91 protein-coding genes and 1 tRNA gene (1 of these 92 cut by a window edge) are annotated in these 90,502 nt (G+C 63.7%); 55 read left to right on the forward strand and 37 right to left on the reverse strand.

The features are described 5' to 3' along the window. On the forward strand, positions 1 to 55 hold the end of the coding sequence (locus BLR77_RS11225) for a YceK/YidQ family lipoprotein (RefSeq protein WP_049767415.1). It extends 245 nt beyond the left edge of the window; 55 of the gene's 300 nt are visible here — the last part of the coding sequence; its start codon lies beyond the left edge, outside the window; the stop codon is at positions 53 to 55. Continuing rightward, positions 52 to 327 carry a hypothetical protein gene (locus BLR77_RS11230; protein WP_074677750.1) on the forward strand — a complete coding sequence of 92 codons (276 nt, stop codon included), beginning with the start codon at positions 52 to 54 and terminating at the stop codon, positions 325 to 327. The genes BLR77_RS11225 and BLR77_RS11230 overlap by 4 nt, the downstream gene beginning before the upstream one ends. 93 nt (positions 328 to 420) lie before the next feature. Here the strand turns inward: BLR77_RS11230 and BLR77_RS11235 are convergent, their stop codons facing one another. Continuing rightward, complete coding sequence (locus tag BLR77_RS11235) at positions 421 to 606, reverse strand: hypothetical protein (RefSeq protein ID WP_074677752.1); 186 nt, start codon at positions 604 to 606, stop codon at positions 421 to 423. Between the two features lie 109 nt (positions 607 to 715). Next, positions 716 to 792: transfer RNA gene (locus BLR77_RS11240), tRNA-Arg, on the reverse strand. Positions 793 to 1,138: 346 nt separating this feature from the next. Here BLR77_RS11240 and gabD point away from each other — a divergent pair. The 5 genes from gabD (at position 1,139) to BLR77_RS11265 (ending at position 7,866) form a co-directional block, all read left to right on the forward strand. Then, complete coding sequence (gabD, locus tag BLR77_RS11245) at positions 1,139 to 2,590, forward strand: NADP-dependent succinate-semialdehyde dehydrogenase (protein WP_013713440.1); 1,452 nt, start codon at positions 1,139 to 1,141, stop codon at positions 2,588 to 2,590. A 251-nt stretch (positions 2,591 to 2,841) separates the two neighbouring features. Further along, positions 2,842 to 4,122: a 4-aminobutyrate--2-oxoglutarate transaminase gene (gene gabT, locus BLR77_RS11250; RefSeq protein WP_074677754.1), complete on the forward strand. Its 1,281-nt coding sequence runs from the start codon at positions 2,842 to 2,844 to the stop codon at positions 4,120 to 4,122. A gap of 268 nt (positions 4,123 to 4,390) precedes the next feature. After that, positions 4,391 to 6,079 (forward strand): HrpF/NolX family T3SS translocon protein, encoded by a 1,689-nt coding sequence (locus tag BLR77_RS11255; RefSeq protein ID WP_074677756.1) that lies wholly within the window; start codon positions 4,391 to 4,393, stop codon positions 6,077 to 6,079. A 93-nt stretch (positions 6,080 to 6,172) separates the two neighbouring features. Next, entirely contained in the window at positions 6,173 to 6,700 is a 528-nt protein-coding gene (locus tag BLR77_RS11260; RefSeq protein ID WP_074677758.1) for a TetR/AcrR family transcriptional regulator, read from the forward strand. Continuing rightward, a complete protein-coding gene (locus tag BLR77_RS11265; protein WP_074677760.1) occupies positions 6,697 to 7,866 on the forward strand; it encodes an MFS transporter in 1,170 nt (389 codons plus the stop codon). Before BLR77_RS11260 ends, BLR77_RS11265 begins: the two co-directional genes overlap by 4 nt. 74 nt (positions 7,867 to 7,940) lie before the next feature. Here the strand turns inward: BLR77_RS11265 and BLR77_RS11270 are convergent, their stop codons facing one another. Beyond that, positions 7,941 to 8,300 carry a cupin domain-containing protein gene (locus BLR77_RS11270; protein WP_074677762.1) on the reverse strand — a complete coding sequence of 120 codons (360 nt, stop codon included), beginning with the start codon at positions 8,298 to 8,300 and terminating at the stop codon, positions 7,941 to 7,943. On the opposite strand from BLR77_RS11270, the gene BLR77_RS25475 reads away from it, so the two are divergent. From BLR77_RS25475 to BLR77_RS11280, 3 genes are all read left to right on the forward strand, one after another. Beyond that, on the forward strand, positions 8,293 to 8,433 hold the full coding sequence (locus tag BLR77_RS25475; protein ID WP_156085548.1) for a hypothetical protein: 141 nt from the start codon (positions 8,293 to 8,295) through the stop codon (positions 8,431 to 8,433). The genes BLR77_RS11270 and BLR77_RS25475 overlap by 8 nt on opposite strands. Positions 8,434 to 8,554: 121 nt before the next feature. Then, entirely contained in the window at positions 8,555 to 10,048 is a 1,494-nt protein-coding gene (locus BLR77_RS11275) for an aldehyde dehydrogenase (RefSeq protein WP_074677764.1), read from the forward strand. 244 nt (positions 10,049 to 10,292) lie between these two features. Continuing rightward, positions 10,293 to 11,450: an MFS transporter gene (locus BLR77_RS11280; RefSeq protein ID WP_074677766.1), complete on the forward strand. Its 1,158-nt coding sequence runs from the start codon at positions 10,293 to 10,295 to the stop codon at positions 11,448 to 11,450. Positions 11,451 to 11,456: 6 nt separating this feature from the next. Here the strand turns inward: BLR77_RS11280 and BLR77_RS11285 are convergent, their stop codons facing one another. Next, positions 11,457 to 12,911: an aminotransferase-like domain-containing protein gene (locus BLR77_RS11285; protein WP_074677768.1), complete on the reverse strand. Its 1,455-nt coding sequence runs from the start codon at positions 12,909 to 12,911 to the stop codon at positions 11,457 to 11,459. 181 nt (positions 12,912 to 13,092) lie between these two features. On the opposite strand from BLR77_RS11285, the gene BLR77_RS11290 reads away from it, so the two are divergent. Continuing rightward, positions 13,093 to 13,317, forward strand: a complete 225-nt coding sequence (locus tag BLR77_RS11290) for a DUF1127 domain-containing protein (RefSeq protein WP_074677770.1) — start codon at positions 13,093 to 13,095, stop codon at positions 13,315 to 13,317. 66 nt (positions 13,318 to 13,383) lie between these two features. Here the strand turns inward: BLR77_RS11290 and BLR77_RS11295 are convergent, their stop codons facing one another. Next, entirely contained in the window at positions 13,384 to 14,697 is a 1,314-nt protein-coding gene (locus BLR77_RS11295; RefSeq protein ID WP_074677772.1) for an NAD(P)/FAD-dependent oxidoreductase, read from the reverse strand. Positions 14,698 to 14,908: 211 nt separating this feature from the next. On the opposite strand from BLR77_RS11295, the gene BLR77_RS11300 reads away from it, so the two are divergent. Further along, complete coding sequence (locus tag BLR77_RS11300; protein WP_074677774.1) at positions 14,909 to 15,262, forward strand: YkgJ family cysteine cluster protein; 354 nt, start codon at positions 14,909 to 14,911, stop codon at positions 15,260 to 15,262. 73 nt (positions 15,263 to 15,335) lie between these two features. On the opposite strand, the gene gcvA is transcribed toward BLR77_RS11300, so the two are convergent. After that, positions 15,336 to 16,241 carry a transcriptional regulator GcvA gene (gene gcvA / locus BLR77_RS11305; protein WP_074677776.1) on the reverse strand — a complete coding sequence of 302 codons (906 nt, stop codon included), beginning with the start codon at positions 16,239 to 16,241 and terminating at the stop codon, positions 15,336 to 15,338. A 109-nt stretch (positions 16,242 to 16,350) separates the two neighbouring features. On the opposite strand from gcvA, the gene BLR77_RS11310 reads away from it, so the two are divergent. After that, entirely contained in the window at positions 16,351 to 16,950 is a 600-nt protein-coding gene (locus BLR77_RS11310; protein ID WP_074677778.1) for a LysE family translocator, read from the forward strand. Between the two features lie 144 nt (positions 16,951 to 17,094). Here BLR77_RS11310 and dadR read toward each other — a convergent pair whose 3' ends face one another. Further along, complete coding sequence (gene dadR, locus BLR77_RS11315) at positions 17,095 to 17,583, reverse strand: transcriptional regulator DadR (protein ID WP_074677780.1); 489 nt, start codon at positions 17,581 to 17,583, stop codon at positions 17,095 to 17,097. 156 nt (positions 17,584 to 17,739) lie between these two features. On the opposite strand from dadR, the gene dadA reads away from it, so the two are divergent. From dadA to BLR77_RS11350, 7 genes are all read left to right on the forward strand, one after another. After that, entirely contained in the window at positions 17,740 to 19,038 is a 1,299-nt protein-coding gene (gene dadA / locus BLR77_RS11320; protein ID WP_074677782.1) for a D-amino acid dehydrogenase, read from the forward strand. 39 nt (positions 19,039 to 19,077) lie between these two features. Then, the gene (locus tag BLR77_RS11325; RefSeq protein WP_013713456.1) at positions 19,078 to 19,425 is read left to right on the forward strand and encodes a RidA family protein; all 348 of its coding nucleotides are present in this window, start codon (positions 19,078 to 19,080) and stop codon (positions 19,423 to 19,425) included. 181 nt (positions 19,426 to 19,606) lie between these two features. After that, the gene (gene alr, locus BLR77_RS11330) at positions 19,607 to 20,695 is read left to right on the forward strand and encodes an alanine racemase (protein ID WP_074677784.1); all 1,089 of its coding nucleotides are present in this window, start codon (positions 19,607 to 19,609) and stop codon (positions 20,693 to 20,695) included. 103 nt (positions 20,696 to 20,798) lie between these two features. Then, complete coding sequence (locus BLR77_RS11335; protein WP_074677785.1) at positions 20,799 to 21,347, forward strand: cupin domain-containing protein; 549 nt, start codon at positions 20,799 to 20,801, stop codon at positions 21,345 to 21,347. Positions 21,348 to 21,506: 159 nt separating this feature from the next. After that, positions 21,507 to 22,067 (forward strand): sterol desaturase family protein, encoded by a 561-nt coding sequence (locus BLR77_RS11340; protein WP_074677788.1) that lies wholly within the window; start codon positions 21,507 to 21,509, stop codon positions 22,065 to 22,067. 106 nt (positions 22,068 to 22,173) lie between these two features. Next, entirely contained in the window at positions 22,174 to 22,596 is a 423-nt protein-coding gene (locus BLR77_RS11345) for a c-type cytochrome (protein ID WP_074677790.1), read from the forward strand. A 126-nt stretch (positions 22,597 to 22,722) separates the two neighbouring features. Next, complete coding sequence (locus BLR77_RS11350; protein WP_074677792.1) at positions 22,723 to 24,855, forward strand: acetyl-CoA hydrolase/transferase C-terminal domain-containing protein; 2,133 nt, start codon at positions 22,723 to 22,725, stop codon at positions 24,853 to 24,855. Here BLR77_RS11350 and BLR77_RS11355 read toward each other — a convergent pair. The 3 genes from BLR77_RS11355 to rep form a co-directional block, all read right to left on the reverse strand. Further along, on the reverse strand, positions 24,852 to 25,424 hold the full coding sequence (locus BLR77_RS11355; protein WP_072423583.1) for a xanthine phosphoribosyltransferase: 573 nt from the start codon (positions 25,422 to 25,424) through the stop codon (positions 24,852 to 24,854). The two genes, BLR77_RS11350 and BLR77_RS11355, sit on opposite strands and share 4 nt — an antisense overlap. A gap of 166 nt (positions 25,425 to 25,590) precedes the next feature. Continuing rightward, positions 25,591 to 26,073, reverse strand: coding sequence for a UPF0158 family protein (locus tag BLR77_RS11360; RefSeq protein WP_074677794.1), 483 nt, complete (start codon positions 26,071 to 26,073; stop codon positions 25,591 to 25,593). 141 nt (positions 26,074 to 26,214) lie between these two features. Next, positions 26,215 to 28,224 (reverse strand): DNA helicase Rep, encoded by a 2,010-nt coding sequence (gene rep / locus BLR77_RS11365; RefSeq protein ID WP_074677796.1) that lies wholly within the window; start codon positions 28,222 to 28,224, stop codon positions 26,215 to 26,217. A 284-nt stretch (positions 28,225 to 28,508) separates the two neighbouring features. Between rep and BLR77_RS11370 the strand changes: the two genes are divergently transcribed. After that, positions 28,509 to 30,176, forward strand: a complete 1,668-nt coding sequence (locus BLR77_RS11370) for a putative bifunctional diguanylate cyclase/phosphodiesterase (protein ID WP_074677798.1) — start codon at positions 28,509 to 28,511, stop codon at positions 30,174 to 30,176. A 59-nt stretch (positions 30,177 to 30,235) separates the two neighbouring features. On the opposite strand, the gene BLR77_RS11375 is transcribed toward BLR77_RS11370, so the two are convergent. Then, positions 30,236 to 31,621, reverse strand: a complete 1,386-nt coding sequence (locus BLR77_RS11375) for a NorM family multidrug efflux MATE transporter (protein WP_074677800.1) — start codon at positions 31,619 to 31,621, stop codon at positions 30,236 to 30,238. Between the two features lie 139 nt (positions 31,622 to 31,760). Between BLR77_RS11375 and BLR77_RS11380 the strand changes: the two genes are divergently transcribed. Together BLR77_RS11380 and BLR77_RS11385 are read left to right on the forward strand one after the other, a co-directional pair. Continuing rightward, complete coding sequence (locus BLR77_RS11380) at positions 31,761 to 32,681, forward strand: LysR substrate-binding domain-containing protein (protein WP_074677802.1); 921 nt, start codon at positions 31,761 to 31,763, stop codon at positions 32,679 to 32,681. A gap of 173 nt (positions 32,682 to 32,854) precedes the next feature. Next, the gene (locus BLR77_RS11385; RefSeq protein WP_074677804.1) at positions 32,855 to 34,831 is read left to right on the forward strand and encodes a methyl-accepting chemotaxis protein; all 1,977 of its coding nucleotides are present in this window, start codon (positions 32,855 to 32,857) and stop codon (positions 34,829 to 34,831) included. Position 34,832: 1 nt separating this feature from the next. On the opposite strand, the gene BLR77_RS11390 is transcribed toward BLR77_RS11385, so the two are convergent. Further along, the gene (locus BLR77_RS11390) at positions 34,833 to 36,326 is read right to left on the reverse strand and encodes a YifB family Mg chelatase-like AAA ATPase (RefSeq protein ID WP_074677806.1); all 1,494 of its coding nucleotides are present in this window, start codon (positions 36,324 to 36,326) and stop codon (positions 34,833 to 34,835) included. A gap of 93 nt (positions 36,327 to 36,419) precedes the next feature. Then, positions 36,420 to 36,677, reverse strand: a complete 258-nt coding sequence (locus tag BLR77_RS11395; RefSeq protein WP_017361208.1) for an accessory factor UbiK family protein — start codon at positions 36,675 to 36,677, stop codon at positions 36,420 to 36,422. Between the two features lie 410 nt (positions 36,678 to 37,087). Here BLR77_RS11395 and glnK point away from each other — a divergent pair, with 410 nt between their 5' ends. The 4 genes from glnK to sutA all read left to right on the forward strand — a co-directional run bounded on the left by glnK (position 37,088) and on the right by sutA (position 39,936). Next, a complete protein-coding gene (gene glnK / locus BLR77_RS11400; RefSeq protein WP_003096476.1) occupies positions 37,088 to 37,426 on the forward strand; it encodes a P-II family nitrogen regulator in 339 nt (112 codons plus the stop codon). 334 nt (positions 37,427 to 37,760) lie between these two features. Next, the gene (locus BLR77_RS11405) at positions 37,761 to 39,011 is read left to right on the forward strand and encodes an ammonium transporter (RefSeq protein WP_074677808.1); all 1,251 of its coding nucleotides are present in this window, start codon (positions 37,761 to 37,763) and stop codon (positions 39,009 to 39,011) included. A 98-nt stretch (positions 39,012 to 39,109) separates the two neighbouring features. Continuing rightward, a complete protein-coding gene (locus tag BLR77_RS11410) occupies positions 39,110 to 39,535 on the forward strand; it encodes a secondary thiamine-phosphate synthase enzyme YjbQ (protein ID WP_074677810.1) in 426 nt (141 codons plus the stop codon). Positions 39,536 to 39,612: 77 nt separating this feature from the next. Beyond that, entirely contained in the window at positions 39,613 to 39,936 is a 324-nt protein-coding gene (gene sutA, locus BLR77_RS11415) for a transcriptional regulator SutA (RefSeq protein ID WP_074677812.1), read from the forward strand. Between the two features lie 183 nt (positions 39,937 to 40,119). Here sutA and BLR77_RS11420 read toward each other — a convergent pair whose 3' ends face one another. The 6 genes from BLR77_RS11420 to lptM are packed head-to-tail and all read right to left on the reverse strand — an operon-like array spanning position 40,120 to position 44,702. Next, the gene (locus BLR77_RS11420) at positions 40,120 to 40,821 is read right to left on the reverse strand and encodes an HAD family hydrolase (RefSeq protein WP_074677814.1); all 702 of its coding nucleotides are present in this window, start codon (positions 40,819 to 40,821) and stop codon (positions 40,120 to 40,122) included. After that, entirely contained in the window at positions 40,818 to 41,765 is a 948-nt protein-coding gene (xerC, locus tag BLR77_RS11425) for a tyrosine recombinase XerC (RefSeq protein WP_074677816.1), read from the reverse strand. Before xerC ends, BLR77_RS11420 begins: the two co-directional genes overlap by 4 nt. Positions 41,766 to 41,779: 14 nt before the next feature. Beyond that, the gene (locus BLR77_RS11430) at positions 41,780 to 42,478 is read right to left on the reverse strand and encodes a DUF484 family protein (RefSeq protein WP_074677818.1); all 699 of its coding nucleotides are present in this window, start codon (positions 42,476 to 42,478) and stop codon (positions 41,780 to 41,782) included. Continuing rightward, positions 42,475 to 43,305 (reverse strand): diaminopimelate epimerase, encoded by an 831-nt coding sequence (dapF, locus tag BLR77_RS11435; RefSeq protein WP_074677946.1) that lies wholly within the window; start codon positions 43,303 to 43,305, stop codon positions 42,475 to 42,477. Before dapF ends, BLR77_RS11430 begins: the two co-directional genes overlap by 4 nt. A 10-nt stretch (positions 43,306 to 43,315) precedes the next feature. After that, positions 43,316 to 44,563, reverse strand: a complete 1,248-nt coding sequence (lysA, locus tag BLR77_RS11440) for a diaminopimelate decarboxylase (protein WP_074677820.1) — start codon at positions 44,561 to 44,563, stop codon at positions 43,316 to 43,318. A gap of 13 nt (positions 44,564 to 44,576) precedes the next feature. Then, positions 44,577 to 44,702 carry an LPS translocon maturation chaperone LptM gene (gene lptM / locus BLR77_RS11445; RefSeq protein ID WP_017361215.1) on the reverse strand — a complete coding sequence of 42 codons (126 nt, stop codon included), beginning with the start codon at positions 44,700 to 44,702 and terminating at the stop codon, positions 44,577 to 44,579. A 181-nt stretch (positions 44,703 to 44,883) separates the two neighbouring features. Between lptM and BLR77_RS11450 the strand changes: the two genes are divergently transcribed. From BLR77_RS11450 to rnk, 4 genes are all read left to right on the forward strand, one after another. Beyond that, entirely contained in the window at positions 44,884 to 45,921 is a 1,038-nt protein-coding gene (locus BLR77_RS11450; RefSeq protein ID WP_074677822.1) for an AraC family transcriptional regulator, read from the forward strand. A 69-nt stretch (positions 45,922 to 45,990) separates the two neighbouring features. Further along, entirely contained in the window at positions 45,991 to 46,323 is a 333-nt protein-coding gene (gene cyaY / locus BLR77_RS11455; RefSeq protein ID WP_017678304.1) for an iron donor protein CyaY, read from the forward strand. Continuing rightward, on the forward strand, positions 46,313 to 46,510 hold the full coding sequence (locus BLR77_RS11460) for a DUF1289 domain-containing protein (RefSeq protein WP_074677824.1): 198 nt from the start codon (positions 46,313 to 46,315) through the stop codon (positions 46,508 to 46,510). Before cyaY ends, BLR77_RS11460 begins: the two co-directional genes overlap by 11 nt. Positions 46,511 to 46,627: 117 nt before the next feature. After that, complete coding sequence (gene rnk, locus BLR77_RS11465) at positions 46,628 to 47,035, forward strand: nucleoside diphosphate kinase regulator (protein ID WP_074677826.1); 408 nt, start codon at positions 46,628 to 46,630, stop codon at positions 47,033 to 47,035. A gap of 215 nt (positions 47,036 to 47,250) precedes the next feature. On the opposite strand, the gene BLR77_RS11470 is transcribed toward rnk, so the two are convergent. From BLR77_RS11470 to argH, 7 genes are all read right to left on the reverse strand, one after another. After that, positions 47,251 to 50,109, reverse strand: coding sequence for a class I adenylate cyclase (locus tag BLR77_RS11470; RefSeq protein ID WP_074677828.1), 2,859 nt, complete (start codon positions 50,107 to 50,109; stop codon positions 47,251 to 47,253). Positions 50,110 to 50,326: 217 nt separating this feature from the next. Beyond that, positions 50,327 to 50,581, reverse strand: a complete 255-nt coding sequence (locus BLR77_RS11475) for a TIGR02647 family protein (protein WP_074677830.1) — start codon at positions 50,579 to 50,581, stop codon at positions 50,327 to 50,329. 174 nt (positions 50,582 to 50,755) lie between these two features. After that, positions 50,756 to 51,031, reverse strand: coding sequence for a hypothetical protein (locus BLR77_RS11485; RefSeq protein ID WP_074677834.1), 276 nt, complete (start codon positions 51,029 to 51,031; stop codon positions 50,756 to 50,758). Between the two features lie 26 nt (positions 51,032 to 51,057). Continuing rightward, on the reverse strand, positions 51,058 to 51,810 hold the full coding sequence (locus BLR77_RS11490) for an endo alpha-1,4 polygalactosaminidase (protein WP_074677836.1): 753 nt from the start codon (positions 51,808 to 51,810) through the stop codon (positions 51,058 to 51,060). Positions 51,811 to 51,882: 72 nt separating this feature from the next. Next, entirely contained in the window at positions 51,883 to 52,362 is a 480-nt protein-coding gene (locus tag BLR77_RS11495; RefSeq protein WP_074677838.1) for a GNAT family N-acetyltransferase, read from the reverse strand. A gap of 150 nt (positions 52,363 to 52,512) precedes the next feature. Continuing rightward, complete coding sequence (locus BLR77_RS11500) at positions 52,513 to 52,974, reverse strand: sn-glycerol-3-phosphate transporter (protein WP_074677840.1); 462 nt, start codon at positions 52,972 to 52,974, stop codon at positions 52,513 to 52,515. Positions 52,975 to 53,037: 63 nt separating this feature from the next. Then, a complete protein-coding gene (argH, locus tag BLR77_RS11505) occupies positions 53,038 to 54,432 on the reverse strand; it encodes an argininosuccinate lyase (RefSeq protein WP_074677842.1) in 1,395 nt (464 codons plus the stop codon). Positions 54,433 to 54,664: 232 nt separating this feature from the next. On the opposite strand from argH, the gene BLR77_RS11510 reads away from it, so the two are divergent. From BLR77_RS11510 to BLR77_RS11545, 8 genes are all read left to right on the forward strand, one after another. Beyond that, on the forward strand, positions 54,665 to 55,747 hold the full coding sequence (locus BLR77_RS11510) for a sensor histidine kinase (protein WP_074677844.1): 1,083 nt from the start codon (positions 54,665 to 54,667) through the stop codon (positions 55,745 to 55,747). Further along, positions 55,744 to 56,490 (forward strand): LytR/AlgR family response regulator transcription factor, encoded by a 747-nt coding sequence (locus tag BLR77_RS11515; RefSeq protein ID WP_074677846.1) that lies wholly within the window; start codon positions 55,744 to 55,746, stop codon positions 56,488 to 56,490. The genes BLR77_RS11510 and BLR77_RS11515 overlap by 4 nt, the downstream gene beginning before the upstream one ends. A gap of 92 nt (positions 56,491 to 56,582) precedes the next feature. Further along, positions 56,583 to 57,521, forward strand: coding sequence for a hydroxymethylbilane synthase (gene hemC / locus BLR77_RS11520; protein ID WP_074677848.1), 939 nt, complete (start codon positions 56,583 to 56,585; stop codon positions 57,519 to 57,521). Then, positions 57,518 to 58,288: a uroporphyrinogen-III synthase gene (locus tag BLR77_RS11525; RefSeq protein WP_074677850.1), complete on the forward strand. Its 771-nt coding sequence runs from the start codon at positions 57,518 to 57,520 to the stop codon at positions 58,286 to 58,288. Before hemC ends, BLR77_RS11525 begins: the two co-directional genes overlap by 4 nt. A gap of 12 nt (positions 58,289 to 58,300) precedes the next feature. Further along, positions 58,301 to 59,431 (forward strand): uroporphyrinogen-III C-methyltransferase, encoded by a 1,131-nt coding sequence (locus BLR77_RS11530; RefSeq protein ID WP_074677852.1) that lies wholly within the window; start codon positions 58,301 to 58,303, stop codon positions 59,429 to 59,431. Continuing rightward, complete coding sequence (locus BLR77_RS11535) at positions 59,428 to 60,675, forward strand: heme biosynthesis HemY N-terminal domain-containing protein (RefSeq protein ID WP_074677854.1); 1,248 nt, start codon at positions 59,428 to 59,430, stop codon at positions 60,673 to 60,675. The genes BLR77_RS11530 and BLR77_RS11535 overlap by 4 nt, the downstream gene beginning before the upstream one ends. 151 nt (positions 60,676 to 60,826) lie before the next feature. After that, positions 60,827 to 61,318 carry a disulfide bond formation protein B gene (locus BLR77_RS11540; RefSeq protein ID WP_074677856.1) on the forward strand — a complete coding sequence of 164 codons (492 nt, stop codon included), beginning with the start codon at positions 60,827 to 60,829 and terminating at the stop codon, positions 61,316 to 61,318. A 236-nt stretch (positions 61,319 to 61,554) separates the two neighbouring features. Next, positions 61,555 to 62,028, forward strand: a complete 474-nt coding sequence (locus tag BLR77_RS11545; protein ID WP_074677857.1) for an Rsd/AlgQ family anti-sigma factor — start codon at positions 61,555 to 61,557, stop codon at positions 62,026 to 62,028. Positions 62,029 to 62,235: 207 nt separating this feature from the next. Here the strand turns inward: BLR77_RS11545 and BLR77_RS11550 are convergent, their stop codons facing one another. After that, positions 62,236 to 62,883, reverse strand: coding sequence for an FKBP-type peptidyl-prolyl cis-trans isomerase (locus BLR77_RS11550; RefSeq protein WP_074677859.1), 648 nt, complete (start codon positions 62,881 to 62,883; stop codon positions 62,236 to 62,238). A gap of 136 nt (positions 62,884 to 63,019) precedes the next feature. Between BLR77_RS11550 and BLR77_RS11555 the strand changes: the two genes are divergently transcribed. Continuing rightward, entirely contained in the window at positions 63,020 to 63,877 is an 858-nt protein-coding gene (locus BLR77_RS11555) for an AlgP family protein (protein ID WP_074677861.1), read from the forward strand. Here BLR77_RS11555 and BLR77_RS11560 read toward each other — a convergent pair. After that, complete coding sequence (locus tag BLR77_RS11560) at positions 63,874 to 64,317, reverse strand: TIGR02444 family protein (protein WP_074677863.1); 444 nt, start codon at positions 64,315 to 64,317, stop codon at positions 63,874 to 63,876. The genes BLR77_RS11555 and BLR77_RS11560 overlap by 4 nt on opposite strands. 38 nt (positions 64,318 to 64,355) lie before the next feature. Between BLR77_RS11560 and BLR77_RS11565 the strand changes: the two genes are divergently transcribed. The 6 genes from BLR77_RS11565 (at position 64,356) to BLR77_RS11590 (ending at position 70,622) form a co-directional block, all read left to right on the forward strand. Beyond that, positions 64,356 to 66,269 (forward strand): ATP-binding cassette domain-containing protein, encoded by a 1,914-nt coding sequence (locus tag BLR77_RS11565; RefSeq protein ID WP_074677865.1) that lies wholly within the window; start codon positions 64,356 to 64,358, stop codon positions 66,267 to 66,269. Further along, positions 66,269 to 66,808 (forward strand): mechanosensitive ion channel family protein, encoded by a 540-nt coding sequence (locus BLR77_RS11570; protein ID WP_074677867.1) that lies wholly within the window; start codon positions 66,269 to 66,271, stop codon positions 66,806 to 66,808. Before BLR77_RS11565 ends, BLR77_RS11570 begins: the two co-directional genes overlap by 1 nt. Positions 66,809 to 66,884: 76 nt before the next feature. Continuing rightward, positions 66,885 to 67,517 (forward strand): LysE family transporter, encoded by a 633-nt coding sequence (locus tag BLR77_RS11575; RefSeq protein WP_074677869.1) that lies wholly within the window; start codon positions 66,885 to 66,887, stop codon positions 67,515 to 67,517. A 250-nt stretch (positions 67,518 to 67,767) separates the two neighbouring features. Continuing rightward, positions 67,768 to 69,657 (forward strand): FTR1 family protein, encoded by a 1,890-nt coding sequence (locus tag BLR77_RS11580; protein WP_074677871.1) that lies wholly within the window; start codon positions 67,768 to 67,770, stop codon positions 69,655 to 69,657. A gap of 127 nt (positions 69,658 to 69,784) precedes the next feature. Next, the gene (locus BLR77_RS11585; protein ID WP_074677873.1) at positions 69,785 to 70,120 is read left to right on the forward strand and encodes an enhanced serine sensitivity protein SseB C-terminal domain-containing protein; all 336 of its coding nucleotides are present in this window, start codon (positions 69,785 to 69,787) and stop codon (positions 70,118 to 70,120) included. 52 nt (positions 70,121 to 70,172) lie between these two features. Then, positions 70,173 to 70,622 (forward strand): YaiI/YqxD family protein, encoded by a 450-nt coding sequence (locus tag BLR77_RS11590; RefSeq protein WP_074677875.1) that lies wholly within the window; start codon positions 70,173 to 70,175, stop codon positions 70,620 to 70,622. A 90-nt stretch (positions 70,623 to 70,712) separates the two neighbouring features. Here the strand turns inward: BLR77_RS11590 and BLR77_RS11595 are convergent, their stop codons facing one another. After that, the gene (locus BLR77_RS11595) at positions 70,713 to 71,180 is read right to left on the reverse strand and encodes a thioesterase family protein (RefSeq protein WP_074677877.1); all 468 of its coding nucleotides are present in this window, start codon (positions 71,178 to 71,180) and stop codon (positions 70,713 to 70,715) included. Between the two features lie 262 nt (positions 71,181 to 71,442). After that, positions 71,443 to 72,102, reverse strand: a complete 660-nt coding sequence (gene elbB / locus BLR77_RS11600; RefSeq protein WP_074677879.1) for an isoprenoid biosynthesis glyoxalase ElbB — start codon at positions 72,100 to 72,102, stop codon at positions 71,443 to 71,445. 175 nt (positions 72,103 to 72,277) lie between these two features. On the opposite strand from elbB, the gene BLR77_RS11605 reads away from it, so the two are divergent. Further along, positions 72,278 to 73,522 carry a sterol desaturase family protein gene (locus BLR77_RS11605; RefSeq protein ID WP_074677881.1) on the forward strand — a complete coding sequence of 415 codons (1,245 nt, stop codon included), beginning with the start codon at positions 72,278 to 72,280 and terminating at the stop codon, positions 73,520 to 73,522. On the opposite strand, the gene BLR77_RS11610 is transcribed toward BLR77_RS11605, so the two are convergent. Continuing rightward, positions 73,490 to 74,044, reverse strand: coding sequence for a DedA family protein (locus BLR77_RS11610; RefSeq protein ID WP_074677883.1), 555 nt, complete (start codon positions 74,042 to 74,044; stop codon positions 73,490 to 73,492). The two genes, BLR77_RS11605 and BLR77_RS11610, sit on opposite strands and share 33 nt — an antisense overlap. 354 nt (positions 74,045 to 74,398) lie before the next feature. Here BLR77_RS11610 and hemB point away from each other — a divergent pair, with 354 nt between their 5' ends. Beyond that, positions 74,399 to 75,412: a porphobilinogen synthase gene (hemB, locus tag BLR77_RS11615; protein WP_074677885.1), complete on the forward strand. Its 1,014-nt coding sequence runs from the start codon at positions 74,399 to 74,401 to the stop codon at positions 75,410 to 75,412. A 19-nt stretch (positions 75,413 to 75,431) separates the two neighbouring features. After that, complete coding sequence (gene ppk1, locus BLR77_RS11620) at positions 75,432 to 77,615, forward strand: polyphosphate kinase 1 (protein WP_074677886.1); 2,184 nt, start codon at positions 75,432 to 75,434, stop codon at positions 77,613 to 77,615. A gap of 268 nt (positions 77,616 to 77,883) precedes the next feature. Here the strand turns inward: ppk1 and ppx are convergent, their stop codons facing one another. The 6 genes from ppx to BLR77_RS11650 all read right to left on the reverse strand — a co-directional run bounded on the left by ppx (position 77,884) and on the right by BLR77_RS11650 (position 82,827). Next, on the reverse strand, positions 77,884 to 79,386 hold the full coding sequence (gene ppx, locus BLR77_RS11625) for an exopolyphosphatase (RefSeq protein ID WP_074677888.1): 1,503 nt from the start codon (positions 79,384 to 79,386) through the stop codon (positions 77,884 to 77,886). A 98-nt stretch (positions 79,387 to 79,484) separates the two neighbouring features. Then, complete coding sequence (locus BLR77_RS11630) at positions 79,485 to 79,994, reverse strand: ureidoglycolate lyase (protein ID WP_074677890.1); 510 nt, start codon at positions 79,992 to 79,994, stop codon at positions 79,485 to 79,487. After that, complete coding sequence (locus tag BLR77_RS11635; RefSeq protein ID WP_074677892.1) at positions 79,991 to 80,722, reverse strand: amino acid ABC transporter ATP-binding protein; 732 nt, start codon at positions 80,720 to 80,722, stop codon at positions 79,991 to 79,993. Before BLR77_RS11635 ends, BLR77_RS11630 begins: the two co-directional genes overlap by 4 nt. Beyond that, positions 80,709 to 81,359, reverse strand: coding sequence for an amino acid ABC transporter permease (locus tag BLR77_RS11640; RefSeq protein ID WP_170965166.1), 651 nt, complete (start codon positions 81,357 to 81,359; stop codon positions 80,709 to 80,711). The genes BLR77_RS11635 and BLR77_RS11640 overlap by 14 nt, the downstream gene beginning before the upstream one ends. Next, positions 81,356 to 82,021: an amino acid ABC transporter permease gene (locus BLR77_RS11645; protein ID WP_074677896.1), complete on the reverse strand. Its 666-nt coding sequence runs from the start codon at positions 82,019 to 82,021 to the stop codon at positions 81,356 to 81,358. The genes BLR77_RS11640 and BLR77_RS11645 overlap by 4 nt, the downstream gene beginning before the upstream one ends. Before the next feature lie 20 nt (positions 82,022 to 82,041). Continuing rightward, complete coding sequence (locus tag BLR77_RS11650; RefSeq protein ID WP_074677898.1) at positions 82,042 to 82,827, reverse strand: transporter substrate-binding domain-containing protein; 786 nt, start codon at positions 82,825 to 82,827, stop codon at positions 82,042 to 82,044. A 287-nt stretch (positions 82,828 to 83,114) separates the two neighbouring features. Here BLR77_RS11650 and BLR77_RS11655 point away from each other — a divergent pair, with 287 nt between their 5' ends. The 6 genes from BLR77_RS11655 to BLR77_RS11680 form a co-directional block, all read left to right on the forward strand. After that, positions 83,115 to 83,819 (forward strand): FadR/GntR family transcriptional regulator, encoded by a 705-nt coding sequence (locus BLR77_RS11655; RefSeq protein WP_074677900.1) that lies wholly within the window; start codon positions 83,115 to 83,117, stop codon positions 83,817 to 83,819. Between the two features lie 170 nt (positions 83,820 to 83,989). Beyond that, positions 83,990 to 84,316, forward strand: a complete 327-nt coding sequence (gene trxA, locus BLR77_RS11660) for a thioredoxin TrxA (protein ID WP_003458627.1) — start codon at positions 83,990 to 83,992, stop codon at positions 84,314 to 84,316. 296 nt (positions 84,317 to 84,612) lie between these two features. Beyond that, complete coding sequence (gene rho, locus BLR77_RS11665) at positions 84,613 to 85,872, forward strand: transcription termination factor Rho (protein WP_074677902.1); 1,260 nt, start codon at positions 84,613 to 84,615, stop codon at positions 85,870 to 85,872. Between the two features lie 134 nt (positions 85,873 to 86,006). Then, positions 86,007 to 87,470 (forward strand): 4-hydroxy-3-polyprenylbenzoate decarboxylase, encoded by a 1,464-nt coding sequence (ubiD, locus tag BLR77_RS11670; RefSeq protein ID WP_074677904.1) that lies wholly within the window; start codon positions 86,007 to 86,009, stop codon positions 87,468 to 87,470. A 126-nt stretch (positions 87,471 to 87,596) separates the two neighbouring features. Further along, positions 87,597 to 88,562, forward strand: a complete 966-nt coding sequence (locus BLR77_RS11675) for a CDP-6-deoxy-delta-3,4-glucoseen reductase (protein ID WP_074677906.1) — start codon at positions 87,597 to 87,599, stop codon at positions 88,560 to 88,562. A 533-nt stretch (positions 88,563 to 89,095) separates the two neighbouring features. Next, positions 89,096 to 90,502, forward strand: a 1,407-nt coding sequence (locus tag BLR77_RS11680) for a ShlB/FhaC/HecB family hemolysin secretion/activation protein (protein WP_139202950.1), incomplete at its 3' end; no start/stop codon positions are given.

Consider the following 90,502-nt stretch of genomic DNA (forward strand, 5'->3'; position numbering starts at 1 on the left):
TTTCGTCGTCGATACCGTCATGCTGCCCCGTGATATCTACGAGGCAACACGATGAGCCCTGTCGTTTTGAAAAGCCTGCGAGTATTCAAGGCAGCTCTTCCCGTACTGCTGATGCTGGGTTTTCACGACCTGGCGCTGGCCAGTTTCGAATATGGCAATCGGCGTCTTGCCGCGAGCGCAACGGAACTGCTCGCCCAATTCGTGTTTGCCTTCGTTGCGCTCACCATCATTGGTGCCGTCGTGATGATCATCGGTGATATTCGCCGCTGGCTGCGTCGCAGGTCTGGCACGGATCAACGCGAGGATGATCCTTCCAGGGACCTCTAGCTTGCCTGCGAATGCCCCGGCGCTGATGGGCAACTGATAGCGTCGATAATGCACAAGGCTTGGGTTCGACACCTGGGCCTTGTACTTTGCAGCTCAGTCTCCGCCTCCACCGCCATCACCACCGCCGCCGAAATCGCTGTTGCCGAAGCCGGTGTTGGAGTCCTGCCCGCTCAGGCCGCCTCTCCTCCTTTTACCTGCGTGTGACTTGGACCTTGAGCGTTGCCACGAATAGATGAAAAGCACCACGAATGCGATAGCGATCAGCGGCAGAATGTCCATGCGTTTCCCTCCATTGCCGGGCTCCAATGCTAAAAGCTCAGAGGGCACAGAGTAAGCCGTAACGGGCGCATGGAAACGAAAAAGCCCGCACAGTGGCGGGCTTCTAAAATGGCGCATCCGGCGGGATTCGAACCCACGACCCCTGCCTTCGGAGGGCAGTACTCTATCCAGCTGAGCTACGGATGCGTTGCGGGGCGCAATCATACGCATCTCGGCGGTTAGCGTCCATTCTGCATGAGTGTGCATTATTCAGAACGGACTTTACACTTTCGGGCCGCTAGAACCTGTATTTCAGAAGTTTCTGCCATTATTTTAAGGATTTTTCCCGGCCACCTATTGCCCTTTACCCCTGCCGATCCTAGGATTCGTTTGAGATTTCAAACGGCGTGTTCGGTCATTCTGAACCCTCGCACGTTCAACGGCTCTGAATCCATTACCAGGCCCCGCACGGCTCAATTTCGGCCTGCGGGCTCTGCCCGTGACTCCAACGACTTACGCCGACGCCCGGGCGCCGGAACTGAAGGAGACTGCCATGCAACTGAAAGACCCCCAGCTGCTGCGCCAACAGGCTTATATCGATGGCCAGTGGTTGGACGCCGATAGCGGTCAGACCATTGCCGTGAACAACCCGGCCACTGGCGAGATCATCGGCCATGTACCGAAGATGGGCCGCGCTGAAACCCGCCGTGCCATCGAAGCCGCCGAGAAGGCGCTGCCGGCCTGGCGTGCGCTGACCGCCAAGGAGCGCGCGAACAAGCTGCGCCGCTGGTTCGAGCTGCTGATGGAAAATCAGGATGACCTGGGCCGCCTGATGACCCTGGAGCAGGGCAAGCCGCTGGCCGAAGCCAAGGGTGAAATCGCTTATGCCGCCTCCTTCATCGAGTGGTTCGCCGAAGAAGCCAAGCGAGTCTACGGTGACGTGATCCCCGGCCATCAGCCAGACAAGCGCCTGATCGTGATCAAGCAGCCGATCGGCGTCACCGCCGCCATCACGCCGTGGAACTTCCCCGCCGCGATGATCACCCGCAAGGCCGGCCCGGCACTGGCCGCCGGTTGCACCATGGTGATCAAGCCGGCTTCGCAGACCCCGTTCTCCGCCCTGGCCCTGGTCGAGCTGGCCGAGCGCGCGGGCATCCCGAAGGGCGTGCTGAGCGTGGTTACCGGCAGCGCCGGCGAAGTGGGGGGCGAGCTGACCAGCAACCCTATCGTGCGCAAGCTGAGCTTCACCGGCTCGACCGAGATTGGTCGTCAGCTGATGGCCGAATGCGCCCAGGACATCAAGAAGGTATCGCTGGAGCTGGGCGGCAATGCGCCGTTCATCGTCTTCGATGACGCCGACCTGGATGCCGCCGTCGAAGGCGCGCTGATCTCCAAGTACCGCAACAACGGCCAGACCTGCGTCTGTGCCAACCGCATCTACGTGCAGGACGGCGTCTACGATGCCTTTGCCGAGAAACTGATCGCTGCCGTGGGCAAGCTGAAGATCGGTAATGGTCTGGAAGATGGCACCACCACCGGTCCGCTGATCGACGAGAAGGCCGTGGCCAAGGTGCAGGAGCACATCGCCGACGCGGTGAACAAGGGCGCCAAGCTGGCCCTGGGCGGCAAGCCGCATGCCCTGGGTGGCACCTTCTTCGAACCGACCATTCTGGTGGACGTGCCGAAAACCGCTGCCGTGGCCAAGGAAGAGACCTTCGGCCCGCTGGCGCCGCTGTTCCGCTTCAAGGACGAGGCCGAGGTGATCGCCATGGCCAACGATACCGAGTTCGGCCTGGCCTCCTACTTCTATGCCCGTGACTTGGGCCGCGTGTTCCGCGTGGCCGAGGCGCTGGAGTACGGCATGGTGGGTATCAACACCGGCCTGATCTCCAACGAAGTCGCGCCGTTCGGCGGTGTGAAGGCTTCCGGCCTGGGCCGTGAAGGGTCCAAGTACGGGATCGAGGACTATCTCGAGATCAAGTACATGTGCCTGGGCGGCATCTAGTCCCTGCTGCACTCGGCCGGACGTCGTTGGCGCAGACGGGAAAATGCTCATTGGCTACAGCCAACTCCGCTTTTCCCGCTTGCGCCGCCTAGCCCGGCCATCGCTCGCGACACGCCTCGCGCGGTTGTAGCGAGCCAGAATTTCCCCCGCCTCCGGCGGCCCGACGCAGTCGATCATCGTATGCTGCGGCGAACCACCTCCAGAGGCATTTCCTTGCAACCGAGCCGCCCGATGACGGCCATGAGGACACCATGAGCAAGACCAACGAATCCCTGCTGCAACGCCGTGCCGCCGCTGTTCCGCGCGGCGTCGGCCAGATCCACCCGATCGTCGCCGAGCGCGCCGAGAACGCCACTGTGTGGGACGTCGAAGGCCGCGAGTACATCGACTTCGCCGGCGGCATCGCCGTGCTGAACACCGGTCACCTGCATCCGAAGGTCATCGCTGCCGTTCAGGAGCAACTGACCAAGCTGACCCACACCTGCTTCCAGGTGCTGGCGTACGAGCCCTACATCGAGCTCTGCGAAGAGATCGCCAAGCGCGTGCCGGGCAACTTCGCCAAGAAGACTCTGCTGGTTACCTCCGGCTCCGAGGCGGTCGAGAACGCCGTGAAGATCGCCCGTGCCGCCACCGGCCGCGCTGGCGTGATCGCCTTCACTGGCGCCTACCACGGCCGCACCATGATGACCCTGTCGCTGACCGGCAAGGTCGTACCGTACTCCGCCGGCATGGGCCTGATGCCGGCTGGCGTGTACCGCGCTCAGGCGCCGTGCCCGCTGCATGGCGTGAGCGAGGACGAGTCCATCGCCAGCATCGAGCGCATCTTCAAGAACGACGCGCAGCCGCAGGACATCGCCGCGATCATCATCGAGCCGGTGCAGGGTGAAGGCGGTTTCTACGTCAATTCGCCGGCCTTCATGCAGCGTCTGCGCGCCCTGTGCGACCAGCACGGCATCCTCCTCATCGCCGACGAAGTGCAGACCGGCGCTGGCCGTACCGGCACCTTCTTCGCCACCGAGCAACTGGGTGTGGTGCCGGATCTGACTACTTTCGCCAAGTCCGTCGGCGGCGGCTTCCCGATCTCCGGCGTGTGCGGCAAGGCCGAGATCATGGACACCATCGCCCCCGGTGGCCTGGGCGGCACCTACGCTGGCAGCCCGATCGCCTGCGCCGCGGCCCTGGCCGTGCTCAAGGTGTTCGATGAAGAGAAGCTGCTGGCGCGTTCCAATGCCGTGGGTGAGAAGCTCAAGGTGGGCCTGAAGACCATCGCCGAGAAGCACAAGGTGATCGGCGACGTGCGCGGCCTGGGTTCGATGGTCGCCATCGAGCTGTTCGAGGGCGGTGATCACAGCAAGCCGGCGGCTGAGCTGGTCGGCAAGATCGTCGCCCGCGCGCGCGACAAGGGCCTGATCCTGCTGTCGTGCGGCACCTACTACAACGTCATCCGCTTCCTGATGCCCGTCACCATCCCTGACGCGCAACTGGAAAAAGGCATCGCCATCGTCGCCGAGTGCTTCGACGAGCTAGCCTGAGCCCGATAGCGGGTACGCGCCCTGGCGTGCCCGCTCCGTTCTCCTGCGCAGCCAGCTACACGTAGCTGGCTGCGTCTTCCTTGCTTCGCAGCCGCGCGCTGTCTGTCCTCTTTCGCCATCTCTGCACACACCTGCTGTCGCTCGTTTTTCGTCCTGGTCGCGTACGCACTTTTCAGCGGCGATGTGCGGCCGATCTCACTCGCCGTGGAACCGCTGGGGGCTGATTGCCACTCAGCGGCAACAGGCTACCCAGCGAAGGATTACGACGATGCGTGTTTCAGGTTTCTCAAGCTCGATTCCACCCGCGATCGACAGTCATGAGCTATCCCGTGAGTGCGCAAAACCCCAGGCACCGGTGAACCCACGGCAATCCGCATGTGGCGGCAGTGGCGTTTCCTGGGCGCCGCAAGGCCAGAGTCAGCAGGCCGCACCGGGTAGTTCCACCGCCACAGGCGATAACCTTCGCGGTCAGGGGCTGGCGGCATTGAGGGAGGCTGTGCGGGCGCTGTTCACGCCGAGCACCGCTGAGGTCCAGTCGGCCTCGCAACCGGCCACCCAGCGCAATGTGGCGGCGCAGGCGGCGAAGGAGGGCAGCGATGAGATGCCCTTCGAGGAAGTGATCTCAGTCCTCGGGCGCAACGAGAATCTGCTAAAGAAGCCGCGTGATCGTGAAGGCTTGGAAAAGCTGCGCGACGACCCCAACACGCCGACGGATGCGAAAAAGGCACTGGACGCGGTGCTGAAGAATCCCGCGTATTACGAGGCTCTGGATCAGGCGAAGACCGGCAGCACGGACGGCAAGATCAGCGCCAAGGACGTGCAGAAACTGCAGCAGCATCCGTTGATCAGGCAGTACGCCGACGCCAAGGCCGAAACCTATACCCACAACTACGTGCCTTCCGACGCTGCGCCCGGTTCTGCCGCGCGGGAAATGACCGAGAACGATGCAATGCGCGAGCTGTATCTGTACTCGGAAAGCCTGCCCAAGAAACTCAATCTGGAGACCCTCGGCAAGATCGCCGACGGTTCCCAGTCGATGGGCAAATGCCCGCCGCAGGTCGCAGCCGCGGCGAAGTTCTTTGTCCAGAACCCGGACAAATGGCAGCAATTCAGCGGCAAGGATGATCCCTCGGCGAAGATCTCCCGCGATCGCCTGTGCGACCTGGCCGCCGAGAACGTCAAGCTCTCACCCCAGGAGAGCAAGGCGCTGGAGACACTCAAGAACAATCAGGACATCTTCTTCAAGGGCGGCGGCATCAAGCCGGACAAACTGGCCAAGATCGCCAACGACCCGCAACACAGCCAGGAGGTTCGCGATGCCGCCAACCTGCTGAGCCAGCCCAATTCGATGCTGTTCTCCATGCTCGACAACGCCAAGCATGGTGCCGGCGGCAATTTCTTCAACAAGGCCAATGACCGCAATATCAGCAAGGGCGACCTGAATGCCTTCCTGCAGAAAGGCAGTAACGAGGTCGCGGGCCCGCCGCAGCTCGCCAAGCCCACGACCGTCGCGGCGCTGGCGGCGCAGAGCGATATGCACATGGGGCAGGAAACCCAGCCCGATCAGAAGAAGGAAAAGGGCGGCGGTATCTTCAAGTTCCTGGAAATCTTCAGCTATGTCGCCTCCGGCGTGATGATGCTGATTCCGGGGGCCGGCGCCGCTACCCTGGCCGCGACCGCAGGACGGGTCGCCGCGACTACCGTAGCGAAGGAGGCAGCCAAGCAGGCCGCCCAGCACACCGTGAAGGAGGTGGCCAAGGAAACGGTCAAGGAAACCGCGAAACGCGAGTTCAAGGATGCCGCGATTCAGGGCGCCAAGGATGGCTTGAAAGACTACGCCAAAGATCAGGCCATGGACTTCGCCAAGGATGGCCTGAGCAATACCATGAACCAGAACTCGCCCAGGGTCGCGTCCAATCCGGATGTCAACGCGCCGCGCGTATGGGCGCAAAGCTGAGGGGGCGCCGACATGGAAGTTGTCTTGGTGTGCCGTTAGGCCTTGAGCAGATTTCAGGTTGACCAGGTAAAACGATGGTTTTACCTTGTGTCCATGAATATAGATGAAAAGCTGATTTCGACGGCCGAAGCGCTGTTCGACCGCCACGGCTTCAATGCGACCGGCATGGATCGCCTGGCGCAAGCGGCCGGGATGTCCAGCCGCACGCTGTACAAGCATGCCGGCAGCAAGAACGAGCTGATTGCCGCTGTGCTGATGACGCGCGGGCAGCGCTTCCTGCAGCGTCTGGAGTTGGACAGCGTCGAGGCGCTGTTCGATGCACTGGCAGGCTGGATGAGCGAGGAGGGCGCACGCGGCTGCCTGTTCCTGCGTGCACAGGGCGAGATCGGCAGCGCAGTGCCGGAAGTTACCGAGGCCGTGACGGCGTACAAGGCGCGCTTCAGCGAGACGGTACGGCGGATTCTCGCTCGGCAGTTGGGCGCCGGCCCCGACGAGGAACTGGTCGAACAGGTGGTCATTCTCTTCGAGGGGGCGACGGCCGCTGCCAGCTATCGTGGCGTGGCGGTGGTGGCCACAGCGGGCCGAGCCGCGACCCTGCTTGTCGAGCGAGCGCGGGCGTGAGCCGAGCATTGCATCTGAGTGGCACGGGCTTTGGCCTGATCGCGGTGTGCTACGGCTTTGCCCGCTTCGCTTTCGGCCTGTTCCTGCCGCAGATCGATGCCGATCTCGCCCTGCCGCAAGCCGTTGGCGGCCTGATTGCCGGGGGCTCGTTTCTCGGCTACTGCCTGGCCATCGTCCTCGCCGCACAATTGACCGAGCGTATCGGCGCTCGGGCGGTCGCGGTGTGCGCTGCATTGGTTGCCGCCCTGGGCATGCTGGGCATCGCCCTGGCACCGTCAGCTGTGTGGCTCGCCGCTGCAGTGCTGTTGGCGGGGATGAGCACGGGGCTGGCGTCCCCGCCCATGGCAGCAGCGGTGGCGGCGGTGATAGCGCCGCGGCGGCAGGACGCCAGCAACACCCTGATCAATGCCGGTACCAGTGCCGGGATCATTCTTTCCGGCCCAGTCGCGCTGTTGCTCGGTGCTGAATGGCGCCTGGCCTATGCCGTGTTCGCCTGCTCGGCACTGGTCCTGGCGCTGTTTGCGAGCTTCTGCGTACCGAGTGCCACGGCCCTGCAAGCTCGGACTGCCGAGGCAGGGTCGCTGTTCAGCGGGACGTTGAAGCGTCTCGTTGTCGCTTCGTTGCTGATGGGCGCGGCAAGCACGGCGTTGTGGTCGTTCGGTAGTCAGATCGTCGCCCAGCGCCTGGGTTGGGGCAGCGCTGGTTCCGGGTTGCTCTGGGTGGTGATTGGTGCTGCCGGCATCGCCGGCGCGGGTGCCGGCAGCCTGATCGCTCGGCTGGGTGTGGACTGGGCGAATCGTCTGTGCCTTGGCGCTCTGGCGGCGGCTATCGCCCTGGTCGGCTTAGGCAGCGCGCCTGCCCTGGCGCTGCTGGGTGGGGCGCTGTTCGGCGCGGCCTACATTACCCTCAGCGGCATCTATCTGGTCTGGGGTGTGGCCGCACTTCCCCAGCGACCTGCCACTGGGCTCACCGTTGCCTTTCTCGGCATCGCCATCGGTCAGACGCTGGGGGCGCCGGTCTTCGGTTTGCTGATGAGCTGGCTGAGCATGGATCACGCCGTGGGCCTGTTCGCGTTGCTGGCGCTGGCTGCCGGAGCGATGCGCTCGAGCGTCGGTGAAACGGTGCGTTCGAGCCCCATCGGTTGCCCAGAAAAAGGCCCGTACTAGACGGGCCAAAGGGTGACAAGCAACAACAGGATTCGGGGTCGCGGGAACCTGCCAGGCACTTCCCAGTCAAGTGCTTACTTGGGTTCGAAGATCACGTAGACCTTGCGGCAGGCTTCGAGCACTTCCCAGGTGCCGGAAAAGCCGGCAGGAATCACGAAGCGGTCGCCGGCGCGCACGGTCTTGGCGTTGCCGTCGGCGTCACGCAACACGGAAACGCCTTGAAGGATCTCGCAGTACTCGTGCTCGGTGTAGCTCACCGTCCACTGGCCCACGGCGCCTTCCCAGATGCCGCTACTGAACTGACCGCAGGGGCTGCTGTAGTGGTTGCGCACGCTCTGCTCGGGGTCGCCCTTGAGCACTTTTTCCGGTGCGGGGCGATAGTGCTCGGCGGCCGTGCCGGCCTGGGCGAAGTCGATGATCTGCTCGATGTTCATCTGGCTGTTCCGTGTTGTCGGTGGCGGCAACCGCGCGACCAGCAGGGCCTTCGCGGGAAAGTCGTGGCAGCAGTCTATGTTTAAAAAAACGAACATGACAAGGGCTTTTGCCGGCCTGTGTCAAAAATATTGAAAAGCCACAGCCCTCTGGTTTAGTGTGGCGGACAGGATTTGGCCAGCGACCTGGCCTTGCAGAATTATTGACAGTGCGCGCCCTTGCGGACGCCGCTTCCACCCATTGAGAGGATGCCGGAATGACTAGCCTGACTCGTGCCGACTGGGAACAGCGTGCCAAGACCCTGACCATCGAAACTCGCGCGTTCGTACACGGTGAGTACCGCGCCGCCGAGTCCGGCGCCACCTTCGAATGCATCAGCCCGGTCGACGGTCGTCTGCTCGGCCTGGTGGCCAGCTGTGACCAGGCCGACGCCGAACTGGCGGTCAAGGATGCTCGCGCCACGTTCGACTCCGGTGTGTGGTCACGTATGGCCCCGGCCAAGCGCAAGAAGGTGATGATCCGTTTCGCCGAACTGATCGAAGAGCATGGCGAGGAGCTGGCGCTGCTGGAAACCCTCGACATGGGCAAGCCGATCAGCGATTCGCTGAGCATCGACGTCGGCAGCGCCGCCAACGCCATCCGCTGGAGTGGCGAGGCCATCGACAAGATCTACGACGAAGTCGCCGCCACCGCCCATGACGAGCTGGGCCTGGTCACCCGCGAGCCGGTCGGCGTGGTCGCCGCCATCGTGCCGTGGAACTTCCCGCTGCTGATGACCTGCTGGAAGCTTGGCCCGGCGCTGTCCACCGGTAACTCGATCATCCTCAAACCGTCCGAGAAGTCGCCGCTGACCGGTATCCGCATCGCCCAACTGGCCATCGAGGCCGGCATTCCGGCGGGCGTGTTCAACGTGCTGCCAGGCTTCGGCCACACCGTGGGCAAGGCCCTGGCCCTGCACATGGACGTCGACACCCTGGTGTTCACCGGATCGACCAAGATCGCCAAGCAACTGATGATCTACGCCGGTGAGTCGAACATGAAGCGCGTCTGGCTGGAAGCCGGCGGCAAGAGCCCGAACATCGTCTTCGCCGACGCGCCGGACCTGCAGGCCGCTGCCGAAGCGGCGGCCAGCGCCATCGCCTTCAACCAGGGCGAGGTGTGCACCGCTGGTTCGCGCCTGCTGGTGGAGAACTCCATCAAGGATAAGTTCGTGCCCATGGTGGTCGAGGCCATCAAGGCCTGGAAACCGGGCAACCCGCTGGACCCGGCGACCAACGTCGGCGCGCTGGTCGACACCACGCAGATGAACAACGTGCTGAGCTACATCCAGGCCGGCCATGACGACGGCGCCAAGCTGGTGGCTGGCGGCAAGCGGGTGATGGAAGAAACCGGCGGCACCTATGTCGAACCGACCATCTTCGACGGCGTGAACAACGCCATGCGCATCGCCAAGGAAGAGATCTTCGGCCCGGTGCTGTCGGTGATCGGTTTCGACGATCAGGACGAAGCCATCGCCATCGCCAACGACACCGTCTATGGCCTGGCGGCAGCCGTATGGACCAGCAACCTGTCGCGCGCCCACCTGGTTGGCAAGGCGCTGCGCGCCGGCAGCGTGTGGATCAACCAGTACGATGGCGGCGACATGACTGCGCCGTTCGGTGGCTTCAAACAGTCCGGCAACGGCCGCGACAAGTCGCTGCACGCGTTCGACAAGTACACCGAACTGAAATCCACCTGGATCAAGCTGTAGCGGCACCGGGGCGATCTCCTGGTCGTCGGCCATACGGCGTTGCGTCCTCGCTTTCAATGCTCACGTACTGCAGTACGCTGCGCTTGAAAGCTCCGGGGCGCCTTGTCTGGCCTTAGCCCAGAAGATCTTTATCGAAGTTGGTTTCGGTAGAGGATCTGTTTTGCAACGCTCCACCTGCGGCCGGGCTTCCCTGAGGAGCCCGGCCGTTGTCTTTGCAGCCACTCGTTAACCAAGGAATTCGGCAATGCGTTGGGGCACCTATTTCGCCGTTTGTTCGGCGGTCATCAGCATCGGTTTGGCACTGGGCGTGACCATGCCACTGGTGTCGTTGCGCCTGGAAAGCTGGGGCTACGACGCCTTCGCCATTGGTGTGATGGCGGCCACGCCTGCGGTCGGCGTGCTGCTTGGTGCCTTGCTGGCCGGCCGTCTGGCGGCGCGTTTCGGTACCACCGTGCTGATGCAGCTGTGTCTGCTGCTGGGCGCGGTGTCGGTGGCCGGCCTGGCGCTGGTGCAGAACTACGCGGTCTGGGTGGGCCTGCGCCTGTTCATCGGCGTGGCGCTGACCGTGGTGTTCATCCTTGGTGAAAGCTGGATCAACCAGTTGGCGGTGGAGAAGTGGCGTGGTCGCCTGGTGGCGCTGTACGGCACCGGTTATGCCCTCAGCCAGCTCAGCGGACCGTTGCTGCTGACGGCGCTCGGCACGGCCACCGATGCCGGTTTCTGGACGGGCGTGTGCCTGCTGATCGGTGGCTCGCTGGTTCTGCTCGGGCGCACCGGCGCACCCAAGGTGGATGCGCACAGCGCCTCGGGACGCGGCCTGCTGGTGTTCTGCCGCAAGCTGCCGGCGATTGCCTGGGCGGTGATGCTGTTCGCTGCCTTCGAGGCGATGATGCTGACCCTGCTGCCGATCTACGGCCTGCGCCAGGGCTTCACCCAGGAGGTGGCGCTGTTCATGGTCAGCGTGGTGGTGGTGGGCGATGCAGTGCTGCAGCTGCCCATCGGCTGGCTGGCCGATCGCATGTCGCGGCAGTTGCTGTTCCGTGGCTGCGGTATCGTGTTGTTGGCGTCCAGCCTGGCGATTCCGCCGTTGCTGCAGACACCGATGATCTGGCCAGTGCTGGTGGCCTTCGGTGCCAGCGCCGGCGGCCTGTTCACTCTGTCGCTGATCATGATCGGCGAACGTTATCGCGACGACGAGCTGGTGCGCGCCAATGCCCATGTCGCCCAGCTGTGGGGGCTGGGCTGCCTGATCGGGCCGCTGACCACCGGCGCGGTCAGCCAGTGGCTGAGCGGCCATGCACTGCCGCTGCTGATGGCCACCGGCGCCTTCGTGTTCATCATCCTGGCCAGTCGGCGTGGCGCCTTCAGCGAGATGGAAACGGCCAGCGCAGCCCGTTCCTGAAGCCGCTCAGCGCTGCTGCCCGAACTCCTGGGTCAGTTGCAGGTCGGCCTCTTCGATCAGCTCGGCGATGGTCGCGCCGATCTGTTTCACCGCTGCCTCGATCACGTCGCTTGGCGGTTCGGCGTAGTTGAGGCGGATGCAGTTACGGTATTTGCCCGCCGCCGAGAAGATGCTGCCCGGCGCGATCTGGATCTTGTGCGGCAACAGCGCGCGATTGAGTTTCTGGCTGTCGAAGCCCTGGGGCATCTCCACCCAGAGCATGAAGCTGCCCTGCGGACGGCTGACCCGAGTGCCGGCCGGGAAATAGCGGCTGACCCAGTCCACCATCAGGTCGCGGCTGCGCAGGTACTGTGTGCGCATACGGCGCAGGTGGGGTTCGTAGTGCCCGTCCTTGAGGAACTCGGCCAGCGCCAGCTGCGGCAGCTGTGCGGTGCTGCCGGTGCCCAGGTACTTCATGTGCACCACCTGCTCCAGATATCGCCCCGGGGCGATCCAGCCGACGCGCAGGCCCGGCGCCAGGGTCTTGGAGAAGGAGCTGCAGAACAGCACGCGGCCGTCTTCATCGAACGACTTGATGCTGCGCGGGCGTGGGTAGCTGTAGGCGAGGTCGGCGTAGACGTCGTCCTCGATGATGGCCACGTCGAAGCGTTGCGCCAGGACAACCAGGGCGCGCTTGTTGGCGTCGGGCATGATGTAACCGAGCGGGTTGTTGCAGTTCGGCGTGAGCTGGATGGCCTTGATCGGCCACTGCTCCAGGGCCATTTCCAGGGCGTCGAGGTTGATCCCGGTGAGCGGGTCGGTGGGCAGCTCCAGCGCCTTCATGCCGAAGCCCTTGAGCGCCTGCATTACGCCGTGGAAGCTCGGCGAGTCGACCGCGACGATATCGCCCGGCTGGCAGATGGCGCGCACCGCCGCCGACAGTGCCTCGTGGCAGCCGGTGGTGACCACCAGGTCTTCGGCTTCCAACTGGCAGCCGGAGTCGAGCATCAGTCGTGCGATCTGTTCGCGCAGGCGAATGTCACCGCGAATACCGCCATAGGTGAGCACGTCCGGGTCCTGCCGACGCGCCTGGCGCGACAGGTTGCGCAGCAGCGGTTTGAGCGTCGGGCTGCTGATATCCGGGCGGCCGCGGCCGAGCTGCAGCATGTCGTGCTGCGGTGAACTGCTGATCAGCTCCAGCACGTGATCCCACTGCGAAACTTCCACCGGCCTCTGCGCCGCGCGGCTGATCTGCGGCAGCGCGGGCATCTGTCGTCCCAGTGGCACGAAGTAGCCGGATTTCGGCCGTGGCGAGGCCAGGCCCATGTCTTCGAGGTGGCGGTAGGCCTGCTGCACCGTGCTGAGGCTGACGCCATGCTCCTGGCTCAGGCTGCGTACTGACGGCAGGCGGTCGCCGGGGCGGTACAGCCCCTGCTCGATGCGGGTGCCGAGCAGCTCGGCCAGGTTCAGATAGAGCGTCATGACAGTCGTCCGGCTTGTGCGGGGGAATGAGCTGAGACCAGTACAGATCGGCGCGAAAATTCCCATTCAGGGGAAAATTTGCAGAATCTGTATGGAGTTAATAAGAGTTTTTTGAATCTGTCATGGCTTTTCTTCTGACGGCATTCTGATCTCCCATGACAGAAGACAACGGGAGAGAGCCATGACCGGGTTCAGCAATACAGATTTCGTAGCAGTAGGTGAGTCCGCGCGGATTGCGACGCACAAGGGCGAGGTTCGCTACTTCGGCCGCGACTGGCCGGCATTCTGGCGGCGCTTGAATACCCGCCGCGTGCTGCTCAAGCTCAACGACCAGCAACTGCGTGATATCGGCCTCAGCCGCGCCCAGGCCGAGCGCGAGGCGAGCCTGCCGTTCTGGAAGCTGTAGCCCGGATGCAAGCCGGGCTGCGTTCGGCGTATCCGCTGCCGTAGGAGCGGCTTCAGCCGCGAATCCCTACAGCAACTCTTTCAGCCGATGCCAGGCCATGCCCATGGCCAGCAGCGGCGAGCGCAGGTGCTTGCCGCCGGGGAAGGTCATGTGCGGCACTTGGGCGAACAGGTCGAAACCGCGGCTTTCCTGGCCGGCGATGGCCTCGGCGAGCAGCTTGCCGGCCAGGTGCGTGGCGTTGACGCCGTGGCCGGCGTAGGCCTGGGCGTGGAACACGTTGGACTGATCCTTGAGTCGACCGATCTGCGGCAGGCGGTTGGCGCCGATGCCGATCATCCCGCCCCATTGGTAGTCGATGCGCACATCAGCCAGTTGCGGGAAAACCTTGAGCATCTTCGGCTTCATGTAGCCGGCGATATCGGCCGGGTCACGTCCCGAGTAATGGCAGGCGCCGCCGAACAGCAGGCGGCGGTCGGCTGAGAGGCGGTAGTAGTCGACGGTCACGCGCTGGTCGCACAGCGCCATGTTCTGTGGGATCAGCTGGCGCGCCTGCTCTGCGGACAGTTGCTCGGTGGCGATGATGTAGCTGCCGGCCGGTAGCACCTTGCCGCTCAGGGTCGGGTTGAGGCCGTTGATATAGGCATTGCAGGCCAGTACCAGGTACTTGGCGCGCACCTGGCCGTTGGCGGTGTGCACGCGCACTTCGCTGCCGTAGTCGATGCGATTCACTGGCGAGTCTTCGAACAACTGCACGCCCAGCGACTGGGCGGCGGCAGCCTCGCCGAGCGCCAGGTTGAGCGGGTGCAGGTGGCCCGAGCCCATGTCGATCATGGCGCCGTGGTAGTTGTCGGAGCCAACCACCTCATGGATGCGCTCCTTCGGCAGCATGCGCAGTTCGTGGCGATAGCCGAGGCTTTCCAGCTCGGCCTTGTCTTCGGCGAAACCTTCCATGTGCGCCGGTTTGTTGGCCAGGTCGCAGTAGCCCCACGTCAGGTCGCAGTCGATCTGGAACTGCTCGACGCGGCTACGCACGATCTCCACCGCCTCCAGGCCCATCAGCTTGAACTGGCGCACGCCTTCCTTGCCGACCACGGATTCGAACTGTTCGACATCATGGCCAACGCCGCGAATCAGTTGCCCGCCGTTGCGCCCGCTGGCGCCCCAGCCGATCTTGCGCGCTTCCAGCAGCACCACCGACAGGCCTTTCTGGGCCAGCTCGATGGCGGTGTTCAGGCCGCTGAAACCGCCACCGACGACGCATACATCCACCTGCCGCTCACCGCCCAGGGGCGGGTAGGCCTGCTGGCGATTGACGCTGGCGGCGTAATAGGAAGCGGCATGCTGCGGGCTGTGGACGGGCTGGTGAACGCGGGCGTTCATGTGCGAAATCCTGATTTTGTTGTGTGGAAAATTCAACGCAGCATAAGCGGGTGATCCGTCCAACGCCAAGAGGTCAGCGGAAAAAAGCGGTATGTCCCGTAGGGGGGCGGGGTAGTCCAGGTTGTGCGCAGCGGTTCCCGGCTTGCATCCGGGCTACGCCTGGCCTGCCTGGGCGCTGTAAACTGCCACCTTCGTTTCAAGGCGCCTGAGCATGAGCTGTACCGACCGCAAGATCGACCACCTGCGCCGCCAGATCCCGCGCTTCGACTGCGTGCCCGGCTGTCACGACTGCTGCGGGCCGGTCACCGCCTCGTCCGAAGAGCTGGCGCGCCTGCCGGTGAAGAGCGATGCCGAACATGACGCGGCGCTGGCCGAGTACAACTGCGTGCACCTGGGGCCCAATGGCTGCGAGGTGTATGACCAGCGGCCGTTGATCTGTCGCCTGTTCGGCACCACGCCGAACCTGCCCTGCCCACATGGGCGTGGGCCGGAGCAGCCCATCGAGCCGGCAGTCGAACGCCAGGTTCACCGCCTGATCGCCACCACTCGGCAGCGGTTGGTATAGGAGACGGCACGAACCTCACCATGCAGGGTAGGCGTGCTGCTCCGGGCCACCATTGTTTCAGCTAGCAGTTGCTTCAAGCCTGTTCTGCCCCTGTGTTTTCAGCCTGCGCAGTAGAGCGTATCCAGTCCCTGACGGTGGTGATGGCCGGGTTGGCGTCATGGCGTGGCGGCCAGACCAGCCAGTAGGCATAGTCGTTGGAGATTCGCTGCTCCGGGCAGGGCATCACCAGCCGCCCGGCGCGCAAGTCGGCTGCAGCCAGAAACAGCCGTCCCAGTGCAACGCCTTGTCCATCGGCGGCCGCCTGAAGAGCGAGGGCGGAATCGCTCAGGTTCAGTCCGGCTGGCACCGGCAGATCCGGGTAGCCGGCGGCACTGAACCAACGTCCCCAATTTCCTTTCGGGGTGTCGTGCAGCAGGCGTTGGCGTAGCAGGTCTGGTGGCGTGCAGAAAGTAGGCAGGGCCTTGCGTAGGACTGGACTGCACAGCGGGGTCAGGGTTTCGGTGGCCAGCAGGGCGCTGTTCAGGCCGGGCCAGCCACCGGGGCCGGATCGCAGGCCAAGATCGAAGCGAGTGTCCCTGCCGTCCCACAGGTCGGCCGTTGTGGTCAATTGCAGGTCAATCTCTGGATGGGCGGCCTGAAAGGCGGGAAGGTGCGGCACCAGCCAACGTGCGGCAAGCGAGGGCAGAACGGTCATCCGCACTGGGCCATTGGCTGGGCGGCGAGCAGTGGCGCTGGCGGCAGCGATACGCTCCAGCGCCGGGGTCAGATCAGCCAGGTAGGTGGCCCCGGTGGGTGTCAAGGCCAGCACCCGGCCACGGCGCTCGAACAGCGGTTGGCCCAGCCACTCTTCCAGCAGGCGCACCTGATGGCTGATGGCGGCCTGCGTCACCGCCAGTTCGTCGGCAGCACGGGTGAAATGCAGGTGGCGGGCGGCAGCTTCGAACGCGCGGACGGCCCCCAGCGGCGGCAGACGGCGCATGAGCCTCTTCTATTAGCTGTATTTATCCAATGCCCGAGATTAGATCATTTCCCCGCTGCTGCAAACGCCGGTTAACTCCCTGAAATCGATTAGGAAATGAGAGGTTGTGATGTCGCCGGAGCTTGTCGCGGTTTTTCTGGGGTATGCGGTGCCGATGGTGATCAGTCCCGGGCCAGGGAATACGGTATTGGCACTGTCCGGGGCCCGTTTCGGGTTGAGGGGCACCGGCCCGTTCTGGCTGGGGTTTGAAATCGGCAATGTTCTGTTATGCCTGCTTTATGGGCTCGGTTTTGGGGCGCTGCTACTGCAGTACCCGCAAAGTCATAAGGTGATGCTGTGGGCGGGAGCGGCCTATGTGCTGTATCTGGCCTGGGGATTCTTCCGCTCTGCCGTACCTGGCAAGAAGGCCCAGACGGTGGAGCGCATGGGGATGGTCAGCGGCATCGTCGCCGTGCTGCTGAACGTCAAGATCCACTCGATGGTGGCAGTCATGTTTGCCCAGTTCCTGCGGCCGGATCGAGCATTGGCTCCGCAGGTGGCGCTGCTGACCGGAGCTTTCCTGCTGGTGGGGATCGTTTGTCACTTTCCCTGGATATATGGCGGGCAAGTGATTCTCGGACGGTTCACGTCAGACCAATCCCTGCGGATACAGGGCTTTGTCTTCGGTGGTTTGATGGTGGCAGTGGCGGTCTACATGGTTCTGGGGTGAGCCCTGTTTGGCCTTTCTGTCGCTGGTCGCAGACATCCTCCTGCTTGGTTCACACGTGGCTGGCCGTGCAGGAGGCGCTGATTCGCCCTGGTGGCGGTAGTCGCCATCTGCATGGCATGAGCGGCAGAGCTCGCTCCTGCAGGTTCACTCCGGCACCGGTAGCGCCAGCGACTCCTTCACCTCTTCCATGACGATATAGCTCTTCGACTCACGCACATGCGGCAGCTTGAGCAGGATGTCGCCGAGCAGCTTGCGATAGCTGGCCATCTCGTTGATGCGTGCCTTCACCAGATAGTCGAAGTCGCCGGACACCAGGTGGCATTCCAGCACGTGCGGTAGCTTGAGCACGGCGCGGCGGAATTCCTCGAAAGTGTCGCCGGACTTGTAGTCCAGGCTGATCTCGACGAACACCAGCAGGTTGGCCTTGAGGTGCTGCGGGTTGAGGCGGGCGTGGTAGCCCATGATGATGCCTTCGCGCTCCAGACGGCGTACGCGCTCGGTGCAGGGCGTGGTCGACAGCCCCACGCGCTCGCCCAGTTCGGTGAAGCTGACGCGCCCATCCTCCTGCAGGATGCGGAGGATGTTGCGGTCGATCTTGTCCAGTTCACGACGGCTTTGATGCTGGGTTCTCATGGGGAATCCGCCTCTGCAAAACGGCTTTTTGCCAAGAATTCTCGCCAAATATAGCTGTATATATGGTGAAAAGCACTGCATCGCTCTTCCTATACTGCGCCCATCGACAACAATGGCCTGTAACGCACGCGCCTTGGGCGCGGCGGGGAGAAAAACATGCGTGTTCTGGTTCTCGGCAGCGGTGTGATTGGTACCGCCAGTGCTTACTACCTCGCCCGTCAGGGCTTCGAGGTGGTGGTGGTCGACCGTCAGAACGGCCCGGCGCTGGAAACCAGCTTCGCCAACGCTGGCCAGGTCTCTCCGGGCTACGCCTCGCCCTGGGCCGCGCCGGGCGTGCCGCTGAAGGCCATCAAGTGGCTGCTGCAGAAGCACGCGCCGCTGGCGATCAAGGCCACCGGCGATGTCGACCAGTACCTGTGGATGGCGCAGATGCTGCGCAACTGCACCGCCAGCCGTTACGCGGTGAACAAGGAGCGCATGGTGCGCCTGTCCGAGTACAGCCGCGACTGCCTCGATGAGCTGCGTGCCGAGACCGGCATCGCCTATGAAGGTCGTCAGCTCGGTACCACCCAGCTGTTCCGCACCCAGGCCCAGGTCGACGCGGCCGCCAAGGACATCGCCGTGCTGGAAGCCTCCGGCGTGCCGTTCGAGCTGCTCGACCGCGACGGCATCGCTCGCGTCGAGCCGGCCCTGGCTGGCGTCAAACACAAGCTGGCCGGCGCCCTGCGCCTGCCCAACGACCAGACCGGCGACTGCCAGATGTTCACCACCAAGCTGGCGGACATGGCCAAGGCGCTTGGTGTCGAGTTCCGTTTCGGCCAGAACATCCAGCGCCTGGACGCCGTGGGCGACCGCATCAACGGTGTGTGGATCGATGGCAAGCTGGAAACCGCCGACCGCTACGTGCTGGCGCTGGGCAGCTACAGCCCGCAATTGCTCAAGCCGCTGGGCGTGCGTGCGCCGGTCTACCCGCTCAAGGGCTATTCGCTGACCGTGCCGATCACCAACCCGGACATGGCGCCGAGCTCGACCATTCTCGACGAGACCTATAAGGTCGCCATCACCCGTTTCGATGGTCGCATCCGTGTCGGTGGCATGGCCGAGATCGCCGGTTTCGACCTGTCGCTCAACCCGCGTCGTCGCGAAACCCTGGAGATGATTACCTCCGACCTCTACCCGGAGGGCGGCGATCTGCAGCGCGCCGACTTCTGGACCGGTCTGCGTCCGGCCACGCCCGATGGCACCCCCATCGTCGGTGCCACCGCATTCCGTAATCTGTTCCTCAACACCGGTCACGGCACCCTGGGCTGGACCATGGCCTGCGGCTCCGGTCGCCTGCTCGCCGACCTGATGGCCAACAAGCGTCCGCAGATCAGCGCCGACGGCCTGGATATCTCGCGTTACTCGCGCAAGGTGCGTGAAGTGCAGAGTGCTCCGCAGCCGCTGCGCACCTGATAGCCTTCGCGCTTTCGCAATTCAAGGAGCTTCAGCTTTATGTCGATTCAGCGCCTGCATGTGGCCAAACGCTACAGCGAAGTGGTGATCCACAACGGCACGATTTACCTCGCCGGCCAGCTGGCTGACGACTTCGACGGTGACATCCGCGAGCAGACCCGTCAGACCCTGGCCAACATCGACAAGATGCTGGCCGAGGGTGGCAGCGACAAGAGCAAGATTCTCTCGCTGACCATCTTCCTCAAGGACATGGCCGACTACGATGGCCTCAACGCCGAGTACGACGCCTGGGTCGCCGACGGCCATGCACCGGCCCGCGCCTGCGTCGAGGCGAAGATGTACAAGCCCGAAGTGCTGGTGGAAATGTGTGTGGTGGCTGCCGTCTGAGGCGGCCACAGCCTCTTTTGTGTTGGCTTTTCACCCGGCTCCCCCGCCGGGTTTTTTTTGAATGACGATTTGTCGGCGTGTAGCCCGGGTGCAATCCGGGAACCTGCGTCGGCATGGTCCCGGATTGCATCCGGGCTACGAAAAACTATCACCTCAGCGAATGATTGAGAGATAAACCATCATGCGTCCCGCCCGTGCCCTGATCGACCTCGATGCCCTGCGTCATAACTACCGCCTGGCCCGCGAACTGAGCGGCGCCCGTGCCCTCGCCGTGGTCAAGGCCGATGCTTACGGGCATGGCGCGGTGCGCTGTGCGCAGGCGCTCGCAGGCGAGGCCGACGGTTTCGCCGTGGCCTGCATCGAAGAGGCGCTGGTACTGCGCGAGGCGGGGATTGTCGCGCCGATCCTGTTGCTCGAAGGCTTCTTCGAGGCTGACGAGCTGACGCTGATCGACCAGCATGACCTGTGGTGCGTGATTCATGCGCAGTGGCAGATCGAGGCCATCGAGCAGGCCCAACTGAGCAAGCCGCTGACGGTGTGGCTCAAACTCGACAGCGGCATGCACCGTGTCGGCCTGCATCCGGCCGATTATCAGAACGCCTATCGTCGCCTGCTGGCCAGCGGCAAGGTCAGCAAGATCGTGCTGATGAGCCACTTCGCCCGCGCCGACGAGCCCGAGTGCGAGCGCACTTCCGAGCAACTGGCGGTGTTTCAGCAGGCTCGCGACGGTCTCAGCGCCGAGGTCAGCCTGCGTAATTCGCCGGCGGTGCTCGGCTGGCCACAGCTATTTGAAAAGACGGGGGCGAGCGACTGGGTGCGCCCCGGCATCATGCTGTACGGCGCCACGCCGTTCGAGCAGGCTCAGCAGCAGGCCGCGCGCCTGCAGCCGGTAATGACGCTGGAGTCGAAGGTCATCAGCGTGCGTGAGCTGCCGGCCGGCGAGCCGGTGGGGTATGGCGCGCGCTTCATCGCCGAGCGGCCGACCCGCGTCGGCGTGGTCGCCATGGGCTATGCCGACGGCTATCCGCGTCATGCACCGACCGGCACGCCGGTGATGGTGGACGGTCAGCCGGCCCGGCTGATCGGCCGCGTGTCGATGGACATGCTGACCGTGGACCTGACCGATCTGCCGCAGGCTGGCCTCGGCAGCCGTGTCGAACTATGGGGCAAGCAGGTGCTGGCCAGCGATGTGGCCATGGCTGCAGGCAGCATTCCCTATCAGATTTTCTGCAACCTGCGGCGGGTGCCGCTGCTCTATCTCGGGGGTTGAGCTCGCCGTGTAGGCGAAGGGTGAACGCAAGTGTTGTAAATTCCGAACGCTATGCCATGATACGGACACTTTTCCGTCTCTTATCCCAAGGGGGATTCCAGCATTGGACGTCGGCGTTCGACTGCAATCGATTCGTAAGCTCAAAGGCCTATCCCAGCGTGAACTCGCCAAGCGGGCGGGCGTCACCAACAGCACCATTTCCATGATCGAGAAGAACAGTGTCAGCCCCTCGATCAGTTCGCTGAAAAAGGTGCTCGGCGGCATTCCCATGTCGCTGGTGGAATTCTTCTCGCTCGACATGGAGCAGGAGAACCAGACCCAGGTGGTCTATCGTGCCGCCGAACTGACCGATATCTGCAGTGGCGCCATCACCATGAAGCTGATCGGCAAGGCCCATCCGAGTCGCGCCATTTCCTTTCTCGACGAGACCTATCCGGCGGGTACCGACACCGGTGACGAGATGTACGCCCACGAAGGCGAAGAGGCTGGCATGCTGGTCGAGGGCAAGCTGGAGCTGACCGTTGGCAACGAGGTATTTGTTCTCGAGCCGGGCGACAGCGATTACTTCGAAAGCAGCAAGCCGCATCGCTTCCGCAATCCGTTCGATGTGCCGGCGCGTCTGATCAGCGCCACCACGCCAGCCAATTTCTGAATCCGACCTGCGCCCCTTTGGCTTGAGCGAAGGGGCGTTTTTCTCGATCAAACCCCGATTCGCCAACTCGTCGAGCGCCAATTCGCTTCGGTGACGCTAGAGTTGGGGCCTCTCTCAATGGATAAGCCGACCTCGGTCCGGCATGGCAAGGAGCCGCCAATGGCAGCCAGCAACAAGTGGTTGATGTCCTCGTTCGCCTACTACCTGGATTTTTTCACGGTGCCGCTGTTGTTAGCGGTCGCCCTGTGGCTGGGCCCCGTACAGCTCTGGCAGCTCGCCGCCGGTGTGCTGATCTGGAGCTTCGTCGAATACGCCATGCATCGCTTTCTGTTTCATTCCCTGTATCGCCGCGAGCACTGGACGCACCACGTTGACGTGCTGGCCTTGATCGGCATCTCCAGCTGGAAGACCACGGCTACCTTCGTCGGGCTGTTGCTTGTGTCCCAGGCGCTCGGGTTGGCCTCGCTGCTCGCCGGTGTGATGCTGGGCTACCTGGCCTACATCGGCCTGCATTACGTGATGCATCGGCCCGAGCACTGGTTCTATCGCTTCATCCCGGGGCTGATCGCCAACCATGACCTGCACCATCAGCGCGGTGTGGAGCAGAATTTCGGGGTTTCCTCGCCGCTCTGGGATCATGTCTTTGGCACTTACGTGCGGATGCGGCAGAATGAACCGGCCGAGAAAATGGAGCTTCAACGGTCGCCTACGGGCCAATAACCCTGCGACAATATGGGTTGTTTCGGTGGGACGCGCTTGCCGTTATACTGTCGCCCGCTCGCGAAACCGTGGCCGCGGGCGTGACTAGCCACGAAGAGGGTGTACCGTGAATCTGATGAAGAAAATGCTGGCAGTTCCGGCTGCCGTATTGGCCCTGTGGGCAGTGACTGCTCAGGCCACGACCGATGAAGCCATCGCCGCGCGTCTCAAGCCTGTGGGCGACGTGTGCATCATGGGCGAAGAGTGCAAGGGCGTCGAAACCGTCGCCGCATCCGCCGGTGGTGGTGCGCGCACCGCTGACGACATCATCGCCAAGCACTGCAACGCCTGCCACGCCACCGGCGTGCTGGATGCGCCGAAGATCGGCGACACCGCAGCCTGGAAAGAGCGCGCCGACCACCAGGGCGGTCTCGACGGCATCCTCGCTGCCGCCATCTCCGGTATCAACGCCATGCCGCCGAAAGGCACCTGCGCTGATTGCTCGGAAGACGAACTGCGTGAAGCGATCCAGAAGATGTCCGGTCTGTAAGACTCGCTTCTTCCATGAAAGAACCGCCCTTTGGGCGGTTTTTTCGTTTCGGGGGCAGGCATGCAACCATGCCGGCGGCTTCGTAGTCCAAGCAGCATTCGTCATGGATGTCGCGAGGAGCGTCAGATGCCGCACACCTGTACCCTCGAACAAGCCGTCGAGCGCGTGCTGAGCGCGATCACCGGGCCGATTCATCTGGGTTTACCCCTTGGTCTGGGCAAGCCCAATCGCTGGGTCAACGCGTTGTATGCACGGGTGCGGGGTATGCCCGAGCGGCAACTGACCATCTACACCGCGCTGTGCCTGGCGCGTCCGCGTGCCGGCCAGGACTTGCAGCAGCGCTTTCTCGAACCCTTCGTCGACCGGGTCTACGGCGATTATCCCGAGCTGGATTTTCTCGCCGACCTGCACAGCGGCAACCTGCCGGCCAACGTGCGTGTCGAGCAGTTCTTCTTCCAGCCGGGCAGCCTGCTCGACTGCGAGCCGGCGCAGCAGGACTACATCAGCAGCAACTACAGCCATGTCGCCCGTGACCTCAATGCCAAGGGCCTGAATCTGGTCGCCCAACTGGTCGCCGTCGACGCCGCGCGGCCCGAGCATTTCAGCCTGAGCTGCAACCCTGACATCACCCTCGATCTGCTGCCGCTGCTGGACAAGCGCCGTGAGGCTGGCGAGACCGTGCTCAGCGTCGCCCAGATTCACAGTGACCTGCCCTATATGGCTGGCGATGCCCAGGTGCCGCGCGATACCTTCGATATCCATATCGGCGAGGACGAGCGCACCACGCTGTTCTCCACGCCGAACATGCCGGTGACCCTGCAGGATCATTGCATCGGTCTGCTTGCCAGCACGCTGGTGCGTGACGGCGGCACCCTGCAGATCGGTATCGGCTCGATGGGCGATGCCTTGGCGTCGGCGCTTATCGCCAGGCAGGACGACAATGCCCAGTATCGCGCGCTGCTACAGGCGCTGCGTGCTGATGATTGGGCGCGCGAGATTGCCGCCAGTGGTGGCCTTGAGCCGCTCGAGCATGGGCTCTATGGCTGCAGCGAAATGTTCGTCAACGGCTTGCTGGAATTGGCCGAGGCCGGCTTGCTACGGCGCCGGGTCTACCCGGATCTACGCCTGCAGCGTCTGGCCTGTAGTGGGGCGCTGGATGAGCACGGGCAGCCACACAGCGTTCAGGCGTTGGTCGACGCGGGGCTGCCGCCGAAGTTGCAGCCGAGCGATCTGGCCTGGCTGCGCGATAGCGGCCTGCTGCGGGGCGATATGCGCCTGGAGGAGGACGAGCTGCAGTGGCCTGATGGTAGCCGCGTCGCTGCGGATCTCGGTGATCCCCAGACGCAGGCTCGCCTGCAATCCTGCCTCGCCCGCGCGCAGGGCGGCGTAGTGCTGCACGGTGGTTTCTTCCTCGGCCCGGAGACCTTCTACCAGCGTTTGCGCGAGCTGGAAGACGCCGCTCGCGAGCGCTTCGCCATGACTGGCATCCGTTACATCAACGAGCTTTACGGTCAGGAGGAGCTCAAGCGTCTGCAGCGCCGTGATGCACGCTTCATCAATACGGTATTCACCATGACCCTGCTCGGCGCGGGGGTGGCCGATCAACTGGAAGATGGTCGTGTGCTCAGCGGGGTCGGCGGGCAATACAACTTCGTGGCCCAGGCCCATGCGCTGGAGGATGCCCGCTCGATCCTGCTGCTGCGCAGTTGGCGCGAGTCAGGCGGCGAGGTGAGTTCGAACATCGTCTGGGAATATGGCCACGCCACCATCCCTCGGCACCTGCGCGATATCGTGGTGACCGAATATGGCATCGCCGACCTACGCGGCAAGACCGACGCGCAGGTGATTGAGGCACTGCTCAAGATCAGCGATTCGCGTTTCCAGAACGAATTGATCGAGCAGGCGCAGCAGGCCGGCAAGCTGCCGGCGGATTTCCGGCTCGATGAGCGCTTTTGCAACAACCTGCCCGAACGCCTGGAGGCGCTGCGCGCAGAGCATTCACAGTTGTTCGCCGAATATCCACTGGGCAGCGACTTCAGCGCGGTGGAGCAGGATCTGGTGCGGGCGCTGAGCTGGCTCAAGAGCAAGCTGCGCCTGACCGAGGTGCTGGACCTGGGCAAGGCCACGCTCGATGCGCCCGAGCCTGCGGCCTACCCCGAGCATCTGCGGCGCATGAGTCTGGAGGCGCCGGACGGCGTGCGTGAAGCCCTCTACCAGCGTTTGCTGCTGGCGGGGCTGCAAGCTACTCGCGGGCCTTAATCGAGGAAGCGCACCTGGCCGTTCTCCAGCGCTGCAACACGGGCCAGCGATTCGACGCGGTAGCCTTCGCTCTCCAGCAGGTTGCGGCCGTCCTGGAAGGATTTCTCGATGACGATGCCGATGCCGGCAATCTGTGCGCCGGCCTGCTGGATCAGGTCGATCAGCGCCTTGGCGGCGTGACCGTTGGCGAGGAAGTCGTCGATCACCAGTACGCGGTCCGCTGCGGTCAGGTGACGGGCGGAGATGGCGATGGTGCTTTCGGTCTGCTTGGTGAAGGAGAACACCTTGGAGATCAGCAGGTCGTCCTTGAGCGTCAGCGACTGGAACTTGCGCGCGAAGATCACCGGAATGCCCAGTTCCAGGCCGGCCATCACTGCCGGGGCGATGCCCGAGGCCTCGATGGTGACGATCTTGGTGATGCCCTGGCCGGCGAAACGCTGGGCGAACTCGTGGCCGATCTCCTGCATCAGGCGCGGATCGATCTGGTGGTTGAGAAAGGCGTCCACCTTGAGTACATGTTCGGACAGCACGATGCCTTCGCTGCGAATCTTCTGTTTCAACGACTCCACGGTCGATCCTCTGGTTGAGCAGAAAAGCTGCGGATTTTCGCTCAAAATGCCCTGCAATGTGTAGTGATACCTAAGGCTGCCCGACGGTCGTGGTCAATTGACCGGTTAGACAGGTTGTGAGCCGCGGCCAGCTGTAGCCCGGATGCAATCCGGGGGCGAGCTCCGCTCAGGCGCTCTTGGTCAGCCGCCGCAAAATGTCCCTGGGAATGCCACGCGTATCCAGCGGCAGCTTGTCCGGTGCGGGTTCCAGACCCAGCTCGTAGAGCCAGTTAAGCGTGTACTCGCGCAGTTGCTTGAGTTCGTAGGCCTGCCACTGTTCACGAATCGCCGGAAAGGATTCGATCTCGTAGTCGAACGCGCGCAGCGGCCTGCGGCCGGTCAGCGCGGCGCTGAGCAGTGGGTGGGCGTGCAGATCGTCGAGGGTGAACAGGAAGGACTCACGCATGGCCACGCGCTGTGGCACGTCGAGGTTGGGTATCTGGATGTAGCGATCCGGATCGAGCTCCACTTGCTGGCGCTCGTCGCTGTACGGGTCTTCCGCAGGCAGGGTCAGAACCTTGCCGCTCTCCAGATCCAGCCAGTTTTCCTGCTGCTCACGGCCATTGATCAGTTGAATCAGGGCATCGAGGTCGAGCGTGAATGTGCGCATGGTTCCAACCCCCTGTGTCTGAACGGCATCTTCTTTCTGACTGGCAAATATGACGAGGGTGCCAGTGGCATTGAAGTGGTGGGCTGAAGCCCACCCTACTCCACTCAAGCGTAGGGTGGGCTTCAGCCCACCGACCAGCGTTCAGCGCTTGAGCATCGCCCGCATATTGGCCAGGGCGTCGTTGCCGCGTGCCGCCTTGACCTCCACGGGTGCCTCTTCCAGCCCTTCCCACACCAGGTCTTCCGGCGGCAGTTCATCGAGGAAGCGGCTCGGCGAGCAGTCGATCACCTCGCCATACTGCTTGCGCTTGGCGGCGAAGGTCAGCGCCAGGTTGCGTTTGGCGCGGGTGATGCCGACGTAGGCCAGGCGCCGCTCTTCCTCGATGGTGTCGGCCTCGATGCTGGAACGGTGGGGCAGGATCTCCTCCTCGAAGCCGATGATGTACACCGACGGAAACTCCAGGCCCTTGGAGGCGTGCATGGTCATCATCTGCACGCCCTCGGCGCCTTCTTCCTCTTCCTGCTGGCGTTCGAGCATGTCGCGCAGCACCAGCTTGCCGATGGCGTCTTCGATGGTCATGTCGCCGTCTTCGTCGCGCTCCAGCGTGCTCTTCAGCGCGTCGACGAGGAACCAGACGTTGCCCATGCGCGCGTCGGCCACCTTGTCGCTGGAGGCGTTCTGCCGCAGCCAGTTTTCGTAGTCGATGTCCATGACCATGCTGCGAATCGCGGCAATCGGATCGTTCTGCGCGCACTCCTGGCGCACGCGATCCATCCAGCGGGTGAAGCGCTGCAGGCGTTCGGTGAAGCGTGCGTCGAGGTGTTCGCCGAGGCCGATCTCGCCGGCTGCGGCGTACATGCTGATCTTGCGCTCGTTGGCGTAGTTGCCGAGCTTTTCCAGCGTGGTCGAGCCGATCTCGCGGCGCGGCACGTTGATCACCCGCAGGAAGGCGTTGTCGTCGTCCGGGTTGACCAGCAGGCGGAAATAACTCATCAGGTCCTTCACCTCCTGGCGGGCGAAGAAGCTGGTGCCGCCGGACAGGCGATAGGGAATCTGGTGATGCTGCAGCTTCAGCTCCATCAGCTTGGCCTGGTAGTTGCCGCGATAGAGGATGGCGAACTCGCTGTAGGGGCGCTGGGTGCGCAGATGCTCGGTGAGGATTTCCAGGGCCACCCGTTCGCACTCGGCGTCTTCGTTACGGGTGCGGATCACGCGGATCTCGTCGCCCATGCCCATCTCGCTCCACAGCTGCTTCTCGAACACGTGCGGGTTGTTGGCGATCAGCACGTTGGCGCATTTCAAGATGCGGCTGGTGGAGCGGTAGTTCTGCTCCAGCATCACCACTTTCAGGGACGGATAGTCCTCTTTGAGCAGCATCAGGTTTTCCGGGCGCGCGCCACGCCAGGCGTAGATCGACTGGTCGTCGTCGCCGACCACGGTGAACTGGTTGCGCATGCCCACCAGCATCTTCACCAGCAGGTACTGGCTGGCGTTGGTGTCCTGGTATTCGTCGACCAGCAGGTAACGGATGCGGTTCTGCCACTTCTCCAGGATGTCGGCGTGCTCCTGGAAGAGTTTGACCGGCAGCAGGATCAGGTCGTTGAAGTCCACCGCGTTGTACGCCTTGAGCGTGCGCTGGTAGTGCAGGTAGACGATGGCGGCGGTCTGCTCCTTCGGATTGCGCGCATTGGCCAGGGCTTCGTCGGGCAGGATCAGGTCGTTCTTCCAGCTGTCGATAAGGTTCTTCACCTCATCGGCGCCGTCGTCGCCGGAATACTCCTTCTGCATGATGTCGCTGAGCAGGGCCTTGATGTCGCCGTCATCGAAGATCGAGAAGCCGGGCTTGTAGCCCAGGCGCGCGTATTCCTTGCGAATGATGTTCATGCCCAGGTTGTGGAAGGTGGACACGGTCAGGCCGCGCGCTTCGCTGCCCTTGAGCAGGGTTCCGACGCGCTCCTTCATCTCGCGCGCGGCCTTGTTGGTGAAGGTCATGGCGACGATGTGCTGGGCGCGAATGCCGCAGTTCTGCACCAGGTGGGCGATCTTGCGCGTGATCACGCTGGTCTTGCCGGAACCGGCACCGGCGAGCACCAGAAGTGGGCCGCCGACATAGTTCACGGCCTCTTGTTGCCGGGGGTTCAGTCGGGACATGGGATCGTTCGCAGAAAAAGGGCCGCGCATTTTAACAGGCCTGACGCCTTCTGCCGCGACCGTCCGGAACTGTGGGCTGGCGCACGTATTTAAGGGGCGTCACGCTTGGTTATTCAGCCGATTGCAGTACTCTGGTGTCACTTGCCGGTTTTTTGGCTATACCTCAGGATGTGCACTACCTTTCACACGGATGTGGTTGATTAGACGTCGATTACGACGCGTTCAGGCGACGCGTTCAGGCGACGCGATTCGCCATCATTCTTGTGGTAATTGGGGGAGGTTGCTTGTCCACGCTCGTCGAACCCTTGCGGTTGGTCCTGCTGGCGGAAACGCCGGACTGGGCCGAATTGTTGCGCGAGCAGCTGAGCGCCCTGGGCAGCCCATCCCCGCTGATTACCGCACCGTCCTGGGAAGCGGCCAGCAACCTGTTCGATGATCATGCCAGCGGTCTGCTGCTGAGCACCCCGGCTCGCCTTCCCGAACCCCAGCAGTGCCCCTTGCCCATCGTCCTGCTGCTCGACGAGGAGCCGGTCGAAGAGCCCGTCGGCGTCAGCGACTGGCTGGTGCGCGGCAGCCTCAACCTCGACATACTGCGCCGCTGCCTGCGCTACGTGCGCGAACAGGGCAATCTCAAGCACACCCTGCAGCGCCTGGCCGAGCAGGACCCCTTGACCGGCATCGCCAATCGCCAGGGTTTCCAAACCCTGCTCGCCGCTCGCCTGGCCGAGTGCGGCGGCCGTGGCCTGGTGCTTGGCCACCTCGATCTAGACAACTTCCGCCACGCCAACGATGCCCTCGGCTATCAGGCTGGAGATCGCCTGATTCTGCAGGTGGTGGCGCGACTCAAGGGGCTGCTGCAGCCCTGCGATCAGATCGCGCGCCTGGGTAGCGACGAATTTGCCCTGTTGCTCGATGCACGCCGCGATCCGCAGCGCGTGGAGCGCCTGGCCGAGCGCGTTACCGAGGTGTTGGGTGAGCCTTACTGGGTGGACGGTGAGAGTCTGCTGATCGGTTGCAGCCTGGGCCTGGCCCATGCGCGTGCCGGCGAAGGCGCTGACCCGCTGTTGTGGCACGCGCATATCGCCATGCAACAGGCCAAGAGCCAGCAGGGCTGCGTGTTTCACGTCTACGACGAGCGCCTGAACCGCAGCGCGCGCAGCCAGGCCGATCTCGAAGGCGAGCTGCGCCGCGCTCTACGTCGTGACGAACTGGAGCTGCACTACCAGCCCCGGCTGTGCCTGAAGAGCGGACGTATCGTTGGCCTGGAGGCACTGGTGCGCTGGCAGCACGACGAGCGCGGGTTGCTGTCGCCCAATGAATTCGTGCCGCTGGCCGAGGAAACCGGGCTGATCGTGCCGCTCGGCTACTGGGTCATCTCCCGTGCCTTGCGCGACATGCAGTGGTTGCGCGGGCGCGGTCTGCCGGCGCTGCACATGGCGGTCAATCTGTCGTTCCGCCAGTTTCAGGACAGCCAGTTGCTGCCGACCCTCAGTCGCCTGATCGAAGAGCGCGGGGTCGATGCGCAGTGGCTGGAGTTCGAGCTGACCGAAACCGCGGTGATGCGCCGCAGCGATCAGGTGCAGCAGACCATGCTGGCCCTGGGGCGACTCGGCGTGCGTTTCTCGCTGGACGACTTCGGTACCGGCTTTTCATCCTTCGTTCATCTCAACAGCCTGCCGATCACTCTGCTGAAGATCGACCGCAGTTTCGTCGGCGGCATGGGCGAGCGCGCCGAGAATCGCCAACTGGTGCGGGCGATGATCAATCTGGCGCACAACCTCAATCTCGAGGTGGTGGCCGAAGGGGTGGAGAACATCGAGCAGCTCGACATGCTGCGCCAGTATGGCTGCGATCAGGTACAGGGTTACCTGATCAGCAAGGCCATACCTCTGGCGGAGCTGGCACGCTTTCTGGTGTTCGGCCTGCGCCAGCCGCTGCTCGCCGGGTCGTAACCCGTAGCCCGGATGCAATCCGAGGCCGTGTGCCGGGCATTCCCCGGATTGCATCCGGGCTACGACAGACAGACCTCGCCCTCTATCCTGTTCGGCCGCTGCAGGCGCGCGGTCTTCCACTGGAAGCCCAGTACCAGACCGCTTGCCGTGACTGCCAGACCGGCAGCCAGGCCCCACCATACGCCCTGCGCGCCCCAGCCAAGGACGAAGGCCAGCAGCCAGGCCAGCGGCGCGCCCACGCACCAGTAACCGGTCAGACCGATCACTAGGGTGGTGCGCCCGTCGTTCAGTCCGCGGATCGCGCCCATGGCGATGCTCTGCAAGCCATCGAACAGCTCGAACCAGGCGGCAATCGCCAGCAGACTGACCGCGAGGGTGACGATATCGGCGAACGCCGGGTCGTGACGGTCAAGGAACAGGCCGATGATCCACTCCGGCAGCAGCCAGAACAGCAGGGCGAACAGCAGCATCAACGCCGCCCCCAGGGCCATGCCCAGATGGCCGCTGAGGCGCGACAGGTGCAGGTGCCTGGCGCCGTAATGCAGGCCGACGCGGAACGTCACTGCATAGGACAGCCCTTGCGGCACGATGAACGCCAGCGCCACTGTCTGCATGGCGATCTGATGCGCCGCCAGCTGCACGCTGCCCAGCGCGCCCATGCACAGGGTGGCGAAGGTGAACAGCCCTTGCTCGGCGGCGTAGGTACCGCCAATGGGCAGGCCCAGGCTCAGCAGGGCGCGCATTTCCGCCCGTTGTGGGCGGCCCAGACCGCCCCGCAGTTTGTAGCGGTGATAGGTCGGCGAGAGCAGGATGTACAGCGCCAATGCCAGTGCCATGGCGCTGCTGACCAGCGCAGTGGTCATGCCGATGCCGCTCAGGCCCAGGCTGGGCAGGCCGAACCAGCCCTTGATCAGCGCATAGTTGATGACGAAGTTGGCGACGGTACCGACGATGCTGATGGCCATCACCGGGCCGGGATGACCAATGGCACTGGTGAAGCCGCGCAGCGCCATGAAGCACAGGTAGCCAGGCAGCGCCAGCGACAGCGGGCGCAGGAAATCCATGGCCTGGCTGGCCGCGCTCGGGTCCTGACCCAGATGCGGCAGCAGCGGGCCCAGGCTGTTCAGGCACAGCGCGCTGACGATGCCCAACAGCATGGCCAGCCACAGGCCGTTCTGGATCAGGCGCGTGATGCCCGGCGGATCGCCCGCGCCATGGCGAATGGCGACCAGGCTGCCCACTGCGGCGATCACCCCGGTGCAGAAGATCGAGAAGATGAAATAGCAGGTGGCGCCCAGCGCGCCACCTGCCAACTGCTGAGGGCCGAGCATGGCCATCATCAGGGTGTCGGTGAAAATCATCAGCGCGTGGGCCAGCTGTGCGGAGATCAGCGGGCCGGCCAGGCGCAGCAGCGCACCCAGTTCGTGACCAAGGGACTTCTTCATGATGAGTAAAACTTCGGCAGGATAAGCATCCCCAGGCTGTCGGGGGATGAGCAATGACCGCTATTCTGTGGTCCTTGTCGATTGCTCACAAAAGGAAAATAGCCATGTCAGGCATGATTAAAACTCATGGTTCGATGCAGTGACGCGTCGTCTGCCTCCGCTGTACGCCCTGCGCGCCTTCGAGGCCGCAGCGCGGCATGCCTCCTTCACCCGCGCCGCCGAAGAGCTGGCGATCACCCAGAGCGCGGTGAGTCGGCATATCCGCACGCTTGAGGACTACTTCGCCTGCCGCCTGTTCGAGCGCCGCGGCCGCAGCCTGCAACTGACCGATCCGGCCCGTGCCCTGCTACCGGGGCTGAGTGAGGGCTTCGATGCGCTGGAGCGTGCCAGCGCTACCCTGCGCGTCGACGACGCGGTGCTGCGTCTGAAGGCGCCATCGACCCTGACCATGCGCTGGCTGCTGGCGCGCCTGTCGCACTTTCGCCTGGCCAACCCGGACAGCGAAGTGCAGCTCACCAGCGCCTGGATGGATGTGGACAAGGTCGACTTTCGCCATGAGCCCTTCGATTGCGCCGTGCTGCTGTCCGATGGCCAGTTTCCAGATGAGTGGGAGAGCGTGCTGCTATTCGAGGAGTGGCTGATTCCGGTGTGCGCTGCCGCCGACTCTGAGGCCGGCCCCTGGTCACTGGCGCGGCTGCGGGCGGCGGAGCAGTTGCACCCGACGCCGGATCGCCGCGACTGGCGGCGCTGGTTGCAGGCTACAGGCCTGATCGAACAGGTGCCGCTGAAGACCGGTCAGCTCTTTGACATGCTCGAATTGGGCATCGTTGCGGCGGCGCGCGGCTATGGCGTGTCCATCGGCGACCTGCTGATGGTGGCCGAGGACGTGAACGCCGGTCGGCTCGGTGTGCCCTGGCCGACGGCGGTATTCAGCGGCGAAAGCTACTATTTGGTGTGGCCGCGTGGCCATCGCGCGCAGGCACGTCTGCGTCGACTGCGCGATTACCTGCTGGAAGAGGTGGCGGAGATGCGTCTGCCTGATGTGCAGAGAGCCCTCTAGAACGGGACTTTTAGGCATTTTGACAAAATATGATGGCCATTCGGCATCTGCTTATTGACCAACTTCAACTGTCAAGTATCCTTGCGCACTACGACTAAAGTCGTACGACAACATCGTCCTTTGTCTCATTCCCGTCGCCCCGCCGTTGTGGCATCACGCCCAGAGAGCCCTGCATGAACCCTTCTCGCTCCCGCATTGCCCTGCAGTTGGCCGTCGCCCTGGCGCTGATACTGGTGTTACTAATCAGTATCAGCACACTGTTCGCCCTGCGCTCGCTGAACAACGCCAACCTGGTGACCCGCGCCGAGCATCTGGGCAGTGAGGCGCGCCTGTTGGCCGATCAGCTGGCCACCTTTCATGGCAGTCTGCGTGACAGCACGCAGCGCCTGGCCGGGCTCTTCGAGCAGCGCTTCAGCAGTGGTTTGCAGGTGCGCAACGACGAGCGTGTCACGGTCGGTAGTCTGCAGACCCCGGCCCTGTATCTGGGCGCGACCCGGCTCAACAATGACTTCAGCGAGGTCGACGACTTCACCCGCATGACCGCAGGCGTTGCCACGGTGTTCGTCCGCGACGGTGAAGAGTTCGTGCGCATCACCACTTCGCTGACCAAGCAGGATGGTAGCCGTGCGCTTGGCACCGTGCTAGATCATCAGCATCCGGCCTATCAGCGACTGCTGGCGGGGCAGAGCTATGTCGGCCGTGCGCTGCTGTTCGATCGCTACTACATGACTCAGTACACCCCGGTGCGCGATGCCGGCGGGCGGGTGATCGCGGTGCTGTTCGTCGGTTTCGATTACACCGATGCGCAGAACCTGCAAATGCGCAACCTCACCGATTTCCGTATTGGTAGCACCGGGTCGCTGGCGCTGCTCGACGAGCAGGGCAAGTGGCTGGTGCCGCCGGCCGGTGCAGTGGCGATGAGCAGTCTGCCCGAATCGCTGAGCACGCTGGTCGCCAATAGCGGCAAAGGCGGCTTCTGGAGCGATGGCCGGGACGAGTTCTACAGCGTTGCCATGCCCTTCTCTGGCGGCCCATGGATGGTGCTGGCGAGCATGCCGCGCGAGGAAATTCAGGCCGTTACCTGGCGTGTCGGTACCCAGCTGGCCATTGGTAGCGCACTGACGCTGCTGCTGGCGGTCATTGCCGTGGTCTGGCTGCTGCGCCGCAAACTGCGCCCGCTGGGCGATCTGGTACAGCAGGCGCAGGCACTCGGTGCCGGTGATCTCGGCGCGCGTATGGCGCAATCGAGCGATGACGAAATTGGCGAGCTGGCGCGCAGCTTCAACCGCATGGGCGAAGCGCTGGCGAGCATGGTGGCGGGCATTCGCAGCGCTGCACAGGATGTCAGTGCGCGCTCGCAGGCAATGTCCACGCTGTCGCGCGACGCCTATCAGGGGATCGATCAGCAATCCGGCGAGATCAGCAGCATGGCCGGCGCGGTGGAGGAATTCAGCGCCACCTCGCAGAACATCGCCGACAACATGCGCAGCACCGAGCGTCTGGCCAGTGATAACGCCCAGCAGACCCGCATCGGGCGCACCTCGATGGATCAAGCCTCCGAAGCGCTGGTGCAGATCGCCGAAGCCCTTGAGCAGACCTCCAAGGTGATCAATGGCCTGGGCCAGCGCTCCCAGGAGATCGGCGGTATCGTCAGCGTCATCACCGCGATCGCCGACCAGACCAACCTGCTGGCGCTAAACGCTGCCATCGAAGCAGCGAGGGCCGGCGAGCAGGGCCGCGGTTTTGCCGTTGTCGCCGACGAGGTGCGCAACCTGGCCGGCCGTACCCGCGAGGCGACCAACGAGATTTCCACGATGATCGGCAGCATCCAGAGCGAGACCAGCAGCGCCATCGCCACCATGGAGCACGGCCGACAGCTGATGCAGGATGGCCTGGAACGTAACGCCAAGGTGGCTGCGGCACTGGCGCAGATCAGTGAGCAGAGCGCCGAGGCCGGAGAGCAGTTCGCCGCCATCACCACCGCTACCAGCGAGCAGAGCAGCACCGCGACAGTGCTCAGTTCCAACCTGCAGAGCATCGCCCAGGCCAATGGCGAGCAGCGTGAAGTGGTGGCCAACTTGGCCGATACCGCACGCGAGCTGGATCGCCTTGCCGCTCAGTTGCGTCAGGAAGTCGAGCGCTTCCGCTGATTCATCCTGCGGCGGGGCGATACTGTAGCGCTTCGGCCAGATGTTCTCGGCTGATCTGCTGCTGCTCCGCCAGGTCTGCCAGCGTGCGCGCCACCTTGAGCACCCGGTGCGCGGCACGTAGCGACAGGCCGAGCCGTTCGCAGGCGCTTTCCAGCCACTGACGATCCGCGCCGCTCAGTGCGCAGTGCTGACGCAGGCCGGGCAAGTCGAGAAAGGCATTGGCCACCCCTTGGCGTTGCAGTTGTCGCTCACGAGCCCGTGCGACCTTCGCTGCTGCCTGTGCCGTGCTTTCGCCATCTTGCGCTGGGGCGTTCAACATCGTCGTTTCGCGGGCGACCGTCAGGTGCAGGTCGATGCGATCCAGCAGTGGCCCGGACAGCTTGGCGCGGTAGCGCTGGATCTGCTCCGGTGTGCAACGACAGCGGTTGCTCGGGTCGCCCAGATAGCCGCAAGGGCAGGGGTTCATGGCGGCCACGAGCTGAAAGCGCGCGGGAAAACGCACCTTGTCCCGCGCCCGGGCAATGACGATATGGCCGCTTTCCAGCGGTTCGCGCAGCACTTCCAGTACTTTTCTATCGAATTCCGGCAGCTCATCGAGGAACAGGATGCCCATATGGGCCAAGGTTATTTCGCCAGGCTGCGGGCGACTGCCGCCTCCCACCAATGCTGGCCCGGAGGCGCTGTGGTGCGGTGTGCGAAAGGGTCGCTGCGGCCAGTGCTGCAGCGGCAGATGGCTGGCTACCGAATGGATGGCGGCGACCTGCAGCGCCTCGCTCTCGTCCAGCGGCGGCAGCAAGCCGGGCAGGCGGCTGGCCAGCAGCGTCTTGCCGGTACCGGGTGGGCCGCTGAGCAACAGGTTGTGCGATCCAGCGGCGGCCACCAGCAACGCCCGCTTGGCGGCCAACTGGCCCTGCACTTCGGCCAGATCCGGGTAGGGCAGGCTCTGCCTGAGCAGGCCCTGCGCTGCATAGGGTTCGAGAGGTGCACTGCCGTTGAGGTGCGCGGCGATCTGCAGCAGATGTTCCACGGCGATTACCTTCAGCCCCGATGCCAGGCTGGCTTCTTCGGCATTGGCCTGCGGCACCAAGAGGGTGCGTCCGGCTGCGCGCGCGGCCAGGGCGGCCGGCAATACGCCCTGCACGGGACGCACCGCGCCGGACAGCGCCAGTTCGCCCAGGCATTCGCATTCATCCAGGGATTGAGCCGGTACCTGGCCGCTGGCTGCGAGAATCCCCAGGGCGATGGCGAGATCGAAGCGGCCGCCGTCTTTCGGCAAATCGGCAGGCGCGAGGTTCAAAGTGATGCGTTTGCTGGGGAATTCGAAGGCGGCATTGAGGATGGCGCTGCGTACGCGATCCTTGCTCTCCTTGACTGCGGTTTCCGGTAGTCCTACCAGAGTCAGAGACGGAAGGCCGTTAGCCAGGTGCGCCTCTACGGTGACGGCCGGTGCTTCGACGCCGACCTGGGCACGGCTGTGAACGATGGCCAGGGACATGATCACTCCTTGATCAAGTGGGGTGCAGTGCCTGTAGGAGCGGCTTCCGCCGCGAAGCCTGTTCGCGGCTGAAGCCGCTCCTACAACATAACCTTAGTCTGCGGCAGTGAGCTTGGCTTCCAGTTCGGCGACCTTGGCTTCCAGCGCCTCCAGGCGGGCGCGGGTGCGGGCCAGTACCACCATCTGACTGTCGAACTCTTCCCGGCTGACCAGCTCGAGTTTGCTGAAACCACTTTGTAGCAAGGCTTTGAACTGGGCTTCCAGCTCGGCACGTGGCAGCGGGCTGTCGCCGCTGAACAGGCGTGAGGCGTGGCTACTGAGGGTATCGAGCAAGGCTTTCGGCGGTAGCATGATCAGGTTCCGTAAACAGACGGTCGGCAGTGTAGCACGCAGGTTGGTGGGGGGCGGCTGAGCGGCGGCTGCACGATTTTTGAGCACTCCAGAATGCATCGATGCACCAATTTCGTGCGCCGTGCTCGGCGTGAATGATCGGTCACTGTAGCTGGAAGCTAGTAAAGGCCTGAAAGATGGCGCTTTTACATGAGCTGGCAAGCTTTCTGCTTAGACCCCAGCGACGCATGCACCGATGCAGTTCTGGTGCTGCAGGCGAAGCGGGGGAGTGTTTCGTCGGGAGCGGTTGGTGGGCATCGACCACGCCAGGCTGGAGCGGTCGGTGCATTACAAAAGCCAGACACTGCGCTTAGACTTGAGCCGGGTTCGCAATTCCTGGGGCAAGTCCACCTTACACGGGAGAAAGTTTCATGAAGCTAGTCACTGCCATCATCAAGCCGTTCAAGCTGGACGACGTGCGCGAGTCGCTGTCGGAGATCGGCGTGCAGGGCATCACTGTCACCGAGGTCAAGGGCTTCGGCCGTCAGAAAGGCCATACCGAGCTGTATCGCGGTGCCGAGTATGTGGTCGACTTCCTGCCCAAGGTGAAGATCGACGTGGCCATCGCTGACGATCAGCTCGATCGCGTGATCGAGGCCATCACCAAGGCTGCCAACACCGGCAAGATCGGCGACGGCAAAATTTTCGTAGTCAACCTGGAACAGGCGATTCGTATCCGTACCGGCGAAACCGATACCGACGCGATCTAACAAGCCTCCGAACCCCACGCCCCAGGAGTAAACCCATGACTCTGCGAACTTTCGCAGGGCTAGGAGCCCTTTTGTCCTCGAATTCTGGCCTTGCGCTGTTTTCGAGGGCCAAAGCCGGAGCTGGCGATACCCTCGTCGCTCTGCTGTGCCAGACCCTCTCAAGGTCTCGCGCTTGGCCTAGTGATGGGAATGCCTGGTCGCCTCACGGCGCAGGGGTTCCGGTGATCCAGAACGAGCGTGGCAACGACCTGTAAAGCATGCGGAACGCGTCCGGCGCCAACCCGGACGTTTCAACCGAACAGCGCACAACAAAAGCGCCGGCAAGAGGTGAAAAATGGATAACACAGCATTGACTGCATTGCAGTACGGCTTCGATACCTTCTACTTTCTGATCTGTGGTGCCCTGGTGATGTGGATGGCAGCGGGTTTTGCCATGCTCGAATCCGGCCTGGTGCGTGCCAAGAACACTACCGAGATCCTGACCAAGAACGTGGCGCTCTATGCTGTGGCCAGCGTCATGTACCTGGTGATCGGTTACCACATCATGTACTCCAGCCCGGAAGGCGGCATCCTGCCGAGCCTGGGCTTCTTGATCGGTGACGAAAACAGCGTCGAGTCGGTACTTGCCGGTGGTGACGACGCGCCTTACTACTCGGCCCGTTCGGACTTCTTCTTCCAGGTGGTGTTCGCCGCGACCTGCATGTCGATCGTTTCCGGTGCTGTTGCCGAGCGCATGAAGCTGTGGGCCTTCCTGGCTTTCGCCGTGGTCATGACCGGCTTCATCTACCCGGTTCAGGGTTTCTGGAAATGGGGCTCGGGCTTCCTCAATGAAGCTGGCTTCCTCGACTTCGCCGGTTCGGGCGTGGTGCACATGGCCGGTGCTGCTGCTGCCCTGGCTGGCGTACTGCTGCTCGGTGCACGCAAGGGCAAGTACGGTTCGAACGGTCAGGTCAATGCCATCCCCGGTTGCAACCTGCCGCTGGCTACCCTCGGTACCTTCATCCTGTGGATGGGCTGGTTCGGTTTCAACGGCGGCTCGCAGCTGAAGATGAGTACCATCGAAGACGCCAACGCCGTCGCTCAGGTGTTCGTCAACACCAACATGGCGGCAGCCGGTGGTCTGATTGCCGCGCTGATCGTTGCTCGCATCCTGTTCGGCAAGGCTGACCTGACCATGGCGCTCAACGGAGCCCTGGCCGGCCTGGTGGCCATCACTGCCGAACCGCTGACCCCGAGCGGCCTGCAGGCAACCCTGATCGGTGGCGTCGGCGGTGTACTGGTGGTGTTCTCGATCCTCGGTCTGGACAAGGTCAAGATCGACGACCCGGTCGGTGCCATCTCGGTGCACGGCGTGGTTGGCATCTGGGGTCTGCTGGCTGTCTGCCTGACCAACAGCGATGCTTCGCTGGGGGCTCAGCTGCTGGGTATCGCCAGCATCTTCGCCTGGGTATTCATCGCCAGCCTGATCGTCTGGAGCATCATCAAGGCGGTGATCGGTCTGCGCGTCAGCGAAGAAGAAGAATATGAAGGTGTGGATATCGCTGAGTGCGGTATGGAGGCCTACCCGGAATTCACCAACAAGTGATCCTCCGGTAAATCGCAAAGGGCGCCTTCGGGCGCCCTTTGTTTTTTCTGGCAGCACGCTAGAATGCGCGCGCTGGAGCCATCGAGAGTGAGATCGGTATGTGGCAGCAACGCATCATCAGCCTGCGTCCGCGTGAGCGCGGGTTTCATCTGGTGACCGAAGAAGTGCTGGCAGTATTGCCGGAACTGGCGCAGGTACGTGTTGGTCTGTTGCATCTGTGGCTGCAGCACACCTCGGCCTCGCTGACGGTCAACGAGAACGCCGATCCCGCGGTACGCCGCGATTTCGAGCGCTTCTTCAACCGTCTGGTGCCGCAGGGTGAGGCGGGCTACGAGCACGATTACGAAGGGCCGGATGATTTGCCGGCGCATTTCAAGGGCAGTCTGCTGGGCTTTCAGCTACAGCTGCCGATACAGCAGGGACGGCTGGCGCTCGGGACGTGGCAAGGGATCTACCTCGGTGAGCATCGCGATCATGGTGGTGCTCGGCGAGTGGTGGCGACCTTGCATGGTGAGGCTATTTGAATTTTTTCCGGTCGAGCGGTGCACATCGCACGACTGGGCTATAACTAACCTGCTTTTCGCAAGTCATGAGGTTGAACATGAGCGACGAAGACCTGGAACAAGACGATCTGGAAGGGGCTGACGAGGACGATGGCGAGGGCCTGGCTGCTGCCGATGACGGCGACAGTGGCGACGACGAAGGCAGCGGCGAGGTCGTAGCCAGCGGCAAGAAGAGCAAGGCCAAAGCCGTTGAAGTCGATGAGCTGCCCAGCATCGAAGCCAAGCAGAAGGAGCGGGATGCCCTGGCCAAGGCCATGGAAGAGTTTCTCTCCCAGGGTGGCAAGGTGCAGGAGGTGGAGCCCAACGTGGTCGCCGACCCACCCAAGAAGCCCGACAGCAAATACGGCAGCCGCCCCATCTGAGGGCGGCTCGCTGCAAGGAACCCGTCCATGTGGCGGGTTTTTTGTTGCCTGTCATTCCTGGCGGCAATCCGGGGCGGCGCAGTTCAATCGGCGCCTCGGCAATCTTGTAGGAGCCCGCTTGCGGGCGATCAGGGTAGCGGTGAGTGGATCGCCCGCAAGCGGGCTCCTACACGGGGATCGGTACTAGCGCAGCCAACTGGTGAGCAGCCCCGGCAGTTCGGCGAGACTGGCAATCTGCGCGTCCGGCGTCACGTTGCCCTCCCAGGCACGCCCTTGCGGGTTGAACCAGATCGCGCGCAGGCCGGCCGCCTGGGCGCCGGCAATGTCGTCGCTGGGATGATCGCCGATGTGCACGGCGCGTTCGGCGGCAATGCCGCCTGCGCGGCTGAGCGCTTCGCGGAAGGGTTTCGGGTCGGGCTTGCCGATGCCCAGTTCCTCGGCGCACAGGGCGAACTGGAAGTAATCTGACAGGCCCAGGCGGCGCACGTCGGCATTGCCGTTGGTGATCACGCCGAGCATGAAGCGCTCGGCCAACGCCTCCAGCGTCGGGTGCACCTCGGTGAACAGTTCGACCTGATGGCGGGCGCTGAGAAAGACCTGGAACCCCGCTTCGGCCAGCGTCTGCGCCTCGCTCTGTGGATAACCGGCGTCTTCCAGGGCGTGAAACAGAATGCGTCGGCGCAGTTCGCTGAGGCGGTGCTTGAGCATCGGCTCGGCTTCGAGCAGGCGGCTGCGCACGGTCCACAGGTGTTCGACCGGCACCGCGCCCAGACGCGGCGCATGCAGGGCCAGCCAATTGCGCAGGGCGGCTTCGGCATCCTGCATCACCGGGGTGACGTCCCACAGGGTGTCGTCGAGGTCGAAGGTGATCAGTTCAATGCTCATTCGGAACCGCCTTTGCGCTTGGCACGTGGATGGGCCTGGTCATAGACACTGGCCAGGTGCTGGAAGTCCAGGTGGGTATAGATCTGCGTAGTGGCGATATCGGCGTGGCCGAGTAACTCCTGTACCGCGCGCAGATCCTGCGAGGACTCGAGCATATGACTGGCGAAACTGTGACGCAGCATGTGCGGGTGCAGGTGCTGGCCCAGTTCGCGCACGCCGGCCTGGCGCACACGCAGCTGCACCGCGCGCGGCCCCAGGCGACGGCCCTGCTGGCTGATGAATACCGCGCCGTCGTTCGGGTTGGCCAGCTTGCGCAGGGGCAGCCATTGCTCCAGCGCCTGGCGCGCCAGGCTGCCGACCGGCAGTTCGCGCACCTTGTTGCCCTTGCCGCGTACGCGCACCAGGCCGGCGGGCAGGTCCAGGCCGTCGAGATCGAGCCCTACCAGTTCGGACAGGCGCAGCCCGGAGGAATAGAACAGCTCGAGCATGGCCTGATCCCGTCGGGCGATGAAATCGTCCTCCACCGCGCCGTCGAGCAGCTGCGCGCTGCGGTCGGCATCCAGCGTACGGGGCAGGCGGCGTTCGCGCTTCGGTGGGCTCAGGCCGGTGGCCGGATCGTGACGGCACAGGCCTTCACGCAACAGATATTGATAGAGGCCGCGGGTAGCCGAGAGCAGGCGCGCCAGGCTGCGGCTGGAGAGGCCTTGCTGGTGCAGGCGGGCAACCATGCGGCGCAGGTTGCGCGTATCCAGCCCGGCCCAGTCGTTCAGGCCCTCCGCTTCGCAGAAAGCCAGCAGCTTGCCGAGATCACGGCGATAGCCGTCGAGGGTATGCACTGACACCTGGCGCTCGCGACGCAGATGTTCGAGATAGGCATCGAGATGGGCTTCAAGTGTCACGTGCCGGGTTCCGAATGGGTCGATGGTGGATGAGCTGCGCGTCATCCACCCTACACGACCTAGCGTACCGAACGCAGCGGTGTGGCGAAGCTTGGCAGTACGCGGGCCAGGACTTCGGCGATATAGCCGAGGAACAGCGTGCCCAGCGAGCTCTTGTAGTGCTGCGGGTCGGCGCTGCCGATGGCGAGAACGCCATGCAGGCCCTGATGATTGAGGCTGACCACGGCAGCGGAACCGACTTGCGCCGCGTCTTCCTTGCCGAAGAGAAATTCCAGCTCGTGCGGGCGCAATACGCCGCAGATGGTCTTGCCGCCGCTGAGCAGGCCACCGACCTGCTGATGTGCTTCGGCCGAGCTGACCGAGCGACCGACCGGCAGCTTGTTGTCGCTGAACAGGATCAGGCCGACGAAGGGCACCTGAAACTCGTGGCGCAGGCTGTCTTCGACCACGCCGACCACTTCTTCCAGGCTGCCGGCATCGAGCAGATCGAGCACCAGGCGGCGCGTCTTGTCGAACAGGCGGTCGTTGTCGCGGGCTACGTCCATCAGTTGGCCAAGGCGGTGACGCATCTCGATGTTGCGTTCACGCAGCAGCTTGACCTGGCGTTCGACCAGCGACACGGCGTTGCCGGGTTGGTGCGGAATGCGCAGCTCGGGAATCAGCTCTTCATGGTCGATGAAGAACTCCGGGTGCAGGCGCAAATAGGCGGCGACCGTTTCCGAATCGAGCGGTTTGGGCGAATCCTGCTGGTCGGTCATAGGCGAACCTGTCCTTCATATACGCGGGCAGCGGGCCCGGTCATCATAACCGGCTGACCTTCGCCTGCCCATTCGATGGACAGTTTGCCGCCTGGCAGTTCCAGTTGCACGGGCGAATCCATCCATCCCTGGCGAATCGCTGCGACCGCTGCCGCGCAGGCGCCGGTGCCGCAGGCCAGGGTTTCGCCAGCGCCACGCTCCCACACACGCAGGCGTGCACGATTGCGATCCTGTATCTGCAGGAAGCCGACATTGACCCGCTGTGGGAAGCGCGGATGGTGTTCCAGCTTCGGCCCCAGTTCGTGCACGGGGGCGCTGTCGACGTTGTCGACGCGCAGTACCGCATGCGGGTTGCCCATCGACAGTGCGGCCAGCTCGACGCTCTGGCCCTCGACGTCGACGTGATAGCTCAGCGCGGCTTGCTCGGCCTGGAAGGGCACCTGTGCCGGTTCCAGGCGCGGCGCGCCCATGTTGACGCAGACCTGGCCGTCGTTCTGCACGCGCAGCTCGATGATGCCGCTCTTGGTCTCGACGCGGATGACCTTCTTGGTGGTCAGGCGCTTGTCCAGCACGAAGCGGGCGAAGCAGCGCGCGCCGTTACCGCACTGCTCCACTTCCGAACCGTCGGAGTTGAAGATGCGGTAGCGGAAGTCGACATCCGGATGGCTCGGCGGCTCGACGATCAGCAGTTGATCGAAACCGACGCCGACATGGCGGTCGCCCCATTGTTTGGCATGCTTGGGTTGCACGTGGGCGTGCTGACTGATCAGGTCGAGGACCATGAAGTCATTGCCCAGGCCGTGCATCTTGGTAAAGCGCAATAGCATGACGTCGCCCTCAGGCCGGCAGCAGGCTTTCGCCGGCATAGAGCTCTTGGACGGTCTCGCGACGACGCACTTCATAGGCCTGCTCGCCATCCACCAGCACCTCGGCGGCGCGGCCGCGGGTGTTGTAGTTGGAGCTCATGACGAAGCCATAGGCGCCGGCCGAACGCACAGCCAGCAGGTCGCCGTCTTCCAGCACCAGCTGACGATCCTTGGCCAGGAAGTCGCCGGTCTCGCAGATCGGCCCGACCAGGTCGTAGTGGCGCGCCTCGCCTGCACGCGGCTGCACCGGCGACACGTCCATCCACGCCTGATACAGGGCCGGGCGGATCAGGTCGTTCATCGCCGCATCGACGATGGCGAAGTCCTTGTGCTCGGTGTGCTTGAGGTATTCGACCTGGGTCAGCAGCACGCCGGCGTTGGCGACGATGAAACGGCCCGGCTCGAACACCAGTGACAGGTCGCGGCCTTGCAGGCGCTTGCGCACGGCGGCGATGTAGTCGCCGGCCAGCGGTGGTTGCTCGTCGCGGTATTGCACGCCAAGGCCGCCGCCCAGATCCAGATGCTTGATGGTGATGCCACGCGCGGCCAGCTTGTCGACCAGCAGCAGCAGGCGATCCAGCGCATCGAGGAAGGGTTCGAGGGTGGTCAGCTGCGAGCCGATATGGCAATCGACGCCGATCACTTCCAGGTTCGGCAGTTCGGCGGCACGGGCGTAGACCGCCTCGGCCTGCTCGATGTCGATGCCGAACTTGTTTTCCTTGAGGCCGGTGGAAATGTACGGGTGGGTGCCAGCGTCCACGTCCGGGTTGACCCGCAGCGAGACGGGCGCCTTGAGTCCCAGCTCGGCAGCGACCTTCTGCAGGCGCTCCAGCTCGACGCTGGACTCGACGTTGAAGCAGTGCACGCCGACTTCCAGCGCGCGGCGCATGTCGTCGCGGCTCTTGCCAACGCCGGAGAAGACGATGCGGCTCGGCTCGCCACCGGCGGCCAGCACGCGCTCCAGTTCACCGCTGGAAACGATGTCGAAGCCGGCGCCGAGGCGTGCCAGAACATTCAGCACGCCGATGTTGGAGTTGGCTTTGACCGCGAAGCAGACCAGGTGCGGCATGCCGGCCAGGGCATCGGCATAGGCGCGGTACTGCCCTTCGATATGGGCGCGGGAATAGACATAGGTGGGCGTGCCGAAGCGCTGGGCCAGCGCAGACAAGGCAACGCCTTCCGCGAACAGCTCACCGTCGCGGTAGTTGAAGGCTTCCATGGGGCAGCTCCTGTCAGAGTTCGAAACGGTCTCGGCTGTTGCCGGCGTTGTCGTCGCCCGGCAGGTACAGCGGGCCTTTCTGACCGCAGCCAGCCAGCAGGCAAACGGCGGCGAGGAGCGCGAGGGTCAGTCGCTTCATGGGGCAGTCCTTGAAAATAAGCGTGAATTGCGCCGGAGTATACCGACCCCCTGCCACCTTGCCTATGCGCCCGGCGCCCGCCTGGCGGGGCGCTGGCTCAATCGGCGCCTGCGTCTGGCGTGCACTTGGAGGGCATTCACGCCAGCTTGGGTTAGCATGCGGCGAGTAACGAGGAACCTCGATGGACAATCCCGCGATTTTGGCCGGCTCGGTCTCTGTGGCCTACCTGCAGGGCTTGATCGAACACCTGCAGCGCCAGGGGGTAGCGCCCGAGGCGTTGCTCGCCCATGCCCAACTCAGTCCTGAAGCTCTCAGCCAGCGTGACCAACGCATTGCCGCCAGCGCCTATCTGACGCTGCTGGGCGAGGGCGTGCGCCTGACTGGCGACCCCTGTCTGGGCTTGCATCTGGGGGAGTCGGTGCGGCCGGGTTATTACGGCGTGCTCGGTTACCTGATCATGAGCTGCGCGACCCTGGCCGACGCGCTGCACCGACAGGCGCGCTACGCCTCGCTGGTCGGCAACCTGGGCCTGGTCGTGCTCGACGACGAGCCCGCTCGGCCCGACAGCGAGCCGCTGGTTGCCCACAGCTGGCAGCCGTTGCTGGCGCAGCAGCAGCGCCAGCTGAGCGAGGAGACGCTGGCCGGCTGGGTCAGCTTCGGGCGCTGGATCAGCGGCCTGGATATCGCACCGACCGAGGTGCGCTTCCAGCATCCGGCGCCGGCCGATACTTCCGAGCACGCGCGGATCTTTCGTTGCCCGGTGCTGTTCGATCAGCCCGACAATTCCCTGATCTTTCCCAGGCGGTTGCTGGCGGCGCCGTTGAACCAGGCCGACGCGCAGGTGCGGGGCATGCTCGATGCCTACGCCGATCGCCTGCTGGCCGAGCTCAATCAGGGCAACAGCGTGCTCGATCGGGCGCGCCTGGAGCTGGCGCGTCAGTTGCCGGAGCAGGGGCCTGATCTGGAGGCCATCGCCGCTGCCCTGGCGCTGAGCCCAAGGACCTTGCAGCGGCGTTTGCGTGAGGGCGGGCTGTCGTTCAGTCAGCTGGTCGACGAAACCCGCCAGCAGCTGGTGCTGCACTACCTGCGTGACCCTGCACTTGAGCTGGCAGAAATCGCCTTTCTGGTCGGTTTCAGCGAGCCGGGTTCGCTGGCGCGAGCATTTCGTCGCTGGACGGGAACGAGTCCGGGCGAGTACCGTCGCCACCTTTGCGCCTAGGCCCGCTAACCTGGTCTTGCGTTTTCGCCTAATTTTTCTGCAGTCGCTGCATCTTGTGAGGACACCCCGATGAGCCTGAGCGAAGCCCGCTTTCATGATCTGGTCGATGCCACCCAGCAGGCGGTGGAGGATATCTTCGACGACAGCGGTCTGGACGTCGATCTGGAAAACAGCGCCGGTGTGCTCACGGTGCGTTTCGACAATGGCAGCCAGCTGATCTTCAGCCGTCAGGAGCCGATTCGCCAGCTGTGGCTGGCTGCGCGCTCCGGTGGTTTCCACTTCGACTACGACGAAGCCGACGGCCGCTGGATCTGCGATACCAGTGACGAACAGCTCGGTGAGATGCTGGTACGCATCACGCTCGAGCAGTCGGGCGCCGAGCTGGAGTTCGATGAACTCTGATCCCGCGCACAAGCCGCTGGATTCGCCGTGTCGGCGCCAGTGTTGCCTCGACGAGCATGAGCAGTGCCTCGGTTGTGGCCGCACCCTGCAGGAGATTCTCGACTGGGGCGCGGCCGACAACGAGCGGCGCCGCTTGATCTGTCAGGCCGCCGAGCAGCGCCTGTTGCAGCGCAAGCAGAGGCACTGACCACGCAGTCTTGTTTATTTGTCCGGCTGTGTTAGGGTCGACAGACATTCAGCTGAACCCCGCCTTCGGGCGGGGTTTTGCTTTTTTACGGCTTACGCAAGGAGTCCGCCCGGCATCATGAACAGCACACCGACCATCACCATTACCCGCCTCGATCTGCAGCGTCTGGAGCGCCTGCTCGACAGCCTGGACGAGTTTGGCCCTGGCGCCCAGGCGCTGCAGGCCGAGCTGGATCGTGCCGAAGTGGTGGGGCACGATGAGGTGCCTGCCGGTGTGGTGACCATGAACTCGCGCGTGCACTGCCGCGAGGAAAGCAGCGGCAAGGACTATCACCTGACCCTGGTCTACCCGCAGGATGCTGGTGGCGAAGGCAAGGTCAGCATTCTCGCGCCAGTCGGCAGCGCCTTGCTCGGTCTGTCCGTCGGTCAGCATATCGATTGGACGGCACCGGGCGGCAAGCAGCTCAAGCTGACGCTGCTGGCCGTCGAATACCAGCCGGAAGCGGCGGGCGAATACGACCGCTAGCAGGTTGTTGAAAAACGACCTCGGCTTCGGCCTCCTGCGTCGCTCTACCTCCTGCATCCATGCAGTCGTCGCCTGGGTTTCAACGGCCTGCCAGGCCTTGAGCGCGCAGAGCTGCGCCTTTTCACAGGACCCGGCTGTAGGGCAGGGGCAACCCGCCAGTGCGCCAATCGCGGCGCGGGGCCCACGGAAGGCGGCAGATCATTCATGTCGCGATGCTAGGCCTGCTGCAGCGCTGCGTTCAGGGCATTCTCCAGTTCGCTCTTGTAGCGCAGATAGTGCACGGTCTGCGCCTGTTGTCCGGCCAGCAGGGCGGACAGATCCAGGTCGGTGATGTAGCAGGGATAGCGCTCGCCGCCGGCGCGCTGGGAGAGGATGTGCTGCGCCACGGCGCGATACAGCTCGCGGCCATACTCCAGTTCGGAAAATTCACGATGGTTGCAGTACAGCGAGACATGGCGCTGGCGACCGTCGCCCGGCTCGACGATGGCCTGCACATCGTAGAACGGGTGGCTGACCTGTGCTTCTGGCACCGGCCTGCGCTCGAGGCGCTGCGCGCGTAGGGGCGCAGCCGGCAGCAGTTGGTAGTAGAGAATTTCCAGTGGGGGTTCGTGGTCGGCGCCATCGAGCGGCAGCATGGCATTGCGCCGATACAGCAGTGACTGCAGGAAGCGATGGATCGGCGTCAGCAGGCTCTGTTCATCGCGAAATGGCAGGCGCCGACGCCACAGCGCGTTGCGTTCATCGAGCAGGGTCAGTTCCGCTTCGCCGCTGGTTTCGTGCAGGCGATAGAACACCTGGATGCACTGCGGGCGACCCATGGGCAGGATCAGCGCCAGGTCGTCGCCATCGAGGGCATGGCGGTCCAGATGCAGAGGGCTGTAGAGCTCCTGCTCGGCGCCAAGATGCTCCAGCAGTGCCGGCAGATCGCCCAGGGCAGCGTGGCTGACCTGGCCGGGTGTCAGCTGCAACACGTGGTAGTGCTGGCGCACCTGCACCAGATAGCGCGACTGGCGACCTTCGGCGTAGGTGTCGAGCAGGTCGCGCAGCAGCTCGTCGACGCGTTCGGCAATCGGCTGGGCACGATTACGGCAGTAGCAGCGCACCTGCACCTGGGGGCGCGGGCCGCCGATCGGCAAGCTGTTGAGCAGATCGCGCAGACAGTCGAGCAGGGCGTCGGTGCCGTCATGGCGGCTGACCTGCAGTTCGTTCCAGCTGTTGAGCACCACTTGATCGAGGGTCAGTACCAGGTTCTCGCGCACCCCCGAATACCCCAGCGCATCGGTGCGCCCGGTGGTCATGTGCACGTTCATCTGGCTGTGCTGCTTGAGCGGGTCGACCCCGACATTGACCAGCAACAGCACCTGGCTGGGGATGCTGGCGCGCAGCAGGGCGGCTTCTTCGACGCTGGGCTGCGGCAAGGGGAAGCTCTGCTGCAGACTGCCGATCAGATTGGACAGTTCGAAATCGGTCAGGTCGCTGCTGCCCGGATGCAGCGACAGGCGCGTGCTGCTGTCGATCACGCCGTTGCGATGGCACCAGGCGAGCAGTTCGATCAGTTCGCGCGAACGCTTGAGAGGGGCGAAGTCGCTCCACTCCTGCGCGCCCAGGCTGCCGTTGAACAGCGCCCACTGGTATTCGCTGGGTGCCTCGGGGCTGGGGTGCTGGACCAGGGTCAGGGTGTCTTCGGCCAGGTCCGGGGCGATGCCGGGGTTGATGTACTCCACCTTGCCGGCCTTGCGCTCGAAGGCTGCATACAGGCGCCGGCCCAGCACGTTGAGGTCACGGTTGTTCAGCGAGCTGCCGGCCTCGGCAGTGCGGGCGAACTGTGAGAGAAAGCGGTAGCTGTAGGTCAGCTCGTTGACCAGTACGCGGCGCTCGGCAGCGACCTGGCGCACCTTCCACTGGCTGCGACTGTCGAGCACGTTGAGCTGGCGGCTCTGCCAGCCCCATTCAGCTGTCAGGCGCTCGAGCAGCAGGCGCTGCCAGCTCTTGGCGCGGCCGCGTGTCGGCGGGCGGCTGACCTTCTTGTTGACCTTCAGGTACAGGCAGCGGCGGATCAGCTCCAGCCTTTCCTGATCGCCGCGTGCGCTCAGATATTCTTCCAGGCGACGGTAGACGACGATGTAGGGGTCGAGCTCGTCGAGGTCCAGGCGGCCTTCGAACACCGCCCGCTTGAAGCGCAGCGCCAGGCATTCGACCTTGGGGTGCTCGCTGGCGTAGACCTCGGTGAGCAACAGTTTGAGTACCGACTTGTAGGGCGACTCGATGCCCTTGTACAGCTGCCACATGCCGGCGCCGATGAACTCTTCCGGTGGGATATGCGCCAGGTTGCCGAGGTCGAGTACGTCCTCGGCACGTACGAAGCGCTTGCTCAGCAGGGTGCGGCAGTAGTCGTGGTAGCGCGTTTCCTCGTAGACCGGCACCAGCCACCAGAGCGGCGTACGGCCGCCGAGCCAGATGGCCGTGCGGTAGAACTCGTCGAGCAGCAGATAATGCTGGGTGGTGCCGCAGTCGTCGGAGGTCAGTTGCGCCTCGCGCGCGCCTTGGGTGAAGCGCTGCGGGTCGACCAGAAAGACATGCACCTCGGCGCCCTGGGTGGCGGCCCAGCTTTCCAGCTGATCGCACTTCTTGCGCAGGTCCTGCAGTTCCTGTGCAGTGAGATTGGGCGAATGGCACAGCCACAGGTCCATATCGCTCTGTTCGGCCTGCGCCACGGTGCCCAGGCTACCCATCAGGAACAGACCATGCAGCGGTGCTGCGCCCTGACCACGGCGTGGTTTGTAGACGAAGGAACGGGTCAGGCGCTGGACTTCGGCGAGGCTGGCATCATCCGGCTCGAAACCGCTCAGGCCGGCCGGTGTACTGGCCGAGACGTAGCCAGGCAGCAGCGGATGATTGACGTGCAGCAGCAATGGCAACAGCTTGAGGACCAGTTGCTGGCGTGTGGACAGCGCCTCCATGGCCCGCTGCAGGCGGCCCTGATTGATCTGCAGAAAGCGCGCGCGCAGTTGCGCCAGCACCTTGCGGTCGATGCCGTCATCGATATCGGGGCGTATTTCCAGCGTGCGCGTCATGCTCGAACTCTACTGCAGATGTGGCAAGCCTATCAGCGGCGAGCTCGCCAGTGCAGTGCCTTTGACGCTATATCGCCCGCCGCGCCGCTCTCTGAAGAGCGGCCGGCTAATGCCGATCAGATAGTTACCAAAGCAGCCTTTCACAGGATCCCGCCCCGGGGCGAAGCGCCGGTGACAGAGCGGCATTAGCCGGCTGGCGGCTCGGATTGACAGCCTGTTAAGCGGAGGTGGCCTGACGGGCCGATAGAATGATCAGCAGCGCTTGCGCGTGCTCGGCGGCATCGATGCCCAGGCTGGTCAGGTAGCCGCCGTCGGCCTGGCTCACCAGGCCTTTTTCGTGAAGGCGGGTGATGGCGCCTTGCGCCTTGAATGAGGCGTTGTTGTGCACCTTCAGCCCCTCCTGATGATTGTCCAGGTTGTACAGGGCGAGGATTTCCAGCTCGTCGATCAGGTCAGCGGTGAATGACTTCATGGTGACTCCGTCTTGTTGTTATGGCGCTCTTGCAGTGTAGAGCCATGTATTGAGCTCTGCCCATCGCTGAGTGGCCAGCTGGCCAGAATTCGTGGGTAGGCCTCCTGGTCGGAGCTGGCATCGGCAATAGCAGTCTGCTTGCCAGTCCGGCCTGGGGGCTGGACCCATACGGGCTCAGCTTTCTTCCGGCAGCTCCGGCAGTGCGCGCAGGGCCTGCTCATACCAGGCGCCATCGAAGGGGCGATCCTCGCGCAGCATGGCATCGACTTCGTGAGCCAGGACCAGCGCCATCAGCTCGAGGATCTCCTCGCGCTCGTAACCGACCAGCGTCAGCTTGTTGTAAACCGCCTTGGCGGCAGCGGGCTCGCCGCTTTCCAGCTGGTTTTCGATAGCCTGAATCAGGGTGGCTTCGGCGAAATCTTCGTCTTCTTGCTCGTTGTCTTGGCTCATGGTTCCTCTCGTGTTCTGACGCTGGCTCAGTCGCAGGGGGTGCCGACGCCCTTCAGGCTGAGTTTGAAGAATTGCAGACGAAAGCCGGAGTTCGCGGCTCGATTGCAGAGGTTTTTATTGAAGGCGCGATATTCGGCGATGAAGATCGGCTTGCCCTGGCTGCGCATATGACTGTAACCGTCACATTCGTTGTAGCGATAGCAGCTTTCGTTGATGGCAAAGTCGAAGTGCTCGCCGAGCTCGGGCAGCAGTTCTACGGCATTCTTCAGGCCGATGCTCAGGTCGCGGTTGTGCGCCTCGCTGGCCAGCCAACGATTGAAGTCTATTTGTTCGGCTTCCGTCAGGCCCAGGCCATTGTCATTGCTGTAGCCGTCCACGTTGTCCGGGTCGACAGCGTCGCAGCCCTTGTCGACGGCCAGGTCCAGGCGCTTGGCGAGCAGTTGGCGTACATCGTCACGGCGATAGTCGAGCCAACGCTCGCCAGGCCAATCAGGCAATGCTTTGCCCAGGGCCGCCGTGGGGTAGGCCTGGGCGTCGCTGCGCCAATCTTCCCAGGTGCCCGCACTGAAATAGCAGATAACGATACGGCCACCCGCCTTGAGATTGGTGATGGTTTGTTTGGGCGTGTCGTACAGGTCGATGTCATAGACCAGGCGATCAGGCGTTTGCAGTTTGCCATCGAGCTGCATGTGCCAGGATGCATTGACGGGAATGGTGACCGGCGTCGCCGCCGTCAGTGACGGGGCGATAACGCTGAGCAGTGCAAGGAGTGTGCGCATGATGGTCCGGAGGCAGGGGGAGATTTAATTACCTTAGGCCAGGGGTGTTGCCGTAGCTAGGCGCAGGCTTTCTCAGCCTGCGGCGAAGTCCAGCAAGGCCTGGCCGGTCAGGCGATAGGTCGTCCACTCGCTCTGTGGGCGGGCGCCGAAGGATTCGTAGAAGTCGATGGCCGGGGTGTTCCAGTCCAGCACCGACCACTCGAAGCGACCACAGTCTCGTGCCACGGCCAGTTGCGCCAGATGGCGCAGCAGCGCCTTGCCGGCGCCCAGCCCGCGGGCCACGGGGCTGACATAGAGGTCTTCCAGGTACAGGCCGTGCTTGCCCAGCCAGGTGGAGTAGTTGAAGAAGTACACGGCATAGCCAATGGGCTGGCCGTCGGTTTCGCAGATCAGACCATGGGCAGTGCTGCCTTCGGCGAACAGGCTATCGCGGATGCCAGCGGTATCGGTCTTCACCTCGTGCTCGGCCTTTTCGTAGATGGCCAGTTCGGTGATGAAACGCAGGATCAGCTCGGCGTCGTCAGGGGTGGCGGGGCGGATGTGCAGTGACATGAATCTCTCCTGGCGCGGTAGACACTGCATGTACTGCCGCGTGGTTGGATGTGTGCGTGTTATCGATCAGCGATAGGTTCGTTCATGACGACCCTTGGCCCGGTCCGCTGACCGGCCGTTGAAAAACGCAGGTGGTTTTTCAGCAGCCGGTTAAAGGCGCAGGCCGAGGTTGACCATCAGCGCGGCGTTGCCCAGCAGCACCAGTTCGGCCGCCATGCCGTGGCTCTGCACGCCCAACGAAGGAATGATCGCAGGTGCCACGCCCAGGTGGTTGAGTGGGATCTTGTCGCGATACTCACCGCGATAACCATGTAACAGGCCGCCAGTCAGCTTGGCATAGAAAGGGTGGCGGTCACTTTCGAAACGTCGGCCCACATAGGCGTATTGCGAGCTTTGGTCGAATGAGTTGCGAAAGACCGCGCCACCCCACAGGTTGCCGGATGCATAACCGCGCTCCAGGCCAATCAGACGCTGGTGATTGTTGTGGTCAGGCTCGGGATTGTAATGCCGCGTGTAGACGCTGGTCTGTACTTGCCAGTAGTCGTGTTCGGTCGCGACTGCTGATGTTGCCAGCAGGCTCAGTAGCAGGATCGTCGGGAGTGTGTAACGCATGGTGACCTCCTGGTCGGATGGCCTGCCTTGGCAGGGGCGACGTGCCGCCGCCCCTTTGCGACCTCAGCGGCTGGCGAGAAGTTCGCGACCGCGCACCACGGCAGCGCGGACCTGGTTCGGCGCTGTGCCTCCGATATGGTCGCGTGCGCCGACCGAGCCTTCCAGGGTCAGCACGGCGAAGACGTCGTCACTGATCTGGTCGCTGAACTGACGCAGTTCGTCCAGGCTCATCTCGGCCAGGTCCTTGCCGGTCTGTACGCCGTACTTCACCGCGTGGCCGACGATTTCATGGCAGTCGCGGAAGGGCAGGCCCTTGCGCACCAGGTAGTCGGCCAGGTCAGTGGCGGTGGAGAAGCCGCGCAGCGCGGCTTCGCGCATGATCTCGCGCTTGGGTTTGATCGCCGGCACCATGTCGGCGAAGGCGCGCAGGCTGTCGCGCAGGGTGTCGGCGGCGTCGAACAGCGGTTCCTTGTCTTCCTGGTTGTCCTTGTTGTAAGCCAGTGGCTGGCCTTTCATCAGGGTCAGCAGGCCGGTCAGGGCGCCGAACACGCGGCCGGTCTTGCCACGCACCAGCTCGGGCACGTCCGGGTTCTTCTTCTGCGGCATGATCGAGCTGCCGGTGCAGAAACGATCCGGCAGGTCGATGAACTGGAACTGGGCGCTGGTCCACAGCACCAGTTCTTCGGAGAAGCGCGACAGGTGCATCATCGCCAGCGAAGCGGCTGCACAGAATTCGATGGCGAAGTCGCGATCCGATACGCCGTCCAGGGAGTTGCCGCCAACGGCATCGAAACCGAGCAATTGTGCAGTGATTTCACGCTGGATCGGGTAGGTGGTGCCGGCCAGCGCCGCCGAGCCCAGCGGCATGCGGTTGGTGCGCTTGCGGCAGTCGACCAGGCGCTCGTAATCGCGGCTGAGCATCTCGAACCAGGCCAGCAGGTGATGACCGAAGGTCACCGGCTGCGCAGTCTGCAGATGGGTGAAACCCGGCATGATGGTGTCCGCTTCTGCTTCGGCCAAGCCCAGCAGGCCCTGCTGCAGACGGTTGATCTCGGCCAGGATCAGGTCGATTTCGTCACGCAGCCACAGACGGATATCGGTGGCCACCTGGTCGTTGCGCGAACGACCAGTGTGCAGTTTCTTGCCAGTGACACCGATACGGTCGGTCAGGCGTGCCTCGATGTTCATATGCACGTCTTCCAGGTCGACGCGCCAGTCGAACTGGCCTGCTTCGATCTCGCCCTGGATCTGCTTGAGCCCATCAATGATGGCGTCCCGCTCGGCATCGGAGAGTACGCCGACCTTGGCCAGCATGCTGGCGTGGGCAATGGAGCCCATGATGTCGTGGCGATACAGGCGCTTGTCGAATTCGACCGAGGCGGTGAAACGGGCGACGAAGGCGTCGACTGGCTCGCTGAAGCGGCCGCCCCAAGATTGGTTGGTTTTTTCGCTGCTCATGATTTGGGCTCGGGATCGGGCAAGCCGCATCGGCGGCCAGCATGGCGGACAAAGTGCGTCGATAATAACAGGGTCCGCAGGGGTTTCGCCGGGCCACGTTCGCCGTTGGGCGTTCGATGGCGGTGTCGGCTGCTTCACAATTTTGTCCGGAAGGCGGCATTTCAGTGCTTTATTTTGTCCGGCTGGTGCCGCCTGGCTTGCCGGCTCACAAGGCGACAAGGAAACTGCGTCGATGCACACACAATCCTCTGCCAAGAAAAAATACAACGCCGCTATTGACGACTTCTTCGTCCCGGAGCTGTGCCAGCCAGAAGCGCTGCTGAGCATGGTGCTGCTTGCCGAGTTGCTGGTGCTGGTGCTGGTGCTCGCCGAGCCGATGACGCCGGTTTTCGACTGGGTACGCCTGGCCCTGACGTCACTGTTCGTGCAGTGGATCGTGCTGCTGTCGGCTGCCGTGCTGTGTCGATTGCGGCCCTTGCTGGCGCGCCTGCGGCCGGCGCTGGCTGGCGGCCTGTGCTGTGCGCTGGTGGTGGTGCTGACCCTGAGTTGTACGGCTGTGGCCGACTATTACGAGCTGGGCGGGCCGCTACCGCGCAATGGAGAAGTAAATCTTTATCTGCGTCATGCGTTGATCAGCCTGATCATGTCCGCACTGCTGCTACGCTATTTCTATCTGCAGAGCCAATGGCGTCGGCAGGAACAGGCCGAGCTGCGCGCGCGCATCGAATCGTTGCAGGCGCGGATTCGACCGCACTTTCTGTTCAATAGCCTCAACAGCATCGCCAGTCTGGTCACGCTCGATCCTTACAAGGCGGAGCAGGCGGTGCTGGACCTGTCAGATCTGTTTCGCGCCAGCCTGGCCAAACCTGGCACGCTGGTGCCGTGGAAGGAGGAACTGGAGCTGGCGAAACGATATCTGTCGATTGAGCACTATCGGCTCGGCGAGCGACTACAGTTGCAGTGGGAGGTAGAAGGTGTGCCGGAGGATCTGCCGATTCCCCAGCTGACCCTGCAGCCTCTGTTGGAGAATGCGCTGATCTATGGCATCGCGCCGCTTATCGAAGGTGGCCTGGTGCGGGTCGAAGCGGATTACCAGGAAGGTGTGTTCAGCTTGTGTGTCAGCAATCCGTATGAAGAGCGGGGCGAGCAGCACCCGTCACGGGGAACGCACCAAGCGCTGAGTAATATCGATGCGCGCCTGGCGGCACTTTTTGGGCCGCGCGCGAGTCTCAGCGTGGAGCGCCGTGACGGCCGTCATTACAGCTGTCTACGCTATCCTTGTGCGAGACTCACGCAGGAAGCCAGAGCAATATGAATGTCCTGATCGTCGATGACGAACCCCTTGCCCGCGAGCGCCTGAGCCGCATGGTCGGTGAGCTCGAGGGTTACCGGGTCCTGGAGCCCGCCGCGAGCAACGGCGAGGAAGCCCTGACCCTGATTGATAGCCTCAAGCCGGATGTGGTCCTGCTGGATATCCGCATGCCTGGCCTCGACGGCCTGCAGGTCGCTGCCAAATTGTGTGAGCGCGAAGCTCCGCCGGCTGTGATCTTTTGCACGGCCCATGATGAATTCGCCCTGGAAGCCTTCCAGGTCAGCGCGGTGGGCTATCTGGTCAAGCCTGTGCGCCCTGAGAGTCTGAGCGAAGCGCTGAAAAAGGCCGAGCGGCCCAATCGTGTGCAGCTGGCCGCCCTGACTCGTCCTGCAGCGGAGACTGGCGGAGGCCCGCGTACCCACATAAGCGCGCGCACTCGCAAGGGCATCGAGCTGATTCCACTGGATCACGTGGTCTACTTCATCGCCGACCACAAATACGTCACCCTGCGCCACGAAGGCGGCGAAGTCCTGCTGGATGAGCCGTTGAAGGCGCTGGAAGACGAGTTCGGTGACCGTTTCGTGCGCATTCACCGCAATGCGCTGGTGGCGCGCGAGCGTATTGAGCGCCTGCAGCGCACCCCGCTTGGACACTTTCAACTGTTCCTCAAAGGTCTGGACGGCGATTCGCTGGTGGTCAGCCGCCGCCATGTCGCTGGTGTACGTAAACTGATGCAGGCTCTATAGAGGGGCGCCGGCTGCGGCCTATGGCCGCCTCCTTCAGCCGGCGTCGGGCGAGCCTGTTATGATTCGCGGCAATCGGTTTACTGGAATTGCCCATGTCCCGCGAAATTCGCATCGCCACCCGTAAGAGCGCCCTGGCCCTGTGGCAGGCCGAACATGTCAAAGCCCGCCTGGAACAGGCTCATCCCGGCCTGAAGGTCAGTCTGGTGCCCATGGTGAGTCGCGGCGACAAACTGCTCGACGCGCCGCTGGCGAAGATTGGTGGCAAGGGCCTGTTCGTCAAGGAGCTGGAAACCGCACTGCTGGAAAACGAAGCCGACATTGCCGTGCACTCGATGAAGGACGTGCCGATGGATTTTCCCGAAGGACTGGGCCTGTACTGCATCTGCGAGCGTGAAGACCCGCGCGACGCCTTCGTCTCCAACACCTATGCCAGCCTCGATGCGCTGCCGCCCGGCAGCGTGGTCGGCACCTCCAGTTTGCGTCGTCAGGCCCAATTGTTGGCGCGTCGGCCTGACCTGAAAATCCAGTTCCTGCGTGGCAACGTCAATACCCGCCTGGCCAAGCTCGATGCCGGCGAGTACGACGCGATCATCCTCGCCGCTGCCGGCCTGATCCGCCTGGGCTTCGAGGAGCGCATCCGCAGCTCGATCAGCGCCGAGGACAGCCTGCCGGCTGGTGGCCAGGGCGCGGTGGGCATCGAGTGCCGCAGTACCGACAGCGACGTGCATGCCTTGCTGGTGCCGCTGCATCACCGTGAAACCGCGCTACGTGTCACCGCTGAGCGCGCGCTGAACAAGCATCTCAACGGCGGCTGCCAGGTGCCCATCGCCTGCTATGCCCTGCTCGAAGATGATCAGCTGTGGCTGCGCGGCCTGGTCGGCCAGCCTGACGGTGGCCTTTTGCTGCGCGCCGAAGATCGCGCCGCCAGTAGCGATGCCGAAGCCCTGGGTGTACGTGTTGCCGAGGCGCTCTTGGCGCAAGGGGCCGATGCCATTCTCCAGGCTGTATACGGTGAGGCCGGTCACCCTTGAGCACTTGGCGCCTGTTGCTGACCCGTCCTGCCGAGGACTGTGCGGCGCTGGCGCAGACCCTGGCCGCGCAGGGGATCGCAAGCCACTGCATGCCGCTGCTGGCTATCGAGACGCTGGACGAGACACCCGAGCAGCGCAGCACCTTTGCCGAGTTGCAGCGCTACTGCGCGGTGATCGTGGTCAGTAAGCCGGCAGCCCGGATTGGCCTGCAGCGCCTGGCACAACTTGGGGCCCCGACACCCGATCTACCTTGGTTCAGTGTCGGCGCCGCTACCGCTGCGGTACTCGCCGAGCAAGGCTTGTGCGTGCATTTTCCAGACTCGGGCGATGACAGCGAAGCGTTGCTCGCTCTGCCTGCGCTGCAGCAGGCCATCGCCGCGACATCTATGCCGCGCGTGCTGATCCTGCGTGGCGAGGGTGGCCGAGAATTACTCGCTGAGCGCTTGCGCGGCCAAGGCGTGACGGTCGACTATCTGCCACTGTATCGCCGTGTGCTGCCGCATTATGCGCCGGGCGAGCTGAGCCGACAGGTGCGAGCGGAACGCCTGAATGGCCTGGTTGTCAGCAGTGGGCAGGGTTTCGAGCATCTGCTGCAGCTAGCCGGCGATGACTGGCCTGCGTTGGCTCGGCTACCCTTGTTCGTACCCAGCCCGCGTGTCGCCGAGCAGGCTCACGTTGCGGGTGCACAGATCGTTGTGGACTGTCGCGGCGCCAGTGCCGCGGCCTTGCAGGCAGCTTTGGAGCAGTTTCCGGCTGCCGCCCTCTAAAAGGACGGATACGTGAGCGAAGCATCCACCCCGAACACGCCAGAAGAAAAACCGGCCAACGAAGCCGTGAAACCCACACCCACACCGCCACCGGTGAAGGCATCGCGCAGCGGTGGTAGCGGCCTTGCCGCGTTCGCCCTGCTGATTGGTCTGGCAGGTGCAGGTGCCGGCGGCTGGAGCCTCTGGCAATTGCATGAAATGCAGAGCCGGGACCAGCAGCAGGCCGAAGACCTGCAGCGTACCCGCGACGATAGCGCGAAGAAAGTGGACGAATTGGCTCAGCGCCTCGATTCGCGCCTGTCCGCCCTGCCCAGTGCGGCCGAGTTGGACGAGCGCCGTCGTCTGCTGGCTAACTTGCAGAACGATCAGCAGCGCATGAGTCAGCGCCTGGAAAGCGTGCTCGATGGCAGTCGCCAGGATTGGCGCCTGGATGAGGCTGAACACCTACTGCGATTGGCCACCTTGAGATTGTCCGCGCTGCAGGATGTCGCCAGCGCCGAAGCGCTGGTGCTGGCCGCCGATGAAATTCTCCGCGAGCAGGACGACCCTGCCGCCTTCGCTGCGCGCGAGCAGCTCAGCCATAGTCTCGAAGCCCTGCGTACCACGGCGCGCCCGGATCGTGTCGGTCTGTTCCTGCAGCTGGGTGCCCTGCGTGAGCAGGCGGCAACGCTCAATCCCCTGGCGCCGACCTTCGAAGGGCAGGGCGACGTACTCTCCGATCTGGCAGCCGAAGGCGACGGCAGTGCCTGGTGGAGCGAGTGGGTGAAGAAGCTTTCCGACTACTTCCGCATCGAGTTCGACGCCGATCGCAACGTGCGTCCGTTGCTGTCTGGGCAAAGCCTGTCGCAGGTTCGCCTGAGTCTGTCGCTGGCGTTGGAACAGGCGCAATGGGCTGCGCTGCATGGTCAGACCGGTGTGTACAAGCAGTCGCTGAAGCAGGCCGAGGAAATCCTCGACGCCCACTTCAACTTGGACAACCCGGACAGCCGTGCGCTGCGCCAGCGGTTCAGCGAGCTGGCCGACGCCAGTATCGAGGTCACGGTGCCGGACCTGAGCGAGTCGCTCGGTGCATTGCAGACCTACCTGCAACGCAAACAGGCGCAACGCCGGCAGGGGGCCGCTGCGGCCGAGGAGGCGCAATGAGACGCCTGATCTGGCTTCTGTTATTGCTGGCCGTCGCCGCCGGGCTGTATCTGCTCAGTTTGGCCATCGAGGCTGATCGCGGTTATGTGCTGTTCGCCTACAAGGGCTTTCGCTACCAGTCCGGCCTGTGGGCGTTCCTTGGCTTGCTGGTGGTCGTGGTGGTGCTGTACTACCTGATCAAGTGGATGTTGCGTTTGTTGCTCAGTTCGACGCGGCTGGCCAACCCCTGGTCGCGCCTGCATCGCAACCGCCGTGTGCGCCTGGCTTCCGAGCAGGGCATGCTCGATCTGGCCGAAGGTCGCTGGGCGCGGGCCCAGCGCCAGCTGACCCGTGCCGCCGAAGCCGACAGTCAGCCATTGATGTACTACCTTGGCGCTGCTCGGGCCGCCAGCAAGCTTGGCGATCACGAGCAGAGCGACGCATTGCTCGAACGCGCACTGAACAAGCAACCGCAGGCCGAATTGGCGATCGCTCTGACCCACGCCGAGCTGCAACGCAACCGTGGCGACAGTGATGCGGCGCTGCAAACCCTGCAGGTCATGCGTGAGCGTCACCCGGGGCACCATCTGGTGCTGCGTCAGCTGCAGCGCCTGTATCTGCAGCGCCAGGACTGGTCGGCGCTGCTCGGCTTGCTGCCCGAGTTGCGCAAGGAAAAGGCGTTGCCTGCAGCAGAACTCGATGAGTTGGAGCGCGAGACCTGGCGCGGTCGCCTGGCCGATGCCGGCCTGGCTGGTCAGGGCCATGGCGAAACCGCACTGCAGCCGCTGACGCAAGCCTGGCAGCAACTCTCCGCGCCGCTGCGTCAGGAGCCTGAGCTGATCGCCACCTATGTCGAGCAACTGCGTCGACTGGGGGCGCAGGAAGAAGCCGAAGAAGTTCTACGTAGCGCGCTCAAGCGCGGTTACGACAGCCGTCTGGCCCGTTTTTACGGTGTGCTGCGTGGCGCCGATCCAGCGCGTCAGCTGCAAACGGCCGAGCTCTGGCTCAAGCAGCATCCGCAGGACCCTGCCTTGTTGCTGAGCCTGGGCCGCCTGTGCCTGCAGAACCAGTTGTGGGGCAAGGCGCGTGATTATTTCGAGACCAGTCTGAAAATCGAGCGCCACCCGGAGACCTGCGCAGAGCTGGCGCGTCTGCTGGCGCAACTGGGCGAGTTGGAACGCAGCAATCAGCTGTTGCTGGAAAGTCTCGGCCTGCTGCATCAGGGCTTGCCGCCGCTGCCGCAACCGCAGGGCGTGACAGTCTGAGCGGATGCGGCCGATTGCCACAGCTGGCTCGCTGTGCGGACGGAGGGGCGTTCGGGCATGATGAATAGCCTGCTCTGATTCATGGGGCGCCTTGAAAGGCGCCCTCGCTTTCCTCTACCGTACTGCCCTCGATTTCCCTCCCGGAGCCACCATGCACTTGGCCAGCCCGCGTCCCCTGTTTTTCCTCGCATTCATCGGCTGCGTAATGCTGATGGCGGTTGCCCTTTATCTGGAACATGTCGTCGGGCTGGAACCCTGCCCGATGTGCGTGTTACAGCGTATCTGCGTGATTCTGTTCGGTGTGGTCTGCCTGATCGCAGCGATCCATGGCCCCGGTATTTTCGGCCGCCGCATCTACGCCGTGCTGGCCTTGCTGTTTGCCGGTGCTGGTGCCGCTACCGCCGGCCGGCAGATCTGGCTGCAGAGCGTGCCAGCCGACCAGCTCGAAGCTTGTCTGCCGGGTCTTGAGTACATGATCGAGGCTTTTCCTCTGCAGGAGATCGTCAGCAAGGTGTTCCGTGGTACGGCGGACTGTGCTGAGGTCAACTGGACGCTGTTCGGCATGAGCATCCCCGAATGGAGTCTGCTCGGTTTCATCGGCATGCTCGGGTTTTGCCTGTTCCAGCTGTTGCGTCGCAATTGAGAATGCGAATTGCATAAAGCCGCGCGGGTCGTGGCTTCGGGATTAAACGCTCGTATGAAACTTTCTCGCGGCGATGCCTTGATGGTGGGTGCCCACGAGCATAATCTGGCTCGCACGCACCGCCGGAAAAATGCCATTTTGCGGTTGCCTTCCCAAGGCCAAGCACCGATTGACAGAATAACGTCTCGGGAGCGGACGTATAACAGGCATTATCGATAAGGGAAGCGAGGTTCATCATGCTTGAGAGTTGCCGGAACGCACAGGAACGTTGGGGTGGGGTTCACCAGTTGATTGATCGTTGGCTGGGTGAGCGCCGCGAACTTGTGCTGGCTTACAGCGCCCTTACCAAGGCGCCGCAGGCGCCAGCCATCAACTGTGAGTCTCTGCAGGGGTTCTGCGAGTTGCTGGTGGACTACGTGTCTGCTGGTCACTTCGAGGTCTACGAGCAGCTGACCAACGAGGCCAAGGCCTTCAATGATCAGCGTGGTCTGGAACTGGCCAAGCAGATCTACCCGCGCATCGAAGCCATTACTGCGGTCGCGCTGGCCTTCAACGATCACTGCGACAACGGCGATTGCCGCGACAGCACGTCGCTGGTGGCAGAGCTCAATCATCTGGGGCAGTTGCTGCACGAGCGCTTCGAACTGGAAGACTGCCTGATCGAAGTGCTGCACAACGCGCATCAGGAACAGGCCGCCGAAGCGCTCTGAGCTCGTGCTGGCAATGGCCCGGAGCACTCCGGGCCGTCAGGTTGATGCCAGTCAGCTAAGTGTCGACGCATCAAGTTTGTAGGCGCGCGCCCGGCTGCGAATCAGCGCGGCGCGCAATTGAACGGACTTGAAAAGCTTCGCCCCGGGGCGGGGCTCCTACGCAGGGCTGCGTCTTGTCGGATCGGTATCAGGCCGGCAGGCTGGTCTTCAATCGGCCACGTCGAGCAAGCGTAGATCGAACACCAGTGGCGCATAGGGTGGTATCAGGTCACCCGCGCCTTCCTCCCCGTAAGCCTGATCCGATGGAATCACCAGGCGCCAGTGAGCGCCTTTGGGCATTTGCAGCAGCGCGCTGCGCCAGCCGCCGATCAGACTGTCCAGACGAAACCACTGCGGTGTGCTGCTCTCGTCGAAGACGCTGCCGTCCGCCAGTTCGCCTCGGTAGCTTACCTGCACGCGGCTGCGAGCAGTGGGTGTGGGACCGCTGCCAGGGCTGAGCTCGGTCACCAGCACGCCGTTGGCCAGTGCCTGCACGTTAGGGCGGCGACCTTGCTCGGCGAGAAAACGCTGCTGCGCCTCGATGGCCTTGCTGTGGCGCTGTGGTGAGGTTTCGATACGCGCTTCGTGCTCGTCGAGTAGTTGCTCGATCCGGCTGGCCTCGAGTCGCAGTGGCTTGTCCTCGTAGGCCTGGCGCAAGCCTTCGAGCAACTCGCTCAGCGGCAGATCTGGCACCTCGTCGTGCAGGCGCTCGCCAAGGCGCACGCCGAGACTGTAGGCCAGATCCTGCTGGTGCTGGTCGGCCTGCACGCCCAGGCTGCAACAGATAGCGAGGGCGGCTAGTACGGCGCGGCTCATGACGATGTCTCCCGATCAAGATGCTGCCGATTATGCCAGGCGAGCAGTGCCTTTGCTGTCATGGCTAAAAGGCCTATGGCGAGCCCTCGCGGCTGCGTCTAGTATGGTCGCGTTCACATCCGCCAGGAGGCGCGCCATGTCGGCCAAGAAGAAGTCCATCACTACCCCGCTGCACCTGCTGCACCAACTGTCTACCAGCCTGCTCGAGCACCTGGAAAATGCCTGCTCGCAAGCGCTTATCGACGCCGAGAAGCTGCTTGCCAAGCTGGAGAAACAGCGCGGCAAGGCTCAGGAAAAACTGCACAAGGCTCGTAGTAAACTGCAGGACGCCGCTGTTGCCGGCAAGGCCAAGGCGCAAGGCAAGGCCAAGGATGCAGTCGCCGAGCTGGAGGAGCTGCTCGATGCGCTCAAGGCTCGTCAGAGCGAAACCCGCACCTACATCGCCCAGCTCAAGCGTGACGCTCAGGAAAGCCTGAAGCTGGCGCAGGGTGTGGGTAAAGTGAAGGAGGCCGCCGGCAAGGCGCTGGATGTGCGTGAAGCCAAAGCCGCTGCTCCGGCCAGCAAACCGGTCGCGGCGAAGAAGCCCGCTGCTGCGAAAGCACCAGTGAAAAAAGCCCCGGCCAAACCGGCTGCGGCCAAGCCGGCGAGCAAGCCCGCTGCCAAGCCAGCGGCAAAGCCGGTAGCAGCCAGCAAGCCTGCGGCCAAGCCAGCCGCAGCCAAGCCCGCTGCGCCTAAAGCAGTCGCCAAACCCGCCGCGAAACCGGCAGCGAAGCCCGTTGTGGCGAAAGCGCCGGCCAAACCCGCCGCTGCCAGTAAGCCGGCCGCCAAGCCCGCTGCTGTGAAGAAGCCGGCCGCCGCCAAGGCGCCGGCGAAGAAGGCTCCGGCCAAGCCGGCAGCAGTCAAGCCAGCTGCCGCCCCGTCTGCTCCGGCCCCGGCCGCTCCAGCAGCACCCGCTGCGCCTACCGCGAGCAACAGCGCGCCGAGCGCTTCCTAAGGCGGATTGACGGCGTCGCGCAGCACCTGCAGCGCGGCGCTGTCGCCTCCGGCCAGGGGAACCAGCCAATCCCCTTCACCTGCCTCGCTTGGCCAGCCCTCGGCCAGTGCCTGCAAGCGTCCGAGCAGCACGCGCTCGGCCTGCAACTCCAGTTTCTTGATCTGTTCGCGCAAGGCTGCCCGCTCGGCATCCTGCTCTGCGGCCGCGCGCCAGTCGCGTCGTGTCTGGCGCAAGGGCGCGATCACCTCGCGCTGCCAGGGTCCGGCCACTTCCTGCAACGCTCGCAGGCGCTCATCCAGGCAGCGCACGCCACGCTGCTGCAGCCAGGCGCCGGTCAGCAGCAGGCACACGTCGCTGCCTGTTTCCTGCAACTCCAGGCAGGCCTGTTCCACGCCTGCTCTGGCGTAGAGTTCAAGAGCGAAATTCCACAGATCCTGCACGCGGCCTCCGGGGCGATTTGGTAGACTCCGCCGCCATTATGATCCGACTCCAGAACCTCACTCTACAGCGTGGCCCGCAGCGTCTTCTCGAAGGTGCCGAGCTGACCCTGCACGCCGGTCACAAGGCCGGCCTGATCGGTGCCAACGGCGCCGGCAAATCCAGCCTGTTCGCTCTGCTGCGGGGGGAACTGACACCGGACGCCGGCGATTGCCTGCTGCCCGGTGACTGGCGCATCGCCCATATGCGCCAGGAGGTCGACACCCTCGATCGCCTGGCGGTGGATTACGTGCTCGACGGCGACCACTACCTGCGCCGCGTGCAGGCCGAGCTGGCGGCTGCCGAGCAGAGCCACGACGGCGCTGCAATCGCCCGCCTGCACAGTGAGCTGGACAGCGCCAACGGCTACACCGCCGATGCCCGCGCGCGCAAGTTGCTGGCCGGTCTGGGCTTCGAGAACGCGCAGATGGATCGCCGCGTCGGCGACTTCTCCGGTGGCTGGCGCATGCGCCTGAACCTGGCCCAGGCGCTGATGTGTCCGTCCGACCTGTTGCTGCTCGACGAACCGACCAACCACCTGGACCTGGATGCCATTCTCTGGCTGGAAGGTTGGCTGCAAAGCTATCCCGGTACCTTGTTGCTGATTTCCCACGACCGTGATTTTCTCGATGCCGTGGTCGATCACGTCGCCCATGTCGAGCAACGCAAGCTGACGCTGTACCGCGGTGGCTACACGGCCTTCGAGCGCACTCGCGCCGAGCGTCTGGCCCAGCAGCAGCAGGCCTACGAGAAGCAGCAGGCGCAACGCGCCCACATGGAAAAGTACATCGCCCGCTTCAAGGCGCAGGCCACCAAGGCACGTCAGGCTCAGAGCCGGATCAAGGCCCTGGAGCGCATGGAAGAGCTGAGCGCGGCGCACGTCGACTCGCCTTTCGACTTCGTCTTCCGCGAGGCCGACAAGATCTCCACGCCACTGCTCAGCCTCAGCGAGGGTCGCCTCGGTTATGGCGACAAGACCGTGTTACAGCAGGTCAAGCTGAGCCTGGTGCCCGGCGCGCGCATCGGCCTGCTCGGCCCCAATGGCGCGGGCAAATCGACGCTGATCAAGAACCTCTCGGCCGAACTGCAGCCGCTGGGCGGCAGCCTGACCCGTGGCGAGAATCTGGTGATCGGCTACTTCGCCCAGCACCAGCTGGACGCCTTGGACGACAAGGCCAGCCCGTTGCTGCACCTGCAGCGCCTGGCGCCGAGCGAGCGCGAGCAGACGCTGCGCGACTTCCTCGGCGGTTTCGATTTTCGCGGCGCGCGCTGTGACGAGCCGGTGGTGAATTTCTCCGGTGGCGAGAAGGCGCGCCTGGCCCTGGCGCTGATCGCCTGGGGCAAACCTAACCTGCTGCTGCTCGATGAGCCGACCAACCACCTGGATCTGGAGATGCGCCTGGCGCTGACCATGGCCCTGCAGGAGTTCGCCGGCGCCGTGGTGGTGGTATCGCACGATCGTCATCTGCTCAAGAGCACCACCGACGAATTCCTGCTGGTCGCCGATGGTCGCGTGCTGCCGTTCGACGGTGACCTCGACGACTATGCGCGCTGGCTGGTCGATTACCGTCAGCGCCAGGCACCGCCCAGCACGCCGGCCGAAGGGGCGGCGGACAAGACCGACAAGCGCGCCCAGCGCCAGGCCGCTGCTGCGCTGCGTCAACAACTGGCGCCGCACAAGAAGCAGGCCGACAAGCTCGAGCAGGAGTTGGGCAAGGTGCAGGAAAAGCTCGCTGCCGTGGAAACCCGGTTGGGCGACAGTAGCCTGTACGAGGCCGCGCGCAAGGATGAGTTGCGCGAGCTTTTGGCCGAACAGGCGCAGCTCAAGGCCCGCGAGGCCGAGCTGGAGGAAGCCTGGCTGCTGACGCTGGAAACCCTGGAGGCGTTGCAGCAGCAACTGGAGGAAGCCGAGTAATGGAACAGCTGGAACTGTTGGCGGCCTGGCGCGAGCCGCTGATTCGCACCGGCCAGGTGTTGCTGATCATTCTGCTGGCCTGGGTCGCCCAGCGCATTCTCACCCGCGCCATCAGTCGTCTGGGCGCACGCTACAGCCTGTTGCCGCAGGAAGTGCTGCAGCCGCTACGCGGCCTGTTGCGCTGGCTGATCATGGGCAGTGCCTTCATGCTGGTGCTCGAGCGCCTGGGCGTCTCGGCAACGGTGCTGTGGACCGCACTGACCGGTTTCACCGCTGTCGCCGCGGTGGCGTTCTTCGCCATCTGGAGCGTACTGTCGAACATGTTCTGCGCGCTGCTGATCTTCACCATGGGGCCGTTCCGTATCGGCGACACGGTCGAGGTGATCGACAGCGCCGACAAGCCGGGTGTGAAGGGCCGGGTCATCGCCATCAACCTGTTCTACACCACCCTGCAGGATCTCTGTGAGGACGCTGCCGGCGCCGTGTTGCAGGTGCCCAACAGCCTGTTCTTCCAGCGGTCGGTACGCCGCTGGCGCTGACCGACTGGTCGGGGCGCTGGAGCAGGAGTAGGCTGTGCTGCTCTTCCCCTGAATTCAGCTTCTCGAGGTACGCATCATGGCTTTGGAAACCTGGCTCGCTTTCTTCGTCGCCTGCTGGGTGATCAGCCTGTCGCCGGGAGCCGGTGCCGTGGCGTCCATGTCTGCCGGTATGCAGTACGGCTTCTGGCGCGGTTACTGGAACGCGCTCGGCTTGCAGCTCGGCCTGGCCCTGCAGATCGCCATCGTCGCCGCGGGCGTGGGCGCTATCCTTGCCACCTCGGCCCTGGCCTTCAGCCTGATCAAGTGGTTCGGCGTGGCCTATCTGGTGTTTCTCGCTTACAAGCAGTGGGTCGCCCTGCCGAGCGACCTGGATACCGGTGCGGCCGAGCGCCCCATCGGCCGGCCTCTGACCCTGGTGTTGCGTGGTTTTCTGGTCAACTTCAGCAACCCCAAGGCCATCGTCTTCATGCTCGCGGTGCTGCCGCAGTTCATCAATCCACAGGCGCCGCTGGTGGCGCAGTATCTGGTGATGGGCGTGACCATGATCGTCGTCGACCTGATCGTCATGGCCGGCTACACCGGTCTGGCCTCGCGTGTCCTGCGCCTGCTGCGCACACCCCGTCAGCAGCGGGTGATGAATCGCAGTTTTGCCGCGCTGTTCGCCGCCGCTGCAGGCTTGCTGGCGACGGTCAAGCGCGCCGCGGTCTGAGTCTCGTTCGCTATCGTTCAACGCTGGCCGATGGCGTTTGCCAGGGATGTTCTGAAAAAGCCACTCATCGTCACTCCCGCGAAAGCGGGAGCCCAGCTGGTTCGCAGGTTCTGGGTGCCCGCCTGTGCGGGCAAGACGGTCTTTCAGGTTCCACTTGGTAGTTTGTTACTGAATATTTCATATTCTTCTTGTGCTCAATCGTTAGGCCAGCAACAATTTAATGTCACCCATTCTCGTTTGGGATGCATTGATGACCCGCTTTCGCTTCTCTCTCTCCTGGCTGATGCTGCCCTTGCTGGCCAGCCTCAGCTTTCTCGCCATTGGCGAGCCTCTCGACGGCGCCGCGCAGGCGCTACACCTGATCGGTTATATCGGCGCTGATTACCCGGCAGCCGTGGTTGATGGCCAGATCGTCGACGCTGGCGAATATCAGGAACAACTGGAATTTATCGACGTGCTGCAGGGCCTGATCGTTGCCTTGCCCGCTCAGGCCGGTCGCACAGAGCTGGAACAGGGCGTGGCCGAGCTGCGCCAGGCGATCACCCAGCGCCAGCCGGGTGAGAAGGTGACCAGCGCCGCCCGGCAGTTGGGCGCACGTTTGGCCGATCTCTATCAGGTCGCCCAGACCCCGGTGCTGACACCCGACCCGGAACGTGGCGCGCCGCTCTATGCCCAGCACTGCTCGGTGTGCCATGGCGATACCGGCCTGGGCGATGGGCCTGCCGGCATTGGCCTGGAGCCGGCGCCAGCCAATCTGCGCGATGCAGCGCGCATGGATCGGCTGAGCCTCTTTGATCTCTACAACACCCTCGGTCTGGGCATCGAAGGCACCGACATGCCGGCCTTCGCCGATCAGCTCGACGAACGCCAACGCTGGGACCTGGCGGTTTATATCGCCGGCTTCAGCGCAGCACCGGCGCAGGGTCAGGCACGCTTCGCCATGAGCGAGCTGGCTGGGCGCACGCCTGCCGAGATCGCCGCCGCCGGTGGCGATCTCGCCGCGTTCCGCGCCCAGCGTGCTCATCCGGTAATGGAGCAACGCGGCCCGCAGCAGCTTATCGGCTACACCCGTGACACTCTGACGCGCAGCCTGCAGGCCTACCGCGACGGTGATCGGGAGCAGGCCTACGACCTTTCCGTTGGCGCCTATCTGGAGGGCTTCGAACTGGTCGAAGGCGCCCTCGACAACCTCGACGCCACTCAGCGCAAGACCACCGAGAAGGCGCTGATGGCTTACCGTCAGGCACTGCAGGATGGTGCCAGCGTCGCGCAGGCTGCCCAGGCGCTGGAGCAGGCCAAGGTCGAGCTGGACAAGTCCGCTGCGCTGCTGGCCGAGGGGGCGATGGATGACAGGCTGAGTTTCTTCGCCAGTCTGTTGATTCTGCTGCGTGAAGGGCTGGAGGCAATCCTGGTGCTGGCGGCGATTCTCGCCTTCCTGCGCAATACCGGGCAGCAGCAGGCAGTACGTAGCGTGCATGTCGGTTGGGGGTTGGCGCTGCTCGCCGGTGTCGCGACCTGGGCGGTGGCGGCCTACCTGATCGACATCAGCGGCGCCCAGCGCGAGCTGCTCGAAGGCGCCACGGCGCTGTTCGCCAGCGTGGTGCTGTTGTGGGTCGGTGTGTGGATGCATGATCGTCGCCATGCCGCGGCCTGGCAGGATTACATCAAGAGCAGCCTGGTCGGCGGTGGTGGTCGTTTCGGCTTCGCCATGCTGGCGTTCTTCTCGGTCTATCGCGAGCTGTTCGAAGTCATCCTGTTCTACGAAACCCTCTGGCTGCAGGCCGGCCCTGCCGGGCACGCTGCCGTACTGGCCGGCGCCGCAGCCGCGCTGGTGGTGTTGATCGGCCTGGCCTGGGTGATCCTGCGTGGCTCGCGCAAACTGCCGTTGGCGACGTTCTTCGGCGTCAATGCGGTGCTGCTGTGCGTGCTTTCCGTGGTCTTCGCCGGCCATGGTGTGGCTGCGCTGCAGGAGGCCGGCGTGCTTGGCACGCGGCCGGTAGCCTTCTTCGAGTTCGACTGGCTGGGCATTCATGCCGATGCCTGGAGCCTGTCGGCGCAGGGCCTGGCCCTGGCCAGCATTGCGTTGCTGTATGGGCGCAGCCTGCTGGGAGAGCGTCGGCGCACTGTCGAGCAGGCCTAGGCAACCGAGTCAGGCATGAACGAGGGCGAGCTTTGCTCGCCCTCGTTGCGCCATAGCGTGAACCGCCGCTACGACAGCGTGTCTCAGTGCACCTAGGCTGGTTCCAATTCATTTGCTGAGTGCGCGCATGTCCTCCTCGATCCATTCCACTCATTACGCTGACAGCCCCGATCTGGCGTTGGCTGTATTGCGTCACCCTACCCTGGAGCAGGCGCTCTCGACGGCCTGTGCCCAGCTTGCCGTGCGTGAGGCCTTTCTCGCTGCGCTGCGCGATCCAGCCATCGGCCCGCAACCGCGGCTACTGTTGGCAATTTCCGGCGCCGACATCAGTGGTCAGCGCCGCCTGGCTGCGCTGGTCGCCGAGTTGCTGCCGGACGAGGTGGAGCTGGATCTGATCGAATTGTCCGACGACAACCTGTCGCGCGCCGTGCGTGAACGCTGCGAGCCGTTCTACCAGGCCTGAACCCCGCGTCTGCTGGCATACTGGGCGCTGGTTTCTCTGCGGAAGTTGCTGCATGCGCGTATGGATCGACGCCGACGCCTGCCCTCGGGCGGCGCGGGATCAGGTGGTCAAGTTCGCCCTCAAGCGAGGTTTCGAGGTGGTGCTGGTCGCCGGCCAGGCCGTCGCCCGGCCGAATTTTGCCTGCGTGAAACTGATCGTGGTGCCCAGCGGGCCGGATGCGGCCGATGATCATCTGGTGGAGCATGCGCTGCCCGGCGAGCTGGTGATCTGCAGCGACGTGCCGCTGGCCGACCGCCTGGTGAAGAAGGGTGTTGCTGCGCTCGACCCACGTGGTCGCGAGTTCGACGAGCGCAACATGGGCGAACGCCTGGCGGTGCGTAATCTGTTCACCGATCTGCGCGAGCAGGGCCAGGTCGGCGGTGGTCAGGCGCCGTACTCGGAAAAGGACCGACAGGCCTTCGCCAATGCGCTGGACCGGATTCTCACGCGCTTGAGTCGCTAGCAGCTCTGGATTGCATCCGGGCTACTGGGCACATGGCAAACCCATTTTCAGCGTTGTAGCCCGGATGAAATCCGGGGATGGCGGACTCCGTCAGCCACATAGATAGGTGCCAGTGCCCACCGCTACCAGCACGCCTTCATCGTTATGCAATTCCATGCGGATCACCGCCACCTTGTTGCCAGCACGCAGAGGCGTGGCCGTGGCGCTGAAGCGCTGGCCGCGGCCAGGGCGCAGGTAGTCGATGCGCAGGTCGATGGTGCCCAGTTTGGACAGCTTGCTCATGCGCTCGGCCGGCGGCAGGTGCTGGTGGTTGGCGAAGGCGCCGATCAGCGCCATGGCGCCGCCGCAGACGTCGAGCAGTGAAGAAATCACGCCGCCATGCAGAATGCCGTGGACGAAGTTGCCGATCAGCTCGGGTTTCATCGGCAGGTGCATGGTCACCCGCTCGGGGCTCAGCTCATCGAGCTCGATGCCGAGCACCTGATTGAAGGGGATGCGCTGGAAGAAACTGGCCACCGCCTGTTGCAGGTCAGGGCTGAGGACGAAGGGCTGGGTCATGGGACGCTCCGTGAAGTCTTGCTGCCACGCTGCCGCAGCGCGCAAGACTTGGCCAGAGGCAATGCAGGAGTGCCCTGCGCATTGGCCGTATCGGCCTGGCAGCAGGTATGGGTGGGCTAAAACGGAACGCCGCCCGACCCACCCTACAGGCTGGAACCCTGAACTTTGTAGGGTGGGCTTCAGCCCACGCTGATCGATACTGAAGCTTAAGCGGAACACCCTACAGAGCCTCAGCTTCAAGCAGAACGCAACGCCACCCAGGTCACTGGTGCGTAAGCTCCAGCACACGGTCGACCAGTTTGTTGATGCCCGATGCCGCCTCGGCGATGGACTGCGCCAGCATGTAGGCCGGTGTGGTCACCAGTTTGCGTCGGCTGTCTTCGATGATTTCACTGACCTCGCACTCATGGTGCTCGGCGCCCATCTGGGTCATGGCGGCGGCGGTGTCGTGGTCGCTACCGATGGTGCAGACCGCGCCGGCGCCGAAGATCTTCGCTGCCAGCGCCGGGGCGATGCACATCAGGCCGACCGGCTTGCCGGCATCGACGAAGGCCTTGCAGGCGGCCAGCACGTCCGGCTGCACGGTGCAGCCTGCGCCACTGGTGGCGAAGTCGGAGAGGTTCTTCGCCACGCCGAAGCCGCCGGGCAGGATCAGTGCGTCGAACTCGGCCACATGCAGCTCTTTCACGTCCTTGATCTTGCCGCGGGCAATGCGCGCCGATTCCACCAGCACGTTGCGCGTCTCGTCCATTTCGTCACCGCTGTAGTGGTCGACCACATGCAACTGCGGCACGTTGGGGGCGAAGCACTGCACCTCGGCGCCACGCTGGTCGAGGCGCAGCAGGGTGATCACGCTTTCATGGATCTCGGCGCCATCGTAGACGCCACAGCCGGACAGAATCACTGCCACTTTCTTGCTCATGCTCGACTCCTGGTGAGGAAAGACGCGACCTTGAAGCGGGCGCGGGTGTTAGCTATTGCTGGATTGTCGCCAAATGCCACTCGGACTGTCATTTGCCGCCGCGAAGCCTGGCGACGCTACGCATAGGATGAATAACAGCTCATTCCCGATACAAGTACAACGATAGGGCACAGTCATGAATTACGTCCTCTACGCAGTGCCCTTCTTCTTCCTGCTGATCGGCCTGGAATTGCTCGCTGACCGCTGGCGCGGTATGCGCACTTATCGCCTGGCCGATGCGCTTAACAGTCTCAGTGCCGGCGTGCTGTCTCAGGCAACCGGAATCCTGACCAAGGTGGTCGGGCTGCTGACCTACACCTTCGCCTGGGAGCAACTGGCGCTGTTCGACCTGTCCGAAAGCAGTCTCTGGGTCTGGGTTTTCGCCTTCGTCTTCTACGACTTCTGTTACTACTGGAACCACCGCCTGGGGCATGAGCGCAACGTGCTGTGGGCGGCGCATGCGGTGCACCATCAGAGCGAGGACTACAACCTTTCCACTGCGTTGCGGCAGACCAGCACCGGTTTCATCTTCGGCTGGATCTTCTACCTGCCGATGGCGCTGGTCGGTGTGCCGCCGCTGGTGTTCCTCACCGTCGCGGCCCTGAATCTGCTCTATCAGTTCTGGGTACATACCCGACATATTCCCAAGCTGGGCTGGTTCGAGTGGCTGTTCATCACCCCGTCCAATCACCGTGTGCACCACGCACAGAATCCTATCTACATGGATCGCAATTACGGCGGTGTGTTCATTGTCTGGGATCGAATCTTTGGCACCTTCCAGGAGGAGCTCGACGAAGAGCCGGTGGTCTTCGGCGTGACCGTACCGCTCGCCAGTTGGAACCCGCTGTGGGCCAACCTGCAGGTTTACGCCGGACTGTGGAGCGATGCCAGACGCACCAGCTCCTGGTGGGACCGGCTGCGCATCTGGTTCATGCCCACTGGCTGGCGCCCGGCCGACGTGGCGGCGCGCTATCCGCAGGCCAAGGCGGATCTGAACAACTTTCGCAAGTTCGAGGTGCCGTTGGGGCGTGGCGCGCAGATATACGCGTTGCTGCAGTTCGTCTGCTACCTGCTGGCCGGCGTGTGGTTGCTGGCACAGGGGGATACGCTCGCTATCGGTGCCGTGCTGCTGGCCTGCCTGTGGATGGCCCTGGGTCTGGGCAGCATTGGCATATGGCTGGAGAACCGCAGTCATGCCTGGCGGCTGGAGTGCCTGCGCCTGGTGTGCAACCTGCCGGCATTCTGGCTGGCCAGTGAGCTGGGCGTGCTGACTGTGGACGCAACGGCCTGGGCCTGGCTGATCGCCTACAGCCTGGCCAGTCTGCTGGGTATCTGGCTGGCGCGTGGTTCAGCTGCGCCGGCGCTGACGCCACCGGTTTAGCCAGGCCAGGGCGAGCAGCAGGACCACGGTTGCCAGCAGGATGACCTGATAGTTGCGCAGCTCTTCCAGCAACCCGCCCATGGCGTTGCCCAGACTGTAGGCCAGCAGGCTGATGCCGCCGGCCCAGACGCCGGCACCGATGGCGTCGAGCAACAGGTAGCGGCGCCACGAATAGCCGGACAGGCCGATGGTCAGCGGCATCACCGTACGCAGGCCATAGAGAAAGCGGAAGCACAGTACCCACAGATCTGGGTAGCGCTTGATCAGCGCGCTGGCGCGTTCGCCCAGCGGCTGCCAGCGCGGTTTGCGCGCCAGCAGAGCGCGGCCATGGCGACGGCCCAGGTAGTACCACAACTGATCGCTGGCGAAGGTGCCGAGAAAGGCGCACAGCGCCACCCATTCGATTTCCAGCACATTGCGCACAGCCATGTAGGCAGCCAGCAGCAGCGATACTTCGCCTTCGAGGAAGGTGCCGAGTACCAGTGCCGGGTAGCCAAACTGGCGGATAAGATCTTGGAGCATGCCGTGAGCTCAACGATGCAGGTGCTGAAGACTACTCTGACCACGAGGAAGCCGGAAGGTGGCGCACCATGCCACAATGGCCAGGTTTCGTGGCATTGTCGCCGCCCTGGCTGCGACCCGCAGTCGCATTACGTCATGCCAATGTCATCATTTGGTCATAATGTTCGTAGAACCTATCCACGATCTGCTGCGCGTCGGCTCTGCTGCGTTAAAAATAGGCTCAGAGTGCTCATGTGCTGGAGCACACTCCGCTTCCTCGCCTATTTTTGCCTTGCACAGCTCTAGCTCGCGAAATCGTGAACAGGTTCTATAACCTGTCACACTGGCCCGCCCGTGCGGGCTCTGGAGTCTGCCGTGAGCGTTACCCCCGCCAATCGTCTGTTCCCTGCCACCCGCCTGCGTCGCAACCGTCGCGATGACTTCTCTCGCCGCCTGGTGCGCGAGCATCGCCTGAGCGTCGATGATCTGATCCTGCCGGTATTCGTCCTCGATGGCGAAAACCGCCGTGAAGCCGTGCCGTCGATGCCGGGCGTCGAGCGCATGTCCATCGACCTGCTGCTCAAGGAAGCCGAACACTGGGTCGAGTTGGGCATTCCGGCGCTGGCACTGTTCCCGGTGACGCCGCTGGAGAAGAAATCCCTCGACGGTGCCGAGGCCTGGAACCCGGACGGCATCGCCCAGCGCGCGATCCGCGCCCTGCGTGCGAAATTCCCCGAGCTGGGGGTGATCAGCGATGTCGCGCTCGACCCCTTCACCACTCACGGTCAGGACGGCATTCTCGACGAGTCCGGCTACGTGCAGAACGACATCACCGTCGATGCGCTGGTCAAGCAGGCGCTGTCGCATGCCGAGGCCGGTGCTCAGGTGGTGGCGCCTTCGGACATGATGGATGGCCGCGTGCAGGCAATCCGCGAGGCGCTGGAGTTGGCTGATCAGGTCAACGTGCGCATCATGGCCTACTCGGCCAAGTACGCCAGCGCCTACTACGGCCCGTTCCGCGATGCGGTGGGCTCGGCCGCCAACCTCGGCAAGGGCAACAAGCTCGGCTACCAGATGGACCCGGCCAACGGCAACGAGGCGCTGCACGAAGTGGCTGCCGACCTGGCCGAAGGTGCCGACATGGTCATGGTCAAACCCGGCATGCCCTACCTGGACATCCTCTGGCGGGTGAAGGATGCCTACAAGGTGCCGACCTTCGTCTATCAGGTCAGCGGCGAGTACGCCATGCACATGGCGGCGATCCAGAACGGCTGGCTCAGCGAGGCAGTCATACTGGAGTCGCTCACCGCCTTCAAACGTGCCGGTGCCGATGGCATCCTCACCTATTTCGCCGTACGGGCGGCAGAACTGCTAAAACAAGAGCGATGACGCTCTCAGGAACCCAGCGATGAACAGCGAAGGACTCAACAGCGAAGTGCTCGACAACAACCCGCCTCAGGCCGAGGTGGTCGCCGAGACGCCAGTGGTGGAAACTCCGCCGCCGGCTCCGATTCCCAGCCTGGATGACAGCAGCCTGTACATCCACCGTGAACTGTCGCAGCTGCAGTTCAATATCCGGGTGCTGGAACAGGCGCTGGACGAGTCCTATCCGTTGCTCGAACGCCTGAAGTTCCTGCTGATCTTCTCCAGCAACCTCGACGAGTTTTTCGAGATCCGCGTCGCCGGCCTGAAGAAGCAGATCAACTTCGCCCGCGAGCAGGCCGGCGCCGACGGCCTGCAGCCGCACCAGGCGCTGGCGCGGATCAGTGAGCTGGTGCACGAGCAGGTCGAGCGGCAGTACGCCATCCTCAACGACACCCTGTTCCCGGCGCTGGCCAAGCACAACATCAACTTCATCCGCCGTCGTTACTGGACCACCAAGCTCAAGGCCTGGGTGCGCCGCTATTTCCGCGACGAGATCGCGCCGATCATCACCCCCATCGGCCTCGACCCGACGCACCCTTTCCCGCTGCTGGTGAACAAGAGCCTGAACTTCATCGTCGAGCTGGAGGGCGTCGATGCCTTCGGTCGCGATTCGGGGCTGGCCATCATCCCGGCGCCGCGCCTGCTGCCGCGCATCATCAAGGTGCCGGAAGACGTTGGTGGCCCCGGCGACAACTACGTGTTCCTCTCGTCGATGATTCACGCCCACGCCGATGACCTGTTCCAGGGTATGAAGGTCAAGGGCTGCTATCAGTTCCGCCTGACCCGTAACGCCGATCTGTCGGTGGACACCGAGGACGTCGAAGACCTGGCGCGCGCCCTGCGCGGCGAGCTGTTCAGCCGCCGCTACGGTGATGCGGTGCGCCTGGAGGTGGTCGACACCTGCCCGAAACACCTGCGCGACCACCTGCTCAAGCAGTTCGGCCTGACCGAGGGTGAGCTGTATCAGGTCAACGGCCCGGTCAACCTGACCCGCCTGTTCAGCATTACCGGCCTGGACAACCACCCGGAACTGCAGCACGCGCCGTTCACCCCGGTGATTCCCAAGCTGCTGCAGAACGCCGAGAACATCTTCAGCGTGGTCAGCAAGCAGGACATTCTCCTGCTGCACCCCTTCGAGTCCTTCACGCCGGTGGTCGACCTGCTGCGTCAGGCGGCGAAGGACCCGCACGTGCTGGCGATCAAACAGACCCTGTATCGCTCCGGTGCCAACTCGGAGATCGTCGATGCGCTGGTGGAAGCCGCGAGAAACGGCAAGGAGGTCACTGCGGTGATCGAGCTGCGCGCGCGTTTCGACGAAGAGTCCAACCTGGCCCTGGCCAGCCGCCTGCAGGCCGCCGGCGCAGTGGTGATCTACGGCGTGGTCGGTTTCAAGACGCACTCGAAGATGATGCTGATCCTGCGCCGCGAAAACGGCGAGATTCGCCGTTACGCGCACCTGGGCACCGGTAACTACCATGCCGGTAACGCGCGCCTGTACACCGACTACAGCCTGCTGACCGCCGACGTTGCCTTGGGCGAAGACGTGTCCAAGCTGTTCAGCCAGTTGATCGGCATGGGCAAGACCCTGCGCATGAAGAAATTGCTGCACGCGCCCTTTACCCTGAAGAAGACCCTGCTCGACCTGATCGCCAAGGAGACCGCGGCCGCCGCCGAGGGCAAGCCGGCGCAGATCATCGCCAAGTTCAACTCGCTGACCGATCCGAAGATCATCCGTGCGCTGTACAAGGCCAGCCAGACCGGGGTGAAGATCGACCTGGTGGTGCGTGGCATGTGCTGCCTGCGCCCTGGCGTGCCGGGGGTTTCCCACAATATTCAGGTGCGTTCGATCATCGGCCGCTTCCTCGAGCACACGCGCGTCTACTACTTCCTCAATGGCGGTGACGAGCTGATCTATCTGTCCAGTGCCGACTGGATGGAGCGCAACCTCGACAAGCGCGTGGAGACCTGCTTCCCGGTGGAAGGCAAGAAGCTCATCACCCGGGTCAAGAAGGAACTGGAAAGCTACCTGACCGACAACACCCAGGCCTGGGTGCTGCAAGCGGATGGGCGCTATCAGCGCCTGCAGCCCACCGGTAACCAGAACCCACGCAATGCCCAGGCCGGGCTGCTGGAGAAGCTCACAGCCCCCGTGGTCGTTGCGCGCTAGAAAAGCCGCTTGCGGCCATCTGATGACCCTCTCCCGCTTGTGGGGCGAAGAGGCGCGCTTTTTGGAAGCACTGCTTCCTGCGCCGATGAGCGCCTGATCGCTGGCGATCAGGCCGGGGCGCGGAGCGGGGTGCCCGAAGGGCGGGAGAGGGCTTTGAGGGCCGCGTGCTGTCGCCCTCATAGAACAACGGTTATTTCGGTTTTCGAGCCCCGGATTGCATCCGGGCTACAGGCTGCCGCCCGCAGAATGTGCCACTCGCATCACCCGATCAACGCACACTCAAGGTCAGATCGATACGCTTGAGCCACTCGGCTTCGGCTTCGAAGTCCGCCAGGGTCAGCGGGTTGGCGGCCAGCCAGCCTTCGGGGAAGACGATTTCCAGGCTGTTCTCGCCGACCTTGAACTGCACCTCGGGCATGCTCTGCGTGCCGCGAATATGGTGGAAGAGGATGGCGAAGCGCAGCAGCACGCACAGGCGCATCAGCTTCACGCCTTCCTCGCCGAAGTCGGCGAACTTGTCCTTGGGAATGTTGCGGCGGTGGCCGCGCACCAGCAGGGCGAGCATCTGCTGGTCCTGGCGCGAGAAACCGGCCAGATCGGAGTGCTCGATCAGGTAGGCGCCGTGCTTGTGGTACTGGTAGTGGGCGATATCCAGGCCCACCTCATGCACCTTGGCGCCCCAGCTCAGCAGTTCGCGGTGCCAGTCGTCGGTCAGGCCCCAATCGCCTGCGACCTTGTCCAGCGCCGACAGTGCCTTGGCCTCAACCCGTGCCGCCTGGTCGACATCGACGTGGTAACGCTCCATGAATGCCGACAAGGTGCGTTCGCGTACGTCCTCGTGCTGGTGACGGCCGAGCAGGTCGTACAGCACGCCTTCACGCAGGGCACCTTCGGAGTGGCTCATGCGCTGGATGTCGCAGGCATCGAAGATGGCTTCGAGAATCGCCAGGCCCGCGGGGAAGATGCCACGGCGGTCCGGCTTGATGCCGTCGAGGTCGATCTTGTCCACCTCGCCGAGTTTGAACAGTTTGCGCTTGAGCCAGGCCAGCCCCTCGACCGTGACCTCGCCATTGCCCAGGCCGGCGGCCTTGGTCGTCAGGCCGATGGCCTTGATGGTGCCGGAAGCGCCGACGGCGTCTTCCCAGCCGAGGTGGCGCAGGCCCTGTTCGATGCCCATCAGCTCCAGGCGGGCGGCGGTGTAGGCCTGGGCATAGCGCGCCGGGGTGATCTTGCCGTCCTTGAAGTAGCGCTGGGTGAAGCTGACGCAGCCCATCTGCAGGCTCTCGCGCAGCAATGGCTCGAAGCGCTGGCCGATGATGAACTCGGTGCTGCCGCCGCCGATGTCGGCGACCAGACGCTTGCCGGGGGTGTCGGCGATGCTGTGGGAAACACCCAGGTAGATCAGGCGTGCTTCCTCGCGACCGGAAATCACCTCGACCTGATGGCCGAGAATTTCTTCGGCGCGGCGGATGAACACGGCGCGGTTGCGCGCTTCTCGCAGGGCGTTGGTGCCGACGATACGTACGGCGCCTTCCGGCAGCGTGGTGGTGAACTGGGCGAAGCGGCGCAGGCAGTCGAGACCGCGCTGCATCGCCTCCTCGCTGAGCTGGCGCTCGTCGTCCAGGCCTGCGGCCAGCTGCACCTTGTCACCGAGGCGCTCGAGGATGCGAATTTCGTGGTTGTCGGCCTTGGCCAGCACCATATGAAAGCTGTTCGAACCCAGGTCGATGGCAGCGATCAGGGGAAAACTTTCGGCAGGGGCTTTGGGCATGATTACGGCATCTCGTTCGATTTCCGCGCCATCGTGCCACGACTGAGCGCATGAGCCAACGCATACGGATGTCGCATGAAACTGGTCTAGACCTGTGGTTATCGCAGGTTCAGCACGCTCAGTGGCTGTTTCAACGGCTGCTCGTCGCAGTTGTGGCCCTCGCCGCCACGGTCCACCACGATGAAACGGCCGGGCTGTTGCAGGCACAGTAAGGGGTGGTGCCAGGTGCCGCGGGCGTAGTTCACGCCCTGATCCGGCGCGCTGATGAAGGCGCGTATTTTCGACTCGTCCAGTTCGCCGGGCGGGGCGACGACGATCAGCATGCGCCCGCCATCCACCGGGTAGAAGGCCTGGCTGCCCAGTGGGTGGCGCTCGAGCACGCGGATAGCGATGGGCGCGTGCCAGGCCTCGCCCTCGAACAGATTGACCAGGGTGCGCGGTGACTCGCCGGCCAGCTCCACCTGCGCGAGGTCGTGGTAGCGCGTGGTGGTGCCGGCGTTGATCGGAAAGGATCTGGCGCCTGCTGTTTCGATCACGTCACCGAAAGGCGCGAAGGCTTCGCGGGTCAGCGGCTCGATGTGCAATGGCAGCGGTGCTGGCGCATTCACAGGTTCACCGAGCCGATGAAGTTGCGCAGCTCTTCCGTGCGTGGCGCAGCGAACAACGCCTTGGGGTCGCCGATCTCGTGCACCTTGCCCTGGTGCATGAACACCAGCTTGTCGCCCACTTCGCGGGCAAAGCGCATCTCGTGGGTGACCATGATCAGGGTCATGCCCTCGCTGGCCAGTTGCTTGACCACCGCCAGCACTTCGTTGACCAGCTCCGGGTCGAGCGCCGAGGTGATCTCGTCGCACAGCAGCACCCTGGGCGACATGGCCAGGGCGCGGGCGATGGCCACGCGCTGCTGTTGGCCGCCGGACAGTCGCTCGGGATAAGCGTCGAATTTCTCCGCCAGGCCAACTCGCTCGAGCATCTGCCGGGCGATCTTCTCGGCCTCGGCGCGTGGTGTCTTCTTCACCACCTGCGGCGCGAGCATGACGTTCTCGCCAACAGTCAGGTGCGGGAACAGGTTGAACTGCTGGAACACCATGCCGACCTTCTGCCGCAGGCTGCGCAGGTCGGCGCGGGCGGCGTCGATGTACTCGCCGTCCACTTCGATGACGCCGTCGTTGATCGACTCAAGGCCGTTCAGGGTGCGCAGGAAGGTGCTCTTGCCCGAGCCGCTACGGCCAATGATGGCGACCACTTCGCCTTCCTCGACCTTGAGGTCGATGCCCTTTAGCACGTGGTTGTCGCCGTAGTACTTGTGCAGGGCGGTGACGTTAAGCAGTGACATTCAGCCTCCTTTCCAGGCGGTATGCAGCAAGCGAGAGCGGGTAGCAGAGCAGAAAGTAACCGAGGGCGACGAAGCCGTAGACCATGAAGGGCTCGAAGGTGGCGTTGGCCAGCATGCTGCCGGTCTTGGTCAGCTCGGTGAAACCGATGATCGAGGTCACCGCGGTACCCTTGACCACCTGCACCGAGAAACCCACGGTGGGCGCCACGGCGATGCGCAGCGCCTGCGGCAGGACGACGTGGCGCAGGGTTTCCAGGCGGCTCATGGCCAGGCTTTCGGCAGCTTCCCACTGGCCGCGGGTGATCGACTCGACGCAGCCGCGCCAGATCTCGGCGAGAAAGGCGCTGGTGAACAGCGTCAGCGCGGCGGCAGCGGCCAGCCAGGGCGACACATCGATGCCGAGCAGGGCGATGCCGAAGAACACCAGAAACAGCTGCATCAGCAGTGGTGTGCCCTGGAACAGTTCGATGTAGCCACGGGCGAGAATGCGCGGTGCCGATAGCGGCGACAGCCGCGCCAGCAGGATCAGCAGGCCGGCGATGCCGCCGCAGACGAAGGCCACCAGCGACAGCAGCAGCGTCCACTGCAGGCCGGTGAGCAGGTTGCGCAGGATGTCCCAAAGGGTGAAGTCCATCAGCGGGCCCCCATGATGAAGCGCCGGCCGAACCAGGCCAGCAGTTGGCGAATCAGGATGGCCATGAGCAGATACAGCGCGGTGGTCAGCAGGTAGGTCTCGAAGGCGCGGAAGTTGCGCGACTGGATGAAGTTGGCGGCGAACGACAGCTCCTCGGTGGAGATCTGCGAGCACACCGCCGAGCCCAGCATGACGATGATGATCTGGCTCGACAGCGCCGGCCACACCTTGCCCAGCGCCGGGCGCAGCACCACATGGCGAAAGGTCTCGAAGCGGCTCATGGCCAGCGCGCTGGCGGCTTCGAGCTGGCCATGCGGGATAGCCTGGATACCGGCACGGATGATCTCCGTGGAGTAGGCACCGAGGTTGATCACCATCGCCAGCACTGCCGCTTCCCATTCGTTCAGGCGAAAACCGAGCGAGGGCAGGCCGAAGAAGATGAAGAACAGCTGAACGATGAACGGCGTGTTGCGGATCAGCTCCACGTAGACGCCGAAAATCCGGTCGAACGGGCGGATGCGCCAGGCGCGCAGTATCGCCCCGACGATGCCGAGACCGACCCCCAGCAGGGTGCCGATCGCCGTCAGGCCGAGGGTGAAGGCCGCGCCCTGCAGCAGCAGGTCGCTGTGCTGCAGGACGGCGGCGAAGTCGAACTGGTACGCCATGGCTCAGCCCCCTGCGCGGCTCAGAGGCCGGCCGGCAGCGGTTGCTTCAGCCACTTCTGGCTGAGCGTGTCGAGACTGCCGTCAGCCTTGGCGGCGGTGATGATGCTGTTGACCTTGTCCAGCAGCGCGCTCTGGTTCTTGTTCACGCCGACGTACACCGGCGAATCCTTGAGCTTGAGCTTCATGCTCGGCACGCGCTTGGGGTTGCGCTCGGAGATGGCCACCATCACCACGTTGCCGCTGGCGATCAGCTCGACCTGGCCGGAGAGGTAGGCGGCGATGGTCGAGTTGTTGTCCTCGAAGCGCTTGATGGTGGCGCCTTTCGGGGCGACGTTGCTCAGCTCGATGTCCTCGATGGAGCCGCGGGTGACGCTGATGGTCTTGCCGGTCAGGTCGTCGAGGCTTTCAATGGCCGCGTCTTCCGGGCCGAACACACCGAGGTAGAAGGGCGCATAGGCGGCGGAAAAGTCGATCACCGCTTCACGCTCTGGGTTCTTGCCCAGGCTGGAGATCACCAGATCGACCTTGCCGGTGGTGAGGAAGGGAATGCGGTTGGTGCTGTTGACCGGGGTCAGCTCCAGCTTCACCGCCAGCTTGTCGGCCAGCAGTTGTGCGGTGTCGATGTCCAGGCCGCGCGGCTGCATGTCCGGGCCGACCGAGCCGAACGGCGGGAAATCCTGCGGTACGGCGACTTTCAGTACGCCGGCCTTGCTGATGTCTTCGAGTGCATCGGCGTGAGCGGTGCTGGCGCCGAAGGCCAGGGCAGCGAACAGAGTACCCAGCAGGGTGCGGTGAAATTTGCGCATGTCGGACTCCTGGTGAATGAACGAAAACTGAAGCGTTTTGCCTGCCTTGTGCAGTGCATTGCTTGTGCCAAGTTCAATGAAATCAGGGCCCTCATCGTTTCAGGCGAGTGGAAACAAGGTCTTACTGGTCTGAACAGTTGGCGGAACTGATCAAGTGGTCAGAAGTTTTCCTGAGCCATCTCGGTGCGTCCGCGCGGCGGGCTGTTCCACAAGGGGGCATCGCTTGCCTGGAATGGTGTTCTGGCCGTACAAAGACGGCTTCACTGGACTGACCGGCCCGAACAGTCATGAATGCTTCTGCTCCCCGCGCGGTACCCGAGTACGCCCTGCAGGCGATCCGCCGTCTGATCGAGGAGGAGTGCTATCGCCCCGGCGATGCGCTGCCGTCGCAGCGCGATCTGGCCGAGCGCCTCGGCGTCAGTCGCGCGTCCTTGCGCGAGGCGCTGTCCTCGCTCAGTGCGCTGGGGCTGATCAGTGTGCAGGCCGGCAAGGGCGTGTTCGTTCAGCAGGCGGCAAAGGCAGAGGCGGTTCATGCGTTCGCCTGGCCCTTCGGCGCGCAGGTGTCGGCGGCCGATACCTTCCAACTGCGCTTCGCCCTGGAGGGCTTCGCCTGCGGCCTGGCGGCTGGCGTGATGACGGCCGAGGAGCTGGATATCCTCGAAGACAACGTCGAACAGATGCGCCGCGAGCTGCGTGCCGGCGATTTCGAGCAGGCGAGTCGACTGGATTTCGAGTTCCACCAGCGCATCCTCGCCGCCAGTGGCAACCAGGCGATGTTCGCCCTGGTCACCTCCAGCGCCGATATCTTTCTGGAGAGTCAGAAGCTGCCGTTCATCCGCCCGGAGCGAGCGATGGAGACCTGGCAGGAGCACCGCAAGATCCTCAAGGCCCTGGCGCGGCATGCCGCCGGGCCGGCGCAAAAGGCCATGCAACAGCACATCCGCGCGGCAGCGCTGCGCACGGGAATCGCCTTCATCACGCTTGGTGATTGAAACTATTGAGTGGCTCAATCGCCAGCGCCTTTCGGTGTCAGGCAAGCCGGGCTATGATGTCGCCACTTTTTGGTTGCCAGCCATCCTTGGCAGCAGCCCATCGGGCCGTCGCCAGCGACGTCAAAAATTCCTCCCGGCAAATTTTGCTTCCGAATACACGGAGACTCATCATGAGCGAATTCATCACCAACGTCAGCGACGCCAGCTTCGACCAGGACGTCATCCAGGCTGAAGGTCCGGTTCTGGTCGACTATTGGGCTGAGTGGTGCGGCCCGTGCAAGATGATCGCGCCGGTGCTCGACGAGATCGCCAAGGAATACCAAGGCAAGCTGAAGATCTGCAAACTGAACATCGACGAGAATCAGGAAACCCCGCCGAAGTACGGCGTGCGTGGTATCCCGACCCTGATGCTGTTCAAGAACGGCAACGTCGAAGCGACCAAGGTCGGCGCGCTGTCCAAGTCGCAACTGGCTGCGTTCCTCGACAGCAATATCTAAGAAGTAGGGTGGGCTTTAGCCCACCAAGCTGGTCGCAGTTGGCGTGGCGGTGGGCTGAAGCCCACCCTACCGCTCTGCAAGAAACCCTCGCTATTTGCGGGGGTTTTTCGTTTTCAGGGCTAGACGCTGTTTTTTCACGGTGTTAAATTCGACCCCGCTGCATCCTCCATGCAGCTCTCTGCACGCCGTCGCCGATTCATTCCTATACGAACTCGTTCGCGATCCTGTCGCCTTCTCTGCGGCGCGGCCTCTCAAGCTAACAGCTTTCTTCTCCTCTCGATGATCACGTCATTCCTATGAATCTGACCGAACTCAAGCAAAAGCCGATTGCCGAACTGCTGGACATGGCCGAACAGATGGGCCTGGAAAACATGGCTCGTTCGCGCAAGCAGGACATCATCTTCGCCCTGCTGAAAAAGCATGCCAAAAGCGGCGAGGAAATTTCCGGTGACGGCGTGCTGGAGATCCTCCAGGACGGTTTCGGCTTCCTGCGTAGCGCCGACTCTTCCTACCTGGCCGGCCCTGACGACATCTACGTCTCGCCCAGCCAGATCCGCCGTTTCAACCTGCGTACCGGTGACACCATCGTCGGCAAGATCCGCCCGCCGAAAGAAGGCGAGCGTTACTTCGCCCTGCTCAAGGTCGACAGCATCAACTTCGACCGCCCGGAAAACGCCAAGAACAAGATCCTGTTCGAAAACCTCACGCCGCTGTTCCCCAACAAGCGCCTGACCATGGAAGCCGGCAACGGCTCCACCGAGGACATCACCGGCCGCGTGATCGACCTCTGCGCGCCGATTGGCAAGGGCCAGCGCGGCCTGATCGTCGCCCCGCCGAAAGCGGGCAAGACCATCATGCTGCAGAACATCGCCTCGAACATCACCCGCAACAACCCCGAGTGCCACCTGATCGTTCTGCTGATCGACGAGCGCCCGGAAGAAGTGACCGAAATGCAGCGCACCGTGCGCGGCGAAGTGGTTGCCTCGACCTTCGACGAGCCGCCGACTCGTCACGTGCAGGTTGCCGAGATGGTGATCGAGAAGGCCAAGCGCCTGGTCGAGCACAAGAAGGATGTGGTCATTCTGCTCGACTCCATCACCCGTCTGGCGCGCGCCTACAACACCGTTATCCCGAGCTCCGGCAAGGTGCTGACCGGTGGTGTCGATGCCCACGCCCTGGAGAAGCCGAAGCGCTTCTTCGGTGCCGCACGTAACATCGAAGAAGGCGGTTCGCTGACCATCATCGCCACCGCGCTGGTGGAAACCGGCTCGAAGATGGACGAAGTGATCTACGAGGAATTCAAGGGTACCGGCAACATGGAGTTGATCCTCGACCGCCGTGTGGCCGAGAAGCGTACCTTCCCGGCGATCAACATCAACAAGTCCGGCACCCGTCGCGAAGAGCTGCTGACCGGTGAGGAAGAGCTGTCGCGCATGTGGATTCTGCGCAAGCTGCTGCACCCGATGGATGAGATCGCCGCCATCGAGTTCCTTATCGACAAGCTCAAGGCCACTAAAACCAACGACGAGTTCTTCCTGTCGATGAAACGCAAATAAGCGTTGTGGCTTGCCAAAAGGCCGGGGAAACCCGGCCTTTTACTGTCCGTCACTTTACATGGGCGCTTCTGAAAGTCCGACTTCGGCGCTAAACTTTGCGGCCGACTCTTGCCTGTCCGACACGAGGCTCCTGCATGCAGTATCGCGACCTGCGCGATTTCATCCGTGAACTGGAAAAGCGCGGTGAACTCAAGCGTATCCAGACCCCGGTATCGCCGATCCTGGAAATGACCGAAATCTGCGACCGCACCCTGCGCAAGGGCGGCCCGGCGCTGCTGTTCGAAAAGCCCACCGGCTTCGATGTGCCAGTACTCGGCAACCTGTTCGGCACGCCCAAACGGGTGGCACTGGGCATGGGCGCCGAGGAGGTGTCCGAACTGCGCGAGATCGGTAAGCTGCTGGCCTTTCTCAAGGAGCCCGAGCCACCCAAGGGCCTCAAGGATGCCTGGAGCAAGCTGCCGATCTTCAAGAAGGTCATTTCCATGGCACCCAAGGTGGTCAAGGACGCGCCTTGCCATGAGGTGATCGAGGAAGGCGATGACGTCGACCTGAGCAAGCTGCCGATCCAGCACTGCTGGCCGGGCGACGTGGCGCCGCTGATCACCTGGGGCCTGACCATCACCAAGGGCCCGAACAAGGAGCGGCAGAACCTCGGTATCTATCGCCAGCAGGTGATCGGCCGCAACAAGGTGATCATGCGTTGGCTCAGTCACCGTGGCGGCGCGCTGGATTACCGGGAGTGGTGCCAGAAGTACCCGGACAAGCCCTACCCCGTCTGCGTCGCGCTTGGCGCCGATCCGGCCACCATCCTCGGCGCCGTGACGCCGGTACCGGACACCCTCTCCGAATATGCTTTCGCCGGGCTGTTGCGCGGTCATCGCACCGAGCTGATCAAGGCGCGCGGCAGTGATCTGCAGGTGCCGGCCAGTGCCGAGATCGTCCTGGAGGGCGTGATCCATCCGGGCGAGACCGCGCCGGAAGGCCCTTACGGCGACCACACCGGCTACTACAACGAAGTCGACACCTTCCCGGTGTTCACCGTCGAGCGCATCACCCGTCGCCGCGATCCGATCTACCACAGCACCTACACCGGCCGGCCGCCGGATGAGCCGGCGATTCTCGGCGTGGCGCTGAACGAAGTGTTCGTGCCGATCCTGCAAAAGCAGTTCCCCGAGATCACCGACTTCTACCTGCCACCGGAAGGCTGTTCCTACCGCATGGCGGTGGTGACCATGAAGAAGCAGTACCCGGGCCACGCCAAGCGCGTAATGCTCGGTGTGTGGTCGTTCCTGCGACAGTTCATGTACACCAAGTTCGTTATCGTCACCGACGACGACATCAACGCACGGGACTGGAATGACGTGATCTGGGCGATTACCACGCGCATGGACCCCAAGCGCGACACGGTGATGATCGACAACACGCCGATCGACTACCTCGACTTCGCCTCGCCGATCTCCGGCCTCGGCTCGAAGATGGGCCTGGACGCCACCCACAAATGGCCGGGGGAAACCACGCGCGAGTGGGGCCGCGCCATCGAGAAGGACCCGGCCGTGGTGGCGCGGGTAGATGAGCTTTGGGCCAGTCTGGGAATCTGAGTCTGTGTGTGGGAGCGAGCTCTGCTCGCGAACCTGGATAACAGCAAAAGCTTCGCATCGCGATGCTCGCTCCTACAAAAGCAACGCAACGTACCAATAGCAATGCACCAACGAGAGAGCTTAGGTTTGAGAGTCACCCTGCAACCTTCCGGTGTCACCCTCGCGCTGCAGCCGGGCGAACGTATTCTCGATGGTGCTCGGCGCCTGGGCTACGACTGCCCGCAGAGTTGCCGCAATGGCAACTGCCATATCTGCGCTGCGCTGCTGGTGGAGGGGCGCGTGCGGCAGAACGGCATCGAGCTGGATCATGGCGAGCTGTTCACCTGTCTGGCTGAGCCGCTGGAAGATTGTGTGCTGCACTGGGACGGCGTGCTGGCGCCGGGAGAATTGCCGGTGCGCGAGCTGGGCTGCCAGGTGAGCGAGTGCCAGGCCGTTGGCGGCGACGTGTTCCGCGTGCGCCTGCGCACCCCGGCCGGCAAGGTGCCGCGCTATCACGCCGGGCAGTACCTGTTGCTGCAGCGCCCGGATGGCGAGATGGCGGCGTTCTCCCTGGCTTCGGCGCCGCACGCCGGGCGTGAGCTGGAGCTGCACATCCTCGCTCGTGAAGACAGCAGCATCGCGCTGCTGGAGCACCTGCGCGCAACCGGCATGGCTCGCGTGCAGATGCCCTATGGTGACACGCACCTCGCCGACCTACCCGATGGACCGCTGGTGCTGATCGCCGCCGGCACCGGCATGGGCCAGATGCACAGCCTGATCGAGCACTGCCGCGCGGCGGGTTTTGCCCATCCGGTGCACCTGTACTGGGGCGCGCGTCGGCCCGAGGATTTCTACGAGCTGCCACATTGGGCCGAGTGGCAACAGCTGGATAACCTGCACCTGCATCAGGTGGTCAGCGACCAGTGTGGCTGGCAGGGTCGTTGCGGCTTGCTGCACGAAGCGGTGCGCGAAGACTTCCCCGATCTCAAGTCGCTGCACGTCTACGCCAGCGGCTCACCGGCGATGGTCTACGCCACGCTCGATGCGCTGGTCGAAGCCGGCATGGACGCTCACCAGATGCGCGCCGACGTATTCGCCTACGCGCCGCGCTAAGGGTCAATGGCGATCAGATAAGGTTGCCAAAGCCTAGCGCCTGTCAGTTAAGGCCGTACGCGTTTGGCTCCCCTTTCCCGCTTGCGGGAGAGGGGCCGGGGGAGAGGGCTGAAATATCGGCGAAATGGCCATTCACCTCTCCCCCTAGCCCTCTCCCCAGAGGGGCGAGGGGACCGACCGTGTTCGAGCGATTGACCGCATTACGCCAACGCCGCCTTTCGTAGGAGCCCCGCCCCGGGGCGAAGCTTTCGTTGCTCGCCCTCCTGGCGGCAACACTTCAGGCCATCACAGGGCGGAGGCAAAAATTGCTTCCGGCATGTTTTCGAGTTCGCGCTCCCCTTGTTCGCGACGAGGCACCGCTGCGCAAAGGGGCAGTACGTCTCATCTTCAGCCGCCGCTTGTCGATCCGTTCGGATCGATGTCCCCAAACGTGAAGTTGTTCATTTTTTAGCCATTTGATGGCTGAAGACCAGGTGGTCTAATTCCCGCCGATTCTCTATCGCCGTTTTTCTGCTATTCAAAGGACTGAAGGCATGCTTTCTCGTATTAGCCCTTTGGCCATATGGCTGTGCTTATCCCTTCCCGCTATCGCGCTGGCGCAGACGCCGGGCGACCGTGAGCTGATCCGCGAGCGCCAGGAGCGCCTGTTGCAGGAGCAGCAACGCCGCCTCGACGAGTTGCAGCAACTCCCAGGTGAAACGCCTCAACTGCAAACCGCCCCCGTCGAAGACGAACGCTGCTTCGACATCGAGCAGATCCGCCTGGAAGGTGCCACTCTCCTCGCTGAGGACGACCAGCAGGCCATTCTGCAGCGTTTCGCTGGCGAGTGTTTGGGCGTTGGTCAGCTCAACGAGCTGCTCAAGGCCATCACCCAGTTCTATATCGACCGGGGCTACGTGACCTCGCGCGCCTATCTACCGCAGCAGGATCTGTCCTCGGGCGAGCTACGGGTCATCGTGGTCGAAGGCCGCCTGGAAGGGCTGGACAGCTCCGAGTTGGCCAGTGATCGTGAACTGACCATGGGTTTCCCCGGCCAGCCCGGCGAAGTGCTGGACCTGCGCGAACTGGAGCAACTGGTCGACCAGCTCAACCGCTTGCCGTCGCGCCAGGCCCAGCTGGAGCTGGTGCCGGGCGAAGAGGTAGGCGGCAGCCGCGTCCGCTTGCAAGGCCAGCGCGACAAACCCTGGCGTGCCGGGCTCAACCGCCACAACGACGGCCAGAAAAGCACCGGCGAGCAACAGTGGGGCCTGAGCTTCGACTGGGACAGCCCGCTTGGTCTGGCCGACCAGCTCAGCCTGCGCGCCAATCGCGATGCGGTGAGCGACAGCTACCGTCACTCCCACAGCCAGAGCCTGATCTACCAGATGCCCTACGGCTGGTGGAACTTCAGCTACAGCTACAGCCAGATCTACTACCGCATGCAGAGCGATGGTGGTGGTTTTCTCTTCGACCAGGATGGCGACAGCAAGACCCACGCCCTTCGCGGCGAGCGTGTGCTACACCGCGACAGCGTCAGCAAGACCGCCTTCAACCTCGGCGTCAGCCACCAGCGCAGCAACAACTTCATTCTCGGCAACCGCATCGACACCTCCAGCACGCGCCTGTCCGAGGCGCAGCTGGGCTTCAACCATGGCCGCCGTATCGGCAGTGCCTTCGTCAACGCTGATCTCGGCTGGCAGCGCGGTATCGGTGCCTTCGACGCCCAGCGCGCCGGTGACCCACAGGGCAGCCAGCCGGTGGCGCGTTACAACAAATACACCCTGGCCCTGAGCTACCTGCAGCCCTTCGCGCTGTGGGGCGAGTCCTTCAGCTTCGACAGCCTGGCCTACGGCCAGAAGAGCGAGGACGTGTTGTTCAGCCCGCAGCGCATCAGCATCGGTGGCCTCAGCTCGGTGCGTGGCTTCAAGGACCAGTCGCTGTCCGGCGACACCGGTGGTTAC

This window comes from Ectopseudomonas alcaliphila (assembly GCF_900101755.1).
In the GTDB taxonomy this organism is placed as follows: Bacteria; Pseudomonadota; Gammaproteobacteria; order Pseudomonadales; family Pseudomonadaceae; genus Aquipseudomonas; species Aquipseudomonas alcaliphila.

Coding starts and splice junctions, on each gene's coding strand:
- BLR77_RS11230 (WP_074677750.1), top strand. CDS start 52: ATGAGCCCTGTCGTTTTGAAAAGCCTGCGAGTATTCAAGGCAGCTCTT.
- BLR77_RS11235 (WP_074677752.1), bottom strand. CDS start 606: ATGGACATTCTGCCGCTGATCGCTATCGCATTCGTGGTGCTTTTCATC.
- gabD (WP_013713440.1), top strand. CDS start 1,139: ATGCAACTGAAAGACCCCCAGCTGCTGCGCCAACAGGCTTATATCGAT.
- gabT (WP_074677754.1), top strand. CDS start 2,842: ATGAGCAAGACCAACGAATCCCTGCTGCAACGCCGTGCCGCCGCTGTT.
- BLR77_RS11255 (WP_074677756.1), top strand. CDS start 4,391: ATGCGTGTTTCAGGTTTCTCAAGCTCGATTCCACCCGCGATCGACAGT.
- BLR77_RS11260 (WP_074677758.1), top strand. CDS start 6,173: ATGAATATAGATGAAAAGCTGATTTCGACGGCCGAAGCGCTGTTCGAC.
- BLR77_RS25475 (WP_156085548.1), top strand. CDS start 8,293: ATGTTCATCTGGCTGTTCCGTGTTGTCGGTGGCGGCAACCGCGCGACC.
- BLR77_RS11270 (WP_074677762.1), bottom strand. CDS start 8,300: ATGAACATCGAGCAGATCATCGACTTCGCCCAGGCCGGCACGGCCGCC.
- BLR77_RS11275 (WP_074677764.1), top strand. CDS start 8,555: ATGACTAGCCTGACTCGTGCCGACTGGGAACAGCGTGCCAAGACCCTG.
- BLR77_RS11280 (WP_074677766.1), top strand. CDS start 10,293: ATGCGTTGGGGCACCTATTTCGCCGTTTGTTCGGCGGTCATCAGCATC.
- BLR77_RS11285 (WP_074677768.1), bottom strand. CDS start 12,911: ATGACGCTCTATCTGAACCTGGCCGAGCTGCTCGGCACCCGCATCGAG.
- BLR77_RS11290 (WP_074677770.1), top strand. CDS start 13,093: ATGACCGGGTTCAGCAATACAGATTTCGTAGCAGTAGGTGAGTCCGCG.
- BLR77_RS11295 (WP_074677772.1), bottom strand. CDS start 14,697: ATGAACGCCCGCGTTCACCAGCCCGTCCACAGCCCGCAGCATGCCGCT.
- BLR77_RS11300 (WP_074677774.1), top strand. CDS start 14,909: ATGAGCTGTACCGACCGCAAGATCGACCACCTGCGCCGCCAGATCCCG.
- gcvA (WP_074677776.1), bottom strand. CDS start 16,241: ATGCGCCGTCTGCCGCCGCTGGGGGCCGTCCGCGCGTTCGAAGCTGCC.
- BLR77_RS11310 (WP_074677778.1), top strand. CDS start 16,351: ATGTCGCCGGAGCTTGTCGCGGTTTTTCTGGGGTATGCGGTGCCGATG.
- dadR (WP_074677780.1), bottom strand. CDS start 17,583: ATGAGAACCCAGCATCAAAGCCGTCGTGAACTGGACAAGATCGACCGC.
- dadA (WP_074677782.1), top strand. CDS start 17,740: ATGCGTGTTCTGGTTCTCGGCAGCGGTGTGATTGGTACCGCCAGTGCT.
- BLR77_RS11325 (WP_013713456.1), top strand. CDS start 19,078: ATGTCGATTCAGCGCCTGCATGTGGCCAAACGCTACAGCGAAGTGGTG.
- alr (WP_074677784.1), top strand. CDS start 19,607: ATGCGTCCCGCCCGTGCCCTGATCGACCTCGATGCCCTGCGTCATAAC.
- BLR77_RS11340 (WP_074677788.1), top strand. CDS start 21,507: ATGGCAGCCAGCAACAAGTGGTTGATGTCCTCGTTCGCCTACTACCTG.
- BLR77_RS11350 (WP_074677792.1), top strand. CDS start 22,723: ATGCCGCACACCTGTACCCTCGAACAAGCCGTCGAGCGCGTGCTGAGC.
- BLR77_RS11360 (WP_074677794.1), bottom strand. CDS start 26,073: ATGCGCACATTCACGCTCGACCTCGATGCCCTGATTCAACTGATCAAT.
- rep (WP_074677796.1), bottom strand. CDS start 28,224: ATGTCCCGACTGAACCCCCGGCAACAAGAGGCCGTGAACTATGTCGGC.
- BLR77_RS11375 (WP_074677800.1), bottom strand. CDS start 31,621: ATGAAGAAGTCCCTTGGTCACGAACTGGGTGCGCTGCTGCGCCTGGCC.
- BLR77_RS11385 (WP_074677804.1), top strand. CDS start 32,855: ATGAACCCTTCTCGCTCCCGCATTGCCCTGCAGTTGGCCGTCGCCCTG.
- BLR77_RS11390 (WP_074677806.1), bottom strand. CDS start 36,326: ATGTCCCTGGCCATCGTTCACAGCCGTGCCCAGGTCGGCGTCGAAGCA.
- BLR77_RS11395 (WP_017361208.1), bottom strand. CDS start 36,677: ATGCTACCGCCGAAAGCCTTGCTCGATACCCTCAGTAGCCACGCCTCA.
- glnK (WP_003096476.1), top strand. CDS start 37,088: ATGAAGCTAGTCACTGCCATCATCAAGCCGTTCAAGCTGGACGACGTG.
- BLR77_RS11405 (WP_074677808.1), top strand. CDS start 37,761: ATGGATAACACAGCATTGACTGCATTGCAGTACGGCTTCGATACCTTC.
- BLR77_RS11410 (WP_074677810.1), top strand. CDS start 39,110: ATGTGGCAGCAACGCATCATCAGCCTGCGTCCGCGTGAGCGCGGGTTT.
- sutA (WP_074677812.1), top strand. CDS start 39,613: ATGAGCGACGAAGACCTGGAACAAGACGATCTGGAAGGGGCTGACGAG.
- BLR77_RS11420 (WP_074677814.1), bottom strand. CDS start 40,821: ATGAGCATTGAACTGATCACCTTCGACCTCGACGACACCCTGTGGGAC.
- xerC (WP_074677816.1), bottom strand. CDS start 41,765: ATGACGCGCAGCTCATCCACCATCGACCCATTCGGAACCCGGCACGTG.
- BLR77_RS11430 (WP_074677818.1), bottom strand. CDS start 42,478: ATGACCGACCAGCAGGATTCGCCCAAACCGCTCGATTCGGAAACGGTC.
- dapF (WP_074677946.1), bottom strand. CDS start 43,305: ATGCTATTGCGCTTTACCAAGATGCACGGCCTGGGCAATGACTTCATG.
- lysA (WP_074677820.1), bottom strand. CDS start 44,563: ATGGAAGCCTTCAACTACCGCGACGGTGAGCTGTTCGCGGAAGGCGTT.
- lptM (WP_017361215.1), bottom strand. CDS start 44,702: ATGAAGCGACTGACCCTCGCGCTCCTCGCCGCCGTTTGCCTGCTGGCT.
- BLR77_RS11450 (WP_074677822.1), top strand. CDS start 44,884: ATGGACAATCCCGCGATTTTGGCCGGCTCGGTCTCTGTGGCCTACCTG.
- cyaY (WP_017678304.1), top strand. CDS start 45,991: ATGAGCCTGAGCGAAGCCCGCTTTCATGATCTGGTCGATGCCACCCAG.
- BLR77_RS11460 (WP_074677824.1), top strand. CDS start 46,313: ATGAACTCTGATCCCGCGCACAAGCCGCTGGATTCGCCGTGTCGGCGC.
- rnk (WP_074677826.1), top strand. CDS start 46,628: ATGAACAGCACACCGACCATCACCATTACCCGCCTCGATCTGCAGCGT.
- BLR77_RS11470 (WP_074677828.1), bottom strand. CDS start 50,109: ATGACGCGCACGCTGGAAATACGCCCCGATATCGATGACGGCATCGAC.
- BLR77_RS11475 (WP_074677830.1), bottom strand. CDS start 50,581: ATGAAGTCATTCACCGCTGACCTGATCGACGAGCTGGAAATCCTCGCC.
- BLR77_RS11485 (WP_074677834.1), bottom strand. CDS start 51,031: ATGAGCCAAGACAACGAGCAAGAAGACGAAGATTTCGCCGAAGCCACC.
- BLR77_RS11490 (WP_074677836.1), bottom strand. CDS start 51,810: ATGCGCACACTCCTTGCACTGCTCAGCGTTATCGCCCCGTCACTGACG.
- BLR77_RS11495 (WP_074677838.1), bottom strand. CDS start 52,362: ATGTCACTGCACATCCGCCCCGCCACCCCTGACGACGCCGAGCTGATC.
- BLR77_RS11500 (WP_074677840.1), bottom strand. CDS start 52,974: ATGCGTTACACACTCCCGACGATCCTGCTACTGAGCCTGCTGGCAACA.
- argH (WP_074677842.1), bottom strand. CDS start 54,432: ATGAGCAGCGAAAAAACCAACCAATCTTGGGGCGGCCGCTTCAGCGAG.
- BLR77_RS11510 (WP_074677844.1), top strand. CDS start 54,665: ATGCACACACAATCCTCTGCCAAGAAAAAATACAACGCCGCTATTGAC.
- BLR77_RS11515 (WP_074677846.1), top strand. CDS start 55,744: ATGAATGTCCTGATCGTCGATGACGAACCCCTTGCCCGCGAGCGCCTG.
- hemC (WP_074677848.1), top strand. CDS start 56,583: ATGTCCCGCGAAATTCGCATCGCCACCCGTAAGAGCGCCCTGGCCCTG.
- BLR77_RS11535 (WP_074677854.1), top strand. CDS start 59,428: ATGAGACGCCTGATCTGGCTTCTGTTATTGCTGGCCGTCGCCGCCGGG.
- BLR77_RS11540 (WP_074677856.1), top strand. CDS start 60,827: ATGCACTTGGCCAGCCCGCGTCCCCTGTTTTTCCTCGCATTCATCGGC.
- BLR77_RS11545 (WP_074677857.1), top strand. CDS start 61,555: ATGCTTGAGAGTTGCCGGAACGCACAGGAACGTTGGGGTGGGGTTCAC.
- BLR77_RS11550 (WP_074677859.1), bottom strand. CDS start 62,883: ATGAGCCGCGCCGTACTAGCCGCCCTCGCTATCTGTTGCAGCCTGGGC.
- BLR77_RS11555 (WP_074677861.1), top strand. CDS start 63,020: ATGTCGGCCAAGAAGAAGTCCATCACTACCCCGCTGCACCTGCTGCAC.
- BLR77_RS11565 (WP_074677865.1), top strand. CDS start 64,356: ATGATCCGACTCCAGAACCTCACTCTACAGCGTGGCCCGCAGCGTCTT.
- BLR77_RS11570 (WP_074677867.1), top strand. CDS start 66,269: ATGGAACAGCTGGAACTGTTGGCGGCCTGGCGCGAGCCGCTGATTCGC.
- BLR77_RS11575 (WP_074677869.1), top strand. CDS start 66,885: ATGGCTTTGGAAACCTGGCTCGCTTTCTTCGTCGCCTGCTGGGTGATC.
- BLR77_RS11580 (WP_074677871.1), top strand. CDS start 67,768: ATGACCCGCTTTCGCTTCTCTCTCTCCTGGCTGATGCTGCCCTTGCTG.
- BLR77_RS11585 (WP_074677873.1), top strand. CDS start 69,785: ATGTCCTCCTCGATCCATTCCACTCATTACGCTGACAGCCCCGATCTG.
- BLR77_RS11590 (WP_074677875.1), top strand. CDS start 70,173: ATGCGCGTATGGATCGACGCCGACGCCTGCCCTCGGGCGGCGCGGGAT.
- BLR77_RS11595 (WP_074677877.1), bottom strand. CDS start 71,180: ATGACCCAGCCCTTCGTCCTCAGCCCTGACCTGCAACAGGCGGTGGCC.
- elbB (WP_074677879.1), bottom strand. CDS start 72,102: ATGAGCAAGAAAGTGGCAGTGATTCTGTCCGGCTGTGGCGTCTACGAT.
- BLR77_RS11605 (WP_074677881.1), top strand. CDS start 72,278: ATGAATTACGTCCTCTACGCAGTGCCCTTCTTCTTCCTGCTGATCGGC.
- BLR77_RS11610 (WP_074677883.1), bottom strand. CDS start 74,044: ATGCTCCAAGATCTTATCCGCCAGTTTGGCTACCCGGCACTGGTACTC.
- ppk1 (WP_074677886.1), top strand. CDS start 75,432: ATGAACAGCGAAGGACTCAACAGCGAAGTGCTCGACAACAACCCGCCT.
- ppx (WP_074677888.1), bottom strand. CDS start 79,386: ATGCCCAAAGCCCCTGCCGAAAGTTTTCCCCTGATCGCTGCCATCGAC.
- BLR77_RS11635 (WP_074677892.1), bottom strand. CDS start 80,722: ATGTCACTGCTTAACGTCACCGCCCTGCACAAGTACTACGGCGACAAC.
- BLR77_RS11645 (WP_074677896.1), bottom strand. CDS start 82,021: ATGGCGTACCAGTTCGACTTCGCCGCCGTCCTGCAGCACAGCGACCTG.
- BLR77_RS11650 (WP_074677898.1), bottom strand. CDS start 82,827: ATGCGCAAATTTCACCGCACCCTGCTGGGTACTCTGTTCGCTGCCCTG.
- BLR77_RS11655 (WP_074677900.1), top strand. CDS start 83,115: ATGAATGCTTCTGCTCCCCGCGCGGTACCCGAGTACGCCCTGCAGGCG.
- trxA (WP_003458627.1), top strand. CDS start 83,990: ATGAGCGAATTCATCACCAACGTCAGCGACGCCAGCTTCGACCAGGAC.
- rho (WP_074677902.1), top strand. CDS start 84,613: ATGAATCTGACCGAACTCAAGCAAAAGCCGATTGCCGAACTGCTGGAC.
- ubiD (WP_074677904.1), top strand. CDS start 86,007: ATGCAGTATCGCGACCTGCGCGATTTCATCCGTGAACTGGAAAAGCGC.